The organism is Paraburkholderia caffeinilytica (assembly GCF_051027425.1).
Classification (GTDB): domain Bacteria; phylum Pseudomonadota; class Gammaproteobacteria; order Burkholderiales; family Burkholderiaceae; genus Paraburkholderia; species Paraburkholderia caffeinilytica_A.
Genome location: NZ_CP186552.1, coordinates 398397 through 513739 on the forward strand (window position 1 = coordinate 398397; position 115343 = coordinate 513739).

A 115343-nucleotide genomic window follows, 5' to 3' on the forward strand; every position below is an offset into this window, starting at 1 on the left:
GCTGCGGCAAGCAGCCGCCCGCATTCCAGAACCTCGACATTACCGGCAACACGCAATTCGGGAGCAACTTCTCGTTGCTCGACACGTCCGGCAAAGTCCGCACCATGGCGGATTACAAGGGCAAGGTCGTGGTGCTGTTCTTCGGCTATACGCATTGCCCGGATGTTTGCCCGACCACCATGGCCGAGCTTTCGCAAGCGCTGCAGCAACTCGGCCCGGAAGACGCGAAACGCGTGCAGGTGCTGTTCGTCACCGTCGATCCCGACCGCGACACGCCGGCCCTGCTCGCGCAATACGTGCCGGCGTTCAACCCGACGTTCGTCGGTTTGCGTCCGGCGGACCAGGCGCAGCTCACCAAGATCACGAAAGACTTCCGCGTGTACTACGCGAAAGTGCCGGGCAAGACAGCCGATAGCTACACGATGGACCACACGGCCGCGAGCTATGTGTTCGATCCGGACGGCAAGCTGCGTCTGTTCGCGCGCGACGGCCAGGGCGCCACGCCGTGGGTGCACGATATCAAGCTGCTGCTCGATTGATGCCGTGATGCAAACGAGCGCGTGCGTTTGCCGCGCGCCCGTATTCAATTTCTCTCGTTGTCGTTCTCAAGCCGGTATCGGCAAATTCATTCCCGGCGCTAGCCGTGTCGCTTTGAACTCCGTCACTTCGTAGCGCGCGAGCTTCTGTCAGCGGCGCAGCGCGTCGTCGGCATCATCGACGCGCTCCAGGCGGCATATCCATATGCGATCGCGGTATTTCCCATCTCATCGGGCATATGAGACCATTTACGGTCCAGTTGGCGGCGCGTTCACAAGACGCTCGCCGCCGGCTTCCACCCGAATCTGACATCGATCAGAAAAAGAGAGAATCACATGCAGCGCAGAAACATCCTTAAAGCCCTCTCGGCCGTAGTCGCCAGCGCGGCGATCGTCACCAGCTTCGGCGCACATGCCGACGATAAGGTCATCAAGGTCGGCACCATCGGCGGCCCGGATGCGCAAATCTGGGAAGTCGTCACCAAAGTGGCGAAGCGCGAAGGCCTGAACGTGAAGGTTGTCGAATTCAACGATTACGTGCAGCCGAACGCAGCGCTGGACGCGGGCGATCTGGATGCCAATAGCTTCCAGCACCAGCCGTACCTCGACAGCCAGATCAAGCAACGTGGCTACAAGATCGTCAACGCCGGTCTGACGTACATCTCGCCGCTCGGTATCTATTCGAAGAAGCTGAAGTCGCTGAAGGATCTGGCGCAAGGCGCGAAGATCGCGGTGCCGAACGATCCGTCGAACGAGAACCGCGCGCTGCTGCTGTTGCAGGCACAAGGCGTGATCAAGCTGAAGGCCGGCGCGGGCACGAACGGCAATAACGCAACGGCGCTCGACGTCGCCGAAAATCCGAAGAAGATCAAGCTGCTCGAACTCGACGCAGCACAACTGCCCCGCTCGCTGTCGGATGTCGACGCTGCCGCGATCAACACGAACTTCGCATTGGCCGCCGGTCTGCAACCGACCAAAGATGCGATCGCGCTCGAAGATATCCACAGCCCGTACGCGAACCTGATCGCCGTGCGTACGCAGGACAAGGACAAGCCGTGGGTCAAGAAGCTGGTCGCGGCTTATCAGTCGGAAGACGTGCGCCAGTTCATCAAGACGCAGTTCAAGGGTTCGGTGGTGCCGTCGTTCTGAGCGACACCCTTCAAGCTGCTTCGCAAAACGAAAACGCCACGGTGACAAACCGTGGCGTTTTTTTGTTTATGCGTCGCGCATTCGCTGGCGATCCTACAACTCTAACTCCCATCGCTCGATCGTCAGATCCTTGCCGAAGCGACGCTCCGGCGTCGTGCAGACGAGCTGGAAGCCGGCGCGTTCGCATAGCCGTCGTGGTTCCTTGAGCGTGCTGGCCGTGGTCAGCGTGAGCTTGGTGTACCCCGCGCGCCTGGCGAACCGTACGCATTCGCTCAGCAACTGCGTGCCGATGCCAAGACGCTGGACGTCCGGCTCGACCCACAACAGCCGCACGCCGGCTACCGTCGTCGAGACCCCGACGATGCATACCGAGCCGATCACAACACCTTCCTGATCGGCGACCCAGCACATCTCGCGCACCGGATCCCTGCGTTGCGCGTAATCGGCGACGACGCGCGCCAGCAAGCCTTCGAACGATTGATCCCAGCCGTATTGCGCGGCGAACCACTGCGCCTGCCGGTGCACGAGCCAGCCGCACTCGCCGGCACGCGGTTGCCGAAGGACCACGAGTTCGTGCTGCGGCTTGCTGTCGAGCAGCCGCTCGATCACCTTCATCGCGGCGATCAACTGTTCCTGGGAGAGTGTCGTGAGGCCGTTCAGCAGTACCGACACTTCTTCGATCGCCGCCTTGTCGAGCGGCGCGTAGGCGGCGTGGCCGTTGTCGGTGAGGGCAATCAGCGATTGGCGCGCGTCCGTGTCGGACGGGCGCCGCGTAATCAGGTTGCGTCGTTCGAAGCTGGTCAGAAGGCGGCTGAGGTAGCCGCTGTCGAGACCGAGATTGCGTCCGAGCACCGAGGCCGTCTGCGCGCGTCCGCGCGACAGTTCGTGCAGAACGCGCACCTCCGTCAGCGAGAAGACGCTCTTTGCCAGATGCTCATGTAGCGCGCCGATGTGCTGGGTATAGAAGCGGTTGAAATGGCGGACGGCCTGAGCGCGCCGCAGCGCCTCGGAATCTGTCAAATGCTGCTCCCCGGGGAATTTTATGGCTTCCTACCAGCACTATATTGGAACGTATCCCATTAAAAAAGCCGCGCGACGGCGAGATACATCCGACTGGTATCAGAAAGGTATTGATCCTCGCGAGCTCACCCTGGTAATGAGGACCAGTGCGGACCGCATGGATGCCCGCCGACAGACCGGATAGGGGTAAATCCCGATCCCCGAAATCAGCCCTCCAACGCCCGTAAAACCCTTCCTGAAGCTTACCTGGCAAGGCTTTTCGCGAGGTCATACCAGCATGAGACCAATCAATTGACTGGTATTATGTTGGTTATATAATGGGCTCTCATTTTCGTAGGCCGCATTCTTCGAGACGACCGCCGGAGCCCCATGGAAACTCGCTGGTCCGCACTGATGCCTGACGCTCGCAACGTCACGCCGCTCTATTTGCAGCTCGCGCGCAATCTGGCGACGGCGATCCACTGCGGCGTGTGGTCGGCGGGTGAAGCGCTGCCTTCGGAGCGCACGCTCTCGGATGCGATCGGCGTGTCGCGCATCACCGCGCGCAAGGCGATCGAACTGCTGGTCGAGCAGGGTCTGATCCGGCGGGCGCGAGGCGCGGGCAGCTTCATTACGCCGCGCGTGGAAGATCCGCTGTCGCGGCTTACCGGCTTCACGAAGAAGATGCAGCAACGCGGTTTCCGGCCGGATTCGGTATGGCTCGAGCGCGATATTCGCGCCGCCAACCGTGATGAACTGGTTCACCTCGGTCTCTCGCCCGGTGCGGCGGTGACGAGTCTGCGGCGTCTGCGGCGTGCGGACGGCATCGTGATGGCGGTCGAGCATTCGGCGCTGCCGGCGGCGATCGTGCCTGATCCGCAGGCCATCGGCGTCTCGCTTTACAGCTATCTCGAACAACGTGGCGCCGCCGTCGTGCGCGCCTTGCAGCACTTTCGCGCGGTCAATGCTACGAGTGAGATCGCCTCGTTGATGGATATCGAACCGCGCTCGGCGCTGCTGGTCATTACCCGTATCGGGTATAGCGCGGACCAGCGTGCGATCGAACTGACCGACACCTATTGCCGCGACGATTACTACGACTTTGTCGCTGAATTGCGCACCTGAGAAAGGCCGCGCAGCCCGTCGTCACGTGCGGCGTCATCGGACGCAATTCAGTCACACCTCGCATTACGCCTCACAGAGAGAATCATGCTGACCGGAAACATACTCACCACCGATGGGTGGATTCACGGCACGCTCGAATACGAAAACGGCCGCATCACGGCACTGACCGGCGAACGCGCCGATCCGTCGAAGAACGACGCGCCGTACATCCTGCCCGGCTTCATCGATCTGCACGTGCATGGGGGCGGTGGCTCCGACGTGATGGAAGGCGATGACGCCATCGAAACCATCACCCGCACGCATGCGCGTTACGGCACGACCAGTCTGCTTGCCACCACGATGACCGCACCGCGCGACGAATTGATGAGCGTCGTCGCGGGTCTGGGCAACAATGCGCGCATTCGCACCCCGGGTGGCTCGCGCGTGCTCGGCGTCCATCTGGAAGGTCCGTACATCAATCCCGGCAAGCTCGGCGCGCAGCCGGACGCCGCCGTGTCCGCGGTCATGGACGAAGTGCTGAAGTATCTGTCGATCGCGCCGATTCGCGTGGTCACACTGGCGCCGGAAATCGCCGGCCACATGGAGATCATCTCCGAGATGGCGGCGCGCGGCGTGCGCGTGCAGCTCGGTCATTCGCTCGGCACTTATGACGACGCCGTCGCCGCCCTCAAGCACGGCGCCTGTGGCTTCACGCATCTGTTCAACGCGATGTCGCCGCTGCATCACCGCAACCCCGGCCTTGTCGGCGCCGCGCTCGCGCATGCCGAATTCGCCGAAATCATTCCCGACTTGCTGCACGTCCATCCGGGCGCGATCCGCGCCGCGTTGCGCGCGATTCCACGTCTCTACGTCGTGACGGACAGCACCTCGGCGACCGGCATGCCCGACGGTGAATACCGTCTCGGCAGCCAGCATGTGACGAAGTGCCTCGGCGGCGTGCGTCTCGCCGACGGCACACTCGCCGGCAGCACCCTGACCATGGATCAGGCGCTGCGCAATCTCGTATCGATCGGCTTGCCGATCGCCGATGTTTCAAACCGTTTGTCGCGCTACGCCGCCGACTACCTCGGCATCGAAGACCGCGGCCGCATCGCGCGCGGTGCATGGGCCGATGTGGTCGTGTTCGATCGTGAACTGGCGTTGACCGCGACATACGTCGAAGGGGAATCAATTGTCGAATATGCTTAAAGAGGCGCTGGCGTCCGCTGAAACGGTCGCCGCGCAGCTCAAGGAGCCCTCGCGCGTCGAGATTTTGGCGGCGAAGCTCGCCCAGCAGCCGCGCCATGTCGCGCTGACGGTCGCGCGCGGCAGTTCGGACCATGCAGCGAGTTACTTCGCAAGCCTGACGATGAGCCGTCTCGGGGTGCCGGTCGCCTCGCTGCCGATGTCGGTCGCGACCTTGCAGCAAGCGCCGCTGCAGGTGCGCGATCAGCTCGCGCTGGCGTTCTCGCAATCGGGCAAGAGTCCCGATCTGGTCGGCACGATGGAAGCGCTGCGCAAGGCCGGCGCATTGACGGTGGCTGCTGTGAATGCGCCGGGCTCGCCGCTGGCGGACGCGTGCGAATTTCATCTGCCGCTCATGGCGGGTCCGGAACTGAGCGTCGCGGCGACCAAGAGCTACATCGCGATGCTGTCGATTTCCGCGCAACTGGTTGCGCACTGGCAGAAAGACGATGCGCTGCTCGGCGCGTTGAACACGCTGCCCGATGCGCTGCACGCCGCCGGCAAGCTGGACTGGTCGAAAGCGGTGGACGAATTGCGCGGCGTGGAACGCATGATCGTGATCGGCCGTGGTCTCGGCCTCGCGATCGCGCAGGAAGCCGCGCTGAAATTGAAGGAAACCTCCGGCATCCAGGCCGAAGCGTTTTCGAGTGCGGAAGTGCGGCACGGTCCGATGGAACTGATCGATCGCGACTACCCGTTGCTGGTTTTCGCACCGCGCGGTCCGGAGCAGGCCGGCTTGCTGCAACTCGCGCGCGACATGCAGGCGCGCGGCGCCCGCGTGCTGCTCGCCGCGCCGGACGACGTATCCGAAGCGAGCTTGCCGCTCGCCACTACCGCTCATGCGGCGCTCGATCCGATCGCCGCAATCCTGTCCTTTTACGTGATGGCCGCCGGCCTTGCCGCCGCACGCGGGCGCAATCCTGACGCGCCCCGCCATCTCAACAAAGTCACCGAAACTCACTGACGAGAAATCAGATGCGACGTGTCGAGGAGTCCCGCTTGATGAGCCATTCTGAAGGCCATATTGTTTTGCTCGCGCCGATGACCGGTCCGGTCGTGCCGCTGGCGAACGTGCCCGACCCTGTGTTTTCGGGCGGCATGTTCGGCGACGGTATCGGCGTCGATCCGATCGAGGGGCGACTCGTCGCGCCGTGCGACGGCATCATCACCCATCTCGCGCGCACCGGTCATGCGGTCACGCTTGCCACGGCCGACGGCGTGGAGATTCTGCTGCACATCGGTATCGATACCGTTGAGCTGAATGGCAAGGGCTTTGCGCCGATGGTCGCGCAAGGCGCACAGGTAAGCACTGGCGACATCCTGATCGAGTTCGATCAGGATCAGGTCGCGCTGAATGCGCCGAGTCTCGTTTCGGTGATCGCGATTGCCAATTCGGACGCATTCGAGATTGTCGAGCGTGTGCCGGGGGGCATGCTCAAGGCAGGCGAAACGCCATTGCTGGTGCTCCGCGCTCGCGATGGCGATGCGGCGCAGGCATCGCGGCAGGCGAGCGCCACCAATGTCACCGAAGAAGCCCGTCGGCACGTCACGCTGGTTCACGCCGGCGGTTTGCACGCGCGGCCGGCCGCGCGCGCTCGTGAAGCGGCGCGCGGTTTCGATGCGCGCGTCGAAGTGCGTTACGAAGGGCGCAAGGCGGCGATCGAGAGTGTGGTCGGTTTGCTCGGTCTGGGCGCTGGCGAGGGGGCGACGGTCGAATTGCTCGGTGTAGGCCCGCAAGCCCAAGCCGCGATCGAGGCTATCGCTCACGAATTGACGCGTGAAGCACACGGCGAAGTCGAAGAAAAGCCGGCGCGGCAAAGTTCGCCGGCGCCGCAAGCCGTTGCGCGTGCTGCGAGCGAAACGCTCGCGCCGAATACGCTCGCCGGTGTGTGTGCGTCGCCAGGCGTCGCGGTCGGCAAGCTGGTGCGCTGGGACGACGCGGACGTCGATCCGCCGGAAAAGGCGAACGGCACGTCGGCGGCTGAAAGCCGTTTGCTCGACAAAGCGATTGCCACCGTCGACGCCGATCTCGGCACCACCGTGCGCGATGCGTCGCAACGCGGTGCGGTGGGTGAGGCGGGCATTTTCGCGGTGCATCGCGTACTGCTCGAAGATCCTACGCTGGTCGACGCCGCGCGCGATCTGATCAGCCTCGGCAAGAGCGCTGGTTTCGCGTGGCGCGAAGCGATCCGCGCGCAGATCGCCATCCTGACGAATATCGAAGACGCGCTGCTCGCCGAACGTGCCGCCGATCTGCGCGACATCGAAAAACGCGTATTGCGTGCGCTCGGTTATACGAATGCGGCGGCGCGCACGTTGCCGGAAGAAGCGGTGCTGGCGGCTGAAGAGTTCACGCCGTCGGATCTGTCGTCGCTGGATCGCACGCGCGTCACCGCGCTGGTGATGGCGCGTGGCGGCGCCACTTCGCATGCGGCGATTCTCGCGCGGCAAGCGGGCATTCCTGCGCTGGTGGCAGTCGGCGATGCGCTGAGTACGATTCCCGAAGGTACGCAGGTTGTGGTGAACGCCACTACCGGCCGCCTCGAATTTGCGCCGACCGAACTCGATGTCGAACGCGCACGCCTTGAGCGTAGTCGACTCGCCGGTGTGCGCGAAGCGAATCGCCGTACGTCGCAACAGGCGGCCGCGACTTCCGATGGCCGCGCGATCGAGGTGGCCGCGAACATCGCCACGCTCGACGATGCGAAAACCGCCGTCGACAACGGCGCCGATTCCGTCGGCCTGTTGCGCACCGAACTGCTGTTCATCCACCGCGCTGCAGCGCCAACCACCGACGAACATCGTCAGAGCTACCAGGCCATCGTCGATGCACTGAAGGGCCGCACTGCGATCATTCGTACGCTGGACGTCGGCGCGGACAAGGAGGTGGATTACCTGACGCTGCCGCCCGAACCGAATCCGGCACTCGGCCTGCGTGGCATCCGCCTCGCACAGGTGCGCCCGGATCTGCTCGACGATCAATTGCGCGGCCTGCTCGCGGTGCAACCGCTCGGCGCCGTCCGCATCCTCCTGCCGATGGTGACCGACGTGGGCGAGCTGATTCGCATCCGCAAACGCATCGACGAATTCGCCCGCGAATCGGGCCGTACCGAACCGATCGAAGTCGGCGTGATGATCGAGGTGCCGTCGGCTGCCTTGCTCGCCGATCAACTGTCGCAACACGCGGATTTCCTGTCGATCGGCACCAACGATCTGACGCAATACACACTCGCCATGGACCGTTGCCAGGCCGATCTCGCGGCGCAAGCGGATGGCTTGCATCCGGCCGTGCTGCGTCTGATCGCGGCAACCGTGCAGGGCGCGAACAAGCACGGCAAATGGGTCGGCGTATGCGGCGCACTGGCGGGCGATCCGCTGGCCATGCCGCTGCTCGTCGGCCTCGGCGTGACCGAGCTCTCGGTGGATCCGGTGTCGGTGCCGGGCATCAAGGCGCGAGTGCGCAACCTCGATTATCAGCTGTGCCGCCAACGCGCCCAGGATGCCCTGGCGCTGGAGTCGGCGCAGGCGGTAAGAGCAGTGAGCCGCGAAACCTGGCCTTTGGACTGAACCCCACACAGTTCGCAACCAGCTTCGCTCAGTAACCCCGTAAAGCTAGAACTCAACGACGACTGTCGACCACGAGACAAGGATTGGAGGTATCAATGGATGGGAATCCGTTTCTGAAGATTCAGCGCCTGGGACGCGCGCTGATGCTGCCGATTGCAGTGCTGCCGGTTGCCGGCCTGCTGCTGCGACTGGGCCAGCCCGATGTGTTCAACATCAAGATGATCGCCGACGCCGGCGGTGCGATCTTCGACAATCTGCCGTTGCTGTTCGCCATCGGCGTGGCGGTCGGTTTCGCGAAAGACAACAACGGCGTGGCGGGTCTCGCGGGTGCGATCGGTTATCTGGTCGAAGTCGCGGTGATGAAGGACATCAACGACAAGCTCAACATGGGCGTGTTGTCCGGGATCGTGGCGGGTATCGTCGCGGGCTTGCTGTACAACAAGTACAAAGACATCAAGCTGCCCGACTACCTCGCATTCTTCGGAGGGAAACGCTTCGTGCCGATTGTCACCGGCGTGGCCTGTCTGTTGATCGGCATTCTGTTCGGCTATGTGTGGCAGCCGGTGCAAAGTGTGATCGATACGGCCGGGCATTGGCTGACCACCGCGGGTGCGCTCGGCGCATTCGTGTTCGGTGTGCTGAACCGTTTGCTGCTCGTCACGGGTCTGCATCACATCCTCAATTCGCTGACGTGGTTCGTGTTCGGCACCTTCACGCCGCCGGGCGGCGCCGCGGTGACCGGCGACCTGCATCGTTTCTTCGCGGGCGACCCGACCGCCGGCACGTTCATGACGGGTTTTTTCCCGGTCATGATGTTCGGCCTGCCGGCCGCGTGTCTCGCGATGTTCCATGAAGCGCCGAAGGAGCGCCGCGCCCTGGTGGGCGGCCTGCTGTTCTCGATGGCCCTCACGTCGTTCCTGACGGGCGTGACCGAGCCGATCGAATTCAGCTTCATGTTCCTCGCACCGGTGCTGTACGTGATCCACGCGTTGCTGACCGGTCTGTCGCTCGCGATCTGCTCGGCGCTGGGCATTCACCTCGGCTTCACGTTCTCCGCCGGCGCAATCGACTACGTGCTGAACTACGGCCTGTCGACCAAGGGCTGGTGGGCGATTCCGATCGGGCTCGTGTATTCGGTGGTGTATTACGGCTTGTTCCGCTTCTTCATCCGCAAGTTCAACATGGCGACGCCGGGCCGCGAACCCGCTGCCGAAGAGGAACAGATCGAGTCGTTCACGGAAGGCGGTTTCGTTTCGCCGGTTGCCGGTGCAGCCGTGCCGCGCGCACAGCGTTATATCGCCGCGCTGGGTGGTGCGTCGAACCTGTCGTTGGTGGATGCCTGCACGACGCGTCTGCGTCTGTCGGTGGTCGACGCGAACAAGGTCTCGGAAAGCGAACTGAAGACGATCGGCGCGCGTGGTGTGCTCAAGCGCGGCTCGACCAATGTGCAGGTGATTATCGGACCGGAAGCGGACATCATCGCCGATGAAATTCGCACGGTGATTGCGCAAGGCGGTGGCGATGCGGTGAAGCCGGTGGCTGCTGCTGCGCCCGTTGTTGCTGCAGCGCCTGTGGCGGCAGCAAGCGGTGCGGAAGGCGGTCCGCTCGACCCGGATCCGCTGCGTTGGCTTGCCGTGTTTGGCGGCGCCGGCAATGTCGTGTCGCTGGACGCTGTGGCGGCAACGCGTCTGCGTATCGTGGTTCGCGATCCGTCGGCGGTCGACCGTCAACGTCTGGCTACGCTCGATACGGCGTGGGTCTCGGCGGATACGTTCCACATCGTAGTTGGCGACGCGGCCCAGCGTTACGCTGCGCAAATGGCGACGCGTCTGTCGCCCGATGCGGGTGCCGGTGCGGCGCCGCAGCCTGCGTAATCTCATCGAGGCTTCGAGCTGAGCTGATTTTGGTCTTCTGCTCAGCTTGGGAGCTACGATAGGTAAAACGGGCGCAGACAGACGCTGCATCCTGTCGAACCCCGTACAAATAAAAAGCGGCACCTTGATTCAAGGTGCCGCTTTTGCGTTTACCGGCTGAACCTAACGACGCTCGGCCGGCAACGGATCCATCAACGTGCTTTCTGCTTATCTGCTGCCAACTGGCTGCGCGATTCCAGCCACATCACGTTGATAATGCCGAACGCCAACGCCACGCCAATGCCGAGAAGCCAACTGAAATACCACATCACAAACTCCTGTTATCCGTATTCCTGATCAATACATCGAATGGTGATTTTCTTTGAGCGCGGCGGCGGTTACCTTGCCTCGCATCACGCGATACACCCAGCTCGTGTAGATCAGGATGATCGGCAGGAAAATGATCACGGCGATCAGCATGATCTGCAACGTCAAACGGCTCGAGGTCGAATCCCACACGGTCAGGCTGCTGCGGCCGTCGAGTGAGGAAGGCATGATGAACGGGAACATCGAGAAACCCGCCGTCAGGATCACGCCGATGATCATCAGCGAGGTCGACAGAAAGGCGCTCTTTTCGAACCGCGAGCGCGCCAGCAGCAAGGCGAGTACGCCGCCGACCACACCCACCACCGGTGCGATCACCATCCACGGATAGTTTGCGTAGTTGGTGAGCCACAGGCCGGGTGCGCCGATCACGTTCTTCAGCAGCGGATTGGCAACGGTATCGAGCGGCGCGGCGTCGACGATCTGATAGCCGCCGATCATCGTGGCGATCAGCGCGCCGGCAAGCAGGAACAGCACCACGGCGGCGAGCGAAGCGATCCGCAGCGCGAGCGATGCACGCTCGGCGACGACGTCGTCCGCTTTCATCTTCACGAAGGCAGCACCGTGCGCGGCCAGCATCGACACGCTCACGAGCCCGCACAGCACGGCAAACGGGTTGAGCAGCGCGAAGAACCCACCGTGATAGGTGACGCGCAGATCGGTGTCGAACGAGAACGGCACGCCTTGCAGCAGGTTGCCGAACGCCACGCCGAACACCAGCGCCGGGACGAAGCCGCCGACAAACAACGCCCAGTCCCACGCACTGCGCCAGCGCGGATCTTCACGCTTGCTGCGGTAGTCGAAGCCGACTGGCCGGAAGAACAGCGAGAACAGCACCAGCAGCATCGCGAAGTAGAAGCCGGAGAACGACGCGGCGTACACCAGCGGCCACGCTGCGAACATCGCGCCACCCGCTGTGATGAGCCACACCTGGTTGCCTTCCCATGTCGCGCCGACCGTGTTCACGACGATGCGCCGCTCCGCGTCGGTCCTCGCGATGAACGGCAGCAGAATCGCCGCGCCCATGTCGAAGCCGTCGGTGAGCGCGAAGCCGATCAGCAGTACGCCGATCAGCACCCACCAGATCAGTTTGAGGCTTGCGTAATCCATGATGATCTTTCCCTTGGAACAGAGTGGCGGCGAATCATGCGGCCGTGTTGGTCGGCAGCGGCTGATTCAGCGGCTGTTCGTGGTGATAGCGCCCGGTATGCAGCGACGAAGGTCCGAGCCGTGCGTACTTGAACATCAGCATGATTTCGATGATGAACAGCACCGTGTAGAACACGACGAAGCCGGCAATGCTCAAATAGAGATCGCCCGGTGTCAGACTCGAAGCGGACAACGCGGTCGGCAGAATACCGGCGATGGTCCACGGTTGACGGCCCACCTCGGCGACGATCCAGCCGAATTCAGCAGCAAGCCACGGCAACGGAATTGCCCACACGGCCCAGCGCAGGAACCAGCGGCGCTTCTCGAGCAGCAAGGAGCGCTGTGCGCAGAACCAGAACGCCAGTACGAAGGTTGCGAGGAACAGGATGCCGAGGCCGACCATCAGGCGGAACGAGAAGAACACGGGCGCCACCGGTGGAATCGTCTTCTTGGCGGCCTGCACGATCTGATCCGGCGTGGCGTCGGTAACGTTCGGGGTGAACTGCTTGAGCAGTAGGCCGTAGCCGAGATCCCGCTTGTGTGCGTCGAAGGCGGCTTTGGCTTCGTCCGTGGTGTCGCCCAGCTTCAACTTTTGCAGCGCGGCGTAGGCGAGCATGCCGTTCTTGATGCGCACTTCGTTTTGCGCCATCAGGTCTTTCAGGCCGACCACCGGTTCGTCGATCGAGCGCGTGGCGATCAGGCCAAGCGCATACGGAATCCGGATTGCGTAGTCGGTGCGTTCTTCTTTCTGGTTCGGAATGCCGATGATCGTAAACGGTGCGGGCGCCGGCGCCGTTTCCCATTCGGATTCGATGGCGGCCAGCTTGACCTGCTGAACTTCGCCGGTGCGGTAACCGGATTCGTCGCCGAGCACGATCACGCACAACGTCGACGCCAGACCGAAGCCGGCGGCGATGGCGAACGAGCGCAAGGCGAACTCGGTGTCGCGGCGCTTCAGCAGATACCATGACGACACACCGAGCACGAACATCGAGGCGGTCACGTAACCGGCCGACACGGTGTGCACGAACTTCACCTGCGCGACCGGATTGAACAGCACCGAGAAGATGCTGTCGAGCTCCATGCGCATGGTCTGGTAGTTGAAGGTGGCGCCGACCGGATTGTTCATCCAGCCATTGGCCACCAGAATCCACAGCGCCGACAGGTTCGAGCCGAGCGCGACGAGGAACGTGACGCTCACGTGCTGCACTTTCGAGAGCCGGTTCCATCCGAAGAAGAACAGGCCGACGAAGGTCGACTCGAGAAAGAACGCCATTAACCCCTCGACGGCCAGCGGCACGCCGAAAATGTCGCCGACATAGTGCGAGTAGTACGACCAGTTGGTGCCGAACTGGAATTCCAGCGTGAGACCGGTGGTGACGCCCATCGCAAAGTTGATGCCGAACAGCTTGCCCCAGAACTGGGTCATGTCCTTGTAGATCTGCTTGCCGGTCATCACATAGACGGACTCCATGATGACCAGCAACCAGGACAGGCCGAGCGTGAGCGGCACGAACAGAAAGTGATAAAGCGCCGTGATGGCGAACTGGAGGCGCGACAGTTCTACGACTTCGCTAACGGGCATGTTGATCACCTTGTGACGGATGCGAGGCAGGCACGGACAGCAGCGCCTGCGCGACTTGTTCAGGCGGCAGCGACATATGCTCCGCCTGCGGATGATTGAAGAATGCGTATTTGAGCGCCATCAGCAGTGCGAACTTGATGGCGAGGACGATGGCGATATCCCGCGCCAGTGTCGGACCGCGCACCCATGCGCGGAACCGTTTGCGCAGGCTCGAGCGAGGGGTGTTATCGGGATTCAGGGCTATGGTCATGATCGGTCGAAGGCGACTTCACACCGGTAATTCCGGCTGGATCCAGGCCGCCTGAGCGATCTGGCAAGTGCATCCCGATTCTAGAAGCCAGGACCTTGCACGCGTGAGTTCGGCACTGCGACATTGGGTCGCGAACGCTGTCCTGTGCGAACAGTATTGCTAGGAGGTTTGTGATACGTCAAGAATCGCGTGTTGGGCGGGCAGGTTCCTGAGTGGGTGCGCATGCGTCTGCGATTGAGCGCGTGCGTCGTTAGAACGGACACAAAAAAGCCCTGCCTTCTTGCGAGGGCAGGGCTCTACGAATAAACAGCGCGTACCGGCCGAGCCGGCACAACTGAAGGTTTTAAGCCTTATGCATATTCGGCCAACGCGCCGCGCATTTTCTTCATGGCGCTCGCTTCGATCTGACGAATACGTTCAGCCGACACGCCGAATTCGTCGGCCAGTTCGTGCAGCGTCGAACCGCCCGAACCGTCGTCTTCCACCTTCAGCCAGCGTGCCTCGATGATGCGGCGGCTGCGGGCGTCCAGCGCGTCCAGCGCGCTCGCGATACCGTCGCTTTGCAGCTTGTCGCGCTGACGCGAAGCCAGCACGGCAGTCGGCTCGCTATGCGAGTCGGCGAGGTAGGCGATCGGCGCGTACGACTCTTCGCCGTCTTCGACCTGGCCTTCCAGCGCGATATCGCCGCCGGACAAGCGCGTTTCCATCTCGGCCACTTCTTCGCGCTTCACGTTCAACTCTTTGGCAAGACCTTCGATCTCGTCCGGCGTGAACGCGCCCAAGCCCTGCTTGTGGCTGCGCAGGTTGAAGAACAGCTTGCGCTGCGCTTTGGTGGTGGCAACCTTCACCATCCGCCAGTTGCGCAGAATGTATTCGTGGATCTCAGCCTTGATCCAGTGCATGGCGTAGGACACGAGCCGTACGTTCTGCTCCGGGTCGAAGCGCTTCACGGCCTTCATCAGGCCGATATTGCCTTCCTGGATCAGGTCGGCGTGCGGCAGTCCATAACCCAGGTAATTACGCGCGATCGAGACGACCAGCCGCAGATGCGACAGGACGAGACGGCGCGCGGACTCGAGGTTGTCCTGCTCGCGAAATTCAGTGGCGAACTGGCGTTCTTCCGCCGGCGTCAGCATCGGAATCCGATTTACGGCCTGGATGTAGGCGTCGATATTGCCCAGTTGACCGGGCAGCAGCGAGGAATGCGAGAGCGCCAGTGCACCTGCCGAAGCGGCCTTAGCCGACGACGGGCTCAGAGTACTCGGAAGGGTCATTGCATGGCTCACGTAGGAAACTCCTTTGGAATCAGACAAAAGCGTATTCAGTTAAACGACTCCAGCGTTGGATGTTAGCACTCTGATTTGCCGAGTGCTAATACTTAGAGGCTGTAGGGGCATCCAAGTTCCGCAAATTCCTATTGAAATTTAGGTTTTGATAGCCATGTGGGGCCGCCGGAATCGATCTTCAAGAGGCCGTATGTTTTTCCTGACAAAACACTTTCGCTCTCATAAATGACCGATTTTTTCTAAAATAGAAGTGACTAATTGCGAGAAGTTAGGTTTCTTCATACGATCCGTCGGATGTAAATTGTCTCTAAAATAAGCGGGACAGTGTCCGCTGATCAATGTCCGGCTAGATCGGGTGCTCGATGAAGAACAAAAAAAGCGCGTTGTGTGGTCTGGCTCTAAAAAGTGCTTCTGCGGCTATTCTGTTTAGCGCCTCGGGACTGGTCGCGGCTGACCAGTTCGGCGTGCAGATTGCCGGCGCCGTTGGAGATCACCACATCAAAAAACTCGATCTCGGCCTGGTTTGGGATCCGAATCTGACGTGGTGGCAGATCGGCGATTGGCATTTCTCGCTGATCGGCGAAGCGCACGTGGCCTGGTGGCATACCAACGAAGGGAATGTGCACGAAAATATCGGCGAAATCGGTGTGACGCCGATCATTCGCTTCATAGACGGGGCGGGTGCGATTCGCCCGTATATCGAAGCGGGCGCCGGAATCCGCCTTCTTTCGAGTCCGAGAATCTCTTCTGACCTCACACTCTCGACAGCGTTCCAGTTCGCCCCCATGGTGGGCACCGGCCTGCAATTCGGCAGCCGCCAGCAGTACGAGGCGGGCTATCGCTTCCAGCATATTTCGAACGGCGGTATCAAAGAGCCCAATCCTGGTATAAATTTCCACCAGCTATATTTGCAATATAACTTCTGACGACCGTGGCCACGTTCGGCTCACCGGTGCGAGGGGCTGAGCAATGGCGGCAAAGATAATCGAAGCGATTCGCGGGCTCGAGCGGGAGCGCTTTCGTGCGATGGTCGACGGCGACGGGCAGTTGCTCGATACCTTGCTCGCGGACAACGTGAGCTATGTCCACACGAACGGCAAGCGTGAAACGAAGCGGCAGTTCATCGACGGTATTACCGCGGGGCGCCGCCGCTATCGGCAGATCGAGGTGCAGTCGCAAGAAGTGTTGCCGGTGGGGCGTGAAACCTGCGTCGTCACCGGGCGTGCGCTGATCGAAATGGAAGCGAACAACGGAGCGCTGCTGTTTCCGATCGCGTATACGGCAATTCACACGCAGGAAGACGGGCAATGGCGTCTGATCGCCTGGCAGGCGACGCGTTGCGCAATCGAGTGAGCCTTGTGAGCTCACCGTATTTCGCCGGTTACGCCGTGTGAGCGCCCGGATGGCACGAACCGGCGGGTTGCGCCGCGCGTGCCGAATTGACCTTCCCGCGCTTCAGGTCGCTCAGGCAGCGGCGCGCTGCAGATCCTCGTTGCTCCCTACCGGCCGCCACGCCGCATCGCCCGCATACGGGTGCATACGGGTGCCGCGGATACACCGGACGTTACATGGGCGTTTTCGCGACATCCACGATCAATTCCACCTGCCGTTCGATCGCGCTCGGGACAGGCGCTTCGCCGCGCAATACAGCGCTGATCCACGCGGCCGTGGTGGCGGCGTCGCGAGCTTCGGGGAGGTCCACTTCAGGTGCGTCGGGCGACGAGCGTTCATGCGGCACGCGCGTTTCGCAGATACCGTCGTGCAGCCAGTCGATCTGCACCTGGCGCCGCGTGTCGGCCACCGCCTCGCCCTCGGTGCCGCGCGCGAGCAGGGCGCCGCCGTCTGCGGCGTCCGGATGCGTGTTGAACAGTTGGGTGAGGCTGTCACGATACGGCGGATGCGTGTAGTTCACGAGCCGCAATCCCGCGGGCGCGAACGGCTGCAGGATTTTCACCAGCGTATGCGTCGAATTGCGCACGCCCATCAGCCGGCGCAGCGAGAGAAGGCGCGCGAGCTTCGGCGCGAGCACGTCGATCGGCGCGAACGCAAGACGCCGCTCGGCGAGGCCGTCTTCGATATCGGCGTGCGATTGCGCGTGCGGAATCTGCAGATGCGTGAAGATTTCAGCGCTCGTCACGCGGCCGGGATCTTCGGTGACGCCATGCACCAGCACCGGCACACCCTCGCGTGCCAGCAGTAGCGCGAGCAGCGGCACCAGGTTGGGCTGCTTGCGCGCGCCGTTGTAGGTGGGTATCGACACGGGCCGGAACGCCGCGTGCGGCAGATGAATCGGTTCGAACGACGCATGCGCGCCGGCCAGCATGGCGGCGAGTTCGTCGGCGGTTTCGCCTTTCACGCGATACGCAAGCAGCACGGCGCCGAGTTCGAGATCGGCCACGCGGCCGTCGAGCATGGCGGTGTAGAGCGCGCGCGTATCTTCAGCGGTCAGGGCGCGGGCGCCGTTTGGGCCGCGGCCGATTTCCTTGATAAAGCGGGCGCAGGGGAAGGGATGGGCGGTGTCGGCAGAGTCGGTCATCGGGCGCAGTGGGACGGGGTGGCGTGCCGCCTTTGGGCGGTTGGCCACGATATTCAAAGGACGCTATTCGGTGTGAGTATCGCATCTATGGCGATCCGGCGAGACGATGTGCCGGGACCGTCGGGCCGCGTGGGCTCATGCCGCTCGGCTGCAGCGCGCTTTGCTGCGCGTTACACTCAGCGTTTTATCGCTGCGCAGGCGCGGCACAATCCAAAAGACGGAGAACGGGATGAGTTACGTATTTGCACCCGCACCGGTAGTCGCGGTGCCGGTCGTAGGGTCGGGCGAGCAATTCGCGGTGCGTCGCATTTACTGTGTGGGCCGCAATTACGAGGCGCACGCGCGCGAGATGGGGCACGATCCCGACCGCGAACCGCCGTTCTTCTTCGCCAAGCCCGCCGATGCCGTGCTGTACGTCGCGCCTGGTGCGACCGGCGAATTTCCCTATCCGACGCAATCGAAGAACGTCCACTTCGAGATGGAATTGGTGGCCGCGATCGGCAAAGGCGGCAAGAACATTCCGGCTGAAAGCGCGCTCGACCACGTGTACGGCTATGCGCTCGGTCTCGACATGACGCGCCGCGATCTGCAGGCTGAAGCGAAGAAGCTGGGCCGTCCGTGGGATACCGCGAAGGGCTTCGATCACTCGGCGCCGCTCGGCCCGATCCATCCGGCGGCTACGGTCGGCCATGTGGGCAAGGGCGCGATCTGGTTGTCGGTGAACGGTGAGGAAAAGCAGAACTCGGACGTGTCGCAGCTGATCTGGTCGGTGGCCGAGACGATCGCCTATCTGTCGACGCTGTTCGAACTGAAAACGGGCGATCTGATTTTCACCGGCACGCCGGAAGGTGTCGGCGCGGTGGTGCAGGGCGACCTCATGAAAGGCGGTGTGGACGGGCTCGGCGAGCTCAGCGTACGCGTCGTCTGAGGCGTGGTTGGAGGAGACACATAATATGAAGCTTTACAGCTATTTCCGTAGCTCGGCGTCCTATCGCGTGCGCATCGCGCTGAACGTGAAAAATCTGCCGTACGACTACGTGCCGGTGCATCTCGTGCGCGACGGCGGCGAACAGCTGAAGCCCGAGTACCGCAAGGTGAACGTGGACGGTATCGTGCCCACGTTCGTCGACGGTAACGAGGTGATGCCGCAATCGCTCGCGATCATCGAGTATCTGGAGGAAACGCATCCCGAGCCGCCGCTCTTGCCCGGCACGCCGGCCGATCGCGCGTATGTGCGCTCGGTGGCGTTGCAGGTGGCCTGCGAGATTCATCCGATAAACAATCTGCGCGTGCTGAAATACCTGAAACACACGCTGCATGTCGACGACGATGCGAAAGACGCGTGGTACAGGCATTGGATCGAAGCGGGTTTTACGACGCTCGAAGCACATCTGGCGGGCGATCCGCGTACCGGCAAACTGTGCTTCGGCGACACTCCCACGCTGGCCGACGCCTGTCTGATTCCGCAGGTGTTCAACGCACAGCGCTTCAAGGTCGACACGGCGAAGTTTCCGACAATCCAGCGCATTTACGATCACGCGATGCAACTCGACGCGTTCGTTCGTGCGGCGCCGGGTGTTCAGCCCGATGCTGAATGATGTTGTGATCTGAATGAAAAAAGGGCGCTCTTTCGAGCGCCCTTTTTGCTTGTGCCTCGACGACCGTCGCTGTGTTCAACCGCCCAGCAACGCGTCCGAAAACTCTTCCGAGCTGAACGGCTGCAGGTCCTCGACCTTTTCGCCGACGCCGATGAAGTACACCGGGATCGGACGCTGACGCGCGATCGCCGCAAGAATGCCGCCCTTCGCGGTGCCGTCGAGCTTGGTGACAATCAGACCGGTGAGGCCGAGCGCGTCGTCGAAAGCTTTCACTTGCGTGAGCGCGTTCTGGCCGGTGTTCGCGTCGATCACCAGCAGCACCTCATGCGGCGCGCCATCTTGCGCCTTGCCGATCACGCGCTTCACCTTGCGCAGCTCTTCCATGAGATGCAACTGGGTCGGCAGGCGCCCGGCCGTGTCCGCCATCATGACGTCGATCTTGCGCGCACGCGCGGCGCCCACTGCGTCGAAAATCACGGCTGCCGGGTCGCCGCTTTCCTGCGACACCACCGTCACGTTGTTGCGCTGGCCCCAGATGGCGAGTTGCTCGCGTGCGGCGGCGCGGAAGGTGTCGCCCGCAGCCAGCAGCACCGATTGATCGAAGCTTTGCAGATGCTTGGCGAGCTTGCCGATGCTGGTGGTCTTGCCGGCACCGTTGACGCCCGCGATCATCATGACCAGCGGTTGCGCGCGACCGAGCATCAGCGATTTTTCCAGCGGCTTGAGCAGGTCGATCAGCAGCGCGCGCAGCGCCGCTTTCACTTGCTGAGGATCGGTGAGGCGCTCGGTGCGCACTTTTTCGCGCAGCGATTCGAGCAGAAATTCGGTGGCTTCGACGCCCGCATCCGACATCAGCAGCGCCGTTTCGAGCTCTTCGTACAGATCCTCGTCGATCTTCGTGCCGACGAAAATGCCGGTCAGGCTCGAGCTCGTTTTCGACAGACCGGTCTTCAGGCGGGTGAGCCACGAGCGTTTCGCGCTCGCGTCCAACACGGGCGGCGGCACGATTTCGACGGTTTCGGGCGCTTCGGTTTCGGGCTCATTGGCGGACGCCGCTGCAGCCGGCTGCGTATCGGTGCGAACCGGAGCTGCCGGCCGCGACGCCGACGGCGCGACGTGCGCTGCTGGCGCCTCTACAGCGGGTTCGGGCGCCAGGGTTTCCGGCGCGGTCTGCGATTCTTCTGGCGCGTTATCGGACTCTTTCGAACCCTTGAATCGTTTGAAAAAGCTGAACATGATCTGGCGTGGTGAGAGCGCGCGCCGATGCGCGCAGCCGGGACAGGCCCGTGGGAGCGGCAGGCAGCGTTGCGATGCGGGATGCAAGGCGCTGGAAGCCGCACATTTTATCAGGCGCGCCGCCGCCCGTCGTATCGGCCGAACGGCCAGGCTGGACGCCGTGCGCCCCTGTGGTAACGTTGGCGCTCCAACCCGCACGCATCGGCGTCGCGGGCGCCTCCATAACGTAATCGAAACTGCATGCCCCGTTCTGCTCCTTCACGCGCCCATGGCGCTTCGTCCAAAGGCGGCAAGCCGCACGCCATCCGTATCATCGGCGGCGACTGGAAGCGCACGCCGCTGCCGGTGCTCGACCTCGACGGCCTGCGCCCCACGCCTGACCGCGTGCGCGAAACGCTGTTCAACTGGCTCGGCCAACGTCTGGACGGTCAGCGCTGCCTCGATCTGTTCGCCGGCAGTGGCGCGCTCGGCTTCGAAGCCGCCTCGCGCGGCGCGGCGCGGGTGTTGATGGTCGAGCGCAACGCGCGGGCCGTCGGCCAGTTGCGCGCGAACCAGGCGCGCCTGGTGGCGCGGACGATCGAAATCGCGGAAGCCGACGGCTTGCGCCTCGCGGCGAGTCTCGCTCCCGGATCGTTCGACGTGGTTTTTCTCGATCCGCCGTTCGACGGCGATCTGCTCGGCAAGGCGCTCGCTCTGGCCGTGCCGCTGCTGAGCCCGGAAGGTTTTCTGTACGTGGAAGCAGGCGAAGCGCTCGAACCGGACGGGAACGAGACGCTCGCCGGTTGGGAAATCGTGCGGCAAGGCAAAGCGGGCGCTGTCCACTTTCATTTGCTGCAGCGCGAAAATAAGGAATAATGCGCGTTCCAAAACAAGCTGCGGACGGTTACCGTCACGCGTGCGGTCGGTGCCAAATGCGTCGCGTGGACGCTTTGACGTGCCCATTTGTCTGAAGAGAGGAGAAGTCTCATGGTAGTCGCCGTGTACCCGGGCACGTTCGACCCGCTGACGCGCGGTCACGAAGACCTCGTTCGGCGCGCGTCGAGCATTTTCGACACGCTGGTGGTGGGCGTTGCCGACAGCCGCAACAAGAAGCCGTTCTTCACGCTGAAAGAGCGTCTGGACATCGCTCATGAAGTGCTCGGGCACTACCCGAACGTTCAGGTGATGAGCTTCAAAGGGCTATTGAAAGACTTTGTCCGCAGCAATAACGCCCGGGTGATCGTGCGTGGCCTGCGTGCCGTTTCGGACTTCGAATATGAGTTCCAGATGGCCGGTATGAACCGCTACCTGCTGCCGGACGTCGAAACCATGTTCATGACGCCGTCCGATCAATATCAGTTCATCTCCGGCACCATCGTGCGTGAAATCGCGCAACTGGGCGGCGACGTCAGCAAATTCGTGTTTCCTTCTGTCGAGAAATGGCTGAAGGAGAAAGTCGCTGCGCTGGATCCGGACGACGGTGTCTCGGCGGGGCAACCGTAACCGGCGTAAACTGTCGCATTAACGGATCAAAGCTGGCTTCGGCCGGCGCGAAGTGAGAGAAGTATGGCCTTGATGATTACCGACGAGTGCATCAATTGCGACGTGTGCGAGCCCGAGTGCCCGAACGACGCGATTTCGATGGGCCTGGAAATCTACGTGATCGACCCGAAGAAATGCACCGAGTGTGTCGGTCATTTCGACGAACCTCAGTGTATTCAGGTCTGCCCGGTCGAGTGCATTCCCCGCGACCCTGAGCATCTGGAGACCGCGGAAGGTTTGATGGCGAAGTATCACGCGCTGCAGGCTGCGAAGGGCGCGTGAGCGTTGAATGTTGAGTGTTGAATGATGGAAAACGGCGAGGCGTCTGCCTCGCCGTTTTCTTTTGCGGCAACGCGTTGTGTCAGTGGCGTGCGAGCTTGTTCCGCCCACCCGCTATCCCGTCGCTATCTCATCGTTATCCGACGTAAGCGCTGAAGATATCGCGCAGTGTATCCAGCAGAATGTCGCATTCGGCGTCGGTGCCGACCGAGATTCGCAGATGCTGGTCGATTCGCGCTGCCTTGAAGTGACGCACGAAGATTTCCTTTTCCCTTAGCCGTGCGACGAGCGTCGCTGCGTCGTAGCCTTCGTGGCGCGCGAACAGCAGATTCGCCGCCGATGGCACCACCTCGAAGCCCAGTGCCGTCAAACCTGCCGCCAGCCGCTCACGGCTCGCAATCACTTTGGCGCAGCTGTCGCGGAACCAGGCATCGTCCTCGTATGCAGCGACGGCCGCGACTTGCGCCAACCGGTCGAGCGGGTACGAGTTGAAGCTGTCCTTCACGCGGTTCAGCGCATCGATCAACTCCGGATTGCCGAACGCAAAGCCGACGCGCATGCCCGCCAGCGATCGTGACTTCGATACCGTTTGAATGACCAGCAGGTTGGGATAGCGGTCGATCAACGTGATAGCCGATTCGGCGCCGAAATCGACATAGGCTTCATCGATTACCACGACCGATTCGGTGTTTCTTGCCACCAGACGCTCGATATCGGCGAGCGGCAGCGGTCGTCCGGTCGGCGCGTTCGGGTTTGGGAACAGTACGCCGCCGTTAGGCGCGGTGTAGTCGTCGACATGGATGGCGAAGCTCTCGTCGAGCGCGATGGTCCGATAGTCGACCTCGAAGAGCCGCGCGTAGGTCGGGTAGAAGCTGTACGTGATATCCGGGAACAGCAGCGGTTTATCGTGTTTCAGCAAGGCCTGAAACGTGAGCGCGAGCACCTCGTCCGAGCCGTTGCCGGCGAACACCTGCTCCGGGCGAATGCCGTGGTACGCGGCAACCGTTTCGCGCAGCTTGCGTGCCGTCGGGTCGGGATAGCGTCTCAGAGACTCGCCCGCGCCACCCAGTTCCTGCCGGATCGCCTCAAGCACGCGCGGCGACGGGGGATACGGATTCTCGTTGGTGTTCAGCTTCACCGGATGCGCGGCCACGGGCTGTTCGCCCGGCACGTATGGCGTCAGACGGTGAACGATGTCACTCCAGTAGCGGCTCAAGCGATTCTCCTGTCGATGGCGAAACGGCGAAACGGCGAAACGGCGAAACGGCGAAACGGCGAAACGGCGAAACGGCGAAACGGCGAAACGGCGAAACGGCGAAAAAACGGATGCGTGGATGCGGGGGCGTTCAGGGGTTGCGATGCAGTTGCATCATCGCCCGCTCGAGCTCGCCTTTGATGATCTGCGGCATCACGGCCAGCGCACGTTCGATCGACGCATCGATCACATCCTGTTCTTCCCGCCGCGGCGGCTTCAGCACGTAATTGGCGACGTCCGGCTTGGCGCCGGCGCGCGCGCTTTCGGGAATCAGGTCACGCGGATGGCCGATGCCGATTCGCAGCCGCCAATACTGTTGCGACGACAGATGCGCGGTGATGTCCTTCAGCCCGTTGTGGCCGCCGCTGCCACCGCCCAGCTTCAGCTTGACGCTGCCGGGCGGCATATCGAGTTCGTCGTGTGCGACCAGAATTTCGTCCGGGAGAATCTTGAAGAACTGCGCGACCGCCACGACCGATTGTCCCGAGCGGTTCATGTACGTCTGCGGTTCGAGCAGATGCACTTCTTCACCGTGAAGCCGCGCCTTCGCGTAGAAACCGTGGAAGCGTCGTTCATCGCGCAGCGTCGTACCTGCTTCACGCGCCAATTGATCGATTAGCCAGAAGCCGGCGTTGTGGCGCGTCGCGGTATATTCGGCGCCCGGATTGCCGAGCCCGACGATCAGCTTGATCATGATTGCGTAGGTCCATCTGGCCCGGGAGCCGAACGCAGCCGAGCCGAAAAAAACCGAAAAAAAACCCGCCGGGGCGAACCTCGGCGGGTCACATCGACCGTTTCATTGAAACGGATCGAGAGGATTGCTCGCTCAGTGCAGCTTAAGCAGCCGGCGTTTCGCCTTCGCTTGCAGCAGCAGCGGCGTCGCCTTCAGCGATTGCGCCAGCCGGGATCGTTGCAGCTGCGACGACCGGGTTTTCTGCTTCAACGTGAGCAACCAGTGCAACGCCTGCCGGCAGGACGATGTCCTTGGCGTGCAGCGAGTGACCAGCTTCGATCTTCGCCAGGTCAACTTCGAGGAATTCCGGCAGTGCCGACGGCAGGCACTCGATTTCGATTTCGTTGAGGACGTGCGAGATCACCGCGCTCGACAGCTTAACTGCCGGGTTGGTTTCCTGGTTCATGAAGTGCAGCGGCACCTTGGTGTGCAGCTTCTTCTTCGCGTCGACACGTTGGAAGTCCACGTGCAGCACGAGCTGACGGAACGGGTGGTATTGCACGTCGCGCAGCAGAACCTGTTGCGACTTGCCGCCCACTTCCAGTTCGAGGATCGACGAGTGGAAAACTTCTTTCTTCAGCGCGTGCCAGAGTGCGTTGTGGTCCAGTTCGACCAATTGCGTTTCAGCACCAGCGCCATATACGATACCCGGGGTCTTGCCCGAGATACGCAGGCGGCGGCTCGCACCCGTACCTTGCAAAGAACGCTCGAAAGCGACTACTTTCATGTTGAATCTCCAATGCACTGCCCGCGACCAGGCAGTAAAAACGGGGCCTCCAAGCCATTGTGGCTGAGGCCCCAGAGCGATGGCACGAACCTTCGTTCGTTCATGCCAATTGTGCAAAAGCGCAGCGTGCGGTGTTGCATTGCACGTTGCGCCTTCGCAAATACTTAACTTTCAGCGAACAGCGACATCACCGAATCGCCGCGGCGAATCCGCGAGAACGTTTCGGCAAGCAGACCGGCGCTCGTCAACGAACGGATCTTGGCGCACGAGCGGGCTTCTTCGCCGAGCGGGATCGTATCGGTAACAACGAGTTCGTCGAGTGCCGAAGCTGCGATACGCTCGCCTGCACCGCCCGACAGAACCGGGTGGGTGGCGTAAGCGAACACCTGCTTCGCACCGCGTTCCTTCAAAACCTGTGCTGCCTTGCAGAGCGTGCCTGCAGTGTCGACCATGTCGTCCATGATCACGCAGGTGCGGCCTTCAACTTCACCGATAATGTTCATCACTTCGGCAACGTTCGCCTTCGGGCGGCGTTTGTCGATGATCGCGAGATCGCAATTCAGTTGCTTGGCCAATGCACGGGCACGCACCACGCCGCCGACGTCCGGCGAAACGACCAGCAGGTTCTCGTAGTTCTGCTTGCGCAGATCGCCGAGCAGCACGGGCGTAGCGTAGATATTGTCGACCGGGATGTCGAAGAAGCCTTGAATCTGGTCAGCGTGCAGATCCATCGTAATGATCCGCTCGACGCCGGCGATTTCCAGCATATTCGCCACGATCTTCGCCGAGATGGCGACGCGCGCCGAACGCGGGCGTCGATCTTGACGGGCATAACCGAAGTAGGGGATGGCTGCGGTGATCCGGCCTGCGGATGCGCGCTTGAGCGCATCGACCATGATCATCAGTTCCATCAGATTGTCATTCGCCGGCGCGCAGGTGGACTGCAGGACGAAGACATCCTTGCCACGCACGTTTTCCTGAATCTCGACCTGGATTTCACCGTCCGAGAAACGGCTAACCATTGCTTTGCCGAGGGGAATACCGAGGATTTTGACGACTTCCTGTGCAAGCGCGGGATTTGCGTTGCCAGTAAAAACCATCAGGCCGTCATGGCTGCTCATCGTGCACCTACTTCAGGCTGGGGGCGAGGGAAATGCGAGAATTTTTGGCAGGGGAGGAAGGAGTCGAACCTTCGAATGCCGGAATCAAAATCCGGTGCCTTAACCAACTTGGCGACTCCCCTACACTAACTTTGAGCTTCACCGAACGAGGGAACGTTCGACGATGCAAAACTTATGACGCGAAAGTAAAGAGTGGATGCTGATCGAGACTTGCAGTTACTGCGCTATTCCATTCGCCGGGCAGTTTGGCTTGCGCCGCTTCTGCTTCAGCTTTGCTACGGAACGCTGCAAATACACTTGCACCTGATCCAGACATCCGCGCTGGTGCAATGTCTTCAAACCATCGCAACACTTGCGCTACTTCCGCGTATTTTCCCACGACAACCTGCTGCATGTCATTCCGGCCGAAACTTTCTGGCCATTCAGTGTTGCAGCTAAGTTCTGCAGGAAAGTCCGTAATTATGAGGGGTTTCGAATCTCTTGTCAACGTTTTTTCGGAGAAAATCGCTGCAGTTGGAACGTGAACCCTCGGCGTCACTACCAGGAAATGACGCGGCGGCAATTGTACAACGTCTAAAGCTTCTCCAACACCCTGGGCGAATGCATTTTTCCCAAAAACAAAAAATGGCACGTCCGCGCCGAGTTTCAGCGCCAGCGCCTGCAACTCCAGGCGCGGCAAATCGAGCTTCCAGAGGCGGTTTAGCGCGAGCAGCGTGGTGGCCGCGTCGGAGCTGCCGCCGCCGAGACCCGCACCCATTGGCAGGCGTTTGTCGATTTCGATATCGACGCCTTCGGGCGAGCCCGTGTGTGCCTTCAGGAGCGTTGCGGCGCGCACGGTGAGGTCGTGTTCCGGCGGCACGTCGGCGATTTCGGTGCTGCGCGTAATGAGGCCGTCGTCGCGCCGCCTGAAGTGCAGGATGTCGCCCCAGTCGAGCAACTGGAAGACGGTTTGCAGCGTGTGATAGCCATCTGGCCGGCGGCCGGTGATGTGCAGGAAGAGGTTCAGTTTCGCTGGCGCGAGGCAATCGCGCAGCGAATCGGTCGTTTCAATCATGAGTCAGGGCTACATGCGCCATAGCGGCGTTGAAGAAGCGGCAAGGGTTGTGCGAACAGGCGCGGCTACTGAACTACTGATCCAGCACGAGCTTGATGTCGAGCGGCGGTTCGGAGCGGCTCAGATTCAGGCGCTTCACTCCGGTGGCCGGCGCGTCCGCATACGCCAGGTAATCGATCGTCCAGCCGTCCTGCGTGATCTGCTTCAGACGCGACGGCTGTTCCGGATCCTTCTCGGTTCTCGCGCGCGAAGTCGGCGCCGGCGAAGGCTGCAGCCAGTAGCGCAATCCTTCGACCGGCAGCGCAAAGCCGAGCGCGTTCTGCATCAGCGTGGAGACGTTGTCGGCGGTGAGCGGTTGGCGATTCGGCAGTTCGAGCGTGGCTGAAGCCGGCGACGAAGTCACGATGGCGAGCGTCTGCCCAAGCGGATTGCGCAATTGCAGGGTGACCGTGTCGCCCGTTTCCTGCCAGGTGAAATTGCCGTAAGCGTTGCGCTGCTGGCCGTTCTGATCGTTGTACTGGATCGCGAAACGGCCTTGATAAGCACGCGAGGTCTGGGCTGTGACGGATGTTGCCGCATTCGACGTGGACGGCCCTTGCGGTTTCACCGATGCACAACCTGCCAACGCAACAACCGCTGCCGCTACGAATCCGAGCGCCGCGCCACGCGGCGCCCGGGGATAGGAGATCAAGCGGGAAAGACGCATCAAAGATCGTTTACCTGAAGACGTTGCAGCGTTTTGACCAGGGTGTCGTTGTCCGGTTCGAGCTTGCGCGCGTCGCGGAAGGCGGCGCGAGCCTGATCCTGCGCTCCGGTTTTCCACAACACTTCGCCGAGGTGCGCGCCGATTTCGGCGTTCGGCTGGAGGTCGTACGCTTTGCGCAGCAGCTTGATGGCATCCGACGTATCGCCCATCCGGTACTTGACCCAGCCCACGCTGTCCATGATGAAGGCGTCGTTCGGCGCCAGCGACGAGGCCTTTTCGACCAGCTTGTCCGCTTCCGGCAGGCGCTGATTGCGATCGGCCAGCGAATAGCCGAGCGCGTTGTAAGCCTGCGGATTGTCCGGCTGCGTCTGGATCAGCTTGCGCAGTTGCGCTTCCATGACATCGTAATGGCCGGTTTTTTCGGCGGCCATCGCGTAGTCGTAGGTCAGATCGGGATCGTCCGGGAAGTTTGCAGTGGCTTGTTGCAGGCGTGTTTCCGCTTCCGGATAGCGCTTCGCGTCGAACAGAATGGCCGCGTCGGTGCGTGCGATCAGCGCCTGGTCGCGCGGATCGGGCGCCTGCAAGCCGGCCAGCAGCTTGCGCGCGTCTTCAGTCTTACCCTGCTTGGCAAGCAATTGCGCCCGCGTGATCTGCGCCGGCACGAATTGCTGGCTCGACGGCGAAACCTTGTTCAGCCAGTCGCCGGCTGCTGCTTCATTCTTCTGTTCGAGCGACAGTTGCGCAAGATAGATATACGCCTGACCCGGATCGGCGCCAGGCGTTTTTTCAGCCTGCTGCGCGTACTGGGTGAGATAAGTTTGCGCGTCGTTGAAATTCTTCTGCTGGATCTTGATCAGCGCGAGTGCCATCAGCGGCGTGAGGTCGGCCGCGTTGTTCTTGTGCATGACCTCGAACTGCTTCTGCGCGTCGTCCAGACGGTCGCTCGCGAGGTACATTTGCGCCAGCGCGAGACGCGCGTCATGCGACTTCGGATTCTGCTGCACGTACTTTTCGAGCGACGCGATGCCTTCCTTACGCTCCTCTGGGCCCATCTGCGACAGCATCAGCGCGGCCGGCAAATAGTCCGGCTTGAGCGTGAGCGCCTGTTCGAGCGACTTGCGCGCGCCCGGCGCGTCGTCGGAGACAAGCTGCTGGCGTGCAATCGCCAGTTGCGCTTCCGGACGGTTCAGGTCGTTCTTCAGCAGGTCCTGCAGCACGTGCAGGCCGCCGATCCGGTTCGGACCGCGCGAGAGCAGCAGTTGCAGCGCCAGAATCGCACTGCCGCGATTGTCGGCCGGCACTTTCGCGAGTTCACCGGCGAGGATCGGCCCGGCGTCATCCGGTTTGCCGGACAGCACGAGCAGCGACGCGTCGAGTTGCGCGGCGCGTTCCGAATTCGGCGCATACTGCTGCCACAATTGCGCGGCGGCCAGCGCGTCCGACGGGCTTTGCGCAGCCAGCGCGATTTCCGTGGCGCGTTGCGCCATGCGCGGATCGTGCGTGTCGCGCGCGAGCGCGAGGTAGGTCTGGTAGGCGGGCGCCGGCTGGTCGCGTTGCAACGCGACTTCAGCGGCGAGCACCTGGAATACGATCTGGCTGGACAGCGGCACGCCTGGCAGAGACTTCTGGTCTTCTGCCGTTGCCGGGCCGAGCGGGTCCGGCAGGGTGACGGACGTGTCATCCGAGTCTGGCGATGGATCCTGCGCGTGCGCGGGCACCGCAGCCAGTGCCCAGACAGCAAGTGCGGCGGCACCGAGCATGCGTCGAGCGGGTACGGCGTGCGGCACGCGGGATGCGCTAGCCGGGCGCTTCGAAAACAGCTTCACGAAGGACAAGTTCATGGAAATCCGTTCAATGTTTCGGACGATTGTAACGCGCTCGCTACAATAAGCGCACAACCACTCACGCAAGTTGCAGACCAGTTAGACATGCCAGAGTTGCCAGAAGTTGAGGTTACCCGAAGGGGGATCGAACCGTATGTGTCCGGGCGCAAGGTTGAACGCGTCGACGTGCGTACGCCCGCGCTGCGTTGGCCGATTCCGGCGGACCTTGCGAAAACCTTGCGTGGCAGCGTGGTTCGCAAGGTCGAGCGGCGCGGCAAGTATCTGCTGTTCGAAGTCGATGCCGGCTGGTTCATTGTGCATCTGGGCATGACCGGCACGCTGCGTGTGCTGCGCCATCTTCCGCATCCGCCTTCCGCGGCGAAACACGATCACGTCGACTGGATTTTCGATGAATTCATTTTGCGCTATCGCGATCCGCGGCGCTTTGGCGCCGTGCTATGGCACCCGCGTGAAACTGGCGACGTGCTCGAGCATCCGCTGCTCGCGGGCCTCGGTGTCGAGCCGTTTTCGCCGGCCTTCTCCGGCGCGTTGATGCACCGGCTCACGCGCGGGCGCAAGGTGTCTGTGAAGCAGGCGTTGCTGGCGGGGGAGATCGTGGTCGGCGTGGGTAATATCTACGCGTCCGAAAGTCTTTTTCGCGCCGGTATCCGGCCCACCACCGCGGCGGGCCGCATTTCGCTCGTGCGCTACGATTTGCTGGCGGACGCTGTGCGCGTCACGCTTGCTGCCGCGATCGAGAAGGGCGGCAGCACGCTGCGCGATTTCGTCGGCAGCGATGGAGAAAGCGGTTACTTCCAGCTCGACTATTTCGTCTATGATCGCGCGGGGCTGCCATGCCGCGTGTGTGGAACGCCGATCAAACAGATCGTGCAGGGGCAGCGTTCTACATATTTCTGTCCCACCTGCCAGCGCTAAATTTCGATGCCTTCCCGTATAAGCCCGTCCGCTTCGTCCGCCTCGTCCATTACGCCCGCTTTTCCCGTCATGGCCGATTTTTCCGCGCGGCTGATTGCCTGGCAGCGCCAGCACGGCCGTCATGACCTGCCCTGGCAGAACACGCGTGATCCGTATCGCATCTGGCTGTCGGAAATCATGCTGCAGCAGACGCAGGTATCGACGGTGATTCCGTACTACGCCAGGTTTCTTGCGCGGTGTCCGGATGTTGCCTCGCTCGCGGCCGCGCCGGCAGACGATGTGATGGCGTTGTGGGCCGGCCTCGGCTATTACTCGCGCGCGCGCAATCTGCATCGTTGCGCGCAGGTGGTCGTCGAGCAGCATGGCGGCGCGTTTCCCGAGTCGGCCGACGAGCTCGCTGAATTGCCGGGCATCGGCCGCTCGACGGCGGCGGCGATCGCCTCGTTTGCATTCGGCGCGCGCGCCACGATTCTCGATGGCAACGTGAAGCGCGTGTTGGCGCGCGTATTCGGCGTCGAAGGTTTTCCGGGCGAAAAGAAAGTCGAGAATGCGATGTGGACGCTGGCGGAATCGCTGCTGCCGTCCAACGTATCGGACGAGAGTGTCAGCGCGTACACGCAAGGCCTGATGGACCTCGGTGCGACGTTGTGTGTGCGCGGCAAGCCGGACTGCCTGCGCTGCCCGTTCGCCACCGATTGCGTGGCGAACGTCACCGGACGTCAGCGTGAACTGCCCACCGCACGGCCGAAGAAAGCGGTGCCGACGCGCCGCACGTGGATGCTGGTGCTGCGCGACGGTAACGCCGTGATGCTGGAAAAGCGTCCGCCGTCAGGCATCTGGGGCGGTTTGTGGAGCCTGCCAGAAGCTGCCGGCGAAGCCGCGCTCGCCGAGCGTGCGCGCGCCTTCGGTAGCGACGGAGCGGTTTCGCCGCTCGCGCCGCTTACGCACGTCTTCACGCATTTCAAGCTGGATATCGAGCCGCGGCTCGCTGAACTGGATCGCGGCGCGGGTGCATTGGCTGCGTTAGGCGACGCGGACACCGCATGGGTTGCGCTAAGCGATCTCGATTCGTTCGGTGTGCCCGCGCCGGTGCGCAAACTGCTGGATAGTCTGCACGGCTCGCTCCTTTAGCCAACTCAGAGCCGAAAGCACGTCGAATCAAAGCAGTTGATGCTGCTGCATATAGTGATGAACCACGTCGATTCGCGCGCCGGCATCCTGCAATTCCATCAGTTTTTGCCTTGCACGAAGGGCGATCGGCAATACTTCCGCGAGCCGGTTCGACACCCATGACGGATCTTCCAGCCTGAACGGCTCCGCGAACGGCAAGCTGTCCGGGTCGCGTTCGCGGATCGTTGCGATGATCCGTTCGAGCACTTCCGCGCATGCGCCGAATTTGGCCAGTTGCTCATTGCCTTCCAGCGGCATGTCGTCTTCGAGCGGTTCCGCCATGCCGACCAGCAAGCCGCTCGCCTCCACGCGGTGCGACAGCAGGCGAAACCGCCGTGTGCCGCGCGCCCGGATCAGCAGCATGCCGAAGGCTTCGACGTCGCACTCTTCGATTTCGGCGAGACAGCCGATTGCTTCGGGCACCGAAGGCTCTTCTTCGCGCGCTACTTCCGCGCCGCTTTTCAGCAGACACACGCCGAACGGCGTTTTTTCACGCAGACAGTCGCGCGCCATATCGAGGTAGCGCGCTTCGAAGATTTTCAGCGGCAGCAGTCCGTCGGGAAACAGCACCGTATGCAGCGGAAACAGCGGCACATCGGCAAGCACAGTAGAAGAAGGCATGGCGCAACGCTTCGAGTTGAGGCCGCGCGATGCGGCCAGTTAAGCCACTAACTTCGATGATTCGCCGATGGTAACCGGCGCATCGCGGTGCCGCACAATGACATTGGCCGAGGTTGCGAGACGCGCGGCAAGCGTCTCCGCAATGAACACCGAGCGGTGCTGGCCGCCCGTGCAACCGATCGCGACCGTCAGATAACTGCGGTTGTCGTCGCGAAAATGCGGCAGCCATTTGACGAGAAACTTTTCGATGTCGCCGATCATTTCATGCACAACCGGCAATGCGTCGAGAAAATCCATGACCGGTTTGTCGAGGCCCGTGAGCGGCCGCAATTCATGATCGTAGTACGGGTTCGGCAGCGTGCGTACGTCGAAAACAAAATCGGCGTCGAGCGGTACGCCGCGTTTAAAACCGAAGGACTCGAACATCAGCACGAGCCCCGCATCTTTCTGTTCGATAAACCGTTTGACCCATGCACGCAGCACATTCGCGCGCAGATTGCTGGTGTCGATCTGGTGGCCGAATTCGGCGAGGCCGGCCACGAGTTCGCGTTCGCGTTCGATCGCTTCGGCAAGCGAGGTCAACAAGCCGACGTCGGCGTCATGCGCGGTGGAACCGGACAACGGATGGCGGCGGCGTGTTTCGGAGAAGCGTTGAATCAGCGACTGCGTACTTGCGTTCAAAAAGAGCACGCGCACGTCATGGGCGCGTGACAGGTCGCGGATCATGGCGGGCATTTCGTCGAGCGAAGCGCTCGAGCGCGCGTCGATCGCGACCGCGAGGCGTTCTTGGCCGTCGTCGGCGAGATAATTGGCCAGTTGCGGCAAAAAACGCGGCGGCAGATTGTCGACGCAGTAATAGCCTGCGTCTTCAAGCGCGTTCAGGGCAACTGACTTGCCGGAGCCGGAAATACCGGTGATCAGGATTATGCGCATGGAGTCGTGAAATCCGTACAGTTCATCATAGCATCTGGTCCCCATGCGTGTACCACCGCAGCCTGCCGTTAGCTGCGGCGTGACATGGCGCGGGGTGTCGCGGACTCAGATCAATTTGCCGGGAAACTGGCTATCCGGGTCCTGCATTGCCAGACGCTGGCGGTCCATGAAATCGCGCAGTGTATCGATGCCGCGCAGCTGCAGGATCGTGTTGCGAACAGCCGCTTCGACCAGAACTGCGAGGTTGCGGCCGGCCGCAACCTGAATCGTAACTTTGCTGATCGGCAAGCCGAGCACATCGACAGTCTGGCTTTCCAGCGGCAAGCGCTGGAATTCACCGTCGGGGCGGCGTACCAGTTGCACGATTAGTTTCAGTTTCATTTTGCGGCGTACCGCGGTTTCACCGAAGATCGTCTTGATGTCGAGCAGGCCGAGACCGCGCACTTCGAGCAGATTTTGCAGCAGCGGCGGGCAACGTCCTTCGACGAAATCCGGGCCCAGGCGCACGAAATCCACGGCGTCGTCAGCAACGAGGCCGTGGCCGCGGCTGATCAGCTCCAGCCCGAGTTCGCTCTTGCCGAGACCGGAATCGCCGGTGAGCAGCACGCCCATGCCGAGAATGTCGAGAAATACGCCGTGCAGCGTGGCGCGCGGCGCGAGAATGCGCGACATGTAGAGGCGCAGGCTGTCGATCACCGCGGCGGCGGACATGGGCGTGGTGAACAACGGGGTGGACGAGCGCGTACAGCGCAGCACCAGTTCCGGCGGAGCGGCGACGCCGCCCGCCACCACCAGAAACGGTGGCTCCAACGCGATCAGCTCGGCCATGTGGCGCGAGCGGTCTTCGTCGGTTTGGCGCTTGTAGTAGTCGATTTCGGCGTCGCCGAGCACCTGAATCCGGTTCGGGTGGATCAGGTTCAAGTGGCCAACAAGGTCGGCGCTCGACGTGGCATTGGCGACCGATTCCGAAGAAAAGCCGCGCTCCCAGCCTTCATGCCCCGTCAGCCAGCTCAACTTCAGCATGGCGGCGTTGTCGTCGAAAATGCTCTGGGCGTTGATGCTGGACGTATCCATGAGTCGGTGACTCCCGTGTGGACCGCTTGCCTGGGAAAGGATGCGGCCTCGTTAACGCGGACCGCGCACCTCGCCTGGCTGTACCCGCCTGCAGGCGGGGAGCCGGGTGAATAGGCGACGTGCGGATAACCGCCGATGCATCAAGGTTGCCACTGAGTGAGCAGACGATGCAACGATTCGCGGTCTTCTTCCGTGTGCAGGCGCTCGCGGGCTTCGCGATCGGACAGCAACTGGGCGATTTCCGAAAGAATTTCGAGGTGCTGCTGGGTGGCCTGCTCGGGCACGAGCAGAAAGATCAGCAGCGAGACCGGCTGACCGTCGGGCGATTCGAAGGGGATGGGTTCGGCAAGACGGACAAATGCGGCGAGCGGCTGCTTCAAGCCTTTGATCCGGCCATGCGGAATCGCGACGCCTTCGCCTAGTCCGGTCGATCCGAGGCGCTCACGCGCGAACAGATTGTCAGTGACCGTGCTACGGGCGATGCCGTTCTGGTTCTCGAAGATCAGGCCCGCTTGCTCGAATACGCGCTTCTTGCTGGTGACCGATAGTCCGACGACGACGTTCTCGAGGGGAAGAAATTTGGCTAAACGATTCATGTTGACAGGCGAAAACGTGGCCTGGATTCTCCTCGCTGGGGCGTTTGATTGGGATTCCATTCGTTTGATGCTCGCGGCGACGTGCGTTGGAGTCCGAAAGCGCAGGACTCCGGCCGACCGATTTCCGTTTGAGCTAACTTGACCCCGATGGTAACCGGAACATTATAGAACAGGGTAGCCGCCGATGGTGCGGCGCGCCATCGATGCAATATGGGTTTATTTGAATCATGATCCATGCGGCGCCGGCGTGCGGGAAGGGAGCCGGGAAACGAAAAACCGCCCGGTTTCGGGCGGTTTGGCTGGCTAAGGAAAACAGAAGAAAAATAAGGAGAAACCTTCCAATTTCCCTTATTGCGGCGGCACGTCCAGTTGCGGCGCCGGCTGGTACTTGATCGCGTCGTGCGCATGGCCTTGCAGGCGATCCTTGTGGCGTATCACTTGCCGGTCGAGCTTGTCGATCATCAGATCGATCGCAGCGTAGAGATCGCTGTCACAGCTCTCGACAAAGATGTCTTTGCCCTTGAGATGCAGGTTGATTTCAACCTTTTGACGCTTTTCCTTTTCCTTGTGGTTGTCGACCGAGAGGACCACACTGCCGTCAATTACCTGATCAAAATGTCTTAGCACCCTATCCAGTTTGGTGATCACGTATTCGCGCAACGCAGGCGTTACTTCGAGGTGGTGTCCACTGATCTGCAGATTCATAGTGCTTCTCCAAGCTAAAGGCCACTTGGTCCGCACGATGACGAAGGTCCGGTCGATCTGTCGGCTTGCCTGAGTCGCCCCCCGGTGACTGACTTCTGGCAGGTCGCATCGGCCGGCCTGTCCGCCAACTGCGGAGCGGCCGGTAAATGCCCGTCGCGGGAGGCGGCGGGCTACAGAGACTTGCGCAGGTTAACTGCCGGAATCTTGAGCGCTTCGCGATACTTCGCAACGGTACGCCGTGCGACCACGAAGCCCTGTTCCGCCAGCAGTTCGGCTATGCGGCTGTCTGAAAGAGGAGATTTCGGGTTTTCCGCTCCTATCAGTTGCTTGATGAGCGCGCGAATGGCCGTGGAAGAGGCCGCGCCGCCTGTGTCAGTCGAAACGTGTGATCCGAAGAAGTACTTAAATTCAAGCGTCCCGAATGGGGTCAGCATGTATTTACCGGTTGTCACACGGGAGACAGTTGACTCGTGTAGGCCCAGCGTATCAGCAATTTCTCGCAAAACCAAGGGGCGCATGGCAATTTCGCCGTGCACAAAAAAGCTCTTTTGACGCTCGACAATAGCTTGCGCAACCCGGAGGATCGTCTCGAAGCGCTGCTGGATATTTTTGATCAGCCAGCGCGCTTCCTGCAGTTGCTGGCGCAACGATCCGCTGCCCGGATCGCCCCGGTTATTGCGCAGAATATTCGCGTACAGATGGTTAATGCGCAGCTTCGGCACCACTTCCGGGTTCAGCTCCGCCTGCCAGCCCTGTGCCGTTTTGCGCACCATGATGTCCGGCACGACGTAGTCCGCTTCCGCCTTGCCGTAAGCGGCGCCGGGAAACGGCTCGAGCGAGCGGATCAGGACGTGCGCATCGCGCAAATCGTCGTCGTTCGCTTTCAGATGCTTACGCAGGCGCGTGAAGTCGCGTGCCGCGAGCAATTCCAGATGATGGGCAACGATGTCGAGCGCCAGCGTGCGCGTAGGCGAGCGTTCGAGCCGCAGCAATTGCAGCTTGAGACATTCCGACGCGGAGCGCGCGCCGACCCCTGCCGGGTCGAAGCTATGCAGCAGCGCAAGCGCGGCATTCATTTCGTCGAGATCGACTTCGAGCTCTTCAGGCAGATCGGCCAGCACTTCCTCGAGCGTGGCGGCGAGATAGCCGTCGTCGTCGAGCGATTCGATCAGGAAGGTGATCAGCGCTCGGTCGCGCTGACTCGCCTGGGTGACGCGAAGTTGCGCCATCAGGTGATCGCGCAGCGAGGTGCTCGATTCGTGGATTTGCAGCGGCGGCAGATCGTCGTCGTCCGAGGCATTGCCGGAGCGGCCGTAGTCGCCGAGATCCCATTGCGACGCGTCGCCGTTGCTGTCGTTCGAGAGGCCGTTGTATTCGTCGACACCCTGAGGCTCGCCGTTCTCGGCGCGCTCGCTGCTGCTGGTGGACGAAGACGACGTGTTGCCGCCCATCTGGTCGGGCGGCGGGGAGGAGTTGGGCGACTGGGCGATCAGCGAACCGTCGGCCGCCACGCGCAGGGGACTCGCGATCCAGTCGTCCTCGTTCTCGAGGAGCGGATTCTGCGAGATCGCCATTGCGACTTCCTGCTGCAGTTCGAGCGTGGACAGCTGAAGCAGCCGGATGGACTGCTGCAGTTGTGGGGTCAGCGCAAGATGCTGCGATAGGCGGAGTTGGAGGCTGGCTTTCATGGCAAGTTGAGATTCATTGTAGAGAGTTTGCCACGACCGCGATACATTGCGACACCCGCAATTACGCGTGCGCCCGTTTTCCGGCGGCGTTGGGCGCAAGACGGCCCGGGTCAAAAATGCTGATGTGCGGATGCCGCAAAGGGGCCGGCGGGTGCGCGCTCGCGCCGCCGGTAATCCCTTGTGCGCTTACATGCGGAAGTGCTCGCCCAGATAGACGCGCCGCACGCTTTCGTTCTCGATGATGTCGCTCGGCGCACCGGCGGCCAGCACGCTGCCGTCGCTGATGATGTACGCGTGATCACAGATGCCGAGGGTTTCGCGCACGTTGTGGTCGGTGATTAGCACGCCGATATTGCGCTGCTTCAGAAATTTGACGATCTTCTGGATTTCCAGCACCGCGATCGGATCGACGCCCGCGAACGGTTCGTCGAGCAGAATGAAGCTCGGATTGGTGGCCAGCGCACGTGCAATCTCAACCCGCCGGCGCTCGCCGCCGGACAGCGACAGCGCCGGATTTTCACGCAGGTGAGCGATCTGCAGTTCGTCGAGCAAGGCCTCGGTGCGGCTCGTGATGGTGTCTTTGCTGAGCCGCTTGCCGTTGTCTTCGACCTGCAATTCCAGCACTGCGCGAATATTTTCCTCGACGCTGAGCTTGCGGAACACGGAAGCTTCCTGCGGCAGATACGACAAGCCCAGCGACGCGCGCTTGTGAATCGGCAGCAAGCTGATCGACTTGCCGTCCAGATCGATTTCACCCGCATCGAGCGGCACGAGGCCGACGATCATATAGAACGACGTGGTCTTGCCGGCGCCGTTGGGGCCGAGCAGGCCGACCACTTCGCCGCTTTTCACGTCGAGCGAGACGTCTTTGACGACCGTGCGCGAGCCGTAGCGCTTCTTCAGGTTGCGGACCACCAGTGAACTGCTGGTGCCGGCTGGTTTGCGATTGGGAAGGGACGCGGAGGAACTCACTGGTTCGGTGCTCCCTGGATCGAGGTGGACGGCACGAGCGTGGCCGACGCGCCGTTCAGCGGCGCGGCGCCGCCGTTGCGCGGCGCCAGCATGGCGCGCACGCGGCCGGTCGGGTTGCCCGGGCCGGCGACATCTTTGCCTGCCTTCGCGGTGTAGAAGTCGTTCTGGCCGTCATACGTGATGACGCTGCCATGCACCTGATCCATGACCGTCGAAAGGCCTTGCAGGCGTTTTACGGTGGCGTTGGTGGTGAGCGTGGTCAGATCCTGCTTGCCGTCGTAGTCGATGCGGATTGCCGTGCCTTCGATGTATTCGTCGAGGCCTTCGCGCTTCTGGCGGAAATACGACAGATTGCCGCCGCTCGACGTGCCGGTGGCGTACTGGTAGCCCTGCGGGTCTTGCGTCACTTCGACCCGGTCGGCCCTGATCACGATCGTGCCTTTGGTGGCGACCACGTGGCCGGTGAAGATATTGACCTGCTTCAGGTCGTCGTAAGTCATGTTGTCCGCTTCGACGTTCAGCGGCTTGTCCTTGTCGGCGCGGTCGGCGTGCGCAAGCGGCGCGAAGCCGGCGAGCGGCAGCGCGACGATTAGCGCAGCGAGTCCGGCGCGGCACGCGGACAGGGTACGCGAGCGGCCGGTATCAAAACGGGGGAACGATTCGTTCATGCAGTCACGCCTGGAATGGATTACCCGGGTTGCTTGGGCGAGCTGGCGGAGCCTTCGGACGCGGCAATCGCGCCCTTCACATTGCCGAACAGCTGCATTACCCGGGTGACGTTGTTGTAGTTCATGCCGCTGGCAGTCATCACAGACATGCCGCGCTGAAGTTTAACCGGCTTTTCAGTCTCGATCACATCGTCGTTGACCAGCACCCTAAAATGCTGCGAATCCGCTTGCATCGGCGGATCGCCGTTGCCGGCGGCCCGCAGGATGCGCGCATTGTCGTACAGATCGACGATCGAGGCGTCTCCGTTCACCTTGCCGGTGTCGCCGGTGGCGGTGACGATCGGCTTGCCGGGCTGGAACGCGCGCATGGCCGGCTTGACCAGATCGCTCAGTTCGTCGTCTTCATAGTGGATCAGACTGGTGGCGGTCAGACGGTATTGGGTGGAGCCCGACTGATCGAGTTCGGACACCGAGAAGTTGTCCGCGAAGTAGTCGGGCGTGTGCTCCTTGGGGCGCACCACACTTTCGTTCTGGCGCGGCAGCGTGGCTTGCAGCAGCCACCACGTAATACCGGCGAGCGCCGCCATCGCGACGAGCGGAATCAGCGAGGTCCAGCGAAACTGATTCATCCGACAAGGCCCCGCTGTTCGCCGCTACAGGCTGCCGCGAGCAGCGCTTCATATTTGTGCTGCGCGCGCAGCAGGGTGTCGCAGACTTCACGCGCCGCACCATGGCCGCCGCGCGCCTCGCTGACCCAGTGGGCGCGCGCGATCACTTCCGGATGCGAATTGGCCGGCGCCGCCGCGAAGCCGACCTTCAGCATCACGCCGAGATCGACCCAGTCGTCGCCCATATAGCCGCATTCCTCGGCCGTCCTGCCGGTTTGCTTCAACAAGTCCGCGAACGCCTGGGGTTTGTCCTGCACGCCTTGATAGACGTGGGCGATGTTCATTTCCTTGACCCGCGCCGCGACGATGCCCGACTTGCGCCCGGTGATGATCGCCGTTTCGATGCCGGCCTGGCGCAGCAACTTCATGCCGTGGCCGTCCATCGAGTTGAACGCCTTCATCGTGTCGCCTTCCGCCGTGAACAGCAGGCCGCCGTCGGTCAGCACGCCGTCGACGTCGAAAATCATCAGCTTGACGCGGCTGGCGCGTTCAGTGGCGGTAAGGGGGGCGACAGCCATCAGATCACCTTCTTCGAGAACAGGTCGTGCATGTTGAGTGCGCCGATCAGCTTGCCTGCTTCGTCGACGACCAGCATCTGATTGATGCGGTGGCGCTCCATCAGTTCCACAGCTTCGACAGCAAGATGATCCGGACCGATGGTACGCGGGCCTGCGGTCATGACCGAGGCAATCGACAATTCGCGGAAATCGCCGTCGCGTTCGAGCACGCGGCGCAAGTCGCCGTCGGTGAAAATGCCGGCCACGTGATCGTTGTGATCGACGATCGCCGTCATGCCCATGCGCTTGGCGGTCAACTGGAACAGCGCGTCGCGCACGGTCGCGTCGGGCGTGACCTTCGGCACCTGGTCGCCGGTGCGCATCACGTCGCGCACATAAGTGAGCAGGCGGCGGCCCAGCGCGCCACCCGGATGCGAGCGGGCGAAGTCGTCCCGGCCGAAACCGCGCGCGTCCAGCACCGCGACCGCGAGCGCATCGCCGAGCGCGAGCGCGGCGGTGGTGCTGGCGGTCGGCGCAAGATTCATCGGACAGGCTTCTTTCGACACGCCGGAATTCAGATGCACGTCGGCCAGTTGTGCGAGACTCGACGACGGACGCCCGGTCATCGCAATCAGCTTCGCGCCGATCCGCTTGATGAGCGGCAGGATCGCCACGAGTTCTTCCGTTTCACCGGAATTGGACAGGGCGAGGAACACGTCGTCTGCCGTGACCATGCCCAGGTCGCCATGACTGGCTTCCGCCGGGTGAACGAAGAACGCCGGTGTGCCGGTGCTGGCGAGCGTGGCCGCGAGCTTGCGGGCCACGTGGCCGGATTTGCCGATGCCGGAGACGACGACGCGCCCACGGCAGCCCAGGATGAAGTCGATCGCCCCGACGAAGCCATCGTCGAGTTGATCGCGAAGCGCGCGCACAGCGTCCGCTTCGATGTCGAGCACGTCACGAGCGAGCGCGAGTGCCCGGTCGCCATTGATTTTCGCTATCATTCGCGGAGTATAGCAAAGGCGCTTGTTCGCCGCGCCGGGCCTGCTGTGCCAAGCCGCTGTCTTTATTGCTGCCTTTACCGGCCCCTTAACCTTGTCGCACGGCCTTTTGCGTGCGCGGTTCCGCTGACGAACGAGGACGCTTTACCGATGCGTTTTTGCCGATGATTTCCCCGCTGGAAATGACGCTATTCCTGCTGCTGGCTTCAGTAGCAGGCGTGGTGCTCTTTCGCTTTCTGAATCTTCCGCCGATGCTGGGCTATCTGACGGTCGGCATCGTCGTCGGGCCGCACGCGTTCGGCTTGATTCCCGACTCGGCGGGCGCCCAGAACCTGGCCGAGTTCGGCGTCGTGTTCCTGATGTTTTCCATTGGGCTCGAGTTTTCGCTTTCCAAATTGCGCTCCATGCGCCGGCTCGTGTTCGGCCTCGGGCTGCTACAGGTGATCGGTACGATTGTCGTGGCGGTCACGCTCGGCTTCGTGCTGGAGCGCTGGGTGCACATCACATGGCAGGCCAGCGTGGCGCTGGGCGGCGCACTGGCCATGTCGTCGACGGCGATCGTCAGCAAGATGCTGGCCGAGCGGCTCGAGATCGAAACCGAGCACGGCCGCAACATCTTCGGCGTGCTGCTGTTCCAGGATCTGGCGGTGGTGCCGCTGTTGATCGTCATCGCCGCATTGGGCGGCGATTCGAAAGATCTCGTCAGCGCGCTCGGCGTGGCCGCGATCAAGATCGTCGTGGCGTTGGCCCTATTGTTAATAGTGGGTCAGCGCTTCATGACGCGCTGGTTCAACGTGGTGGCGCGGCGCCGCTCGCAGGAACTGTTCATTCTCAACCTGCTGCTGGTGACGCTCGGCGCGGCGTTCATCACGGATAAGTTCGGCCTGTCGCTCGCGCTCGGCGCCTTCATTGCCGGCATGTTGATCGCTGAAACGCCTTACCGGCATCAGGTGGAAGAGGACATCAAGCCGTTTCGCGACGTGCTGCTGGGGCTCTTTTTCGTCACGACCGGCATGCTGCTGAATCCGCGCGTGATCTGGGAGCACCCGTTTATCGTGCTCGGTTTCCTGGTCGGCCCGATTCTGTTGAAGGCGATCATGGTGACGGGGCTTTCGCGCCTGTTCGGTGCATCGCCGGGCGTCGCGATGCGCACCGGTATCGGCCTCGCGCAAGCCGGCGAGTTCGGCTTCGTGCTGCTGAACCTGATTCTCGACAAACATCTCGTCGACGCCACCCTGTTGCAGGCGATTCTCGCGGCCATGCTGCTGTCTATGCTCGCCGCGCCGTTCATGATCCAGAACGCGGATCGAATCGTGCTGCGGTTGTCGTCGACTGAATGGATGATGCAGTCCTTGCAGATGACGCGCATCGCGACGCAGAGCCTGAAGCAAAGCGGCCACGTGATCATTTGCGGTTATGGCCGGGCGGGGCAGAATCTGGCGCGCATGCTGGAGCATGAAGGCCTGTCTTATGTCGCGCTGGATCTGGACCCCGATCGTGTGCAGGCCGCGGCGGCGGCGGGTGAGTCGGTCGTGTTCGGCGATGCGGGGCGGCGCGAATCGCTGCTTGCCGCCGGTATCCATCGCGCCGCGGCGATCGCGATTACCTATGCGAATACGCCGTCGGCATTGCGCGTGCTACACAATATTCACGAGCTGGAACCCACGTTGCCGGTGATTGTTCGTACTGTCGACGACGCCGATCTGGAAAAGCTGCTGGCCGCCGGCGCGACCGAGGTGATTCCGGAAATCGTCGAGGGCAGTCTGATGCTGGCGTCGCACACGCTGGTGCTGATGGGCGTGCCGATGCGGCGCGTGGTGCGGCGGGTCGAGGAAATGCGTGACGAGCGCTACGCGCTGCTGCGCGGCTATTTTCACGGCGCGGACGACATGGAAGACGACGACGGCCACGAACAGGTACGGCTACAATCGGTGCCGGTCGACGAAAACTCGGACGCGGTGGGCCGAACGCTGGCGGATCTGGGCCTGTTCGATCTGGGCGTCGAGGTGACGGCGATTCGGCGCCACGGTATTCGCGGCGTCGAGCCGGACCCGTCCACCAAGCTGCGCGCGAGCGATATCGTGGTGTTGCGCGGTTTGCCCGAACAGTTGGCCGAGGCCGAAGAGCGGCTCTCGAAGCATCGTCGTGCGGGAGCCGCGGCGGCCTAGCAGCGGGTACGGCAGGCGTGGCGTTGCCTGGTGTGGTTTTTCGAGGCCGGTGTTGCCGGCTGCGCCTGAGCCGGCCGCACCTGGCCGGCCGCATCTGATTTAGCTTTTCATCGGACCTGTCGAGGTCCATCCGGAGACATCATGTCCAACGCGCTCGCGAGCGCGCCGCTCGATGCGGCCGACTACATCAAAAGCCACATTCGCACGGTGCCCGACTGGCCGCAGCCGGGCGTGCAGTTTCGCGATATCACTCCGCTTCTGCAGGAACCGAAGTCGCTACGCGTACTGATCGACCTGTTCGCCCAGCGCTATATCGACGCGAAGCTCGACTACGTCGCGGGGCTGGACGCGCGCGGTTTCATCATTGGGCCGATTCTGGCTTACGAGCTGAACCTCGGCTTCATACCGATCCGCAAGCAGGGCAAGCTGCCGTACAAGCGGGTCGCGCAATCCTACGAGCTCGAATACGGCACCGCGACCGTCGAGATCCACGAGGACGCCTGCAAGCCGGGGGATCGCGTCGTGATCATCGACGATCTGATCGCGACCGGCGGCACGATGATGGCCGGCAAGATTCTGCTCGAGCGGCTCGGCGCGGTGGTGATCGAAGGCGCGGCGATTATCGATCTGCCTGAACTCGGCGGCTCGGCCTTGCTGCGCGAAGCGGGCTTGCCGCTCTATACGGTGACCGAATTCGGCGGCCATTGAGCGCCTGAATGCCAACGTCTTCCCGCACACAACGAAGGTAAGAAAGATGCCCAACTTCCTGTTGTTTCTCGCGACTTCGATCGCCATCACGATGGCGCCCGGCCCAGACAATCTGCAAGTGCTCGCGCGCGGCATCTCGCAAGGCCGTGCGGCGGGTCTCGTCGCGGCGCTCGGCTTTGCGGCCGGCATCACGTTTCACACTACGTTGGCCGCGCTTGGTGTGGCTGCATTGCTGCGTTCGTCGCCGGTTGCGTTTGAAGCGATCAAGCTGGCCGGCGCCGCGTATCTGATCTGGATCGGCATCAAGGCGCTGCGCAGCCAGGGCCTCGCCACCGCGCACGAGCGCGCGCCGCAACCGTTGATGGCGGTGTTTCGCCAGAGCGTCCTCGGCAATCTGCTGAATCCGAAGGTGACGCTGTTCTTCGTCGTGTTCCTGCCGCAATTCGTGCAGCCGCACGGCACGCAAAGCGTGACGGTGCAGATGCTCGAACTCGGCGTGTTGTTCATGTTGCAGACCGTGGTGGTGTTTTCGCTGTTCGGCGTCTGCGCGGGGCTGATCGGCGGCTGGCTGAAGCGCCGGCCGCGTGTGGGCGTGTGGCTCGATCGGCTCGCGGGCGCGACGTTCATCGCGATTGGGATTCGCGTCGCCTTGCGTGATTGAGACGGTTGGCGCGGTTGACGTGATCGACATGGAGGACAACAACCGCGCGACTGAAGACCCGTTTGGAGTTTTAAATGACTTTGCCTTGCATCACCGCTGCGCGCCGCTTCGACGTTCACGCCCATCTGCCGTTCTGGATCGATGCCGAGCAGGTCGGCTGGATTCGCTCAGCCGATGTGCCGTTGCTCGCGCGCTGGCCCGATGTGTTTGAAATCGACAGTGGAGAACAAAGGCGCGTCACGCTCGCGCCTGTTTTCAACACCGTCGATCTGCGCAGCGCGGCGCTCGGTTCCGTGATCGGTGCGCTTGCCGCCGAGGGCCGTATCCCCGGCTGGCGCAACGAGACTTACGCGATCCGCAATGCGTTCGACGCGCCGCCGCTCGCGTATATCGAACGCGCGGCGTCGCGCTTCTTTGGCACGATGACCTACGCGGTGCATCTGAACGGCATCGTAGAATACGCGGATGGCGCCCCGCGGATGGCCGCCCCGCAGATGGCCGCCCCGCAGAAGGGCGCGCCGCAGTTGTGGATCGCGCGCCGCAGCGACACCAAGGCCACCGACCCGGGCATGCTCGACAATGTCGTGGCAGGCGGGATCGGCTGGGGCTTCGGCATCGAGGCGACGATCATCAAGGAGTGCTGGGAAGAAGCCGGCATTCCCGAGGAGATCGCCGCGCGCGCCACGGCCGGCCGCACCGCGCATGTGCTGCAATCGTTGCCGGAAGGCACGCAGGCCGAACAGATTTTTATCTACGACCTCGCGCTGCCGGCCGATTTCGCGCCGCGCAATCAGGATGGCGAAGTGGGTGAACACCGGCTCGCGCGCATCGACGAAGTCGCGCGCTGGATCGAAGAAGACGCGATGACCGTGGATGCGAGTCTCGCTACGCTGGATTGCCTGCTGCGCCGCCGCTGGATCGATGAAGACGCGTGCCCGGGCATCGAGGCGCTGTTCGCGCCGCCGGTGCTTGCATAAGCGCTAGCGCCGAGCGCAGGGCGCGGGTGCGGCGAACAAGTCAGGTCACGCTGTAGCGCACTGCATCGAATAAGACACACCGAACAAACCAAGCACTGAAGAAGGGAGTCACCCAGGTCATGTCGACCGATCACAGCTTTATCCTCAAACTGTCGTGCGCCGACCGGCCCGGCATCGTCCACGCGGTTTCGGGCTTTCTGTTCGAGCGTGGCAGCAATATTCTCGACTCCGCGCAATTCGGCGACAGCCGTACCGGCGAGTTCTTCATGCGCGTGCATTTCCAGCAGGTCGGCGGCGATCCGGGCCTGGACGCATTGCGTACCTCGTTCACCACGCTCGCCGAGCAGTTCGGCATGCGCTGGGAATTGCACGATGCGTCGGTGAAGCCGCGCGTCGTCATTATGGTGTCGAAGATCGGTCATTGCCTGAACGACTTGCTGTTCCGCTATCGCACCGGTCAATTGGGTATCGAGATTCCGGCGATCATCTCGAATCACAAAGAGTTCTATCAGCTCGCAGCCAGCTACGACATTCCGTTCCATCACTTCCCGCTGATGGGCGCCACGCCGGCCGCGAAGGCCGCGCAGGAAGCGCGTGTGCTCGAAGTCATCGAAGAGCATCAGGCCGATCTGGTCGTGCTTGCGCGCTATATGCAGATTCTGTCGCCGCAGTTGTGCGAATCTCTCGCCGGCCGTGCGATCAATATCCATCACTCGTTCCTGCCGAGCTTCAAGGGCGCGAAGCCTTATTACCAGGCGTTCGACCGCGGCGTGAAGCTGATCGGCGCAACCGCGCACTACGTGACGACGGATCTCGACGAAGGTCCGATCATCGAGCAGGAAGTGGAGCGTGTCGACCACAGCATGACGCCGGAGCAACTGACGGCGATCGGCCGCGACGTCGAATGCGTGACGCTCGCGCGCGCGGTGAAGTGGCACGTTGAGCATCGCGTTGTGTTGAACGGCAGCAAGACGGTGGTGTTTCGTTAAGCGTAGTTGATGCGCTTGCGGTGGGGGCGGTCGGACCATGGCCGCATGACCCCGCTGCAAGCCTGCGCCGGGTCTGTCCGGTGCGCGCTCGTCAGATCAGGAGCGCATGGCGGACCCGCCCGCATCCCGTGCGTTCTGTGCGAGCCGCGCGTTGTGCGCCGAACGGCGGCGCGCATTCAGTTTCTTCAGCCAGATCAGCAGTCCCGTTGCGCTCAGCACGGCGACCGCAATCCCCACCGCACTAATCAGAATCCGCCCGCCGAGACCGAGGATGCGTCCCGAGTGCAGCGGGAATTGCACCTGCATGAAGATGTCGCCCGCCGTGCCCTTGCCGGGAATCTGCGCGCCGAGCAGCTTGCCGGTGGCCGCGTCCCAATACATCCACGGATTGCCGAGGCCGATATCGCCGTGATCGTTGCCGGTTGCGTAGAAGCCGACGCCGTAGGCATGCAGGTATTCCGCGTAGTAAAGACCGCCCGGCGGCACCTTCAGCTTCTGCGCTTTACCGGCTTGCTCCGCTAGCTGCACGATGCGCTCGCGACTCAGTACCTGGTCGCCGGGCTGCGGCGCGCGCAGGATTTCGGGGTTGTAGACCGGATTGGGCGTGAGCGTCGAGAACAGCGACACGATGGGCCGAACAACCGGTGCGGCAAGATTCATCGACACCGACGTCAGCGCGACGATCACCAGCAAGCCCCAGATCCACACGCCGCCCGAGCGGTGCAGATCGAAGGTGAGCGCATAGCCGCCGCGCCCGAGGCGAAACGCAAACGACTTGCGCCATGCCTTGAAGCTCGGAAACGACAGCCATAACGCGATCACGCTATCGAACAGCCACACGATCCCGACAATGCCCATCAGCCACGTGCCGATATCGACACCGCCGGTGAACGGCAACTGCAGCGTGTAGTGCAGCTTGTAGATGAACGGAATCAGATTGAGCCGCGCGAGCGAAACGGCGCCCCATTCGCGCCGGCCTTGCACGTCGCCGGTGGCAGGATCCACGGCGATCTGATTGAAGTCGAGCGGGTAGGGCTGCTGCGTCGCGGGGTTGAGGCGCGGCAGCACCATCATCTGCAATGTGTGACCGGATTCAGCCGCGAGCGGCAGATACGTCACCTGCAGGCGCGGATCAGCCGCTTCGACGCGGCGTGCCAACTCGAGCCCCGACAGCGCCGGGCCGGCGGTGCGCGCTTTGAAGAACGACGGGTTCAGCGCCGCATCGAGCTCGTGATCCCACGCGATGATCGCGCCAGTCAGGCCGGCGACGAATAGAAACAGCGCAATGGCGACACCGAACCAGCGGTGCAGGCGAACAAGTTGCTGCCTCATCGGCGGGCAGGCGAAATACGGCAGGAATGCGGGCGGGATGTCACGGCAAAGACGTAGTGCAAATGGGAATTGTTCTCATCTTATGGAATCGCGCCGCAGGCTGCAAGTTTCTCGTAAGTGCGGCGCGATGCCGCGGAGGCAAGCCATCTGCGCGTGCTCAGCAGATCCCTATCTGGTATGGCTTTGAGCCGGCATAGATGCCGTAAGTGCGACAAAATGTCGCATATCAAAGCTTACAATTAGCATAAATTTTCGGCATCATCGCGTCCTATGTGAATGGGAATTATTCTCATTTGATGGGCCTTAGAAAAAATCAGGATTAGCGATGAGCGTAAAGAACGGGGTAAAGCAGCCGAAGAAACGGCTGTCGGTGCGGCCATTACGCATGGCGGCGTGTCTGGCATTTGCGGCAAGCCACGGAGCCTGGGCGCAACAGGCGTCCACGACACAGGCAGCACCGGACGCAAGCGAAAATGCGTTGCCGACGGTCAAGGTCACGGCGGCGCAAGACACGGAGCAACATCTGAAGGAAGACGTCAGCAGCGGGGCGCTCGGCGCACGCTCGCAACTCGATACGCCGTTCTCCACCACCGTGGTCACCAGTGAAGAATTGCAGGATCGTCAGCCGTCCAAACTCGGCGCCGTATTTGCCACGGACGCCTCCGTATCCGACAACGGCAACGCCTACAACGCATGGGCCACCTACGTCACGGTGCGCGGCATGCAGCTCGACTGGCAGTCGGGCTTCAAGATCGACGGCATGCCCTTCAACAGCTATGGCATTACGATGCCGTATGAGCAGCTCGAAAAAGTAGAACTGCTGAAGGGGTTGACCGGCTTTATGTACGGCTTCGGCGCGCCGGGCGGCGTGGTCAACTACGTGACGAAAAAGCCGCCGGTTTCGACCACGCCGGTGCGCAGTGTCGACATCGGCTATCAGACCGATGGCGTGTGGACCGAGCACGCGGATCTCGGCGGGCGCGTCGGCCCGGACGGCATGTTCGGCTACCGCCTGAATGCGACGCACGAAGAAGGCAAGACCTACAACGAAGGCAACGTGCGGCGCGATGCAGTGTCGCTGGCGCTCGACGCTCGCATCACCCGTGACCTCAAGGCAACCTTCGGCGCGCTGTATCAGGAGCGTCATTCGAGCGGCATCACTGGAGCAATCTCGACGGCGCAGTACACCGGCACCAGCCTTCCGCGCACTCTCAGCGGCGGCACGGGCGACCTCTCCGGTCCCGACCAGCATCTGAATACGAACGTTCAGCTTTACACCGCAGGCGTGCAATACAACCTCGGCCAGGACTGGACGCTCAACGCAAACTACAGCTATAGCAAAAGCTCGCGCGATCGCAACGAGAGCACGTACTACCTGCAAAACGGCGCCGGTGATTACACGGATAGCCGTTTCGCCGGTAAAGAGGGGCACCAGCTGAGCTTGTGGCAGGTGTCGGCGCAAGGCAAGGTCAAAACCGGACCGTTCGAGCATCAGCTCGTGTTCGGTGCGGCTTATCAACGGCAAACCAACGATTACGGCGCGAACAGTTTCTTCGGCCAGATCGGCACCGGCAACCTCTACCAGCCGAACACCAATACCTTCGACAGCGCGTCGAATTACACCACCTACCGCGACAGCGACATCACACAAAAGGCCCTGTTCGCGAGCGATACGATCCAACTGACGCAGCGCTGGTCGGTACTCGGCGGCGTGCGTTACACGAACTACGAGCAGCACGGCTACTCGACCACCGGCGCGACCACGTCGACGTACAGCCAGAACGGTGTCGTGACGCCGACCGTCGCGCTGATGTTCAAGCTGGCGCCGACCACTACGCTGTACACCAGTTACGTCGAATCGCTGGAAGCGGGCACCGTGGTGGGCGACACCTACGCGAACCGGGGCGAATTGCTCAAGCCATTGCGCAGCAAACAGTACGAAGTGGGGGTCAAGAGCGAGCATGCACGCTGGAGCGCGACGGCCGCGCTGTTCCGGATCGAACGCGGCTCGGCGTACGCGAACACTGCGAACGTCTTCACGCAGGACGGCGAGTCGATCTTTCAGGGTGTGGAACTTGGCGGCGACGTGCGTCTGGGCTCGAGCTGGAATGTCGGCGGCGATCTCATGTGGATCAACACCAAATATGAGAAGGGCGCGGCCAACAACGGCAATCGCGTGGCCGGCGCGCCGCAGCTCGTCGTGGCGGGTCACGCGGCGTACTCGGTGCCATATGTGCCGGGGCTGCGTATCGGCGCCGACGCGAAGTTCACGGGCAATACCAACGTACGCCCCACGGCCAATCTCAACGCGCCGGGCTACATGCTGGTCAACCTCGGTGCGAGTTACGCCACGCGCATAGGCGGTTACGACGTGACGTTCCGTGCGGCGATCGACAACCTGCTCAATCGCCGCTACTGGGAGTATCAGTATGCGGACTACGTGACGCCGGGCGATCCGCGCACGCTGTCGCTGAACGCGCGCATCGACTTCTGAGCATGAAAAAAGCGGCACCAGGTGCCGCTTCAGACTGCTGACCCATCCCACGTTTTTCGGAGCGTGGGATTTTGTTTTTCATTGTCCGCTACACCAGCCGCAAATAAATCAATTCCCGCTTGATGTACGCGTAGAAGATCGGCGCCGCGACCACGCCGGGGAGGCCGAACGCGGCTTCCATCACGAGCATCGCGATCAGCAATTCCCAGGCGCGCGCCTCGATCTGACCACCGACGATGCGCGCGTTCAGGAAGTACTCCAGCTTGTGAATCAGGATCAGGAATACCAGCGACATGACCGCCGCCGGAAAGCTCACCGAGAGCGCTACCGCGACGATGATCGTGTTCGAGATCAGATTGCCGATCACCGGCAGCAAGCCGACGATGAACGTCACCAGCACCAGCGTTTTGGAGAGCGGCAGCGTGTCGTGAAAGATCGGCAGGATCACCAGCAGGAAGATGCCGGTAAAAACCGCATTGATCGCGGAGATTTTGACCTGCGCGAATACGATGCGGCGGAAGGCATCGGCGAAACGTGTCACGCGCGTGACGAACGCCGTGGACAGCGGCAGCCGCTGCATATGCTTCTGCGCCCCGACCGCGATGATCGCGCCGATGATCATGCCGATCAGGACGTGCGTGAAACCGCGCGCCGCTGTCTTGCCGCTTTGCTGCAGCATGTTCGCGTGCGTCTGCATCAGTTCGGTCGCCTTCGTCTTCATCTGGTCGGTATCGACCGGCAGATAGTTGGCGACGAATTGCGGAATCCGGCCACGCGCCTGGTCGATCAACTGCATCGCCTGGTCGAGCAGTTTCTGCACGCTCGGCACGTCGCTCTCGAAATGTTCGATGATGCCGAGCGTCAGCCCCGTCAACGCGCCGACTATCACCGTCGAGAGGATCACCACCGCGAGCCAGCGCGCGCGCTGACTCGACATATGCCGTTCTATACGCGGCGCGATGGTGTGCACCAGTTGGAACACCAGCAACCCGGCGAGCAAAGCGCCGAGCAGCTTGAGTTCGATGACCGCCCACATTCCGATCAGCATCAGTACATAACTGCCGATTTCGACTGCCGACAGCTTCGGCAGGCTCATGTCGCTAGTCAGCCTGACCGGGCGTGGGCGTAGGTCCTGCACTTCCCCGTCGTCGCGCGCCTGATTCCGCTTGGCCATGGCTTATTCCGTCTCCAACCTGTGTTGTGCCGCGTTACTTTTTGCTGGCAGTGCGTTTCAGCAGAGGCGCCAGATACTTACCGGTAAAACTTGCCTTCGACCTGGCAACCTGCTCCGGCGTGCCTTGCGCAATGATCTGACCGCCGCCGGCTCCGCCTTCTGGGCCGAGATCGATCACCCAGTCGGCGGTCTTTATTACATCGAGATTATGCTCGATGATCACGACGGTATTACCCTGGTCTCGCAAACGATGAATGACTTCCAGCAGTAATGCGATGTCGTGAAAGTGCAGACCGGTGGTCGGCTCGTCCAGAATGTATAGAGTGCGACCGGTGTCGCGCTTGCTCAGTTCCAAAGATAGTTTGACGCGCTGCGCTTCGCCGCCCGACAGCGTAGTGGCCGACTGGCCCAGCCGGATATAGCCGAGACCCACGTCCAGCAAGGTTTTCAGCTTGCGCGCGACGACCGGCACCGGCTTGAAGAACTCGTAGGCGTTCTCCACCGTCATGTCGAGTACTTCGCTGATGTTCTTGCCTTTGTACTGGACGTCGAGCGTTTCGCGGTTGTAGCGCTTGCCGTGGCAGACGTCGCAGGGCACGTAGACGTCCGGCAAAAAGTGCATTTCCACCTTGAGCACGCCGTCGCCCTGGCAGGATTCGCAGCGGCCGCCCTTGACGTTGAACGAGAAGCGGCCGGCTTCATAGCCGCGTTCTTTCGACGCCGGCACGCCCGCGAACAGTTCGCGGATCGGCGTGAACAGGCCCGTGTACGTGGCGGGATTCGAGCGCGGCGTGCGGCCGATCGGCGACTGGTCGACGTTGATGACCTTGTCGAAGTGCTCCAGACCCTCGATCGATTCGTACGGCGCCGGCTCAGCGGACGAGCCATACAGGTGATGCGCGACCGCGTGGTACAGCGTGTCGTTGATCAGCGTGGACTTGCCCGAACCGGACACGCCGGTCACGCAGGTCAGCAGCCCGACCGGCAAATCGAGCGAGACGTGCTGCAGATTATTGCCGTACGCCTCGACGATGCGCAGACGACGCTCGTCCGGTTCCTTGCGCTCGTCCGGAAATTCGATGTTGCGGGCGCCGGACATGTACTGCCCGGTCATCGACGCCGCGTTCGCCTCCACCTGCTTGGGCGTGCCCTCGGCGATCACCATGCCGCCGTGTTCGCCCGCGCCGGGGCCCATGTCGACCACGTAGTCGGCCATGCGGATCATGTCTTCGTCGTGTTCGACGACGATCACCGAGTTGCCCAGGTCGCGCAGATGCTTGAGCGTGGCGATCAGCCGGTCGTTGTCGCGCTGATGCAGACCGATCGACGGCTCGTCCAGCACGTACATCACGCCGGTCAAACCGGAGCCGATCTGCGAGGCGAGGCGAATCCGCTGCGCTTCGCCGCCCGACAGCGTTTCCGCGCTGCGCTCCAGCGACAGGTAGTCGAGCCCGACGTTATTCAGGAACATCAGCCGCGCCACGATTTCCTTGACGACCTTGTCGGCGATCTCGCGCTTCGAGCCTTCGAGCCGCAGTGTCTGGAAATAGCCGAGCGCGTCACGCAAAGGCCAGCCGCTGATTTCGAAGATGCCGCGCGCGTCGCTGTTCGAGCCGATCCGCACGAAGCGTGCTTCCCGGCGCAGCCGCGTGCCGGCGCAAGCGGGGCAGGGCTGGTTGTTCTGATACTTGGCGAGTTCTTCGCGCACCGCGACCGAATCGGTCTCGCGGTAACGCCGCTCCAGATTCGGGATGATCCCTTCGAACACGTGCTCGCGCACGGAAGTGCGGCCGCGCTCGTTGATGTACGAGAACGGAATTTCCTGCTTGCCCGAACCGAACAGCAGAATCTTGCGGACTTTCTCCGGCAGGTCTTCGACGGCCGTGTCGATGTCGAATTCATAAAACGCCGCGAGACTTTGCAGCATCTGGAAGTAGAACTGGTTACGCCGGTCCCAGCCCTTCACCGCGCCCGCCGCCAGCGACAGCGACGGATGCGCGACCACCCGCTTCGGATCGAAGAAGGTGATCTGGCCGAGGCCGTCGCACTCCGGGCATGCGCCCATCGGGTTGTTGAACGAGAAGAGGCGCGGCTCGAGCTCCTGCAACGAATACGAGCAGATCGGGCAGGCGAACTTCGAGCTGAACAGATGCTCCTTGTCCGTATCCATTTCCAGCGCGATCGCGCGGCCGTCGGCGAGACGCAGTGCCGTTTCGAACGATTCGGCGAGGCGCTGCTTCATATCGCCGCGCACCTTCAGCCGGTCGACGACCACATCGATCGTGTGCTTGTCGTTTTTCTTGAGCTTCGGCAGCGAGTCGACGTCGTAGATTTTCGCGACGCCTTCGTTGGCCGTGCCGCCGCCCGAGCGCACCCGGAAACGGATGAAACCCTGCGCCTGCATCTCTTCGAATAGCTCGACGTGCTCGCCTTTGCGGTCCGCCACTACCGGCGCGAGGATCATCAGCCGGGTCTCTTCCGGCAACGCGAGAGCCGCGTCGACCATTTGCGAGACGCTTTGCGCTTCCAGCGGAATTTCGTGATCCGGACAGTACGGCGTGCCGACCCGGGCGAACAGCAGCCGCAGATAGTCGTGAATTTCGGTGACGGTGCCGACCGTTGAGCGCGGATTGTGCGAGGTTGCCTTCTGCTCGATCGAGATCGCCGGCGACAGACCTTCGATCAGATCGACGTCCGGTTTCTCCATCAATTGCAGGAATTGGCGGGCGTAAGCGGAGAGACTTTCGACGTAGCGCCGCTGTCCTTCCGCATAGAGCGTGTCGAATGCCAGCGACGATTTACCCGAGCCGGACAGGCCCGTAATCACGACGAGCTTGTGACGTGGGAGGTCGAGATTGACGTTCTTCAGGTTGTGGGTGCGAGCCCCACGGATACGGATTTGTTCCACGCGTTATTCCAAGACTTGGCCCGTGACCTGGCGGAAAGAGGAAGAGGCTAAACCTGCTACTATAACGACTTTTCAAGACCGCCGTTACGGCTTCCTGACAGCCTGAACGGGCGTCAAGGCAAGCTGTAAGGCAGTGGTCCAGCGCCGTGGGGAAGAGGTCTAACTGGGGCCGTTTTCCGCGAGTACAAGGCGCCGCGAGGCGTGAGGCGAGCCTGCAGCAAGGCCGCCGGCCCGAATGCCGCGCCGCATGCCTGCCGCCGTCCAGCCGTCTCGTGGTAAGCCGCCTGGGTGTGGCCGTCCTGCTGGGAAGGTCCGTCCGCGGTGCGCCGCCCCGCTTATTCAAAGAACGTTCCCGATGTCCAATCCGTCCGCTACATCCTCACGCATGAGCGCGCCTGAAATGCGCGCGACCGTGTCGCTCGCCGCTATCTTCGCGTTGCGCATGCTCGGTCTCTTCATGATCATGCCGGTGTTCTCGATTTACGCGAAGACCATCCCCGGCGGCGACAACGTGCTGCTGGTGGGGATCGCGCTCGGTGCGTACGGCGTGACGCAGTCGATGCTGTACATCTTCTACGGCTGGATCTCCGACAAGGTCGGCCGCAAACCGGTCATTGCGACCGGCCTCCTGATTTTCGCGCTCGGCAGCTTTGTCGCGGCCGGCGCGCACGACATGACGTGGATCATTGTCGGGCGGGTGATTCAGGGCATGGGCGCGGTGTCGTCCGCGGTGATCGCGTTTATCGCCGACCTGACCTCGGAAGAGCATCGCACCAAGGCGATGGCGATGGTTGGCGGCAGCATCGGCATTTCGTTCGCGGTGGCGATTGTCGGTGCGCCGATCGTGTTCCAGTGGGTCGGCATGAGCGGCTTGTTCACGCTGGTCGGCATCTTCTCGATTCTGGCGATCGGCCTGGTATTGTGGGTCGTGCCGGACGCGCCCAGGCCGGTGCACGTGCGTGCGCCGTTCGCCGAGGTGCTGCATAACGTCGAATTGCTGCGCCTGAATTTTGGCGTGCTCGTGCTGCACGCCACGCAAACCGCCTTGTTCCTCGTCGTGCCGCGTATTCTCGAAGCCGGCGGCCTGCCGGTCGCGTCGCACTGGAAGGTGTATTTGCCGGTCATGGGCCTCTCGTTTGTGATGATGGTCCCGGCGATCATCGCCGCGGAAAAGCGCGGAAAAATGAAAATCGTGCTTCTGTCGGCGATCGGTCTTATCCTGATCGGACAGTTGTTGTTGGGCGTCGCACCGCATACGATTCTGAGTGTGGCGGCAATCCTCTTTGTCTACTTTCTGGGCTTCAATATTCTTGAGGCGTCGCAGCCTTCGCTGGTGTCGAAACTGGCGCCGGGCACCCGCAAGGGCGCGGCGGCCGGCGTGTACAACACCACCCAGTCGATCGGTCTTGCGCTGGGCGGGGTGGTCGGCGGCTGGCTGCTCAAGGTGGACGGCCAGAGCGCGGTCTTCTTTACGTGCTCGGGTCTGGTGTTTTGCTGGCTTATAATCGCGGCAAATATGAAACAGCCGCCGCGCAGGAAGGCGTAACACCGCCCCCAATTCTGGCGCTTTGCGCCGGGCCCCGAAGGGGTAATCTCCCAATCTTCCTGGGGGACTTCCTTCGGTGCGGAAAACTTGGGGCGGCTTGGCGTTTTCTTGACAGAACTCACCCGGCGGCGGGCTGAGGTGCAGTTCCGGTCTCCGGCCCGCTGGCTTGAGACGTGAATCGTGCATTGCTGCGCCGCCCGCAACGGAATTAACAGGAGAAACTCATGGCATCCGTGAACAAGGTCATTCTCGTCGGCAATCTCGGAGCCGATCCGGAAGTCCGTTATCTTCCGAGCGGCGACGCAGTGGCGAACATCCGCCTTGCGACGACGGATCGGTACAAAGACAAAGCGTCCGGCGAAATGAAGGAAGCGACCGAATGGCACCGCGTGTCGTTTTTCGGCCGGCTTGCGGAAATCGTCTCGGAATATCTGAAGAAGGGCTCGTCGGTGTACCTGGAAGGGCGCATCCGCACCCGCAAGTGGCAGGCTCAGGACGGCACCGACCGTTACTCGACCGAAATCGTCGCCGAGCAGATGCAAATGCTGGGTGGCCGTGGCGGCTCGATGGGCGGTGGTGGTGACGAAGGCGGTTACAGCCGCGGCGAACCGTCGGAGCGTAGCGGCGGCGGTGGCGGCCGTGCGGTTGCCGGCGGCGGCGCTTCGCGTGGCGGCAGCGGTGGCGGCGGTGGTTCGAGCCGTCCGAGCGCGCCGGCCGGCGGTGGGTTTGATGAGATGGACGACGATATTCCGTTCTAACCGGAGCGTTAACTGTAGGTGTAACGATGGACCCGAAATATTTGGCCAAATCAATGACTTGGCGAGAATTTTCGGGTCCTTTTTTGTTTGCGCATTCTTCCCTCCAGGCGGAATGTGCCTGATTGGTAAAGAATGGGTTCCGTTCTTGGAGAATGGAGCCTGATGTGACGGGATATACGGTTCGCGAAGTTCGCCTTGAGAGTGGAGAGCGCTTTCCTCTCTTGGTGCACTGAGATCCATTGGGTCTGCCGGTACCGGAGGTCCTCGAATACTCTTTAGCAAAGCTGCGTGCTCGTGGGCTTCGACGAGCCAGTATTCGTCACCGGACGGAAGCGCTCGGACTCACGCTTCAGTTTCTCTCCGATCGGCGCATCGACCGTGGGTCAGGATTCCATACAAATCAACATGAAGCAGGGCGAGCCGGAAGCCACACTACAACGTGACGCTCCTTCGCCCCGATAACAAACACTCTAACAAGTCGGCCGGGTCTCTTGGTAGACGATAGACCTGAGCCGACAACGCCTATGAGCGAAGCCTACGGCGAATCTCAGCGTGCACTGCGGGAAGGTCACTGCGTAGCGTCAATTCAGTCAGTTGGTAACTAGACTCGTCCGGCCCGCATTCCAAGTCGACGTCCGAAGCGGCCAGCAGGCTGGGAAAAAGATTGATGAGCAGTCTTTTCGAACCCAACGTTGCAGTTAAGGGAATCACCCGTCCTTTCGTGCTCTCCCCAAAGCTGCAATCGATTGTGTCTAACCGCAGGCTGCTAGCAAGTGCATGCAGCAGCGCGGCTTGGACGTCTGCAGGTTCACTTTCAGGCAGAGCGCCGACGACTCCGTAACGCAACAAGGATGCAGCTAATCGGCGGTCGAGTTTGCCCTTTAGATGTTGATTGTGAAAGTGGTCAAGACACTCCGTGCAAGATGTGTCACACGTACAGCCTTCAAGAAGGGTAAGCGTTTCGCGGGCGATTTCGTCGAAATACTTTGCGGCAAGCTCTGCATAGCCAGCACCTCCAGAAAGCGTGTCATAGAGGTAAACATCGAGTGAAACGCTTCCCTCAGCGTCGACAGGAAGAATCCGGTGTCCCGCACCGAATTCCGTCGGGTCAAGGTCCAACTGTCTATGCCGACTCGCCGCAAGGCGGAGCGCCTCCGCCAAGCTGTACGCGGCGTTTTCGAGGACGCGCACCACCAGTGGATTTCCGATATCAGTGACCAACGGCGCTTTCACCAAGAGACGCAACAACAGCAAGTCCGTCCTGAAGTCATAGCCAAGGAAAGTTTGGACAAATTCGCCGTCGCAGGTGTTGTTCGCGGCTGAACTCTTGAGAAGATATGGCCGTATATGCTTGCCGGACTTTGGGTTTTCGAATACTTCTGCACAACCGCATTTATTGCAGACGGAGAAACCCTGTGCCTCGCCTTCGCGAGTCTGTCCTTTATTGAGCGTCAGCAAACGTTTGTTCGTCGCGTGCGCATATCGAAGATACGGCCCACTACTGCGGAAGTCGAACGTTTCGCTGTCTGTCGGTTGTGGATACTGCGCCATCGTCGCAAAGGTGATGTCTTGCTCTCGGTCCTCCTCGGAAAGCGGTTTGGCCTTCTCAGGACCAAAGACCTCCGGCTGAATCATGAGTTGTGTTCGCAAGTTGCCAGCGCAGACTGGACATACGGCAAGAGGCTTGCCACCGCCATACGGATCTTGAACGAAAGAACATGCATCACAAATTACGAGACTCTTTGCGCTCTCTGGTTCGAACAGCTTGCTCGCTCGATTGCCGTCCACGGACGGAGCGCTCGAAAACACGCCCCCGGACCTATAAGTCTTCTTATTGATAACAACGAGCCTGCCCGGCGCGTACTCGCTAAGTGCTTGACCAGTCGATTGTTGGGGTTGTTGCTCAAGTTTAATTTCCCAGCGTCCTGCTGAATTTCGCTTCCACTCTTCAACCAAAAAGCTGCATAGGCTGGTTGGGAATGCGTAGGTCGGCAACAACTGATGGAAGAACAAAAACTCGAGTAAATCCTCGTGCTCAAGTAGTTGGTAGTTTTCTTCGTCATCGGCGTCGTCGTCACCGTCTTCGTTTTCGAGGTCACCTTGCCCTTCGGCCTCCGAAGTCAGAAAGTCTTGGATAGACGCCTTAAGCTCGTTCAACGTTTGTAGGTACGCGTGCGAAACGCTGAGCACCCATGCCAAAAGACTGCCACCCTCTATTTTCAAGCCAGGAGGCAGCCATGCGGCAATGTGTTTTGCGAGGTGATGCGGCGGTGTGAAAACATGCTCTTCAAGCCAACGCGAGAAGGACGAGAGATTTGGACCATCTGTGACCCCGGCGAAGAAATCCGTCGTTCGCCCCAGCGCCTTTTGCAGCACGGCAGTTCCTGACCCATTCCAAGCGCCGTGTGCCGACGTGTCCTGGAAGAAGGTCTGCATCAGGAAAGCGTGGACATGCCTTACCGCAATTTTCGGATTATCAATCTTCAATTCAGGAGCCCGAGGTGGCCCGCTGACCATTTGCGCAGCGTTATGGAAGTAAAAGCTATCGTGTGGGCCATTTTGCGAAAACGCCACCACGGACGAAACCGAGGAGCCGCGTCGGCCTGCTCGGCCGGCCCGCTGTTGATAGTTTTCCCGCTGTGGAGGCACGTTGCGTAGCGCGACGGCAACGAGGGAACCGATGTCGATGCCAACCTCCATGGTTGTAGTGCAACTGAGCACATCAACCGGGCGGTCGCCGTCGTTCAAGAGGATATCTTGGAATCGCAACTCGTGAAGTTCAGTAGTCGAATGGACATTTCTATAGTCCCGGCCCGAGAGTTGCGCCGTGTGCTCTTCCACCGCCATATTGCGTAAAGTCGCGTTTGGCGCTAGCGCTTCTGATACCGGTTGGCGCCAGAACGATTTACGTGCTCGCATGTACGGGTCCGTCGCGGGGTCAAGGGATTGTGTATCGCGACTCCCGCAAGATAGGCATGCACCGCCGAGCGCGAAAGGCATCAATCCGGTACAGTCGGCACATTGAATCCACTTGCGGGACAGGTCGACACTCACCTTCAGCATGTTGGGATTGAGGAATAAACCGTCAGTTCCTGCTGCCAAGTGAGACGACATGGCCTGTTCGAGTTTTTTTACGGTGGGTTCACCGTACTCAGTCCCGGTAACAAGAGCGTTCCGGAACTGCTGCCTGAACTGTCCTTTACTTCCCCAGTTTTGCCGCCAAAAACCATATGCCTGCTCACGTAACGCATGTGGGAACTCCATGTCGAACGCGAATTCGCCAAGCAATCCGTCAATCCAAGCGACAGACAAAGCTTGTGTTTGGTCGAGCGATAGGTGAACGCCTTGCTCCGCTAACGTAGCTCGAACCTTATTCAATGCGTGCTTGGTGGGTTCAATGAATCCGACTGTCGTTCCACTCAGCGAATAGTAGCTGCTGCATAAAAGCTTCAACAAAGCGAGTCGGTATCGCCAAGGCGGGTCCCCTGGTTGATAGTTATCCGCTAACGCTGCGGACAGATCCGCATCGAAGTCATGTTTGAAACTATGGAGATGTTGGTCTAAGGTGACGGCATCGGTGCCATCAAACATAGATACGTTGCTCTTAGAAAGGGCGGCGAGAAATGCTAGATAGAGTATGGTTTTAGTTGGCTTACTTTCCCGACTTATTTTTCCGAGCATCTCTGTTGCCACAGCAACAGCTTGGCGGAACAAGTCAAGCTCCATATCTCGTGGCATGTCTCGCGCCAAACGCGCCGCTTTTTGCCTTCCATCGGAAAATACGAGTACTTTGCGGCCAGCGTTCGGATGCACACTGTCTTCCTCACGGCTCGCAGGCTGATGGAACATCTGCGCGCGAACCAACGTGGCAAACGGTGCCTCACCCTTCGTAACGTGGTCCATAATCTTCGAAGGGTCCGTTTTCGCCAAACGGGTGCGCTTGCAGCAAACCGGACAATTATCGAATCGCAGTTCCCCGTCGACGTGGATATCTTTGTGCGGTATCCGAACGTGCCGGTAACCGGTCAATTCCGCCGGGCGACTGCGTGCCAGTAGTCCAGTTTCGAAGTGCAGCCACGCGTCCAAATGTCGACTCGACGTGTGGGCTTTTGGCTCGACCATCATCTCTATTGGATAGAGCTTCCGATTTTGATTACGTGAGATTCCGATTTCGGGCTCATGCCAAACGAAGTTACAACTTTCGTCCACCCAGCCATTGATAAACGCCGCGCCACAGTCTCTATGGGTGTAAAGGTCATAGACGCGAGCTCTGCTCTTGCACGAACAAGAAAGAAGAGGTTTAGTATGAAAGCGACCCAGAATTGGAGCGACATCGGTGTAAGCTCGTCGCTCGGAACAATTTGGGTCAGCGCAGGCATACAGTCCCGGCAGGCCTCGGTGAAAGAGATGCAGTCGGGTGGGCAGCAATACTCGACCGTCCTTCTCCCTGAGGGCCTGGGAGCAGAGCGATAGCAAACTATCGAGGGCTCGTTGAGAATCGCCCAGCGACGCTTCCGGAGCTAATAAATCTGTCAACGCTTCCAACGCAGTAGCGTTGCCACTCACTTGATTGATAAGTAGATTGACTGGCCCTAATTCTGACAGGTGGGTGAAAAGGTAGTCTCGGACATCGCTCACTTCTTTGGGCGGCTCAGGCCAACCGAGGTGCCCGGCGAGACGAGCGATTTCGACAATCGCATCTTCAGGATTACTAGTCAGCTTGCTAAGTGCATCAATTGATAGAGAGGAGAGAGCCTCGATTTCGAAAGCAGACGCAGGACGACCAATGGGGCGCTTTTCTTTCGTGCCGGTTACCACATGGAATTGACTTCCCGGTACACCAGAGGAACCGGTGAGGTCAACGGCGAACTGTGCTACATCAAGAATTGCGTCTTTACCCGCGCCAAGACTTGCACTGGTCAATATGCACCGCACTCGCGAACGAGGTATCCCCAGTCGGGCAATCAGCCGTCGAATCAGCAGCGCAACTTCGGCACCGCCCGCACCTCGGTACATGTGCGCTTCATCGAGAACGAGGATAAGTTCATTCCGAGCATCCGTAGCAAGCCATGCCGAGGTTTGCTCGAAGATTTTCCGCTCAATCGGTCGCATGAGCATGTACTCGAGCATCGAGTAATTGGTAACCAGAATGTCCGGGCAATGCTCCTGCATCTCATGGCGTGTCATCAACTCGCGGTCTTCAGGCTGAGTCAAGAGCCGGTACTTCCAGTTAAAGGCGTTGTAGTCTTGTCCAACTTTCTTGCCGCTCGTATACGTCTTTGTCTGGCTAGCACCGGAGTTGTAGAAGCCAACGAGATCTTTGCTAGGCCAGCGACCCAGACGCTGAAGCTGCTGCTTCAGTTCAGGTTTGGCCTCAACTCTATTGTAGAAATCGTCGAAGAGTGGGGCGATGCGCGTACGGTCGCGGCTACTTTTTCGCGGCCCGGGGTACGGTGTGCGTCCAGTGTAGCTTCCAAAGCGGACCGGGCGTCCACGTCCTTCGCTAACTAGATTATTGACACGAGTATTGCCGAGCAAACGGCGGATGCGGGCCAACTGGTCATTCACTAGCGCGTTCATCGGATATAACAAAATCGCGCGGCAACCGGCCAGCGAGCTACTTGTCGGTCTTTCTGCACTTTCAAGCGCAAGGGACGCGACGATTGGCATCAAGAAGCTTTCCGTCTTTCCTGAGCCAGTACCGGTGGCGACCACCAATTCCGCGCGGTCTTCGCCGAGGAACGCTTCTAGCGCATCAGCTTGATGACGATAAGGCTCCGGGTATAGGCCGCTGTTGTCGCGTACGGCGGCGATTTTCGTCAACACCTCCTTTGCATGCTGAGGTATCCGCAAGTTGCGGTAGGGCTCGCCAAATTCGTAAACTGGTGTTGCTTCAACGAACGCCTTTTGCGCAATTACACCCGCTTCCTTCAATAGCGCGTGACGTTCCGCAAGTAGCCCCTCATTTTTGATGTGATATTGGGACTCAATATATTGACGCAACCCGTCATGCAGCCCGGCGACGGTATCATGCACGCCGTAACGCTGTGTGTTTTCATCTTCGTGCATCATCTATACCCCATTTGTCTGTTCGATTAGTGTGTGCCCCAGTAGTCCAACTGCTCGCTCAATTAGCGGCAACAAACGGGTGGAAAACGTGTATTGCCTTGGCCAGTCTGCCGCTGATTGTTCGGAACAACGCCAACCTAGTTTGAGGAATGCATCTTCCGGTTCTGGAAATGGTCGAGGTAGAAAAACGGTAACTGTGTTGCCTTCTACACGATATTTAACGCGTCGGCTCCACTCAACCCTGCTTGCCAGAACAGCTTGAAACCGACGTGCGTTTGGTCGCGATATTACATGCGCAGACTGGATTTCGAATGTTCTCTCTGCGGTTTGTTTCAGGCGGCACAAGCCGTACTCCCTGGCGGGTGAGCCAAAGACCGTGCGCCTATAAAGATGAAGGCCATTTGCTTCAGTTGGCGAACCACATTGTTTCCATCTTCCGTCAATGAAGATTTCTACCCCCAGAAGCTCCTCAACGACCGCCATGCTCGAAGCGCTACGTTCAGAGAATGCTTTGAACCAAGCTTGTATGTCGTCCGAAGGTACGCGCAGCCAATCGGCCAGTCGTTGCTCTCGAAGTATCGACGTGTCAGAGCGAAGATTTATATCTAGAAGGCGGCAACGTCCGACGACCTGAGTGGCCCGGCGGACTTTGTACGGCAGGTTTGTTAGGGGAACGCAACTTATAAGGAGCTCGGTTTCACGGCTCACGGCGACCACACGGGAAGGGGCCGGCAGCCAATGATGCGAATCAACTTTTACCAACTCGCCTAAAGTCGACAATTGCTCGATTTCGTCGACTATCGGCGAGCGAGACTGTTCATAATGGCCGCTTAGTTCGGGCCAGACCGGTGAAAGTCTTTGAACTACTGCGCGCGTGATGGTTGCAGTCGCTACGGGCTCGCGGTTACTCCCACCGTCGGGCCGACTTCCAAGACAGACGGCTGCACGTATATGCTCGCTTATGGCACCTAGCTTGGTTGCCTCTGCGACATTCTTGAACCCAAACTCTGTTTCAATACTGTCTAGAACGCGGGCACGCGAGGATGTTTCGAACCTCATTAGTTCGGTTCCCCTACGAGTTCACTCAGTGCATTCTTCACGGAGGTGGTTTGAAGTTGCTCAGACGCAAATTCATCAATCGCCCGCTCCACCACGTCTCGGGTGAGCCCATTCGCGTTTGCCCAAGGAACAATCCAGTTCGTCAAGGCAATCCCAAGGTCTCGCTTGTAATCCGCGCCCGGAAGTGCAAACAGCACGCCGAGAAATCTGAAAAACGCAAACTGCCAAAGTCGGTTTCGAGGTAGTGCCAAGGCGTTGACTACGTTGGAGACCTCGCTAACCTGTTCTCGTGTACTTTCGATTAGCTCTTGAATTTCGTTCTGAAGAAACGAGACCTCTCCACCACGCATTACGGTCCAATCCGGCGATTGACTCCACAGGAGCTCATCGGAGTCGACAATCGGGCCAAGCTCCAAAAGCGCCGTGTTGCCCGGTAACGCGGCTGGACCTTCCGCCCAAGTCGCGAACAGCGCAGCTCCAAGTGGAACGCGCCCTACACGCACAAATTGACTCTGCATAACTCGGTCGCGGACAGCCCCTCCGTAAATCTCGAATGCCGAACAATTTACGCCTCGCAGCAAAAGGCCCGGATAAGGCTGGGTCGCGTCTCCAAGAAGTCCGAGGATACTGTCCGCATCTGAGCCGTTACACAACCCGACTGGAACTTGCCACGTGAGTTGTCGGTTGCCTCCGAAGCAACGAGTAGAAGCAGTGCCTAGAAATTCCGCAAGAGAGCCTCGGAACTGAACCATCTGGCCCGATAGCACACCTGCGACCATGGTTCGCGCGGCACTATCGGCATCTGTCTGCCGCACGCCTATCGCAACAAGATTCGCTTTCGTAAACTGAAAGACGTTACTTGGGTCACTGAGCGCTTCCGGCTTCGTGGAGGGCGGCGTACTCAGCCATTTCACCGGCCCAGCAATGACCTTCGAATTGACGATTTCTGGTTTGTTCTCAGCCGTGTGTTCAGAAGCCGTGTCCGCTTCGCGCCGAGTCCTAAGCTCGCAAACTATCCGCTGATGTTCTTCCTCTAGGTTTGCAAGTGAATCTCGTATCGCAGTGAGTTCGCCAGCAAGGTTCTTCAACGCTTTTTGCAAAGAACCGACGTCGTCTCGAATGTAGTCTTTAGATGTCCGTGCCGCCGTAAGCGCTTGTTCTATTCTATGTTCGACGCGTTTAGTCTGCGCGGTGAATTCTGTCGTGAGTTTGTCCAACTCCGAGCGACTCAAAGCTGGGGGGCGATGGTCTAGGTCGTCAATTCTTCGCTCCATTTCGGCGCTGGCTTGTGACGCACTCACTGCTGCAGTCGCGGCACCCGCTGCTTTGGTCTCGACTTCTCGCAGTTTGCGTCCGAGGTCACCAGTTGTTTTGCCCAATTCCCTTACGGTCCGCTCGAGCTCTCTGACATCGTCCGGCAGCATCGAAAGCAGACGGTCACGTTCCAATGTCGCTCTCGACGGAAGCGATGCGACAAATGCGGATACACCACTCGTGATAGCAAAGCCGCCAAACTGGACGAGTCGCTCAACATCCTCCTTCGGGCAGGTTTTGGCGTTGCCATCGACTAACTCTTTGAGAAACTTGAGAGCTCCCGGCTCGCCAGCCTCTGTGTAGTCGATTAGCGTTGATGGGAAACCATGCTGAAAGGTCTGCTGCCCCCATGCGCACCAGATTGCTTCAAATGCCTTCCATTCCTTGGATGCGGTACGGGTTTTCGGGTCCGGCGCGTGCGCGAGCGCCGCGACCAAGCGCTCTCCCTTAATTCTGAATTCTCTATCAGTGTTTTTTCGAAATCCGTCTACGGCAGGGAGGGTGGCGAAAACCTTTCGTCGGGCGGCGAAGGGTGAATCATCCAAAAATGCCGATATCGCTGCGGCGCCCATGCCGGCTATTCTTTTTTTCGCTTCGTATGAAAAACTGAGATTCATATGGTCTCCAACTTACGACTGGCGATGTCCTGCGTTATGCCATTCAAGGGCATGGTTCAAGACACGCCAGTGCGCGGTATGCATACCCGCCTTCTTCGTCTTCGAGAAAGCTGCCAAGAGTTCAACGTCGGTCATCTTCCGTGCACTCAATGTTGAGGGTGTGATGTCCTGTATTTGAAATAAAAAAGTGAGAAGCCTGTTGCGTAGGTCAGACGGGAGACGACGCGCCTTGCGGGGCGCCACACGATCACTTGTTGTTGCACGACCGAACGGTCCGAAATCCAACAGGACATCGTGGGTTTTATCGGATATGACTTTTTTAAGTTGCGCAACAGTGGCTGGAGGGAGCGCCTTTAGGCTGCCGCCAGATTCTGCTCGGAAACCTGAGGCATGCAGCGGCAAACACTCATCCCAGATTCCGTCGACACTGGTGTAGAGCGTTCCCCTCGCATTTGCTGGTAGGGCAAGGTGAGAGAATTCAAGTTCCCCACTTCGTACGCGAGAAAGCAAGAGTGCGGCAAATCCGTCGTGCAAGGTGCAGACGACCTCGGTGCCATTTGGTTCGACGGCTGCGAGCTCGACCGCATCCTCGCTTTGAAACAGCGGCAGGCTGAAGTCGATTCGAAGTTGGACTCGAGTTGGCTCAAGACACGTCAGTTCGACTAATGGCTCCCTCTCGGGTACAAGCTTAAACAGGGCGTCGGCTACGCCTACAGCATTGGCTGCGACGGGTTCGGACCGCCCCTTCGCGAACATGCCCCGCACGGGGTTAAGCCTTCCCGACGAATATTGCCCCCCATAGACAATAACCTCAGTATTCTCGGGCGCGATGAGGGCACAGCCCGTGACTTTTCGCACGAATGGCGGCCAGACCGGGACGATTTCAGTCGCAGATTGAGCGAGTGGAAGACCGGTGAACGTTTGAAGCCAATTTTTGGATTCTTCACTAATCGGGAGTGAGAGTGTGACCATCGCAGCCAACCAGCTTTCTCGAGCCTTCAAAGCCTGATGTTCGATTTGGTCTGGAAAGACCGGATTTGATGCGGTTGACCAAACGAAAACGTATGTCCGCCCGAGAGTTAACTCCTTAACTCGAGGCAGAACTTTGCTGCTTGGTCGCACGATTTCGCCAAACACAGTCGCATGCTTGCTGGAAAGACCGGCGCAGCTAATGGCCTGCTGGTTGCTCCACGAAGCGCGCGGCGGCACTATTGTCAGTACCCGATAGCTCTCTTGTTGGGGCTCTGCCACAGCTCGGCGGTGCGATTCCCCGTCTTCAACTCTGCAGTCCACTGTAAGTGTCCTGCCACCAACGTCGAGAATTATCTCGCTGCCGACAAATTCGGCGGTTGGGATCGACAATTCCAACCCCCAAGCACGCGGAAAGGTGCTGTCGGACAGCCGAATACCTAGGGTGAGCTCATGAAGTCGGTCGGAGCCAAACAGGTCAATGGCGGTGGAGCCGTTGGCCGAGCCGAAGCCCTCAACGTAAAGCCCGCAGTCCTTCCCGCTGCTCCCAGGCATATGGGCGAAGTAAGGCTGCTTGGACGCGCCGGCTCTCAATATAACCGGCGCACTACACTCAGGACAAAGGTATAGATGCCGACCCTCATCAGCATCGTCAGCGTCGACGTAACGGCCAGTTAGTCGACAGCGAGCTTCTTTCACATTTCCCCCGAATCTTTCGCCCCGGCTCATTCTCGGCCGAGGTCGGACTAAGCCAACTTTAGCTTGGCAATCGATTGTCGCGTCGAATATGAAGTTTTTATCAATTCAGGGAGCTTCGCTGAATCCCATTGCTGATACTCGGGTCTCGTAGCGGCACGTCGGGTAACCCAGCGCTCAACGCTAATGGAACCCACTTCAGATGCAGAACGAAGCCGCGTCAATTGAGGCCGCCCCTTGCCACTTCTAAGGATTGTAGTCGCGTTGTCCGCGAGAAGAGAAATAAATAACTCTCTCTGAATCCCGTGCTTAAGGACATCACCTTTAAATCCAAGCCCCGACATAGCTGCTCGGATGGTACGAATTCGCCAATTTGGTCCGTCACCAAATTGATGAGTGTCGGCATAAGGGTGTTCAATATCGCGCAAGTAATCGCGCATATCCGAGAAAAGAGCTTCCGGAACATGAAAGTGCCCCCAGCCTCCGCTGTACCCTAAACTCGTGAAATACTGCTCGTCGTGTAGTTTAAGGCGATTGTAAACCGACGAGCGTCCCATTGACGACGAAGTCGTTACGGCGAGCAGACGAGCCTTCTTTTTTGCTTGCGAAATGATGCCGCACGAATCGCCGTATACATTAGCGAAGTCGTCGTAAACTTCTCTGCTCCGTATAAGGCAAGCCACAAGCTTGCCGCCAAGGAGCATGTTGTATGGCGGCAATGCGCCCAGCACATAGGCGTCCATTACATTAACAAGCCTGTCAGTTCTTGCCGCGCCATCCCAGCCGATGTAGTTGTCGCGCGCGGACAGGTTGAAAACCGGGTCGCCAATAGCAAAGATGCCTATCAGCTTTCCATTGTTCTCATCCCATACTAGGTAGCGCAACCGCCGCCCGAATCCTCTCGAAACGGGAACCGACCAAGTGAGGGACGCTAGTCTGAACAGGTCGCCTTGCCACGAGTTCGACGGGACGCGCTCTAGGCGAGGGGAAATGTGCTCGGGGTTCACCTCGTTTCCTGACGCGAAGTAGTCCGCTAGTCGAGGCAGTTGACGCGTGATGAAATCAGACTCGCCCTGCAGCAATTCTTGGCGCTGAGGGGCATGCAGGTGGCGAATAATTTCTTTGCTGGTCCCCGGCGCTTCGAGCACACCTTCTTCTGAGCGGCGAAACCCAAGGTTGGAAAGGTGTCGGCGCAATCTGCGCTTCAGTAAAGCCTCTTTCGTGCTGACCCGCACAACTGTTCCGGTTGATATTTTTGACATTTTTTGTTGCTAAATTTTTGTCGAGCTCGGGTCGCCGCGACGCCGTGAAATTATAAACGTTAGCAGGTGTTCATAAGTGAGACGTGGCCGATGACGAAAAAGCGTTCGTTTCGGTTAGTGACTCGCCGTGCGAAAAAATCACGGAAGGAATATCCGGTCGGAACCGGTTGGATGATTACGGATACTCGCAATCGTCGAGCTGACTTCGATCGAACACCGATGCCCGTGGCGTCGGACCTGAAGAAAGCTCCGTGCGTGTCCATACGGAACCACAAAGTGGGACGGAGCGCCCTGCTGCGGGTATGTCTTGCCGGACGGGCCCAGCCATCACCTCGAGTCGCCCGCAGGGCTGACTCCTTTGGATCTTTGGAGGCGCAAAAAGGACCGATAGCGACTTCGCGTTACCGGTAACAACGAGGCTCTGAAGCGAGACGCGCCTGTGGATAACGTCGCGGTCTGAACGCCGCTCGCCCCTCTTCTGCCCCTCTCTTAAAAGCTGGAAAGACATACCGAAACCGAAAATCCTAAAAGTGAAGAACGAAAAAACTGAAACGCCCGCGGAGCGGGCGTTTCAGGCGCAGCTAGCTGCACTATTTGACACAAGATTAAGTTGCGGCGATTGCACCTTCTGGTCAGATTTCATAAATAAATCAAAGGGTTGGAGGCGGCTTGACATGGTTGGGTCCCACTTGGCGTTCTAACCCCGGCTATCGCCGGGTTAGTACCCAGAACCCCGCTTTCGAGCGGGGTTTTTTATTGTGGCGTTGGCACATTGCCTTCTTCGAGTCACTTCGCCTCTCCGCACCCAAAGGCCAAAACCATCACCGGCTGAGGTGCGCCAGCGCATCTCTCATCGGCAAACTCGAAACGACAATCGGCCCGGTAAACGGCGTATCCAGGTCGACGATCACATAGATCGCAGAAGCAATCGACACTGCCCCAAGCGAAATCGTGACCAACGCTAACGCATTACGCGGCGCGATCAATCCGAAGCTCAGAAAAATCACGCACAACCAGAACGTCAGCGTCATCAGGAACGGCAGAGAAATTGAACTGTGTGCTTCCTCGATGATCTTCCAGCGGGCATCCACAGCCCGCCGATATTGCGTCAACGCATCATCGAGCGCGCGCTGTTGTAGCGGATCGTGCGCCTGCAATTTCCGCAACTGCCTGCCTACCGCGGTCAGCATATCGCCGAGCCGCACGTTTTCCAGCTTCTGCGAGTTGTCCTGCGATCCGATGTCCTTCGGATAATCTCCGGCTGGAGCGGGCTCGCCGGGCCATGTCGAGGCAATCGCCGCCGCCGTGTACACGCGCAACAGGTGCCGGGCCTCGCTGGTATCGTCGCCGTATTCCCGCAAGGTTGTGTCGAACTCGATCAGGTCAGCGGCAAAGGTGCGCAAATCGTTCGACTCGGTATCGAAACTGGATTTTGCGGATGCCGTCATCAACCCGAGCACCAAAGCGGCAAACGTCACGAGCATGCCGATAACCAGCTGGATGAGTTGCACGGTTTCGTGCGCCTTATGCTCTTCAGGCAGCAACGGTCGCGCCCACACGCCCAGACCGGTTCCGACCAGCAATAAAGCGAAAACCAGCAGAGCCGAGCCTATTTCTGACATAGAAATGCTCCGGAGACACGTGCTTCGTCACTTTCTACCAACCGCTGTCCGCCGACCACCCGGGTAGTCCCGCAAATGCACTTGCGCGAGTGATCGCTGACCTTCGCTCGTATGTTGATGTATCGCAAACGTATGCGCTATCAACCATAAAGTTTTCTGTAATCCCGCCGTAGACCATCTGTGTGGCGTTCGCTTAATTTTTAAATAAGAGTTGCGGACCTGGCCGATGGGCTTGGACGCAGCACGTGTGGCTGAGGCTGATTTTCCGAGCAATCGGTGAGGCGGCCCAATGGAGACAAGCCCGATGCTGAAAAATCTGTCGATTCGAACCAGCCTTACTCTGATGATCATGTTCTTCGGTGCCGTGCTGCTGTTCGGCGCCGCAGCCGGACTGCTGTCGTTGCGCTCGAGCAACGCGTCGCTGCAACAGATGTACACCGTGGACACACCCGCAGTCGCCGATCTCGAAGGCAGTGCCGGACAACTGCTGCGCCTGCGTCTGGCCTTGGCGACCTACGCATCGTTGGTCGACCTGAACGATCAGGATGGCGCGAACGCCGTGCTCAAGCGTTTTGATCAGTATCAGAAATCATCGAACGATCGCCTTGCGCACTATGTGAGCCGCGCGAGCGCGGATGCCGACGAACAGCGCCTGATCAAGGACATGCAGGACAAGCGCGACACCTTCCTGCACGAGGGCATCGAGCCGGCGCTGGCCGCGCTCAAGTCTGGCGACAAGACCGCATTCGAACAGTTGCAGGCGCACAAGCTGCCGTCGCTCTACAGCGCATACGAAAAGGCCATGCTCACGCTCGAGCAATTGCAACTCGATCACGGCGCCCAGCGCTATCAGGATGCACAGGATCTGTTCTACGCGATTTGCGTTGCGGTGGGGATCGGTATGGCGTTGTCGCTGCTGGGCTCCTTGATCGGTCGGGCGGTCATGGTGCGTGCAATTGTCAATCCGGTCGACGCAACCATTGCGCAGTTTCAGCGGATCGCCAATGGCGATCTGACCAGCAAGATCGACGTGACAAGCAATAACGAAATGGGCCGTCTGGCCGAAGCATTGCGCAAGATGCAGGACTCGTTGATCGAGACGGTGACGGCAGTGCGTCACGGCACGGAATCCATCGATACGGGCGTGAGCGAGATTGCGGCGGGCAATACCGATCTGTCGCAACGTACTGAGGAACAGGCTGCATCGCTTGAGGAAACGGCGGCCAGCATCGAAGAGCTGACTTCGACGGTCAAGCAGACGGCGGACAACGCGAAGCAGGCGAGTTCGCTGGCGCAAGGTGCGTCGAGCCTGGCTGCACAGGGTGGCGATCTGACGGAGCAGGTGGTGGGCACGATGCATGGCATCGTCGACGATTCGCGGCGGATTGCCGATATTGTCGGCGTGATTGAAGGGATTGCTTTTCAGACCAATATTCTGGCGTTGAACGCGGCGGTCGAGGCGGCGCGTGCGGGCGAGCAGGGGCGTGGGTTCGCGGTGGTGGCGAGTGAGGTGCGCTCGTTGGCACAGCGAAGCGCGGCGGCGGCCAAGGAGATCAAGGGGTTGATTGATGCTTCGACGGCGCGGGTGCAGGCGGGCTCGCAACTGGTTGAACGCTCGGGGTCGACGATGACCGAGATTGTCGATGCGATTTCGCGAGTGAGTTCGATTATGGGGGAGATTGCGGCGGCTGCGATTGAGCAGAGTACCGGGATTGATCAGGTGAACCTGGCTGTTGCTCAGATGGATGAGGTGACTCAACAGAATGCAGCGTTGGTTGAGCAGGCTGCTGCGGCGGCTAGTTCGCTTGAGGATCAGGCGCGTAGGTTGACTTCTGCTGTGGCTGTGTTTCAGACGGAAGGAGTTGATTTTGCCGGTCGGCGAGGGGGATTTGCTGCTGTGGGTGCTTTGAGTGGAGTTGTTGCGGGGTGATGGTTTTTTTTGCCTACGCGGCGCTTGTTGTTGCGTATCTGCTGCGTTGGTCTTTCATTGTCTGGTTGCCTGCGGCGTTGGCCTTTCCTTGCTTTGTTATTGGTTTATTAGCGTTCGCCCCTGTGCGGGGCGGGCACTTACTTCTCTTTGCCGCCGCAAAGAGAAGTAAGCAAGAGAAAGCGGCTCACCCCGCTAGCTCATAAGCGGGTCTCCCGCACAGTCGCGGTAGTGGTGCATCTGGAATCTGTGTTCTCGCACATTCGGCCTTGGTGACAAGGCCGTCATACTTTCAACGGTATCGCGCGATTCCAATCGCTCGCGAAGTTGCCCGCGCTTGATCAGACTCAGGCGCGCAACGGCAAACTAAAAACGCGACGACACGAGCGCGTACGCGTAACAGATCTGCTAGCCATAAACCGATCCGCGAAGCAGGCCGGGTGATGCACTGAAGGATAATCATGCATCTGCATCTGCATCTGCATCTGCATCTGCATCTGCAACCGCAACCGCAACCGCAACCGCAACCGCGTTTGCCAATGTGTCTCTACGTGTGTTTGCATATGCCTGCGTGTGCGTGTGCGTGTGCGTGTGCGTGTGCGTGTGCGTGTGCGTGTGCAAGTGCAAGTGCAAGTGCGTATGGGTCTACGCAGAAGCAAGTGCATACGGGCGTATGCAGAATGGCAGCGAGTAGAGCGTGCGTGCCAGGTCAAATGTAAAGATTAGTTATAATTTGCGTGTTTAGCCTGTTTGGTTGATCGTCTCAAAAAATAGGTGCGTTAGATTGTTCCTGCCGTTAGACAAAACGGCACGGGTTTAGCAGCCCGAAGTAGAGAATCGCACTACCTGCGAAAGTGGGTAGTGCCCAAGCCATGCGCGCCTTTTCTATGGGCGGGCTGTGGGGGGAGAGCCGCAAGGCTCGCCGGTTCAGATTCTCTACCCGGTCTGCTAATCCGCTCACGTGCCCGCTCACCCCATCTTTTAGCGAGTGTCGGGCGATTCAGGAACGAACCGGAAATCGCACCATGAGCAAATCTACCAACAAACCTCAAGCAACTTCGCGCGCACCCGTTGATGCGCTCCAGTACGAAAAGCTCGCGCTTTCGGCGTTCGATTTGTGCAACCGTCAGTTGGATCAACTTAAGAGACTGGTTACGCTTGCGTCCTCAATACGCAGAGCTCCTTGCATGACGAGGGACGAACGGCAAAGCCAACATGCGTTGCTGGAATTGCTTGTCGAAACCGGCGAGGCGTACGAGCGCGAGATTGAATGCGACCGCGAACTGTACCAGGTGATCGCGCTCGATGCGAAGGACGTACCTCAAAGCCGCATCACCGCCAAACGTGCCGCGAGTCTTCTATCCGAGGCAGCGCAGGCGAAGTCAGATGACAAGTCGAGCGCGAAGCCCGCGGACACCACGCGACCCAAGCCGGTGCGCACAAAGGTCGCGTCGCGAGCAGAAGCGGGCACACAGGCCTCTGTCGTTGCACACTAACCGGCACTAGTGGCCAGCACGCGGGAGCAACGAAAAAGGCGCGAGCAATTCGCGCCTTTTTCTCATTGTGACGGTGCAATTTCGCGCTCCGAAAGGGAACGCGACCTGGCCTTGGTGGCGTTGGTTTGCCTTCTGGCAAACGTATCATGCGGCCTCTGTTCCCCCAATCGGGCTTTACGCAAAGTAATCCGCTGCGTACAGCGCAAGAACCAGAACCGTTGCACCGAAGCAAACGCAAGCCCATTTCCTCACAGACCATCTGCGCCATGCGACTGCGTTAATCGTCGCTAGAATGATTGCAGGGCCAAACAAGTACGAAATCAAAAACAACCAACCCCACCAAGGGAAGGCGCATTTTCCGATTTCATGACATCCAGTTGCTATCCGATCGTGGTGGCGCGTCCAGTGGAAATGACTTAACACGGATAGGCAGATCCAGGTAAGGCCGAAGCCGTAGGCAAAGCCGCCTAAGCTCACCGCGCATCGTTTCACTTAATCTCCCACAAAAGAATATGCCTCGATTTGCTTAGTTCGGGATATCCCCGATTCCCTGACGAAATGAAGCACCATTGACGCTAACGAGATGACGATCGGTGATCTATAGGGGTAGAACTCTCGTGCTGACAAGAGTGAGCATCCAATGGACGACAACGGCTGCCAGACCCCACGAAAATAGCTGATGGGCATTTGCACTTCGCTTGCCTAACTGGTAGCCCAAGACCCCAAACAGCGCAGGTGGCGCGACCAGTATTAATGCGAGTCCGAAAATCACGTGCGCGTCGGCGCTGCACACGTCAATTCCACCGCAAAAACCCGGCTTTGGTTTGCAGAAATCGGAGTACGTCTCGCACAATTTGGCGTCTATCGACGCCCACGCAAATATGCTTGCGATCCCGATAACGCTGAAACAGGCTGCGGTGAAACATCGCCGCATCATTGAGTCTCTCAAAACAAAATTCTCTTTGAATTTCGGAAATCTGATCATCCGAATTCTGTGCTGGGACAAACGATTGAAAACCTACGACACGCGAAAACATCGCTATGACGTTAGTCGTGCCGCCGTCTGTTGGCTCTCTGGCTATACAGAGCGCCTGCTATTCCGCAAACCACGGAAAGCACTCCCCAGCATATGAAGAAAGCGTTAGCGATTGTTGGATTGGTGTCGAACAGACTACCTTTCCCGCGCAAAACAATTGTTCCCCAAAAAACAAGTCCTCCCCAACAAATGAGGCTGGGTAAGATAATTCCTGCAAGAAATACCAACAAGATTCTCATGACGCACCTATACGGACACGGACGTCGCAGTTCAACGCACCGACAACGCACAGAGCTCATGCACCACTGATGCAACACAATTCGACGACTTTAGCGGGTTGTCATTGCCATACAAAAGCATAAAAACTCACATAAAACAGGGCAGTTCCTGCGATAAGTATCGACGCGGTAACGGCAACACGAGACACGGTAAGCTCTTTCGCTTGCGCAAACCCTACGATCCCCCAAGCGGCAACCGGTCCGAAAATAAAGAGAAAAGTCACTGCATAGCCGAGCCAGGAAACGCTGCAATGTTCAAAATCCCAGCATCCGTGCCAATGGCCATGGACTAACGGCCAGGAGTACCGACCTGCCAATCGACTGGCAAACAGAGCTGATTGCCAGGACACCAGGAGCCCTGCAGCCAGATAAGCCAAAAACCATGCTGCACGCTTCACTTGATTTCCCAAAAAAAGAGAATCTGTTTGGATTTGGTGAGATCGGAATACCATCCACGCGACACTCTTACGCGGAACCCAAGGACCAGGGTTGATGTGGTGCTAAATGCTGCGTGCCCCTGTTCGTGGACCGACAATCGATTCCCTCGTGCAGGAAGTGAACGCACCAGTGACGCGACACAATCTACTCAACTGTCTAGACGAGCCTGTCGACTAGCATAAGCCCCCAATGCACTGTGACTAGGCCAAGGAGTAGCAGTAACCAGGAGTGCCAGCTCCGCTGCCGCTTGCTGAACACCGCTCCTGCGAAACCGAACACTGTAGCTGGTCCGAGCACAACCAAAAAGAAAACGAGTTCGTCCCAAAAGCTCATCGGGCACTCGCCAATCTCTTTACAGCCATATCGAATGCAGAGATGGGGGAAGCGGGCACAAATGGTTTCATCAATACCCATCCAAAACCACAGGCTGACAAATCCCAACATTGCAAAGACAACTGTGGCGGCCACTCGCCTCATTTAATTTCCCAAAAGAGAATGCGCTTCGAGTTCCGAAGATCAGACCAGCCAACAGTATGCCCGGGCCAGAACGACTGCCGGCCTAACATTCGACCGATCGTCGCGAACGCATCAGCGCCTCCGCTGATCGTCAGCCGCGTACCATTCCAGAGATCTATGTGCCCACCGCTTGCATCGGCCACTTTCTCATGCTCGCGGGTCCAGTAGCCCGTAAATTGAATAATACCTGTGCGATCTTTTACCTTTGACTCCCAATCTGGACCAGTAATGTTCTCCGCTCTCGAAAGCCCCGCGATGGGGCGCAGTTGCAACCATTCTCCCAGCTCGTCCGCGCGCGTGGCGGTAGCTTTGCCGCCAAGCAGAATACGCCCGATGGTGTGCTGACCTGAAAGTGGTTTAACCAGTTTTTCAGAGAATGATTTCATCTCGATGCCAACACGATGAAACGTTACGCTCATACGGATTGCACACTGATTCTCGTAGGCCGGATTATCGTAAGGATCTCCCACTGGATAGTTATCCCACAACTCCTGAAACGTCAGCATCTTCAGCTTCACCACCTTGATAGAACCAGGTGTCGAGTTGGTTCGCACCACGGTCGGCTTGTTCGGCATTGTCAGTTTCCTTGCTGTTTCGCGAGGGCGTCGTCGCCCCAAAGTACGGTGTACTTGTCCGAAGATTCCGTATAGACGCGCGGCAGAAGACGACTGGAATCCAGTCGCCCCGAAACCACGCGACCATCCTCGGTTTCAATGAAGTAGGGATAGTCTTCGAACCGATCGCCTTGATCCGCTTCGATCTGTTCGTCGTAAGCGCCCACGACAACAGACGAAACTCCACCATCCGCTGTCTTGCTCGAAGTCACCGTGCCCATCGACTCGACCATGTCATCGTGTCGCGACGTGTTTTGCATGACGGCCACCATGCGCGGTGGCCTGGAACATTTGCAAAGCAGAACGTCACCCGCGAGCGCGATCTCAGCGCCACAATGCGTTCTTCGCATCGGACCACCTGCCTTGGCGATGACGCCAACACTGCTGCACGCATTGCAGAACGCAGTGCCACCGATGAACGCAACGGCAAAACCCATGATTGAACTCGGGACGCCGATCGTCATGGGTTCGATATAGCCGCCTGTTTCGGGTTGGTCACCCACGCAGAGAACCAGACGCATCATGTGCGGTTCTCCCATCTCGCGATGGCCGGTGAGTCGATTGTGACGAACAGATAAAGTGCTTTGTCGGCGGCGATATTTGCCATGGGCCTGTCTCCTATAGGGTTGAAAAACTTATCTGTAGAGCCTGGCTCTTTTTATTGGAGAGCGGTATTGGACGCATCTGAGAATGCGTCAGAGATATCCGAATGTGTGTAAGACATTGGACGAAAAAAGGCCCGCTGAGCGCGGGCCTTGTAACACGTTACTTCAGATCATCAACGCATCTAGCGATGCGCGGCGACGAATCCCTCAACCAAACCGACCTTGCGCGCCACATCAAGCGTCGTGAAGATCAAACCAAACTCAAACCTTCACCGCATAGCAGCGTAATACTTAGCCACAGCGTCAATCTCACCAGCAGTCATCTGCCGCGCCACATTCCGCATTTGCTCATTGATATCGTTATGCCGGGCACCGGAAGCAAACGCCCGCATCTGCGCAGCGAGATAAATAGACGATTGCCCTCCAAGCCAAGGCGCCGCCCCCTTACGATCCAACTGCCCATGACAAGCCGCGCAAGGCGCAATATTCCGCTGCGGATCACCCTGCATCGCAAGCTTCACAGCATTTGCATCCGGGCTCACGCCAGCAGGCAAAACCTCGGCCGCCGGCGCGCGAGACAGCGAAGCATAATAAGCCGCCAGATCATGCAAATCCTGATCGCTGCGAGCCGCAATGATCGGCTGCATCACCGCGTTCTGCCGCACGCCGTTCTGATAGTCGCGCAACTCTTTATAGACCACGTCGGCATACTGCCCGGCCAACGCAGGCGCTGTCACCTGCACTGTCCCCAGCACGCCATGACACATCGAGCAATTCTGCGTCGCGATCGTCGCGCCACGGCCGATCGAATTCGCGTCGCCGCGCACTTGCCGCAAAGGCGGCAGAACCACAACCTCACTCGGTGCCGGGCCGGCAATATTGGCGCCACCGTACCAACTCGACGGCGCCCCCGCGGCGCTGCAAATCGTTGCCCATAAACCACGTCCGCTGAATCCACTATTCGCCGATGGCAACCAGATGAAGCCGATCAATATCGACACAACAGCAATCGCAATGGTGCCGCCCAGGCTCAAAGTGAACCACGGGTTGCGCAAGCTGAAGACGCGTTCCTGACTCATCGCTGCGCTCCGACGACAACTGCCGGCACCGACGTCTGCGGCAATCTGAGCAACTGAACGATCGGCACACTGTAGTTGACGACCGTCAGCCCGATCATCAACGCCACCCACAAGCCGAAACTGTTGAGCGCGGCCGGTACGTGCTCCACCGGTTGCACCGCGCTCGCGAAGCGGAAACTCTGTTGCTGTACCAGTGGCCCGAATTGCGACTTCGCCAGGATGTAAATGAACAGCACGCCGGACACCAGAAGAATCAATCCACCCACCGCCGACATGCCCACCCAGAACGCCTGCGATTCCATCCCCGGCATGGTGTAGTCGTAATACGCCATGCGGCGCGGCGCACCGAGCAAGCCGACGTAGTGCCACGGCAGCGTCGTCACCATCATGCCGATGAACCACAGCCACAGTTGCGTACGCACCAGCTTCATCGACACAATCGCGCGGCCGGTCAGTTGCGGCCACAGTTCGTACGCGATCGCGAAGTACATGATGACGATCGCACCGCCGAAAATCAGATGAAAATGCCCGGTCACCCACTGCGTGTTGTGCACGGTGGAGTTCAACTGGTAGCTCATGTTGATCAGGCCGCCCGCACCGCCAAGACCCAGCATCACGAACGAAAACGCGATCACCAGCATCATCGGGTTTTGCCACGGCAGTGCAGTGAGCCAGCCGAATGCGCCCTTACCGCCGCGCAACCTGCCCGCGATCTCCACCGACGCGCAGATGGTGAACACCGTCAGCAAGGTCGGCACCGACACCATGCCGGTGAACACCGCATGCAGGAACTTGAAGCCCGAACCGACCTGCGGATCGGCGAACAGGTGGTGAATGCCGATCGGCATCGCGAACACGAGGAACAGAATGAACGACACGCGCGCCATCGAATCGCTATAGAGCCGTCCGCCGATCGCGCGCGGCACCAGCGTGTAGTACGCGATGTAAGCCGGAATCAGCCAGAAGTAGACGATCGCATGCAGCGTCCACGAGAACAGGATGCGCGAGAGACCGGCATCGATCGTGTTGGTCAGGCCGAAAGCAACGGGCAAGATCTGGAACAGGATTTCGAGCGCCGCGCCGATCGCGGTCCATGCCCACAGATACGCGCCCGCCACGTTGGCGAACATCGCAAGCGGTATGGGCTTGCCGGGATTCGCGCGCCGCCAGACACGCAGATTCACGTGCATCAGCGCGACCCAGATCCACGAGCCGACCACCACCAGCACCACACCGAGGTAATAGAAGGGGCTGCCGATCATCGGCGGATAGAAGGTGTAGAGCACCGAGGCCTTGCCGAGCGCGACCGGCACCATCGCCATCACCGCGCCGATCGCCAGCAAGACGAATGCGGCCCATGCCCATTTGAGGCCGACGAGCCGCTGCGCGAGCGCGAGTTCGACGATCGCGTAGCCGAAGCCCATCGACACCAGGGTGGGCAGCACATAAGCCATCACCGAGCCATGCGCGGTCACCGACCGATAGTAGAGCTCGGGGTCGCCGACCCATGGCACCAGTGGGCTGCGCACCAGCATCTGCCACGCGCCGAGCAGCAGCGCGACCAGAAACGCAATGAAGGCCAGCCAGAAATGCGCGAGAACGAGTCGCTTAGCGAGAAACACAGCTGAGCCTCCGTGATTGTCGGGCTTGCTCGAAGAACGTGGCTTTGTCGATGACCTTTACATGCGCCCACATGGTCTGGTGGCCGAAGCCGCAGAACTCGTGACACGGCATGGTGTGATCGCCGGCCTTGTCGAAGCGCGTGTTCAGCGTGGAGACATAGCCGGGCACGACCATCGTGTTGATGTTGGTGTCGGTCACGAGCAGGCCGTGCACGACGTCGGCACTGGTCGTGCGGATCGTGATCGGCGTGTCGGCCGGTACCAGCAGACATTGCGGCGTGAACGAATACTGTTGCGCGACGAAACGCACGACCACCGAGCCATCCGGTTCGACCGCGCTGCCGAGGTTGTCTTCGACGAATTCGCCGGACAGTTGCAGGCGCGCAGGATCGATCGTCTCGACCCGCGACGGCGGCATCATCGCCCAATGCAGCCCCGAGAACACGATGACGACAAGCATCAGCACGATCAGCGCCGTGGCGAAAATCGCCCAGCGGCGCTCGGCACGTAAGGCGACTTCGTGGCCGCTGCCGGGTTGGTGATTGGTATCGGTCGACATGGTCAATGGATGACGCCGCGCGGCAGAAACACAAGGAAGTAGAAGCCGAACCAGATCGCCATGACGATCAGCGCGGCGACACCGGCCACGGCGATCGCGCCGTGCGAGCCGGCTGCGACGACGCGTTCCACGTCTTCATCCGTTGGCGGAGCCGCGTTGTGGGTATCGTTCGCTTCCATCTAGAGTTTCTCCAGTGCAGCGGTTCAGGTTCAATGCAGCGGCGCCTTGCGCAACTCGTTGACCTCACGGGCCGTCACCGGTTTGCCGTGGTTGCCCCACGCAGTGCGGATATACGTGACGACGGCGGCGGCATCGGTGTCGTTCAATTCCTGACCGAAGGGAGGCATGCCGTACGGCTCGGGATTGCGCATGGTGCCAGGCGGGAAGCCGCCATTGAGCACGATGCGGATCGGGTTGACCGCGGAGTCCATTTCGATCGACTGATTGCCGGCAAGCGGCGGGTAATGCTGCAACTGGCCTTCGCCTTTTGCCCCATGGCATAGCGCGCACTTGTCGGCGTAGATCTTTTCGCCGAGCGCGAACACGTTGGTGTTGGTCGGCGCGGACGGCCCCGATTTGCGGCCCTGATTGTTCGGCAACGTCTTGAGATAGACCGCCATTGCCTTGACGTCGTCTTCCGTCATGTACTGAAGGCTGTGATAGGTGACTTCGGCCATCGGTCCGTACACGGCGCCGCGATCGGAAATGCCCGCTTGCAACAGGTCGACGATGTCCTTGATGCTCCAGTCGCCGAGACCGCCGTCCTTATCGGACGTCAGCGAGGGCGCATACCAGTTCTGCACCGGGATCAGACCGCCGGCGAACTGTTCGCTTTGTGACGAGCCGCCGAGCATGTTGATCTTGGTGTGGCACATCGTGCAGTGTCCGAGTCCATCGACCAGATACGCGCCGCGATTCCATTCGACCGATTTGGTCGGGTCCGGCTGGAATTCGCCTTCACGGAAATACAGCGTGCGCCAGCCGTATAGCAGCTTGCGCTGGTTGAACGGGAAGCGCAGCGTGTGCTTGTGATTCGGCTCGCGTACGGGTGCCACGGATTTCAGGTACGCGAAGATCGCGTTCGAGTCTTCACGTGTGACCTTGGTGTATTGAGCGATCGGCATCGCGGGGTAGAGCAGTGTGCCGTCCGGCGTGCGGCCGGTGCGCATCATCTTGAAGAACGCTTCTTCACTCCATGTGCCGATGCCGTACTGCGCATCCGGCGTGATGTTCGGTGAATACAGCGTGCCGAACGGCGTGTCCATTGCGAGGCCGCCGGCGAACAGCTTGCCGCGTGGCGCGGTATGGCAGGCGACGCAGTCGCCGGCGCGCGCCAGATACTCGCCGCGTTTGACGATGTCGGGGCGGGTGTCGGCTTTGTCGCCAGTCGCCGGTGCGGCTGTTGCCGTCGTTGCTGGTGTTGTTGCCGTTGCTGCAGGCGCGGTTTCAGCGGCGCCTGCTTCAGCGATCAGCAGCGCATGCTGTGCGCTGGAATGCGTGACGCTACCGGCGACGATCAGGCCGGCAACCAGCAAACCGGATACGAGCGACGCAGCGGCGCAACGGCGCTTCATCATGGCAAGCAAAACAGGGCGGATCGAGCGGAGTGTCGGCTTCATTGCGGTTGGCTCCCGCATGCGAGAGGCAACCGCCCGGCGGACGCCGGCGCGGGCCGCGGATCGGCAGGGCGGGGCTGGCGCGCGAGCCAGCTCGATACCGCGGTAATGTCCTTGTCGGTCAGCTTGACGGCGATCGAATGCATGCAGTCAGGTGCGAGCGCGTGACGTGTGCCCGAACGCCACGTGCCCATCTGCCCGGCGATGTAGCTTGCATGCAGGCCGAGCAGGCCCGGAATGCCAGGTTGCGTACCCGTCATGCGCGCGCCATGACATGCGATGCACGCCGGAATCTTGCGCGCCGGGTCGCCTTGCGTGACGAGCCGTTGTCCGGCTGCGAGCACTGCGGGTGCGACTTCAGTGTGGTCGGCATTGGGGTACGGCGGCTGCAGGTCGGCGAAGTACTGACTGATCTTGCGCAGATAGTCGTCGGGCAGAAAGGCGAGCAGATAGCCCATCGGCGGATAGGTGCGACCGCCGTCACGAAACGCGGTCAACTGATTGAACAGGTAGTCGGCCGGTTTGCCGGCGATACGCGGGAAATAGTCGTTGTTCAGGCCTTGGCCTTGCACGCCGTGACACGAAGTACAGGCGCGCACGCGCTCGTCCATGGCCGAGGGCATCGCGCCCGATGCGTTAGTGGCTGCGAACGCCACGCCGCTCCACACGACGTAAAACGCCATCAGGATCGAAAATCCAATAGTTCTACGATGCACGCCAGGCCTCGCCGGGGGAACGGTTATCTTCGCGTTTTTTTCTCATGCATTCGCTTATAAATTCGAAGGGCGATGCATGACAAGCCTGCTAATTCTTCTTTTATAACGACTGCATGGGCAGCAAATCGAAACAGACTTATTCAGGAGGCGCAGTGTAGCTATCGATACGACGACGTAATCGCTTTATAAAACGATGATCTGCCTGAGCGCGCCTATGGGTGGCGGCTTTCGGGCTGCTGCGGTAACGCTTGATGCGTCTGGTGGATGCATGGCAGGTTGCAGGAATTCATCCGGTACGTCAATAAAAATTGGTAGTCCAAATGGTGACGCACCTGATCAGCATAGTCGCCGATCAGAGCGCTTTCAATATTTATTCGGTGCCTGGTTTTAATGCGAATTGCATCGCCGAATGCGAATGACGCGCGGCGCGATTTTCCTGTCGGGATTTGTGCGTCGCAACGCGTGCATCGCGACGCCGGGCGCGTCAACTGAAGAGGTGCATCAGCGCTGTGCGTGCATTGCTAACGCGTTCGCTTTCGCCGATTCGTCCCGGCAACAGATGAAACTCGACGGCCGGCAGTGCGGGCAACCCGGTGCCTGGCGGACAGGCCACCACCCCACCGCCGATCGACGATTCGTTCAGGCAGGAAATGCCCAGCCCGGCCTTCAACGCCAGTTGCAGCCCGGCCACCCCGGAAGCCGAATGCGACACCAGATACGGCACCTTGTGTTCGTCGAGAAGCTTCACGACGAAGCGCTGCAACTGGCAACTCGACGGCAGCAGTACCAGCGGATAAGGCGTGGCCGGCCGCGGACTGGTATCAGCCGCGCAGACCCACAGCAGTTTCTCGCGCCGCACCACCGTGCTTTGCGCACTGGCGCGCCGGCCGGTGAGCCGCGTGTTCGGGGTGACGAGCCGTAGCGAGAGGCCGATGTCGTACGACGCATCGTCGCCGGCGCCGCTGTCGATCACGGCGCTCGGCAGCACCGTGACGTGGAGTTTCAGGCGTGGGTGCTGTTCCGAGAACGTTTTGAGAATGCGTGCGATGTCGAGCGGACGGTAGTAGTCCGTGATGGCGATGCGCAATTCGCCATCGAGCGAGCGGCCTTGCAGGTCTTCGAACGCCGCTTCGCTCATTGCGATGATGCGTCGCGCGTGATCGAGCAGACGGCTGCCGGCCGGCGTGGCAGCGACACCCTGCTTGCTGCGCACGAAGAGCGGCTGGCCCGCGCGTTCCTCGAGCTTTTTCAACTGCTCGCTCACCGACGACTGCGACAGGAACACGCGTTCCGCGCCCGCCGAGACGCTGCCCGATTCGGCGACGGCGACGAAGGTGCGCAGTTGCGTCAAATCAAATCCGCGTTGATTCATTGTTCGGTATATCCGATGGATGTCATCTGATTTTCCGGCTTTTCCGATGGATTGCCCAGCCGTAGGATACCTCCAATTCATTCATTGCAGAGGCGGACATGGGAAACGAATCGGTTGCTGCCGTGCGGGTATCGGCTGCGCGGGCAGCAAACCATCGGTGGAAGGTACTGGGAGTCGGCTTTGCGGCGAACGCGAGTTTTTCGGCCGCTTTCTCGGGAATTCCGACTACGGCTGTTTTTCTGCGCTCGGGTTATCACCTCGGCAACGATGGGTTGGGACTGGTGCTCGGCATGCTCGGTCTGGGCATCGCAGTGAGCGAACTGCCATGGGGACTGCTGACCGACCGTTGGGGCGATCGTCGCGTGCTGCTGCTTGGGCTTCTTTCGACCGCAGCGGCGCTAGCCGGGCTGGCATTGTTCGTGGTGCCGTCCGGCGCGCATGTGCCGGGCGTGGTGACGCTCGCGCTCGGCTTGTTGCTGGTCGGCCTGCTCGGCGGCAGCGTCAACGGTTCGAGTGGCCGCGCGGTGATGGCCTGGTTTCGCGAGGGTGAGCGCGGCCTGGCGATGAGCATCCGGCAGACCGCGGTGCCGGCCGGCGGTGGCCTGGGGGCGCTGATCCTGCCGGCGCTCGCCTCGAGATTCGGTTTTGCCAGCGCGTACACCGTGCTGGCCCTTGCGTGTGCGACCACGGCGGTGTTCGCATGGTGCTGGCTGCACGAACCTTCGCATGCCGAAGCAAACGACGCGGGTACGGTTCGCAGCGCCGCGGCTGCGGCCGCGGGTGCGCATGCGGCAGCAGCGCCGGTGAGGGTTTCGCCGTTGCGCGATATCGGCATATGGCGTGTGGCGCTCGGCGCCGGCGCGCTGTGCGTGCCGCAGCTTGCCGTCGTGACGTTCGGGACTGTTTTCCTCCACGATTTCAGCCGGGCGGGTGTGCTCACCATCAGTGTGACGATGGCGGCGGTGCAAACGGGCGCTGCAATTGCGCGGGTCTGGAGCGGTGCGTGGACCGATCGGCATGGCAATCGACGCGCCTACATGCGTACCTGCAGTGTGCTGACCGCGGTCCTGTTCGTCGCGCTCGCCCTGGTGACGGGACTGGCCGGTACGCACCACGCGGCGATGACGGCGGTGTTCGCGTTGATGGTCGTGCTAGGCGGCATCAGCGCGTCCGCATGGCACGGCGTTGCCTTCACGGAACTCGCCACACTCGCGGGAACGAGCCGGGCAGGTACCGCACTCGCAATCGGCAACACCTGCGTGTTTCTCTCGCTGTTTCTGACGCCGCTTGCGATTCCATTGTTGTTGTCGGTGGGTTCGTGGCCGACGGTATGGGCGGTCGCCAGTGTGTGCGCTTTGATCGCGCTGCCGGTATTTCCGCGGACGGCACTCACTAGCAAGCGGGTGGCGCCACGCGCTTGCGATGCCGCGTGACGAGGTAATGGCGACCGGCGGCGCGATGCTGCCGGATCCTATTCGTTGTTGTGCATGCGACGGGAGCGGTAGAGTGCGCTCTCGTCGCTGCATTGTTTCTCAGTAAAAAATGAGCATCGAGAGAAGAATTTTTACGTACTCGATTCGCATAATCGCTTATTACTATTTTGATAGCGACGCGATGGACGATTAAATTATCGGCGGGTTTCAGAACGCTCCGATTTTTGCTCGGTTGTAGTGGTGGTTTTATTGCTGACCTCGGCATGTCACCGCATGCCAGGAGGTCGTAAAAGCAAGTGTGAAGCGAGTGGAATTTCCCCTACGCATTCGCCGAATACACCTACAACAATCGAGAGAAATCATAGTGAACCTTCGAGTTATTCTGGCGGACGATCACCCCTTCGTTTTGCTTGGCGTTCGGGCCACGCTGGAAATGCACGCCGGTGTCACCGTCGTCGGCGAAGCGGTGACGCCTGCTTCATTGATCAAACTGCTACAGAGCACGCCATGCGATGTGCTCGTCACCGACCTGACGATGCCGGAAGAATCCGGCGCGGTCGAAGACGGCCTGGACCTTGTCAGGCGAATCCGATCCAGCTGGCCGTTGTTGCGTATCGTCGTGATGACGGCTCTGACGAACACTGCGATTCTGCGTGTGGTGGTGTCAGATGGCGGAGTCAGCTTGCTCAGCAAAAGCGAAACAATGGACGAGCTTTGGCAAGCGATCGAGGCGGGCGGAAAGGGACAGGTATACGTCGGCCGGTCCATTATCGACGCGCTTGCTCAGCCTCAGGACGATGCATGCGACCTGTTGCCGGTTTCATGTTTATCCCGCAGACAGGCGGAAGTGGTGAGAATGTCCGTACGCGGTCATTCAATCTCCGAGATTGCGGTAGCGCTCGGATGTCATCGTCGAACCGTCAGCCGTCAAAAACGCGAGGCAATGGCTAAACTCGGCGTCGCCAACGATCCCGGTCTCTTTTCTTATATCCGTGCACACGGAGTTTATGAAATTTAAATCGTATCGCTAATCAATTATCAAGACAGGTTCATTGGGTCATTTCAGAGCGATCTTATGTCTATTCTCTGAAGTATGTTTAATGATTGCGGAACGGCCAGTTGCTCCGGAGAGAGCGACAGGGAATCTAGATACGGGGGAGAAATAGACGATGAACGATAACGCTGACTTAAGCATACCTGTTCGAACCATCATCGCTGACGATCATCCACTGGTTCTGTTGGCGATCGAAAATCTGATGGTGAGTTATCCGAATATGCAAATCGTCGGCCGTGCTGCCGACGCCACAGAACTTTTCAAGGAAGTCGAGCGTATTCCGTGCGACCTCGTTCTGATGGACCTCTACATGCCAGGAGGCTTCTGCAGCGATGGACTGGAAGCAGTGAGGCAGTTCAAGCTGCGCTATCCCGATGTTGCACTTGTCGTACTCACCATGGAAACCGAAGCTGCCGCGCTGAGAAAGGTCATCGCGCTCGGTGTCGATGGGTTGATCAGCAAACGCGACCGGATCGATCTGATTCACGTGGCAGTCGTTACAGCGCTGGCTCGCGAGTGTTATCTCGGGCCGGCGGTGCGATCGCTGATTGCGGACGCAACGGTAGCGCAGCGGCTCGATTTTGTCCGGCACATGCTGTCGCGCCGCGAGCTTGAGGTGTTTACGCAATACGCTTCCGGGTTTGGTGTAACGGAGATCGCCACGCGGCTCGGGCGCAGTGTCAAGACAATCAGCGCGCAGAAATGTACCGCGATGCGCAAGCTCGCCTTGCGTAGCGACGCGGAACTGTTCCGCTTCGCCGTCGAGCACGGCGTGATCCCTGAAGATTGCCTGCAAAACCGGCGCTGAGCCAACGAGGCGCCATGCCGGTCCGGTGGCGTGGCGAATAGAAGATGTACTTGGCAGATCCCGGGGAGGCACTTTGCGTGCAGGGAATGCCAGTCGATAAGACAACAAAAAATGACACAAAAAATCCGCGTCATCGTGGCCGACGATCACGATTGCGTTCGTATTGGTGTGATGCGCCTGCTGCAGGGGGCGCCCCACATCGAGATAGTCGGCGAGGCGCACGACACCCAAACGCTGGCCGAGTTGCTCGACGGCCATGCATGCGACGTTGTCGTGTCGGATATCGGCATGCCGGGCGTTGACGGTGCGAGCAACGTCGTGTCTTTCCTGCGCCGGTTGTTCCGGGCGCGGCCGCACCCCTACGTCGTCGTGCTGACGATGATCTGCCATGCGCACATGCTTTCTGGATTGTTGCACCTCGGCGTGGCCGGAATTGTCGATAAGCGCGATACCGCCACGGCATTGATCGAAGCAATCGAGGCAGCAGTTAGCGGTCATGTTTATCTATCGGATCAGGCACGCATTGCGATAGATGCGTCCGACGCACCGCCGCAACCGCGCGCGGGTGTGTTGAGCGCGCGCGAATGGGAGGTATTCCAGCTCTATGTGCAAGGTCTGGCAGTCCACGAAATCGCGACGCGTCTGCAGCGCAGCGGCAAGACCATCAGCACACAGAAGCGTAGCGCGATGCGCAAGCTTGGGCTCGAGACTGAAAACGACCTCATCGATTACGCGAGACAGATAGGGTTGGCCTGACAGTCACGTGAGAGAACTGACCTTTGAGCGCTCGACGATTCCTAAGACTTTCGGAGTCTTCTGATTGGTTGAGTGACGTTGCCGTTTCATAGTTCTGAATTAGCTGAGGCTCGCTGTCCAATGCGCACCTGGTGAAAGCAGTCATTTCGCCCCGCTGGACAGTAACGAGCCTGGTGAATTCAGGCAGATGTTTAACGGCTGGAGTGCTGCGCCATCTGCCATTCGCACGAAAACTGGGAGGCGGAATGGTGGCGTTGGGCAAGCGGTTGTTGGTCGAGGGTATCGGGACGGGATGGGTGGTGTTCATCGGCTGCGGCAGCATTGTATTGAACACCGGCGCGGTCCAGCAGGGCTACGGCGTGCTCGAGGTATCACTCGCGTTCGGCCTCGCGCTCGTCACGGCGAGCTACGCATTCGGCGCCATCTCCGGTGCGCACTTCAACCCGGCTGTCACGATCGGTTTCACCGTCGCGCAACGTTTTCCGGTTCGGGATCTACTGCCCTACATTGCCGCCCAGATACTCGGGGCCATTGCGGCTGCGGCGCTGCTCGCGTACGTGGCGAGTGGCCGCCCTGGCTTCGAGCTGACCGCGAGCGAATTCGCGGCGAACGGTTTCGGCGACCATTCTCCGGCCGACTATCAACTTCATTCTGCACTGGTCGTCGAGCTTGCCCTGTCGTTCGCTTTCGTCATGGCGAGTCTGATGGTGGCCTGCAGGCGAAGGTTGAATCCGATCGCACCGGTGGTCGCCGGCGCGTGTCTGATGATCGTGTACATGGTGTCGATTCCGGTTACTAACGGCTCCATCAATCCCGCTCGCTCGACCAGCCAGGCGTTATTCGTCGGCGATTGGGCACTCGACCAGCTCTGGCTGTTCTGGGCGGCGCCGTTGCTGGGCGGTGTCGCCGCCGGTGCGCTGTTTTCATTTCTCAGCGGCAAGTGCGGCCGGCAGGCTACGCCGTTCGCTCACAAGCAGAGCGACGTCGCGTAAGTGCCTTCGGCTGTCATCTCATGAAGCGCTCTATGAAACTACAACGTGGTGTCGGGGTGAGGCGCATGGTGCGACGCGCATCGCAGTGCCTGTTTGTCGTGTTCGCGTTCGTCGTCATGCAGATGCAGTCGGCGGTAGCCCAACCGTTCACCAGTCCATCGCATCCCCCAGCCGGAGGCGCTTTTCCTGCCACATTGACCATCGGCGTTCTGACTAATGGATGGATGCCTTTCGACGGCCTTCAGGACGGTCAGCTAACCGGTTTGAGCGCCGACTATCTGCGCTCGCTCGTTGGGCCGGACGTCGTAATCGAGTCCAAAGCGTTTCCTGACATGCCGCAACTACTGGCTGCGGCCTGTGCTGGCAACGTCGATCTGGTCATGAGCATCGCTCGCACACCCGAGCGGGAACACTGCCTCAGTTTTACCGCACCGTATTTTCGGGCGTCCGCATCGGTGGCTGTCCGCCGCGACGGTGATGCGTACGCAAGTGCCGCGCAGCTTGCCGGTGCACGTCTCGCGATAGAGAAAGGGTTTGCACTGGAGCGCTCCTTGCGTGACCGCTTTCCGCGCGCCCAGCTCGAAACCTTCGCAAGTACTCACGCGGCGCTGCAGGCAGTCGCACAAGGCGATGCCGACGCTTATCTCGGTTTTACGCCTGCTGTCCAGTACGCGTTGGGCACCGAGGAATTCCGCGGGCTGCGAGTCGCTTTCGAGGAACGCGGCGGAACCACCGATTTGCGCTTTGCCGTGCCGCGCAAGCAGGCGGCGTTGCGTGACCAGCTCGATCGCGCGCTCGCTTCAATGAACCCGGCCGACGATACGGCGATCCGCGTGCGCTGGCTATCCGGCAGCTTCGACACGCAAGCTGCGTCTGCTGCCCGGCGGCTCGTGCTGACACCGGAAGAGCAAGCCTGGCTCCGTTCGCTGCCTCCCTTGCAGGTGGGTTTTGATAAAGGCTGGGCGCCTTTCAGTTATGTCGACGAGTCCGGCCATCCTGCCGGTATTACCGCCGAATATCTGGACTACTTGAGCCGCGCGCTAGGCGTAGTGTTCAACCGCGCGCACACGGCCGACTGGCCCGCCACGATCGACGCTTTCCAGCACGGCGATCTGGCGATTCTGGCCACATCCTCAAGCAACGATCCACGCCTGAAGGGCGCGTTGCACACCCGTGCATACGAAAGCTATCCACTCGTGATCGTCGGGCGGGAAGACGAACCCGCTGCACGCGCGCTCAACGATTTCGCCTCGCGGCGCATCGTGGTCTCGTCGCATATCGCTGGCTCGATTCCGTTCGCGGTTGAAAAAATTCCAGCAGCCAACATCGCTGTTGCGCCCAGTCTGGATGATGCTCTCAAGATGGTCGAGAGCGGCCAGGCAGACGTACTGGTCGGCAACGTCGCCGCCGTCGATATTCTGCTCAAGCAACATTACACCGGCGTGCTCAAGATTCTCGGCACAGTTGGCGGCCCCGACGCGATCGGCTTCGCGGTGCGCCCTGATCTGAGCCCGCTCGCGGGTTTGATCGACCGTGCGTTGCTGGCTATGCCGCCGGCCGAGAAGCAGCGCATCCGGCAGAAGTGGGTGACTGGCAGCGCGGCAGAGCAGGGAACATGGAGCGTCACCGCGGTGCGCCTTCTGCCGTTGCTGATCGGCATCGGTCTCGTATTGCTGGTCACGTTGCGCGCATATCTGCTTCTGCAACGGGAAGTCAGGCTGCGCAAGCAGACCGAACGCGAACTGGCTGCGCAACTGAATTTTCAGGAAACCATGATGGAGACGGTGCCCTATCCGCTCGTCGCTAAAGATCTGGATGGGCGCTATATCGCGATCAACCGGGCCTACGAAGAAGCATGTGGTTTGCGCCGCGATGCAGTGATCGGACGCACGACCGTGGACGTCCAGACATGGGGCGAAGCGAACGGACATGTTCTGGACGAACTTACGCGCGAGATGCTGACAGGCGGCGAGATCGCACAGGCGGAACTCCAGTTTGAACGCGGCGCAGGTGACCTGCGTCATGGTCTGTTCTGGACCCGCATCTGTCACGGCGCTGACGGCAAGCCGAGTTGCGTGCTCGGAACCATGGTCGACATTACCGACATCCGGCGTGCTGAAATGCTCGCTCGCGAAACCGAGCGGCGTCTGTTCGACGTCACGCGCTCGTTGCCGGCCGTCGTGTTTCAACTACGTCGCACCGTTGACGGCGTGTATTCGTTTCCTTATGTCGGCGGCGACACACGACATTTGCTGGGCAGCAACGGTGCTTCGCTGATGAGCCGCGATGAGATCGATTTTCAGCGTATCTGCGAGGAGGACCGGCCTTTCGTGTTGAGCGAACTGGAACGATCGGCTCGTTGCGAAACGCCGGTGCATATGGAGTTTCGTTTCGACGGCGAGCAAGGCCTCAAGTGGGCGCGAGCGGAATTGGTGCCGCGCCGCGAGCAGGACGGCGATATTGTGTGGAGCGGCTATTGGGTGGACGCGAGCGCCGAACATGCACGCTCCGAGGAACTCGCGCGTGCGCGTGACGTGGCCGAAGCAGCTTCGCGCGCCAAAGATGATTTTCTCGCGATGATGAGTCACGAGATTCGTACGCCGATGAACGGCGTGCTTGGCCTTGTCGAGGTGCTGGAACGCACGCCGCTCAACGTGGATCAGGGTGAAATGCTGAGCATGATCCACGAGTCGGCGGGCGCGCTGCTGCAGATTCTGGACGACCTTCTCGACTACTCGAAAATCGACGCGGGCCGGCTGACGATCGAAGCGGAACCTATCGATATGCGTGAGCTGGTCGATAACGCTGTCGGTTTGCTCGCTGGCCGCGCGCATGAGAAGGGGCTGAAGGTGCGTGTGGATATTGCGCCCGAAGTCGCCGCCACGCTGCGAGGCGATAGCGTGCGATTGCGTCAGATTCTGTTCAATCTGCTCGGCAACGCCATCAAGTTCACACCGGAAGGCGAGGTCGACGTGCAGGTTGCGGTTGTCGACCAGACTGGCGACGCTCAGACGCTTGAGATGACCGTTAAGGACACCGGCATCGGCATCGCGCCGGAGGTGCAGACGCGGCTGTTCGAGCCGTTCGTGCAGGCGGAATCGTCTACGACCCGCCGCTTCGGCGGTACCGGCCTGGGCCTGACGATCTGCCGCAAGCTGATCGACCTGATGGAGGGCGCGCTCGAACTGCATAGCGAACCTGGGGTCGGTACGCGCATGACTGCGCGCCTCACCATGCCGGTGGAATCGCAGCGCTACTCCGTGAGCGGCTTGCGCGGCAAACGCGGCATCGTGGCGACGGGTGACACACGGGTCGCGCAGGCGCTGATGCATTTCGGCCAGGCTCTCGGACTCGAGTTGCACTGCGTGTCGCCTGATGCGGCGGAACTCGGCGAACCGGCCGCTTGTGAGGACGTGGATATGATTTTTGTGAGTGAAGACAGGGTGCTGCCTGCAAGCGTCGGATCCGGTTCGCGGATCATCTGCCTGACCGAGAAACCGAAGCCGACCGGCTATCGCATCCTCGACAACACGGTGCGTGTCAGTATCAACCCGATCTCGTGGCGCGGCCTCGGCGTGGCGTGCGCCGCGGCGATGACGGGGCTGCCTTCGGTGGCGCCGCGTGCCGCCGGCATGCCGCGCGTGACTGAAGGCGCCAATGTGCCGCCGGACCGTGAGCGGGCCATTGCTAGCGGACGGCTGATCCTGGTTGCGGAAGACCATCCGGTCAATCAGGAATTGATCCGTCATCAGTTGGCCTTGCTTGGGTTTGCCTGCGACGTGACGAACGACGGCGTCGAGGCACTGGCCGCGCTCGAACAAACCAGCTATGGATGTCTGATCACGGACTGCCATATGCCGAACTTGTCCGGTTACGAGCTGGCGCGACGTATCCGGGAGCTGGAGCAGGGCGGAGCGCACCATCTGCCGATCCTCGGTATTACTGCGAATACCGCGCCAGAAGACCTGACGCTATGTCGTGACGCAGGCATGGATGATTGCCTCGTCAAGCCGACGCGGCTCGCCACGCTGCGCGACTATTTGAGTCGTTGGTTCGGCACGGACAGTGCATGGCAAGCCGCACCCGCTGAAACGGTCAGTGCGCCGCCGACTTCCGGTCCGGATACCCGCGGAGGCCCCGAGCCATTTGTTCCGGTCGACCTGAGTCACATGACGCAGTTGTGGGGGAGCGAATCGACGGTTAAGGCGTTGCTCGATTCGTTTGTTTCTTCGGTGCGTGAAGACGTGCAGGCGCTATCGCAGCTACTCGAGCAGGCCGAAATCGAGCGTCTGCGCGAGTGGCATCATCGCGTGGCAGGGGCGGCGAGCGTGTTGCAGTATCCGCCTCTGCTCAATGCGCTGGAAAACTATCGCCGGGACATTACCGTCAAGACGCCGGAGCGCTTGCGTAGTGACGGGGCGGTGTTGGCGCGCAAGTGCAATGCGATGCTGGATGGAATCGAGGAGCAGGCTGCATTGCTCGCATGACGCTGCTTCGCGCAGCAGCGAGGCGGGGCGGGGCATGATCGGCTCGGCGATCGCATTGGCGCGCGCTCGAAAGTGGGTTCAAGCGGCAAATCGAGAGGACGAAAAAAAACGCGGCCGAAGCCGCGTTAAAGATTTGGAGACATCCCTCGATGAAGGAGTCACTTCTCGCAAGACAAAGCATAACTGAGCGCACGCAAAAGATTCATTGCGAAATGCGCAATTAACTGTTTGAAAATTTTGATGAAAGCACCGCTCGCGGTGCTTTTTTCGTTGGCGCGCCTGCGGCGAATGCGAACTTGTCATATGGCCCTTGATGCAAACGGACTCGACAGATTTGCACTAGTATGTGGTTGCTTCGCACGTGGCCGAAAGTTCGGTGCGGCGGTGCCTCAAAGTCCGGAGAAGACCATGATTGTGCTTCGAAAACTGAATTTTGCCCTGGTGGTGTGGGCGTTGGCGTCGGGTGTCGCCTTTGCCGATACGGTAGCGTTGAAGGCGGATCTCGAACCGTCGAGCGAAGTGCCGCCGCGCGTGAGTCACGGGCACGGCATGTTGAACGCTACGTTCGACACGTCGACCAGGTCCCTGCAATGGACGGTCACCTATGAAGGGCTGAGCGGCCCGGCAACCGCGGCGCACTTCCACGGTCCCGCGCCGGTCGGGCAGAACGCCAAGGTTCAGGTGCCGATCGGAAAGGACGCCCTCGCAAGCCCGATCAAAGGATCTGCGGCGCTCAGCGAACAGCAGGTCACGGATCTGATGGCGGGGCAGTGGTACTTCAACGTCCATACCGCGCAGAACCCGATGGGCGAGATTCGCGGGCAGGTTTTGCCGGCCAATTAGGCGAAAGGAAAGCCTGGTACGGTGGCGCAGGCGCTTTTCTGGGATTAGAAGCCGTCGTCCACTGACATAGTGGCGAACGCACGTACCATGGCGGGACACTATCCAGGGAGCGTGTCCCCAATGAGTTGGCAAAGTGCACTCGCGTGCTGGTATCTACGCAAGCAGTTTCGACCGCAGACCTTAAAACCCGGCATCAACGTTGAGAAAGCGCGTGCACTAACGGCCAAACGTGCCTGGTCGCCTCGTGTGCCGAACGGTTGGCATCTGCGCGAAACGGTTGGGCAGAACGATCGACCGTTACGCGGAGAGTGGATAGAGCGGGTCGACAGCACGCAGGCCGTCGATACCAGTCCGACCGTTCTTTATTGCCACGGTGGCGGCTACTACTTCTGTTCGCCGCGTACCCATCGCTCGCTCGTGTACGGTCTGGCGACGCGCGCCAATGCACCGGTTTTTTCACTCGACTACCGTCTCGCGCCCGAGCATCGCTTTCCAGCCGCGCTCGACGATGCGACCGCCGCCTACCGTCGTCTGGTCGAGGACGGCACGCTCCCCGAGTCGATTGTCATTGCGGGCGATTCAGCGGGCGGCGGCCTTGCCCTGGCCGCGCTGGTCGCTCTGCGCGACGCCGGCGATCCTTTGCCGGCGGGCTGTCTGCTGTTCTCGCCATGGACCGACCTGGCCGCTGCCGGCGCCACCATCCGCACCAACGACGGTCTCGATCCCATGTTCAGCGGCCCCGCCATCGCGCGCGCCGCCAAGGTCTATCTCGGCGACACGTCCCCCACGCATCCCTACGCGTCGCCGGTTTATGCCGACCTGCACGGCTTGCCGCCGCTCTTCATCATGGCGGGCAGCACCGAGGTATTGCTCGACGACTCGCAACGCGTCGCGGACAAGGCGCGCGCCGCGGGCGTCGACTGCGAACTCGAAGTGTGGAAGAAGATGCCGCACGTCTGGCCGCTGTTCTCTCCGTTTATTCCGGAAGCGAACCGCGCGCTCGACCACGCTGCGGCTTTCGTGCGGCGTGTGACGAGCGCAGCGGCAAGGGACGTTCAGCCGTCCAGCGTCACGTCTATCGCCTGATAAGCGGCTTCGACCGCTTCCTGGCCGTATTGCCGCTCCAGACGCCGCACGGTGAAGTGGCCGTGCGCGACCTGCTGGAAGTGGTCGATGAATACGGTATTGACCATCGCGCCGAGCACCGCGCCGATCGCCGGAATCGACTTGGCGGCGATCTGCTCGCTCACCTGCACCGAAAAGCGCGCGGCAATGGTGTTGAGCAGGCGTAGCAATGCCGCGGAACCGTGTGCGGTGAAGCCCTTCGTCGCGATTTCGGATGAAGCCTTCGATACCGCCTGCGCCAGCGCGCCGCGCATGATGAAGTAGCCGAAATCGGCGTCGTCATCAGCTTTCGAGGTGCCGCCCATGCCGAGTACGGTCAGGCACTGCAACTGCGTGTCGATCGACGTCAGATTCTCGCCCTCGCTGCGCGCAATGTCGCAGATCGAGCGAAACATCAACGTGGTCGTGACCGGCAACTCGACGGGCAGCGCGAACAGACCGAATGCGCCGCCGGCCGCGCCGGTGGTGGCCACGGCAAACTTGTGCAGCAGATTGCTCGGCTTGTCGGGCACCACCAGGGGCGAGGCGCCGGCCTGCCGCCCGAGTGTGCGCAGCGCGATCGAGAGGCACTTGCGCAACGCCAGTTCCGTCGCATCCGTGACCTTCTCGTTAGCAAAAGCCGGCATCCGCGAGAGCAGTTTTTCGAGCGGCGAGCCGACGATGCTCGCCAGTTTCATCGCCAGCGCGGGGCTCTCCAGTTCGTGTTTCGCGCGTTTTAGCGCGCTCAGATCTTCGTCCGATAACGATTGTGCTGCGAGCGAACTCGGCTCCATGTGCCTCCCTGGCGTCATGTATTGTCCATTCTTCAGTCGATTGCCGGTGCGGTGAGCCGCCCCGGCGGGTTCCAGCTTAGAGCATCGCCTCGTGGTATGATTCCCGATCGTTTGACGAGTCAACTGTTGCCCCATCAAAAATGGCTGTCCATACCGCGGCCCACCACTCGAGTGGGCAAGTTTTACCTTTCCGTGAGTCGCTACTGGCGATGCTCGGCGTTTCCTTCGTTTCGATGCTGGTCGCACTGGACCAGACCGTGGTCGGCACCGCGTTGCCCACCATCGTCGCGGAACTGAAGGGTTTCGAGCTCTACGCGTGGGTCGCCACGTTGTACCTGCTGACCTCGGTGATCACCGTGCCGATCTTCGGCCGCCTCGGCGATTACTACGGGCGCAAGCCGTTCGTGATCGCATCGATCATCGTATTCACGGCGGCGTCGGTGCTCTGTGGCGCAGCCAACAACATGCTGTTCCTCGTGCTCGCGCGCGGCTTGCAGGGCATCGGCGGCGGCATGCTGGTCGGCACCGCCTTCGCGTGCATTCCCGATCTCTTTCCCGACTCAGTCGTGCGCTTGCGCTGGCAGGTGCTGATGAGTTCGGCGTTTGGCATTGCGAACGCGGTAGGGCCGTCGCTCGGCGGTTTTCTCACGCAGTACTACGGCTGGCGCTCGGTGTTTTATGTGAATCTGCCGGTCGGTCTGCTGTCGCTGTTTTTCGTCTGGCGCTTTCTGCCGCATCTGCGGCACATCAAGCACGAAGGCAAGATGCGGCTTGATTGGCCGGGCGCGTTGCTGATCGCCGTGGCGCTCGGCTCGCTGCAACTGTTCGTCGAGTTGCTGCCGAAGCACGGTGTCACCCTGAGCGCCTTTGCATTGCTTGCACTGAGCGTCGCTTCGGCATACGGGCTGTGGCAATGGGAAAAGCGTTGCCCTACGGCGATTCTGCCTGTGGATATGTTTCGCAATCGCAGTCTGGCGGCGCTCTTCACGCTGGCCGTGCTGGGCGGCTTCACGATGTTCTCGCTGCTGTTCTACGCCCCGTTGCTGTTCCAGGGCGGTTTTGGAATGTCGCCGAAAGAAGCCGGGCTCGTCATTACGCCGCTCGTCGTGTTCATCACGATCGGCAGTATCGCCAACGGCCGCATCGTCTCGCGCGTACGCAATCCGAATCTGATGCTGTATGTCGGCTTCGCGCTGGTCGCGCTGGCATGCCTTGGTGTGGTCGTCGCAACGCGCTCCATGCCGCAATGGCTGCTGATGTCGTTCATGGTGCTCGGCGGCCTCGGTCTCGGCTTCGTGATGCCGAATCTGACGATCTTCGCGCAGCAGACAGCCGGCCGTGAACACCTCGGTATCGCCACTGCACTGCTGCAGTCGCTGCGGATGATCGGCGGGATGATCGGCACGGCGATTACCGGCACGCTGATCAGCCATATGTACGCGAACGGTGTACGCAGCGCGCTGGAAAACGATCACGCGTCGCAATGGTTCGCCGATCTCGGCGACCCGCAAATCCTGATTAATCGCGACGCTCAAAACACCTTGCTTAGCCAGTTGACGCATGCGGGCCACAACGGCGCGATGCTGCTCGAGAGTGCGCGTGAGGCGCTTGTTGCGGCAATTCATCTGGGTCTCGCGCTGGCGGCGATCATCGCCGTGGTGTCCGTGTGGCAAAGCCGCCGTGTGCCGCCGGTCAAGCTCCAGCGCAAGCTCGAGCCGGTGATTCACGCGGATTGATTTTTTTAGCCTTACCGTTTTACTGACAGATCATGGAAGAACAGGACCGCGTCGCCGTCATGCAACAATTCGGCCGCACTTATCGTGCGTTCATGTCGGCGTTCGAAGCGCAGGTGGGGCACCCGTTGCCACGCTGGCGCATTCTGCTCGCGCTGCACGAGCAGGCCGGCGAGTCGTCGCAGAAGCGGCTGGTCGAGCGCTTGCGCGTCGATCCGGGCGCGCTCACGCGGCAGTTGAAAACGCTCGAAGGTTTGGGCTGGATTGCGCGCAGCATGGACGCGCGCGATAACCGCGTGACCAATGTGCGGCTGACCGAAGCGGGGCAGTCGGTGACCGAAGCCAGCCTGCCGCGCCGCAAGGCATTTCTGAACGACACGATGGCGGCATTGCCGGACGAAGCGCTGAGCGCGTTGTCGGGGGCATTGAAAATGCTGGAAGCGCGGATCGGCGAAGTTGCGGCCACGGCTGGCGTCGCCGCTGCGTCGGCGTCCCAGGTGTCCGACATGGCGGAGGCCGACCCGGCTCGCCAGGCTTAAGCCCGACTCAACGTGGCGGCGACTACAGAAACACCCGGCGCCGATACACCCAAACTTCGGCATACCGGAGACGCGCCTGGCGACCGAAATTCAGTGGAGACCGAGTGTGCCTATTGAGCGGGAAGGCCACAACAAACGGCGCGCCACCTCGCGGTGAAGCGCGCCGTTTGCATCAAACTCAGAAGAACGTTTCGATCACTTCCGTGACGCGATACGACGGATCGACCACCAACACCTGACGCCACTTGTCGAATGTCAGGCAGGGATGCGAGATGTCGAAGGCGATCATGTCGCCTACCTTCAGGTCGGCGCCCGCGGGAATCCGCAGATACGCGTGCTGATCCATCAAACCGAAAATCTCCCAGCCTTCGCTGGTCGCAATATCGCGTGGCGCCTCGGTGCCCGGACGATAGTGGCGCGCCGGTTCCGGCATGCCCGCGTCGAAAGCGGAATCGCGTTTGCCCAGACCGATGATCGCGCGATCCGGCTCCGGAATCGACTGCACATACGCCCACAGTTGCAGCGCCGGTAACAGCCCTTCGCCCATTTTCTTCGCGACCGGATTACGCGCGAAGATGTCTGTCTGCGCCTTTCGATACACGCCGACGTCGTGCGTCAGGTAGCAGCCGGGCCGCAGCACGACTTCGACCTTGCCGGTCTCCGACGCCTTCACGAATTCTTCCGCGACCACGTCGTACCAGGCCGAGCCTGCGCCTGACAGAACGGCCGGTGTGCGAGCAAAGCGTCCTTCATCGACAAGCGCGCGCGTTACAGCCACGGCGCTCTGCAGGAATTCGCGCACTTCGTGTTCTTCTTTCAGCACGCCTTCATACAACTCGACGCCTGCCAGCTTCAACACATCCGGATAGCGCGCGATCGCCTCGAGCACCGCGTTGCGCTGCGCTTCGTCGCGCACGCCGGTGCGGCCGCCCGGCACGCCGAGCTCGAGCAATACCTGCAGCGATTTGCGTACCGACGTGAAAAACTCGCCCAACTGCTCGACGCCTTCGACCGAATCGACGAGGCAGAAGAACTCGAAATCCGGATCGCTCAACAACTCGGCGACCATCATCATGTTGTGGCGGCCGACCAACTGGTTGGCCATCAAAATGCGCGAAACGCCGCCGTGATACGCCGCGCGTACCTGATGCGCGGTGGCGAGCGTGATGCCCCACGCGCCGGTTTCAAGCTGACGGCGAAACAACTGCGGCGCCATGGTGGTTTTGCCGTGCGGCGCGAGCTTGACGTCGTATTCCGCGACGAACGCCTGCATCCACTTCAAGTTGTGTTCCACACGATCCGCGTACAGCACGGCGGCGGGCAGACTCACGTCTTCGTTCAGCAGGTTCCACTCCAGGCGCGCGGCGTCCGTGAGTTGGATGCTGGTGCCCGGAACCATGCCCAAGCCCTTGCTATAAGGATCAATCGTTGCGCCCTGATAGTTTGTAACTTTCATGTCTCCCTGCTCCATCGTCCAGTTAAATCGAATCAAAGTTGACTTTACCATGTTACCGAAAGTACGATGACTGGAGAAATGTTATTTAGTACCACGGCTTGCCGGAGGCTTGTTGTAAGCCTGCGTGAGGCACCCCACAGTCCACAATGAACTCAACCGCCGAACCGCTGACTTTCGATATCGTCGCGCGCATCGCCGAGTGCGCGCCGGAACTGCGTTCGGCCGAACGCAAGGTTGCGGCGCTGATTCTCGACGATCTGACCGGCGCATCGCGTGCCAGCATTGGCGCGCTCGCCCAGCAGGCGGAGGTGAGCGTCGCGACTGTGACGCGCTTCGCCAAGGCGGTCGGTTGTCGCGACGTGCGTGAGCTCAAGCTGCGGCTCGCGCAGGCGGCTGCTGTCGGTCAGCGCTTCCTGCAGGCAAGTGGGCCCACCGACGCGCCCGAACCCATTGCCACCCGCGTGTTCGACGAACTGCAGACCGCGCTTGCCCACAACCACCAGTTGCTGCGCCAGGCGCCTTTAGACGAAGCAGCGGCCGCGTTGCGCGCCGCGCGCATGATCTATGTATTCGGCATGGGTGGCGGCTCGACCGCATTGGCCGACGAAATGCGCTTCCGGCTCGTGCGACTCGGCCGGCCGGTTGCGACCTATCAGGACGGCCTGTTGCAGCGCATGGTGGCGAGCACCGTGTCGCGCGAGTGCGTGGTGATCGCGTTGTCCACTACCGGGCGCGTGCCCGAGATGGTCGAGAACTGCAAGATCGCGCGCAGCTACGGCGCGACCGTGATTGCCCTGACCGCGCCGGCTTCGCCTTTAGCCAAACTGGCCGATTGGGTGATTCCGATCGTCGCCTTTGAAACCGATTTCATTTACAAGCCGTCGTCGTCGCGCTACGCGATGATGATGGCGCTCGATGTGCTCGTCACCGAACTTGCCGTCAGTCAGGGCGACGAGAGCCGGGAATTGCTGCGCCGCATGAAGCACGCGCTCGACGCGCATCGTGGCGGTGGCGATCGACAACCGTTAGGAGACTGATCCATGCATTCGCATCCCGAAGCCGCCGATACGTTGATCGTCGGCGCGCAACTGTACGACGGCACGGGCGCACCGCCGGTCGAACGCGACGTCGCGATTCGCGACGGCCGCATCGCCGCAATCGGCAATCTGTCGAACTGGCTTGCCGAAGAGGTGATCGAAGCCAACGGCCGCGCGCTGGCGCCCGGCTTCATCGATGTTCATACGCACGACGACACGCACGTGATCCGTTCGCCGCAAATGCTGCCGAAGATCACGCAAGGCGTGACGACGGTGATCGTCGGCAATTGCGGGATCAGTGCGTCGCCGGTGTCGTTGAAGGGCGATCCGCCCGATCCGATGAATCTGCTCGGCGAGCGCGACGCGTTCCAGTACCCGACTTTTGCCGCGTACGTCGAAGCGGTGAACGCGGCGCGTCCCGCGGTGAATGTCGGTGCGCTGATTGGGCACACGGCCTTGCGCAGCAATCAGATGGACCGGCTCGATCGCGCGGCGACCGCAGCGGAAATCGACGGCATGCGCGCGCAACTCGAAGAGGCATTGTCGAACGGCGCGTTGGGTTTGAGCTCGGGGCTCGCCTACGGCTCCGCTTTCTCCGCCCCGACTGAAGAAGTGATGGCGCTGGCCGAGCCGCTTGCCGCCGCCGGTGCGCTTTACACGACGCACATGCGCACCGAGTTCGACGCGATTCTCGACGCGATGGACGAAGCGTATCGGGTAGGCCGTCACGCGCATGTGCCGGTGGTGATTTCGCATCTGAAGTGCGCGGGGCCGTCGAACTGGGGGCGCAGCGAGGAGGTGCTGAAGTCGCTGGAAGGTGCGCGTCGTTTGCAGCCGATCGGTTGCGACTGCTATCCGTACAACCGCAGTTCGTCGACGCTCGACGTGAAGCAGGTGACGGGCGACATCGACATCACGATCACGTGGTCGGAGCCGCATCCCGAGATGGCGGGCAAGCTGATCAGGGAGATTGCCGCCGAGTGGGGCGTCACGCAGCAGGAGGCAGGCAAGCGTTTGCAGCCGGCGGGCGCCGTGTATCACAACATGTCCGAGGACGACGTGCGGCGCATTCTGTCGCATCCCGCGACGATGGTCGGCTCAGATGGTTTGCCGAACGATCCGCTGCCGCATCCGCGGTTGTGGGGCGCGTTTCCGCGCGTGCTTGGGCACTATGCGCGCGATGCGAAGTTGTTGCCGCTCGAAGAGGCGGTGCGCAAGATGACCAGCTTGTCGGCGCGCCGGTTTGGTTTGGCGCAGCGGGGCGAGGTGCACATCGGTTATCACGCGGATCTGGTGTTGTTCGACCCGGCCAGGGTGCGCGATGCGGCGACGTTCGAAAATCCGCAGCAGCCCGCGGACGGCATCGACGCCGTGTGGGTGAATGGTGTGTTGTCTTACCGCGATGGCGCCGTGACTGGCGAGCGGGCAGGGCATTTTGTGGCGCGCGGCGCGGCGTCGAAGGGTGATGCGCACGGCGCGTTTTGATTTTTTGTTTTCTGATGTTCTGGTTGATATGGCAAGCGGTTGTGGCGTTGCTCGCGCCGTGTGCCGGACTTTTTAAGGAGTTTGACGATGAAGCGATATGGTGTTGAAGGTGGTAAGGGTACGGGTGGTCAGCATATGCCGTTTGCGCGGGCAGTCGAAGCGGATGGCTGGTTGTTCGTTTCCGGTCAGACGCCGATGGAAAATGGTGAGGTGATCAATGGCGGGATTGTTGAGCAGTCGCACAAGGCGATTCAGAATGTTTTCGCTATTCTGAAGGAAGCTGGCTATGGGGCGGAGCATGTTGTCCGCTGCGGTGTGTGGCTCGACGATCCGCGTGATTTCGCTTCGTTCAACAAGGTGTTTCGGGAGTATTTTGGCGAGAATCCGCCGGCCCGGGCGTGTGTGGTTTCTTCGATGGTGATCGATTGCCGGGTAGAGGTTGATTGCGTGGCTTATAAGAAGCCTTCGGCTTGAATGGGGTTTTGTTTGCCGTAGGCGGTGGGCGGGGTTTTTTTGTCTGTATGCCTACGGTGTTGGTTTTTGCCTGATTTTTTTGCCTGTGCGGCGCTTATTGTCTGGTCGCCTGCGGTGTTGGTCTTTCCTTGATCTGGATTCTTTGGTCTTTGGCCTTTCCTTGAATTCTTATTGGTTTATTAGCGTCGCCCCTGTGCGGGGCAGGCACCTACTTTTCTTTGCCTGCTGCAAAGAAAAGTAGGCAAAAGAAAGCAGCTCACCCCGCTAACTCTTAAGCGGGTCCCCCGCACAGTTGCGGTAGTGGTGCATCTGGAATCTGTGTTCCCGCACATTCGGCGTTCGTGACAAGGCCGTCATACTTCCGGCGGCGCTGCGCGCGCCGATGCGTCGTTCCTGGAACCGTCTGATTGTTTTCGTGCGCGAGCTTCGCTTGACGCCGCGGCTCGCCGTTGTATCCGCAGCATTCTTCCGATGCGCCAGCGCTTCTTTCGAAGTGCGTATTCACGCCGGCATTCGCTGCCGCGATTTGTCGGTTGCTTGGAGCGCCAACGGGTATTTCGAACAAATATATTTTTAGCGCCTCGTCGGGGCGACGGCGGCGTCTCCAACCAATCTCGACCGAAGCCCTTGGTTTCCTGATGGTCCCTTCCGGCGAGCACGTAGTGCGAGGCGGGAAGCATGACTGCTGTGTCACGAACGCGGAGTGTGCGGGAGCACAGATTCCAGATGTACCACTACCGTGACTGTGCGGGGGGGCCGCTTATAAGCTCGCGGGGTGAGCTGCTTTCTTTTGCCTACTTTTCTTTGCAGCAGGCAAAGAAAAGTAGGTGCCTGCCCCGCACAGGGGCGACGCTAATAAACCAATAACAAAACAAGGAAAGGCCAACGCCGCAGGCAACCAGACAACAAGCGCCGCAGGCAAAAAAACCAATTTTATTGCCGCGCCAACCGCAAATTATCCGGCATAGGCAAATTAAAATTCGTCCGGAACGGATTGATATCCAGCCCGCCGCGCCGGGTGTAGCGCGCATAAACCGCAAGCTTCACCGGCCGGCAAGCCTTAAGCACATCGATAAAAATCCTCTCCACACACTGCTCATGAAACCCCGTGTGATTCCGATAGGAAATGATGTACCTCAGCAAACCCGCATGATCGATCTGTGGCCCAACATAATGAATCTGCACACTGCCCCAATCAGGCTGCCCCGTCACGGGACAATTCGACTTGAGCAAGTTGGAAAACAAAGTCTCCTCGACAGGCGACTCGTCGAACGCAGCCTTCAGCAACGAAGCATCAGGATGATAAACATCCGTATCCAGATCGAGCCGATCCAGCGACAAGCCGTCGAACTCTTCCATCTGCAATTTGCCGAACTCATACGGCGCGGCCAGATGAACAGACACCGTCGCGCCGCATGAAGCGGAAACATCCCGCTTGATCGTGTCGCGCACAACGTCCATCGACTCGAACGCCGTCTGCGCAAACGACCCCAGATAAAGCTTGAACGACTTCGACTCGACAATGTTCGGCGAATCCGCCGGAACAAAGAAAGTGGCCACCGCAATCTGCGGCTTGCCGCGCGCGTTCAGCCAGGAAAGCTCGTAAGCATTCCAGATGTCCGTGCCGAAAAACGGCAACTGCGCGCCAATCCCAATCGCCTCGCGCGCATTCTTCCGGGCAATCGGAAAGAGCAGCGAGGCGTCATATTGTTCGGTGTAAGTGGAAGCCTTACCCAGCGGTGACTGTTCAGGTGTCATGATGCGTTCACGATGCCACTCAGCACGTGCCCCGTCGCCGTCACGACGCGGGCCGATTCGCAGTGGCCAATTTGGTCGTCGAAGAAAAAGTCCGGCTCGAACTCGCGCAAAAACGCGCTCTTGTCGAGGCCGCCAAGGAACATCGCTTCGTCGATTTCAATGTTCCACGCCATCAATGTGCGGATCGCGCGCTCATGCGCCGGGGCCGAGCGGGCCGTCACCAAGGCCGTACGAATATGCATTGGCGCGGCTTCGTCCGCGAGTTTCTGCAGCCGGTGCAGCGCTTCGAGCAACGGCTTCAAAGGCCCATCCGCGAGCGGCAAATCCTTGTTGTGAATCTCATGGCCGACGAACGCCCGCAGGCCATCCTTCTGAAAGATGCGCTCGGCTTCGTCGGAAAACAATACAGCGTCGCCGTCGAAGGCGATCCGGATTTCATCCGGATACTTGCTCGCCATTTTCGCCGATTCGGGCAAGACGCGTGCGGCCGGAAATCCGGCGGCCAACGCATCGCGCACATCGTCCTGATTCGCGGACAAAAACAGCGAGGCGTTCAACGGCTTCAGATAACCGAATGGCGCGCGCCCGCGTGTGAACACGCCGCGCTCGATCGCGAGCCCATACTCCCTGCATGAATGAAATGCGCGCAGTCCGCTGATCGGATCGCTGCGCGACAGGATCACCACTTCGACCCGATGGCCGCCGGCGTTCAGCGCCAGCAGCTTGCGGATCAGCGGAAACGCCACGCCCGGTTTGGCGGGCACAGCCAGCCGCTCGCGCTGCAACGCTTCATACGCCTGCAGGTCGCCCTTCTCGTACACGCAGTTCTCTTCCTCGAAGTCGAACAGCGCGCGCGACGAGATTGCCACCACCAGTTTGTCGACAAGCGAAAGAGCCATCTGCGCGTTTCAGTCCAAAAAGATCAAGCGAGGAACAAGCGGTACACCGGATTCTGCGTCTCTTCCCAGTACGGATAACCCAGTGTCGTGAGAAAGCGTTCGAACTCGCTGTTCTCGCTCTCCGGCACCTGGATGCCGACCAGAATCGAGCTGTAGTCCGCACCCTGGTTGCGGTAGTGGAACAGGCTGATATTCCAGTTCGGCGCCATCGACGACAAAAACTTCATCAGCGCGCCCGGCCGCTCCGGAAACTCGAAACGGAACAGGCGTTCGTCGTGCGCCAGCGGCGAGCGGCCGCCGACCATGTAGCGGATGTGCTGCTTCGAGAGTTCATCGAAAGTCAGATCGACGGTGGCGAAACCGTGCGCTTCGAATGCGCCCGCGATCTGCGCCGATTCGCTGCGATTCCTGATCTGCACGCCGACAAAGATATGCGCTGAATTCGCGTCCGCAATCCGGTAATTGAACTCGGTGACGCTGCGTGTGCCCACCAGTTCGCAGAAGCGGCGGAAGCTGCCACGCTCTTCAGGGATCGTGACGGCGAACACCGCTTCACGTGCCTCACCGACTTCGGCGCGCTCGGCCACGAAACGCATGCGGTCGAAATTCATGTTCGCACCGGACGTGATCGCGATCAGCGTCTGGTCCTCGATGCCTTCGCGCTCGGCATACTGCTTGGCGCCTGCGACGGACAGTGCGCCAGCCGGTTCCAGCACGCTGCGGGTGTCCTGGAACACGTCCTTGATCGCGGCGCATAGCGCGTCGGTGTTCACGAGCAGCACGTCGTCGAGATATTCGCGGCACAGGCGGAAGGTTTCCTCGCCGACCAGCTTGACTGCCGTGCCATCCGAGAACAGGCCCACTTCGTTCAGCGTCACCCGTTCGCCGGCCTGTAAAGAAGCCGCCATCGCGCACGAGTCGTCAGTCTGCACGCCGATCACCCTGATCTCCGGGCGCACCGATTTCACATACGCGGCCACACCTGCCGCGAGCCCGCCGCCACCGATCGGCACGAAGATCGCGTGGATCGGCCCCTGGTGCTGACTGAGAATCTCCATCGCGACGGTGCCCTGGCCGGCGATCACGTACGGATCGTCGAACGGGTGGACAAACGTCAGGCCGCGCTCTTCCTGCAGCTTCACCGCATGCCCATACGCGTCGCTATAGGACTCGCCGAACTGCACGACTTCGACGGTCGCGCCGCCATGCGCGCGCACGGCATCGACCTTCACCTGCGGGGTCGTCACCGGCACCACGATGATCGCCTTCACGCCCATGCGGGCCGCCGACAGCGCCACGCCCTGCGCGTGATTACCCGCCGACGCGGTAATCACCCCACGCTCCAGCGCGTCGGCCGGAATATGCGCCATCTTGTTGTACGCGCCGCGCACCTTGAACGAGAACACCGGCTGGTTGTCCTCGCGCTTCAGATAAACCGGATTGCGCAACCGTGCCGACAGGTTCGGCGCGCGTTCGAGTTCGGTCTCGCGGGCCACGTCGTAGACACGCGCGGTCAGGATTTTCTTCAGGTAGTCGTGGGAAGCCATGCGGGTGGCGCGGTGCGCTTTGTGAAACGGGAAAGGGTCAATGATAGCGCCAACGGTGCGTACTCTGGCCTTCAGCGAACCCTCGGCGAGCGCCCGGGCGCCTTCGGCAAAGCGCTGCCCGACCGTTCGGTCGGAGAATTCGTCGTGTGCGCTTCTGGGTGCGGTTCAACCCGAAAACGCTCAAAGTCCCGCCGCAGCTCCGATTTCAGGCGTCAACGCGCGGCTGGATCATGGGGTAGAATTCCATTTTGGAATAAGGATCGGAAGATGCACTGGCAGCCTCGGATCGCCCATTTGATGCCCGTCCCGCGTGAGTCTTGCCCCGCGGCGGAGCGTCACGTCCGTCACGCACGATCGTGTAGCTGTCTCTGAGCGCCGTGAAGCGACTGATGTGGGTAGGCCGTCGGTTGCGCTTCGCTCCCCTAGAAAATTTCCAGCATTGCGCTCCACGCGCACCGTCCGCCGGCGCCTCACCAATGAGCGCGCCCGGTTGACCTACAGAGTCGTCCGAACATGAACGCACCTCAAGTTTTCGATCCGCACGGGGCCGCCACTGCGGTGGCCGCCGATCCCGAAGCGCGTCTGCGCGAAATTCCCTATAACTACACGTCGTTTTCCGACCGCGAAATCGTTATCCGTCTGCTCGGCGACGAAGCCTGGGCGGCCCTGGCCGAACTGCGCGCGGAACGCCGCACCGGCCGCTCGGCACGGATGCTGTACGAAGTGCTCGGCGATATCTGGGTCGTGCGCCGCAATCCTTACCTGCAAGACGACCTGCTCGACAACCCGAAGCGCCGCGCACTGCTGATCGAGGCGCTGCATCACCGTCTGACCGAGATCGACAAGCGCCGTCGCGCGGATCTGGTCGAGCATGGCGACGATGCTGGCGTCGATCGGGCCGCTCGGGTTGAAACGCTGGTTGCGGCGGCGCGCCGGGCTGTCGACGATTTCGAAAGCGAGTTCCAGAAAACCTTCGATCTGCGCCGTCGCGCGAACAAGGTGCTGGGCAAGGTCACCGAAAAAGACAACATCAAGTTCGACGGTTTGTCCCGCGTTTCGCACGTGACCGATGCGACCGACTGGCGCGTCGAGTACCCGTTCGTCGTGCTGACGCCGGATACCGAGGCCGAGATCGCCGGCATGATCAAGGCGTGTTTCGAGCTCGGTCTGACCGTGATTCCGCGCGGAGGCGGCACGGGTTACACGGGCGGCGCGGTGCCGCTCACGCCGTTTTCGGCCGTCATCAACACGGAAAAGCTCGAACAGCTGGGCGCGGTCGAGTTGACCGATCTGCCGGGCGTCGCGCGCAAGGTGCCGACGATTTTCTCCGGCGCGGGCGTCGTCACGCGCCGCGTGACCGAAGCGGCTGAACAGGCCGGCTATGTGTTCGCGGTCGACCCGACCTCGCTGGATGCCTCCTGTGTCGGCGGCAATGTCGCGATGAACGCGGGCGGCAAGAAGGCGGTGTTGTGGGGCACGGCGCTCGATAACCTGGCCTGGTGGCGCATGGTCGACCCGGAAGGGAACTGGCTCGAAGTCACGCGTCTGGATCACAACCTCGGCAAGATTCACGATATCGAAGTCGCGCGTTTCGAGCTGAAGTGGTTCGACGGTAAGTACGCGCCGGGCGAGAAGCTGCTGCGCACGGAAGCGCTTGACATCAAGGGCCGCGTGTTCCGTAAGGAAGGTCTCGGCAAGGATGTGACCGACAAATTCCTGGCCGGCCTGCCGGGCGTGCAGAAGGAAGGCTGCGACGGCCTGATCACGTCCGCGCGCTGGGTGCTGCACAAGATGCCGGCGCATACGCGCACGGTTTGCCTCGAATTCTTCGGTCAGGCCCGTGAAGCGATTCCGAGCATCGTCGAGATCAAGGACTATCTGTTCGAAACGTCGAAGCAGGGCGGCGCGATTCTTGCCGGCCTCGAGCATCTGGACGAACGTTATTTGCGCGCGGTCGGCTATGCGACCAAGAGCAAGCGCAATGCGTTTCCGAAGATGGTGCTGATCGGCGACATCGTCGGCGACGATGCGGATGCGGTCGCGCAAGCCACCTCGGAAGTCGTGCGCATGGCCAACGGCAAGAGCGGCGAAGGTTTCGTCGCGGTCAACGCGGAGGCGCGCAAGCGCTTCTGGCTCGACCGCAGCCGTACCGCCGCGATTGCCAAGCACACCAACGCGTTCAAGATCAACGAAGACGTGGTGATCCCGCTGAACCGGATGGGCGAGTACACCGACGGCATCGAACGCATCAATATCGAACTGTCGATCAAGAACAAGCTGCAACTGGTCGACGCGCTCGAAGCGTTCTTCAAGGGCGGCAAGCTGCCGCTCGGCAAGAGCGACGACGCCAACGAAATCCCGAGCGCGGAGTTGCTCGAAGATCGCGTGCAGCAGGCGCTCGACATTCTGAAGAAGGTGCGCGCGCGCTGGGAATTCCTGCGCGACAAGCTCGATCTGTCCTTGCGTGAGGCGCAGCACTATCTGGTCAGCCTTGGCTACGAAGGGCTGGCCGAGAAGTTTGCCGATCGCGTCGACGCGCAGCCGGATGCGACCGTGTTCCATATCACGCAGGACCGTACGGTGCGCGTGTCGTGGAAGGCGGAGATCCGGGCCGAGTTGCGTCAGATCTTCAACGGCGGCGAGTTCAAGCCGATCCTCGAAGAAGCCCAGGCGATTCACAAGAAGGTGCTGCGCGGCCGGGTGTTCGTCGCGCTGCACATGCACGCGGGCGACGGCAACGTCCACACGAATCTGCCGGTCAACTCCGACAACTACGAGATGCTGCAGGACGCCCATACGGCCGTTGCACGCATCATGAAGCTGGCGCGTTCGCTCGACGGCGTGATTTCCGGCGAGCACGGCATCGGCATTACCAAGCTCGAATTCCTGACCGACGACGAGATCGGCGAATTCCGCAAGTACAAGCAGCGCGTCGATCCGCATGGCCGCTTCAACGCGGGCAAGCTGCTCGAAGGCGCCGACCTGCGCAACGCCTACACGCCGAGCTTCGGCCTGATGGGCTACGAATCGCTGATCATGCAGCAGTCCGACATCGGCGCGATTTCCGAGTCGATCAAGGACTGTTTGCGTTGCGGCAAGTGCAAGCCGGTATGCGCGACCCACGTGCCGCGCGCGAACCTGCTGTACAGCCCGCGCAACAAGATTCTCGCGACCTCCTTGCTGGTCGAGGCGTTCCTGTACGAAGAGCAGACCCGCCGCGGTGTATCGATCAAACACTGGGACGAGTTCAACGACGTCGCCGATCACTGTACCGTCTGTCACAAATGCGTGACACCGTGCCCGGTGAAGATCGACTTCGGCGATGTGACCATGAACATGCGCAACCTGCTGCGCAAGATGGGCAAGAAGAAGTTCAATCCGGGCAATGCAGCCGGCATGTTCTTCCTGAATGCTACGAATCCGCAGACCATCAACGTCGCACGCACCGCGATGATGGGCATCGGCTACAAGGCGCAGCGCCTCGGCAACGACGTGCTGAAGAAGTTCGCGAAGAAGCAGACGGCGCACCCGCCGGCGACCGTCGGCAAGCCGAAGGTCACGCAGCAGGTGATCCACTTCATGAACAAGAAGATGCCGGGCAATCTGCCGAAGAAAACCGCGCGCGCGTTGCTCGATATCGAGGACAACAAGATCGTCCCGATCATCCGCAATCCGAAGACGACCACCGCCGATACGGAAGCGGTGTTCTACTTCCCGGGCTGCGGCTCGGAGCGGCTGTTCTCGCAAGTGGGTCTGGCTACGCAAGCCATGCTGTGGGAGGCGGGCGTGCAAACCGTGCTGCCGCCGGGTTACCTGTGTTGCGGCTACCCGCAACGCGGTTCGGGCCAGTTCGACAAGGCCGAGCAGATCGTCACGGATAACCGCGTGCTGTTCCACCGCGTTGCGAATACGCTGAATTATCTCGACATCAAGACGGTGGTGGTGTCGTGCGGCACGTGTTACGACCAGCTCGCCGGCTACGAATTCGAGAAGATTTTCCCGGGTTGCCGGATCATCGACATCCACGAGTTCCTGCTCGAGAAAGGCATCAAGCTCGAAGGCGTGAACGGTGTGCGCTACATGTACCACGACCCGTGCCACTCCCCGATCAAGACGATGGACCCGGTCAAACTCGTCAATCAGCTGATGGGCTCGGAGAACGACGGCTACAAGATCGAGAAGAACGATCGCTGCTGTGGCGAATCCGGCACACTCGCGGTGACGCGCCCGGATATTTCGACGCAAGTCCGCTTCCGCAAGGAGGAGGAAATGCGCAAGGGCGCTGCGAAGCTGCGTGGGATTCCGTTGGTGGCCGAGGCGGGTGCGAATGGGATCAATCCGGCCAATGCATCGGCCGGCGCGGCGGGTGCGCCGGACGGCTCCGTGCTCAAGGCGGGCAACGGGCCGCAACCGAACGGCGCCACCGACGTCAAGATCCTGACGAGCTGCCCGTCCTGCCTGCAAGGGCTGTCGCGCTATAACGAAGACGCGGGCACCGAGGCGGACTACATCGTCGTCGAGATGGCGCGTCACGTGCTGGGTGAGGACTGGATGGCGGACTACGTCCAGCGGGCGAACAATGGCGGAATCGAGCGCGTGCTGGTTTAATGGCACGACTGACGATTTTTGCCTGAGGACGACGATGGACTGCGTTTTTTGCCTTGAAGATGGCGGCGACGTGCTGTGGCAGGACGACACCCTGCGTGTCGTCCTCGCCGACGAACATGATTACCCGGGCTTTTGCCGGGTGATCTGGAACAAGCATGTCGCTGAGTTTTCCGATCTCGCCGAAGCCGACCGCGATCGCGTGATGCAGGCCGTGTACGCGGTCGAGCGTTCGATCCGGCGCATTCTTCAGCCGGTGAAGGTCAACCTGGCGAGCCTCGGCAACCAGGTGCCGCACGTGCATTGGCATGTGATTCCGCGGTTTTCGAACGACGCTCATTTCCCGCTGCCGGTCTGGGCGCCTCGCCAACGCACGGTGTCCGAGGCATTACTGTCGTCGCGACGCGCGCAAGCCACTTTGCTGCGCGAGGCGGTGCGGCAGGAAATCGAACAGGCGCTTGGCTGAGCGTTCCCGGATCCGCCGCTTCGCGCCGGCTCTCCGGCTCTTTAAGGAAGCCAGGAAAGTCTGGAGCGGCCTGACGTTACGATGATGGCGCCCAACCTGTCGCTTCGGGTCAGGTCAGGGCGCCCGAGGGGCCAACCGCCAGGCGGACTTCCTGCGAGGCGGAACACTTGGGGCGGCCCGGCATTTTCTTTATGAGGTCATCATGAGTGGACTGACTCCCGATACCCCGGTGCCGACCGGCGTGGTCGTGCATTCCAAATCGCGCGTACTCGAATTGCAATACGCCAACGGCGAAACGTATCGCTTGCCGTTCGAATTGCTGCGCGTGTATTCGCCGTCGGCGGAGGTGATGGGCCACGGGCCCGGCCAGGAGACGCTGCAAACCGGTAAACGCGACGTCACGATCACGATGATCGAAGGCGTCGGCAACTACGCGGTGCAGCCGACTTTCTCCGACGGGCACGCCACCGGTATCTATTCCTGGGACCTGCTGCACGATATGGCCGTCCGTCAGGATGAACTCTGGCGCGACTATCTCGCCAAACTGGCAGCGGCCGGTGTCGACCGTGATGCGCCGATGGCGCCAGTTGGCGCTGCGCACGGACACTGTCACTGATACGATTCGCCCTGATCGCCGCACTGATGCGGCGCAACATATTTCAGAATACGCGAAAGGACGAGCGCGATGAGCAAAACCCACTTCGGCTTTCAATCGGTCGACGAACAGGAAAAAGCGCAAAAGGTGGCGGGCGTATTCCACTCGGTCGCCTCCAATTACGACTTGATGAACGACCTGATGTCGGGCGGGTTGCACCGGGCGTGGAAGATGTTCACGATCGCCCAGGCCAACGTCCGGCCGGGCTTCAAGGTGCTCGATATTGCCGGGGGCACGGGCGATCTGTCGAAGGCGTTCGCCAAACAGGCAGGCGAAACCGGCGAAGTCTGGCACACGGACATCAACGAATCGATGCTGCGCGTGGGCCGCGACCGCCTGCTGGATAAGGGCGTGATCACGCCGGCGCTGCTCTGCGACGCCGAAAAGATTCCCTTTCCGGACAATTACTTCGACGTGGTCACCGTGGCATTCGGTTTGCGCAACATGACGCACAAGGATGTGGCGCTGGCCGAGATGCGCCGCGTGTTGAAACCGGCAGGCCGTCTGCTGGTGCTGGAGTTCTCGAAGGTGTGGGATCCGCTTAAAAAGGTCTACGACGTCTATTCGTTCAAGGTGTTGCCGTGGCTCGGCGACCGTTTTGCGAAGGACGCCGAGAGCTACCGCTACCTGGCGGAATCGATCCGGATGCATCCGGACCAGGAAACTTTAAAAACAATGATGGAACAAGCTGGCCTGGACGGCGTCAAATATTACAATTTGTCAGCTGGCGTGGTAGCTTTACATGTGGGGACCAAATACTAGGGTTCCTAACCCATCGTTTTTTAAAGGAAAGTACGAAAATGTCCGATTCAGGCGTGTTATCTCCCCGTAAGGTTAAGCGGTCGTTGGTGAGAAGAATCGGACTGATCGCGGTGGTCGGTCTGATCATGGCCGGCTCTCTCGCCTCGCTCGATGCGGAAGCCCGTCGCATGGGCGGTGGCCGTAGTATTGGCCGTCAGTCGAACACGGTTCAGCAACAGTCCGCTCCGTCGCAACCTTCCCAAAGCAATCAGGCCATGCAGCAGCGTGCGCAACCGGCTCCGGCGCCTGCGCCGACCCCGGCCGCCGCGCCTAACCGCTCGCGCTGGCTTGGGCCGATCGCCGGTCTGGCGGCCGGTCTCGGCATCGCCGCGTTGCTGTCGCACTTCGGTCTGGGCGGTGCGTTTGCCGGCGCCATGGCCAATATGATCGTGATCGCGGTCATCGCAATGATCGGCATCTGGCTGATCCGCCGCTTCATGGGCCGCAAGCGCGATACGGCGCAACCGTCGTACGCAGGCGGCGCGCCATCGCTGAATGCGGGCGGCACCGGTTATACGCAGGAGCCGCGCTACACCGCTCCGCCCACCGGCTCGTACCTCGAACCGCAAGGCAATCCGCTGAACACGCCGTCCATCAACGCCGCACCGGCCGTGCCGGCCGGCTTCGATTCGGAAGCGTTCCTGCGTAACGCGAAGGTGTACTTCGTCCGTCTGCAAGCCGCGTGGGACGTCGGCAATACGGAAGACATCCGTGAATTCACCACGCCGGAAATGTTCGCCGAAGTGAAGGTCGATCTCTCGTCGCGTGGCGCCGAGTCGAATCAGACCGACGTGGTGCAGTTGAACGCGGAGTTGCTGGGCGTTGAAGAGCGTGCAACCGAGTACTTCGCCAGCGTGCGGTTCTCGGGCTTGATCCGCGAATCGGCGGGTGCGGCGGCTGAGCCGTTCGTCGAAGTGTGGAATCTGTCGAAGTCGACCCGGCCTGGCGAAGGCTGGCTGCTGGCCGGCATTCAACAGGTGGCGCAGCACTGAGGCAGCGGCGGCACAGCGTCGAGGCAACGCCGCTCGTCCTGATTTCGCACAAAACGTTGGCCGTTCGGCATAGCAGGCCGCGAAGCGAACGGACGTTACAATAGGAACCCGCGCGGGCACCTCGCCTGCGCGGGTTTTTTCTTGCCACTTTCAATGACCCTCGCCGCCAAGCCCTTCGCTGCTGCTGTCAATCATCTGCTCGC

At 60.7% G+C, this 115343-nt stretch carries 94 protein-coding genes, 1 tRNA gene and 1 pseudogene (2 of these 96 cut by a window edge); 45 read left to right on the forward strand and 51 right to left on the reverse strand.

From position 1 onward, the window contains the following. Positions 1–539 carry the 3' portion of an SCO family protein gene (locus ACOSV0_RS01775; RefSeq protein ID WP_434108316.1) on the forward strand. Its footprint begins 91 nt before the window's first position, so 539 of the gene's 630 nt are visible here — the last part of the coding sequence; the start codon falls outside the window, past its left edge; it ends in the stop codon at positions 537–539. Between the two features lie 66 nt (positions 540–605). On the opposite strand, the pseudogene ACOSV0_RS01780 reads toward ACOSV0_RS01775, so the two are convergent. Then, a pseudogene (locus ACOSV0_RS01780) lies at positions 606–686 on the reverse strand (YciI family protein); the annotation flags it as partial. Between the two features lie 186 nt (positions 687–872). On the opposite strand from ACOSV0_RS01780, the gene ACOSV0_RS01785 reads away from it, so the two are divergent. Continuing rightward, complete coding sequence (locus ACOSV0_RS01785; RefSeq protein ID WP_434108317.1) at positions 873–1685, forward strand: MetQ/NlpA family ABC transporter substrate-binding protein; 813 nt, start codon at positions 873–875, stop codon at positions 1683–1685. A 93-nt stretch (positions 1686–1778) separates the two neighbouring features. Here ACOSV0_RS01785 and ACOSV0_RS01790 read toward each other — a convergent pair whose 3' ends face one another. Beyond that, entirely contained in the window at positions 1779–2705 is a 927-nt protein-coding gene (locus ACOSV0_RS01790) for a bifunctional helix-turn-helix transcriptional regulator/GNAT family N-acetyltransferase (protein WP_434108318.1), read from the reverse strand. Positions 2706–3074: 369 nt separating this feature from the next. Here ACOSV0_RS01790 and ACOSV0_RS01795 point away from each other — a divergent pair, with 369 nt between their 5' ends. From ACOSV0_RS01795 to nagE, 5 genes are all read left to right on the forward strand, one after another. Next, positions 3075–3809, forward strand: a complete 735-nt coding sequence (locus ACOSV0_RS01795; RefSeq protein WP_434108319.1) for a GntR family transcriptional regulator — start codon at positions 3075–3077, stop codon at positions 3807–3809. An 84-nt stretch (positions 3810–3893) separates the two neighbouring features. Then, positions 3894–4997: an N-acetylglucosamine-6-phosphate deacetylase gene (gene nagA, locus ACOSV0_RS01800; RefSeq protein WP_434108320.1), complete on the forward strand. Its 1104-nt coding sequence runs from the start codon at positions 3894–3896 to the stop codon at positions 4995–4997. Then, entirely contained in the window at positions 4990–5997 is a 1008-nt protein-coding gene (locus ACOSV0_RS01805; RefSeq protein ID WP_434110366.1) for an SIS domain-containing protein, read from the forward strand. Before nagA ends, ACOSV0_RS01805 begins: the two co-directional genes overlap by 8 nt. Before the next feature lie 38 nt (positions 5998–6035). Then, positions 6036–8600 carry a phosphoenolpyruvate--protein phosphotransferase gene (gene ptsP / locus ACOSV0_RS01810; RefSeq protein WP_434108321.1) on the forward strand — a complete coding sequence of 855 codons (2565 nt, stop codon included), beginning with the start codon at positions 6036–6038 and terminating at the stop codon, positions 8598–8600. 95 nt (positions 8601–8695) lie between these two features. Then, positions 8696–10474: an N-acetylglucosamine-specific PTS transporter subunit IIBC gene (nagE, locus tag ACOSV0_RS01815; RefSeq protein ID WP_434108322.1), complete on the forward strand. Its 1779-nt coding sequence runs from the start codon at positions 8696–8698 to the stop codon at positions 10472–10474. Positions 10475–10665: 191 nt separating this feature from the next. Here nagE and cydX read toward each other — a convergent pair whose 3' ends face one another. From cydX to rpoH, 5 genes are all read right to left on the reverse strand, one after another. Then, positions 10666–10782 (reverse strand): cytochrome bd-I oxidase subunit CydX, encoded by a 117-nt coding sequence (gene cydX, locus ACOSV0_RS01820; RefSeq protein WP_434108323.1) that lies wholly within the window; start codon positions 10780–10782, stop codon positions 10666–10668. Positions 10783–10810: 28 nt separating this feature from the next. Then, positions 10811–11947 carry a cytochrome d ubiquinol oxidase subunit II gene (cydB, locus tag ACOSV0_RS01825; RefSeq protein WP_434108324.1) on the reverse strand — a complete coding sequence of 379 codons (1137 nt, stop codon included), beginning with the start codon at positions 11945–11947 and terminating at the stop codon, positions 10811–10813. A 34-nt stretch (positions 11948–11981) separates the two neighbouring features. Further along, positions 11982–13571 carry a cytochrome ubiquinol oxidase subunit I gene (locus ACOSV0_RS01830; protein WP_434108326.1) on the reverse strand — a complete coding sequence of 530 codons (1590 nt, stop codon included), beginning with the start codon at positions 13569–13571 and terminating at the stop codon, positions 11982–11984. Further along, positions 13561–13821, reverse strand: coding sequence for a cytochrome oxidase putative small subunit CydP (gene cydP / locus ACOSV0_RS01835; RefSeq protein WP_434108328.1), 261 nt, complete (start codon positions 13819–13821; stop codon positions 13561–13563). The genes ACOSV0_RS01830 and cydP overlap by 11 nt, the downstream gene beginning before the upstream one ends. A gap of 350 nt (positions 13822–14171) precedes the next feature. Then, on the reverse strand, positions 14172–15107 hold the full coding sequence (gene rpoH, locus ACOSV0_RS01840) for an RNA polymerase sigma factor RpoH (RefSeq protein WP_434108330.1): 936 nt from the start codon (positions 15105–15107) through the stop codon (positions 14172–14174). A gap of 362 nt (positions 15108–15469) precedes the next feature. On the opposite strand from rpoH, the gene ACOSV0_RS01845 reads away from it, so the two are divergent. Then, positions 15470–16033, forward strand: a complete 564-nt coding sequence (locus tag ACOSV0_RS01845; RefSeq protein WP_434108332.1) for an acyloxyacyl hydrolase — start codon at positions 15470–15472, stop codon at positions 16031–16033. A 43-nt stretch (positions 16034–16076) separates the two neighbouring features. Next, complete coding sequence (locus ACOSV0_RS01850) at positions 16077–16460, forward strand: nuclear transport factor 2 family protein (protein ID WP_028199069.1); 384 nt, start codon at positions 16077–16079, stop codon at positions 16458–16460. A 211-nt stretch (positions 16461–16671) separates the two neighbouring features. Here ACOSV0_RS01850 and ybiB read toward each other — a convergent pair whose 3' ends face one another. After that, the gene (gene ybiB, locus ACOSV0_RS01855; RefSeq protein WP_434108334.1) at positions 16672–17643 is read right to left on the reverse strand and encodes a DNA-binding protein YbiB; all 972 of its coding nucleotides are present in this window, start codon (positions 17641–17643) and stop codon (positions 16672–16674) included. A 229-nt stretch (positions 17644–17872) separates the two neighbouring features. On the opposite strand from ybiB, the gene ACOSV0_RS01860 reads away from it, so the two are divergent. Both ACOSV0_RS01860 and maiA read left to right on the forward strand, forming a co-directional pair. After that, positions 17873–18571, forward strand: a complete 699-nt coding sequence (locus ACOSV0_RS01860) for a fumarylacetoacetate hydrolase family protein (RefSeq protein WP_434108336.1) — start codon at positions 17873–17875, stop codon at positions 18569–18571. 25 nt (positions 18572–18596) lie between these two features. After that, positions 18597–19241, forward strand: a complete 645-nt coding sequence (maiA, locus tag ACOSV0_RS01865) for a maleylacetoacetate isomerase (RefSeq protein WP_434108338.1) — start codon at positions 18597–18599, stop codon at positions 19239–19241. Between the two features lie 75 nt (positions 19242–19316). On the opposite strand, the gene ftsY is transcribed toward maiA, so the two are convergent. Next, a complete protein-coding gene (ftsY, locus tag ACOSV0_RS01870) occupies positions 19317–20477 on the reverse strand; it encodes a signal recognition particle-docking protein FtsY (RefSeq protein WP_434108340.1) in 1161 nt (386 codons plus the stop codon). A 240-nt stretch (positions 20478–20717) separates the two neighbouring features. Between ftsY and rsmD the strand changes: the two genes are divergently transcribed. The 3 genes from rsmD to ACOSV0_RS01885 all read left to right on the forward strand — a co-directional run bounded on the left by rsmD (position 20718) and on the right by ACOSV0_RS01885 (position 22280). Next, a complete protein-coding gene (gene rsmD, locus ACOSV0_RS01875; RefSeq protein WP_434108342.1) occupies positions 20718–21332 on the forward strand; it encodes a 16S rRNA (guanine(966)-N(2))-methyltransferase RsmD in 615 nt (204 codons plus the stop codon). A 111-nt stretch (positions 21333–21443) separates the two neighbouring features. Next, positions 21444–21959: a pantetheine-phosphate adenylyltransferase gene (gene coaD / locus ACOSV0_RS01880; protein ID WP_097391227.1), complete on the forward strand. Its 516-nt coding sequence runs from the start codon at positions 21444–21446 to the stop codon at positions 21957–21959. A gap of 63 nt (positions 21960–22022) precedes the next feature. Further along, positions 22023–22280, forward strand: coding sequence for a YfhL family 4Fe-4S dicluster ferredoxin (locus tag ACOSV0_RS01885; RefSeq protein WP_434108344.1), 258 nt, complete (start codon positions 22023–22025; stop codon positions 22278–22280). A gap of 133 nt (positions 22281–22413) precedes the next feature. Here the strand turns inward: ACOSV0_RS01885 and hisC are convergent, their stop codons facing one another. The 8 genes from hisC to ACOSV0_RS01925 all read right to left on the reverse strand — a co-directional run bounded on the left by hisC (position 22414) and on the right by ACOSV0_RS01925 (position 29714). Continuing rightward, on the reverse strand, positions 22414–23493 hold the full coding sequence (gene hisC, locus ACOSV0_RS01890; RefSeq protein ID WP_434108346.1) for a histidinol-phosphate transaminase: 1080 nt from the start codon (positions 23491–23493) through the stop codon (positions 22414–22416). Positions 23494–23623: 130 nt separating this feature from the next. Further along, on the reverse strand, positions 23624–24226 hold the full coding sequence (pth, locus tag ACOSV0_RS01895; protein WP_434108348.1) for an aminoacyl-tRNA hydrolase: 603 nt from the start codon (positions 24224–24226) through the stop codon (positions 23624–23626). Positions 24227–24368: 142 nt separating this feature from the next. Continuing rightward, positions 24369–24992, reverse strand: coding sequence for a 50S ribosomal protein L25/general stress protein Ctc (locus ACOSV0_RS01900; RefSeq protein WP_434108350.1), 624 nt, complete (start codon positions 24990–24992; stop codon positions 24369–24371). A 164-nt stretch (positions 24993–25156) separates the two neighbouring features. Continuing rightward, complete coding sequence (locus tag ACOSV0_RS01905) at positions 25157–26113, reverse strand: ribose-phosphate pyrophosphokinase (RefSeq protein WP_006048037.1); 957 nt, start codon at positions 26111–26113, stop codon at positions 25157–25159. Between the two features lie 45 nt (positions 26114–26158). After that, positions 26159–26235 (reverse strand) — tRNA-Gln (locus ACOSV0_RS01910). 50 nt (positions 26236–26285) lie between these two features. Next, positions 26286–27167 carry a 4-(cytidine 5'-diphospho)-2-C-methyl-D-erythritol kinase gene (gene ispE / locus ACOSV0_RS01915; protein WP_434108353.1) on the reverse strand — a complete coding sequence of 294 codons (882 nt, stop codon included), beginning with the start codon at positions 27165–27167 and terminating at the stop codon, positions 26286–26288. 73 nt (positions 27168–27240) lie between these two features. Further along, complete coding sequence (gene lolB, locus ACOSV0_RS01920; protein ID WP_434108354.1) at positions 27241–27873, reverse strand: lipoprotein insertase outer membrane protein LolB; 633 nt, start codon at positions 27871–27873, stop codon at positions 27241–27243. After that, on the reverse strand, positions 27873–29714 hold the full coding sequence (locus tag ACOSV0_RS01925) for a tetratricopeptide repeat protein (protein ID WP_434108356.1): 1842 nt from the start codon (positions 29712–29714) through the stop codon (positions 27873–27875). Before ACOSV0_RS01925 ends, lolB begins: the two co-directional genes overlap by 1 nt. Positions 29715–29801: 87 nt before the next feature. Here ACOSV0_RS01925 and mutM point away from each other — a divergent pair, with 87 nt between their 5' ends. Both mutM and mutY read left to right on the forward strand, forming a co-directional pair. After that, on the forward strand, positions 29802–30632 hold the full coding sequence (gene mutM, locus ACOSV0_RS01930; protein ID WP_434108358.1) for a bifunctional DNA-formamidopyrimidine glycosylase/DNA-(apurinic or apyrimidinic site) lyase: 831 nt from the start codon (positions 29802–29804) through the stop codon (positions 30630–30632). Positions 30633–30638: 6 nt separating this feature from the next. Then, positions 30639–31763 (forward strand): A/G-specific adenine glycosylase, encoded by a 1125-nt coding sequence (gene mutY, locus ACOSV0_RS01935; protein WP_434108360.1) that lies wholly within the window; start codon positions 30639–30641, stop codon positions 31761–31763. Between the two features lie 27 nt (positions 31764–31790). Here the strand turns inward: mutY and ACOSV0_RS01940 are convergent, their stop codons facing one another. From ACOSV0_RS01940 to kdsD, 11 genes are all read right to left on the reverse strand, one after another. Continuing rightward, positions 31791–32423 (reverse strand): LON peptidase substrate-binding domain-containing protein, encoded by a 633-nt coding sequence (locus ACOSV0_RS01940; RefSeq protein ID WP_434108362.1) that lies wholly within the window; start codon positions 32421–32423, stop codon positions 31791–31793. A 39-nt stretch (positions 32424–32462) separates the two neighbouring features. Further along, on the reverse strand, positions 32463–33356 hold the full coding sequence (gene rapZ / locus ACOSV0_RS01945) for an RNase adapter RapZ (protein WP_434108364.1): 894 nt from the start codon (positions 33354–33356) through the stop codon (positions 32463–32465). 105 nt (positions 33357–33461) lie between these two features. Next, complete coding sequence (gene hprK, locus ACOSV0_RS01950) at positions 33462–34430, reverse strand: HPr(Ser) kinase/phosphatase (RefSeq protein WP_012431656.1); 969 nt, start codon at positions 34428–34430, stop codon at positions 33462–33464. A 140-nt stretch (positions 34431–34570) separates the two neighbouring features. Then, entirely contained in the window at positions 34571–35086 is a 516-nt protein-coding gene (locus ACOSV0_RS01955) for a PTS sugar transporter subunit IIA (protein ID WP_408214054.1), read from the reverse strand. Between the two features lie 288 nt (positions 35087–35374). Next, on the reverse strand, positions 35375–35731 hold the full coding sequence (hpf, locus tag ACOSV0_RS01960; protein WP_168792503.1) for a ribosome hibernation-promoting factor, HPF/YfiA family: 357 nt from the start codon (positions 35729–35731) through the stop codon (positions 35375–35377). Positions 35732–35901: 170 nt separating this feature from the next. Then, the gene (locus ACOSV0_RS01965; RefSeq protein ID WP_434108367.1) at positions 35902–37419 is read right to left on the reverse strand and encodes an RNA polymerase factor sigma-54; all 1518 of its coding nucleotides are present in this window, start codon (positions 37417–37419) and stop codon (positions 35902–35904) included. A 186-nt stretch (positions 37420–37605) separates the two neighbouring features. Next, a complete protein-coding gene (gene lptB / locus ACOSV0_RS01970) occupies positions 37606–38391 on the reverse strand; it encodes an LPS export ABC transporter ATP-binding protein (protein WP_408294863.1) in 786 nt (261 codons plus the stop codon). Further along, positions 38388–39059 (reverse strand): lipopolysaccharide transport periplasmic protein LptA, encoded by a 672-nt coding sequence (lptA, locus tag ACOSV0_RS01975; RefSeq protein ID WP_434108370.1) that lies wholly within the window; start codon positions 39057–39059, stop codon positions 38388–38390. Before lptA ends, lptB begins: the two co-directional genes overlap by 4 nt. Before the next feature lie 20 nt (positions 39060–39079). Further along, on the reverse strand, positions 39080–39688 hold the full coding sequence (gene lptC / locus ACOSV0_RS01980; protein ID WP_434108372.1) for an LPS export ABC transporter periplasmic protein LptC: 609 nt from the start codon (positions 39686–39688) through the stop codon (positions 39080–39082). Then, entirely contained in the window at positions 39685–40245 is a 561-nt protein-coding gene (locus ACOSV0_RS01985) for a KdsC family phosphatase (protein WP_434108374.1), read from the reverse strand. The genes lptC and ACOSV0_RS01985 overlap by 4 nt, the downstream gene beginning before the upstream one ends. Next, entirely contained in the window at positions 40245–41228 is a 984-nt protein-coding gene (gene kdsD / locus ACOSV0_RS01990) for an arabinose 5-phosphate isomerase KdsD (protein WP_408239639.1), read from the reverse strand. The genes ACOSV0_RS01985 and kdsD overlap by 1 nt, the downstream gene beginning before the upstream one ends. A 161-nt stretch (positions 41229–41389) precedes the next feature. Here kdsD and ACOSV0_RS01995 point away from each other — a divergent pair, with 161 nt between their 5' ends. The 5 genes from ACOSV0_RS01995 (at position 41390) to purU (ending at position 46728) form a co-directional block, all read left to right on the forward strand. Further along, positions 41390–43393 carry a cation:proton antiporter domain-containing protein gene (locus ACOSV0_RS01995; protein WP_434110367.1) on the forward strand — a complete coding sequence of 668 codons (2004 nt, stop codon included), beginning with the start codon at positions 41390–41392 and terminating at the stop codon, positions 43391–43393. 141 nt (positions 43394–43534) lie between these two features. Further along, entirely contained in the window at positions 43535–44101 is a 567-nt protein-coding gene (locus tag ACOSV0_RS02000) for an adenine phosphoribosyltransferase (RefSeq protein WP_434108377.1), read from the forward strand. A gap of 46 nt (positions 44102–44147) precedes the next feature. Beyond that, a complete protein-coding gene (locus ACOSV0_RS02005) occupies positions 44148–44762 on the forward strand; it encodes a LysE family translocator (protein ID WP_434108381.1) in 615 nt (204 codons plus the stop codon). Positions 44763–44836: 74 nt separating this feature from the next. Next, positions 44837–45739, forward strand: a complete 903-nt coding sequence (locus ACOSV0_RS02010; protein ID WP_434108383.1) for an NUDIX hydrolase — start codon at positions 44837–44839, stop codon at positions 45737–45739. 119 nt (positions 45740–45858) lie between these two features. Continuing rightward, positions 45859–46728, forward strand: coding sequence for a formyltetrahydrofolate deformylase (gene purU, locus ACOSV0_RS02015; protein WP_434108385.1), 870 nt, complete (start codon positions 45859–45861; stop codon positions 46726–46728). A 96-nt stretch (positions 46729–46824) separates the two neighbouring features. Here the strand turns inward: purU and ACOSV0_RS02020 are convergent, their stop codons facing one another. Next, on the reverse strand, positions 46825–48060 hold the full coding sequence (locus ACOSV0_RS02020; RefSeq protein ID WP_434108387.1) for a PepSY-associated TM helix domain-containing protein: 1236 nt from the start codon (positions 48058–48060) through the stop codon (positions 46825–46827). Positions 48061–48385: 325 nt separating this feature from the next. Here ACOSV0_RS02020 and ACOSV0_RS02025 point away from each other — a divergent pair, with 325 nt between their 5' ends. Beyond that, positions 48386–50554 (forward strand): TonB-dependent siderophore receptor, encoded by a 2169-nt coding sequence (locus ACOSV0_RS02025; RefSeq protein WP_434108389.1) that lies wholly within the window; start codon positions 48386–48388, stop codon positions 50552–50554. An 88-nt stretch (positions 50555–50642) separates the two neighbouring features. Here ACOSV0_RS02025 and ACOSV0_RS02030 read toward each other — a convergent pair whose 3' ends face one another. Next, positions 50643–51728 (reverse strand): AI-2E family transporter, encoded by a 1086-nt coding sequence (locus ACOSV0_RS02030; RefSeq protein ID WP_434108391.1) that lies wholly within the window; start codon positions 51726–51728, stop codon positions 50643–50645. Positions 51729–51762: 34 nt separating this feature from the next. Next, on the reverse strand, positions 51763–54636 hold the full coding sequence (gene uvrA, locus ACOSV0_RS02035; protein WP_434108393.1) for an excinuclease ABC subunit UvrA: 2874 nt from the start codon (positions 54634–54636) through the stop codon (positions 51763–51765). Positions 54637–54991: 355 nt separating this feature from the next. Between uvrA and ACOSV0_RS02040 the strand changes: the two genes are divergently transcribed. Further along, complete coding sequence (locus ACOSV0_RS02040) at positions 54992–56182, forward strand: MFS transporter (RefSeq protein WP_434108395.1); 1191 nt, start codon at positions 54992–54994, stop codon at positions 56180–56182. A 224-nt stretch (positions 56183–56406) separates the two neighbouring features. Then, entirely contained in the window at positions 56407–56940 is a 534-nt protein-coding gene (locus ACOSV0_RS02045; RefSeq protein ID WP_434108397.1) for a single-stranded DNA-binding protein, read from the forward strand. Between the two features lie 522 nt (positions 56941–57462). Here ACOSV0_RS02045 and ACOSV0_RS02050 read toward each other — a convergent pair. The 5 genes from ACOSV0_RS02050 to ACOSV0_RS02070 form a co-directional block, all read right to left on the reverse strand. Next, the gene (locus ACOSV0_RS02050) at positions 57463–63012 is read right to left on the reverse strand and encodes a DEAD/DEAH box helicase (protein ID WP_434108398.1); all 5550 of its coding nucleotides are present in this window, start codon (positions 63010–63012) and stop codon (positions 57463–57465) included. A 1055-nt stretch (positions 63013–64067) separates the two neighbouring features. Continuing rightward, positions 64068–65999, reverse strand: coding sequence for a hypothetical protein (locus tag ACOSV0_RS02055; RefSeq protein WP_434108400.1), 1932 nt, complete (start codon positions 65997–65999; stop codon positions 64068–64070). Between the two features lie 12 nt (positions 66000–66011). After that, positions 66012–67361, reverse strand: a complete 1350-nt coding sequence (locus ACOSV0_RS02060) for a hypothetical protein (protein WP_434108402.1) — start codon at positions 67359–67361, stop codon at positions 66012–66014. A gap of 353 nt (positions 67362–67714) precedes the next feature. Then, entirely contained in the window at positions 67715–68926 is a 1212-nt protein-coding gene (locus ACOSV0_RS02065; RefSeq protein WP_434108403.1) for a Druantia anti-phage system protein DruA, read from the reverse strand. Between the two features lie 821 nt (positions 68927–69747). Next, on the reverse strand, positions 69748–70548 hold the full coding sequence (locus ACOSV0_RS02070; RefSeq protein WP_434108405.1) for a hypothetical protein: 801 nt from the start codon (positions 70546–70548) through the stop codon (positions 69748–69750). Between the two features lie 304 nt (positions 70549–70852). Between ACOSV0_RS02070 and ACOSV0_RS02075 the strand changes: the two genes are divergently transcribed. Next, the gene (locus tag ACOSV0_RS02075) at positions 70853–72478 is read left to right on the forward strand and encodes a methyl-accepting chemotaxis protein (RefSeq protein ID WP_434108407.1); all 1626 of its coding nucleotides are present in this window, start codon (positions 70853–70855) and stop codon (positions 72476–72478) included. Positions 72479–73500: 1022 nt separating this feature from the next. Then, on the forward strand, positions 73501–73971 hold the full coding sequence (locus tag ACOSV0_RS02080; protein WP_434108409.1) for a hypothetical protein: 471 nt from the start codon (positions 73501–73503) through the stop codon (positions 73969–73971). A 1376-nt stretch (positions 73972–75347) separates the two neighbouring features. Here the strand turns inward: ACOSV0_RS02080 and ACOSV0_RS02085 are convergent. From ACOSV0_RS02085 to ACOSV0_RS02130, 10 genes are all read right to left on the reverse strand, one after another. After that, positions 75348–75683: a hypothetical protein gene (locus ACOSV0_RS02085; RefSeq protein WP_434108411.1), complete on the reverse strand. Its 336-nt coding sequence runs from the start codon at positions 75681–75683 to the stop codon at positions 75348–75350. Between the two features lie 513 nt (positions 75684–76196). After that, on the reverse strand, positions 76197–76814 hold the full coding sequence (locus ACOSV0_RS02090; RefSeq protein WP_434108413.1) for a type VI secretion system amidase effector protein Tae4: 618 nt from the start codon (positions 76812–76814) through the stop codon (positions 76197–76199). A gap of 2 nt (positions 76815–76816) precedes the next feature. Next, positions 76817–77377 (reverse strand): PAAR domain-containing protein, encoded by a 561-nt coding sequence (locus ACOSV0_RS02095; protein ID WP_434108415.1) that lies wholly within the window; start codon positions 77375–77377, stop codon positions 76817–76819. A 350-nt stretch (positions 77378–77727) separates the two neighbouring features. Further along, positions 77728–78537 carry a c-type cytochrome gene (locus ACOSV0_RS02100; protein WP_434108417.1) on the reverse strand — a complete coding sequence of 270 codons (810 nt, stop codon included), beginning with the start codon at positions 78535–78537 and terminating at the stop codon, positions 77728–77730. Beyond that, positions 78534–80159, reverse strand: a complete 1626-nt coding sequence (locus tag ACOSV0_RS02105; protein WP_434108419.1) for a b(o/a)3-type cytochrome-c oxidase subunit 1 — start codon at positions 80157–80159, stop codon at positions 78534–78536. The genes ACOSV0_RS02100 and ACOSV0_RS02105 overlap by 4 nt, the downstream gene beginning before the upstream one ends. After that, entirely contained in the window at positions 80146–80718 is a 573-nt protein-coding gene (locus ACOSV0_RS02110) for a cytochrome C oxidase subunit II (protein ID WP_434108420.1), read from the reverse strand. Before ACOSV0_RS02110 ends, ACOSV0_RS02105 begins: the two co-directional genes overlap by 14 nt. A 2-nt stretch (positions 80719–80720) precedes the next feature. After that, the gene (locus ACOSV0_RS02115) at positions 80721–80897 is read right to left on the reverse strand and encodes a hypothetical protein (RefSeq protein WP_434108422.1); all 177 of its coding nucleotides are present in this window, start codon (positions 80895–80897) and stop codon (positions 80721–80723) included. A gap of 30 nt (positions 80898–80927) precedes the next feature. Then, the gene (locus tag ACOSV0_RS02120) at positions 80928–82337 is read right to left on the reverse strand and encodes a c-type cytochrome (RefSeq protein WP_434108424.1); all 1410 of its coding nucleotides are present in this window, start codon (positions 82335–82337) and stop codon (positions 80928–80930) included. Beyond that, entirely contained in the window at positions 82334–83050 is a 717-nt protein-coding gene (locus ACOSV0_RS02125; RefSeq protein ID WP_434108426.1) for a c-type cytochrome, read from the reverse strand. The genes ACOSV0_RS02120 and ACOSV0_RS02125 overlap by 4 nt, the downstream gene beginning before the upstream one ends. A gap of 484 nt (positions 83051–83534) precedes the next feature. After that, entirely contained in the window at positions 83535–84422 is an 888-nt protein-coding gene (locus tag ACOSV0_RS02130; RefSeq protein WP_434108428.1) for a LysR family transcriptional regulator, read from the reverse strand. A 98-nt stretch (positions 84423–84520) separates the two neighbouring features. Between ACOSV0_RS02130 and ACOSV0_RS02135 the strand changes: the two genes are divergently transcribed. From ACOSV0_RS02135 to ACOSV0_RS02170, 8 genes are all read left to right on the forward strand, one after another. Continuing rightward, positions 84521–85855 carry an MFS transporter gene (locus ACOSV0_RS02135; RefSeq protein WP_434108430.1) on the forward strand — a complete coding sequence of 445 codons (1335 nt, stop codon included), beginning with the start codon at positions 84521–84523 and terminating at the stop codon, positions 85853–85855. Between the two features lie 364 nt (positions 85856–86219). Beyond that, entirely contained in the window at positions 86220–86873 is a 654-nt protein-coding gene (locus tag ACOSV0_RS02140; protein WP_434108432.1) for a response regulator, read from the forward strand. Positions 86874–87024: 151 nt separating this feature from the next. Next, entirely contained in the window at positions 87025–87717 is a 693-nt protein-coding gene (locus tag ACOSV0_RS02145) for a response regulator (protein WP_434108434.1), read from the forward strand. Positions 87718–87828: 111 nt separating this feature from the next. After that, positions 87829–88473 carry a response regulator gene (locus ACOSV0_RS02150; RefSeq protein ID WP_434108436.1) on the forward strand — a complete coding sequence of 215 codons (645 nt, stop codon included), beginning with the start codon at positions 87829–87831 and terminating at the stop codon, positions 88471–88473. Between the two features lie 245 nt (positions 88474–88718). Then, positions 88719–89465, forward strand: coding sequence for an aquaporin Z (gene aqpZ / locus ACOSV0_RS02155; protein WP_434108438.1), 747 nt, complete (start codon positions 88719–88721; stop codon positions 89463–89465). 32 nt (positions 89466–89497) lie between these two features. Beyond that, a complete protein-coding gene (locus tag ACOSV0_RS02160) occupies positions 89498–93952 on the forward strand; it encodes an ATP-binding protein (protein WP_434108440.1) in 4455 nt (1484 codons plus the stop codon). Positions 93953–94360: 408 nt separating this feature from the next. Then, positions 94361–94795 carry a CHRD domain-containing protein gene (locus ACOSV0_RS02165; RefSeq protein ID WP_434108442.1) on the forward strand — a complete coding sequence of 145 codons (435 nt, stop codon included), beginning with the start codon at positions 94361–94363 and terminating at the stop codon, positions 94793–94795. A gap of 120 nt (positions 94796–94915) precedes the next feature. Next, positions 94916–95881: an alpha/beta hydrolase gene (locus ACOSV0_RS02170; RefSeq protein ID WP_434108444.1), complete on the forward strand. Its 966-nt coding sequence runs from the start codon at positions 94916–94918 to the stop codon at positions 95879–95881. On the opposite strand, the gene ACOSV0_RS02175 is transcribed toward ACOSV0_RS02170, so the two are convergent. Further along, a complete protein-coding gene (locus ACOSV0_RS02175) occupies positions 95851–96693 on the reverse strand; it encodes an EcsC family protein (RefSeq protein WP_434110369.1) in 843 nt (280 codons plus the stop codon). The two genes, ACOSV0_RS02170 and ACOSV0_RS02175, sit on opposite strands and share 31 nt — an antisense overlap. 140 nt (positions 96694–96833) lie before the next feature. Here ACOSV0_RS02175 and ACOSV0_RS02180 point away from each other — a divergent pair, with 140 nt between their 5' ends. Both ACOSV0_RS02180 and ACOSV0_RS02185 read left to right on the forward strand, forming a co-directional pair. Further along, positions 96834–98429, forward strand: coding sequence for an MDR family MFS transporter (locus ACOSV0_RS02180; protein ID WP_434108446.1), 1596 nt, complete (start codon positions 96834–96836; stop codon positions 98427–98429). A 32-nt stretch (positions 98430–98461) separates the two neighbouring features. Beyond that, on the forward strand, positions 98462–98965 hold the full coding sequence (locus ACOSV0_RS02185) for a MarR family winged helix-turn-helix transcriptional regulator (protein WP_434108448.1): 504 nt from the start codon (positions 98462–98464) through the stop codon (positions 98963–98965). Between the two features lie 178 nt (positions 98966–99143). Here the strand turns inward: ACOSV0_RS02185 and ACOSV0_RS02190 are convergent, their stop codons facing one another. Continuing rightward, positions 99144–100421, reverse strand: a complete 1278-nt coding sequence (locus tag ACOSV0_RS02190; RefSeq protein WP_434108450.1) for an amino acid deaminase — start codon at positions 100419–100421, stop codon at positions 99144–99146. Between the two features lie 146 nt (positions 100422–100567). On the opposite strand from ACOSV0_RS02190, the gene ACOSV0_RS02195 reads away from it, so the two are divergent. The 3 genes from ACOSV0_RS02195 to ACOSV0_RS02205 all read left to right on the forward strand — a co-directional run bounded on the left by ACOSV0_RS02195 (position 100568) and on the right by ACOSV0_RS02205 (position 103417). After that, the gene (locus ACOSV0_RS02195) at positions 100568–101458 is read left to right on the forward strand and encodes a MurR/RpiR family transcriptional regulator (protein WP_434108452.1); all 891 of its coding nucleotides are present in this window, start codon (positions 100568–100570) and stop codon (positions 101456–101458) included. Between the two features lie 3 nt (positions 101459–101461). Next, positions 101462–102943: an N-acyl-D-amino-acid deacylase family protein gene (locus tag ACOSV0_RS02200; RefSeq protein WP_434108454.1), complete on the forward strand. Its 1482-nt coding sequence runs from the start codon at positions 101462–101464 to the stop codon at positions 102941–102943. 87 nt (positions 102944–103030) lie between these two features. Beyond that, positions 103031–103417, forward strand: a complete 387-nt coding sequence (locus tag ACOSV0_RS02205; RefSeq protein ID WP_028200605.1) for a RidA family protein — start codon at positions 103031–103033, stop codon at positions 103415–103417. A 933-nt stretch (positions 103418–104350) separates the two neighbouring features. Here the strand turns inward: ACOSV0_RS02205 and queF are convergent. The 3 genes from queF to ilvA are packed head-to-tail and all read right to left on the reverse strand — an operon-like array spanning position 104351 to position 107621. Next, positions 104351–105175: an NADPH-dependent 7-cyano-7-deazaguanine reductase QueF gene (gene queF / locus ACOSV0_RS02210; protein WP_434108457.1), complete on the reverse strand. Its 825-nt coding sequence runs from the start codon at positions 105173–105175 to the stop codon at positions 104351–104353. Further along, positions 105172–106074 carry a 5'-nucleotidase gene (locus ACOSV0_RS02215; protein WP_093647935.1) on the reverse strand — a complete coding sequence of 301 codons (903 nt, stop codon included), beginning with the start codon at positions 106072–106074 and terminating at the stop codon, positions 105172–105174. The genes queF and ACOSV0_RS02215 overlap by 4 nt, the downstream gene beginning before the upstream one ends. A 23-nt stretch (positions 106075–106097) precedes the next feature. Further along, complete coding sequence (gene ilvA, locus ACOSV0_RS02220; RefSeq protein ID WP_434108459.1) at positions 106098–107621, reverse strand: threonine ammonia-lyase, biosynthetic; 1524 nt, start codon at positions 107619–107621, stop codon at positions 106098–106100. Positions 107622–108134: 513 nt separating this feature from the next. Between ilvA and ACOSV0_RS02225 the strand changes: the two genes are divergently transcribed. The 6 genes from ACOSV0_RS02225 to ACOSV0_RS02250 all read left to right on the forward strand — a co-directional run. Next, positions 108135–112229: a DUF3683 domain-containing protein gene (locus tag ACOSV0_RS02225; RefSeq protein WP_434108461.1), complete on the forward strand. Its 4095-nt coding sequence runs from the start codon at positions 108135–108137 to the stop codon at positions 112227–112229. Between the two features lie 34 nt (positions 112230–112263). Beyond that, positions 112264–112692 (forward strand): HIT family protein, encoded by a 429-nt coding sequence (locus ACOSV0_RS02230; protein WP_434108463.1) that lies wholly within the window; start codon positions 112264–112266, stop codon positions 112690–112692. 202 nt (positions 112693–112894) lie between these two features. Beyond that, entirely contained in the window at positions 112895–113308 is a 414-nt protein-coding gene (locus tag ACOSV0_RS02235) for a gamma-butyrobetaine hydroxylase-like domain-containing protein (RefSeq protein ID WP_434108465.1), read from the forward strand. A gap of 69 nt (positions 113309–113377) precedes the next feature. Continuing rightward, on the forward strand, positions 113378–114109 hold the full coding sequence (ubiE, locus tag ACOSV0_RS02240; protein WP_153137354.1) for a bifunctional demethylmenaquinone methyltransferase/2-methoxy-6-polyprenyl-1,4-benzoquinol methylase UbiE: 732 nt from the start codon (positions 113378–113380) through the stop codon (positions 114107–114109). 38 nt (positions 114110–114147) lie between these two features. Then, the gene (locus ACOSV0_RS02245; RefSeq protein ID WP_434108467.1) at positions 114148–115140 is read left to right on the forward strand and encodes a Tim44 domain-containing protein; all 993 of its coding nucleotides are present in this window, start codon (positions 114148–114150) and stop codon (positions 115138–115140) included. A 153-nt stretch (positions 115141–115293) separates the two neighbouring features. Beyond that, on the forward strand, positions 115294–115343 hold the beginning of the coding sequence (locus tag ACOSV0_RS02250) for a ubiquinone biosynthesis accessory factor UbiJ (RefSeq protein WP_434108469.1). The gene runs 595 nt beyond the window's last position; the window shows 50 of its 645 coding nt (coding positions 1–50); it begins with the start codon at positions 115294–115296; the stop codon falls past the right edge of the window.

What these genes read in the sequence shown, in the direction of transcription:
- ACOSV0_RS01785 (WP_434108317.1), top strand. Translation starts at nt 873, where the DNA reads ATGCAGCGCAGAAACATCCTTAAAGCCCTCTCGGCCGTAGTCGCCAGC.
- ACOSV0_RS01795 (WP_434108319.1), top strand. Translation starts at nt 3,075, where the DNA reads ATGGAAACTCGCTGGTCCGCACTGATGCCTGACGCTCGCAACGTCACG.
- nagA (WP_434108320.1), top strand. Translation starts at nt 3,894, where the DNA reads ATGCTGACCGGAAACATACTCACCACCGATGGGTGGATTCACGGCACG.
- ACOSV0_RS01805 (WP_434110366.1), top strand. Translation starts at nt 4,990, where the DNA reads ATGCTTAAAGAGGCGCTGGCGTCCGCTGAAACGGTCGCCGCGCAGCTC.
- ptsP (WP_434108321.1), top strand. Translation starts at nt 6,036, where the DNA reads ATGAGCCATTCTGAAGGCCATATTGTTTTGCTCGCGCCGATGACCGGT.
- nagE (WP_434108322.1), top strand. Translation starts at nt 8,696, where the DNA reads ATGGATGGGAATCCGTTTCTGAAGATTCAGCGCCTGGGACGCGCGCTG.
- cydX (WP_434108323.1), bottom strand. Translation starts at nt 10,782, where the DNA reads ATGTGGTATTTCAGTTGGCTTCTCGGCATTGGCGTGGCGTTGGCGTTC.
- cydB (WP_434108324.1), bottom strand. Translation starts at nt 11,947, where the DNA reads ATGGATTACGCAAGCCTCAAACTGATCTGGTGGGTGCTGATCGGCGTA.
- ACOSV0_RS01830 (WP_434108326.1), bottom strand. Translation starts at nt 13,571, where the DNA reads ATGCCCGTTAGCGAAGTCGTAGAACTGTCGCGCCTCCAGTTCGCCATC.
- cydP (WP_434108328.1), bottom strand. Translation starts at nt 13,821, where the DNA reads ATGACCATAGCCCTGAATCCCGATAACACCCCTCGCTCGAGCCTGCGC.
- ACOSV0_RS01845 (WP_434108332.1), top strand. Translation starts at nt 15,470, where the DNA reads ATGAAGAACAAAAAAAGCGCGTTGTGTGGTCTGGCTCTAAAAAGTGCT.
- ACOSV0_RS01850 (WP_028199069.1), top strand. Translation starts at nt 16,077, where the DNA reads ATGGCGGCAAAGATAATCGAAGCGATTCGCGGGCTCGAGCGGGAGCGC.
- ybiB (WP_434108334.1), bottom strand. Translation starts at nt 17,643, where the DNA reads ATGACCGACTCTGCCGACACCGCCCATCCCTTCCCCTGCGCCCGCTTT.
- ACOSV0_RS01860 (WP_434108336.1), top strand. Translation starts at nt 17,873, where the DNA reads ATGAGTTACGTATTTGCACCCGCACCGGTAGTCGCGGTGCCGGTCGTA.
- maiA (WP_434108338.1), top strand. Translation starts at nt 18,597, where the DNA reads ATGAAGCTTTACAGCTATTTCCGTAGCTCGGCGTCCTATCGCGTGCGC.
- ftsY (WP_434108340.1), bottom strand. Translation starts at nt 20,477, where the DNA reads ATGTTCAGCTTTTTCAAACGATTCAAGGGTTCGAAAGAGTCCGATAAC.
- rsmD (WP_434108342.1), top strand. Translation starts at nt 20,718, where the DNA reads ATGCCCCGTTCTGCTCCTTCACGCGCCCATGGCGCTTCGTCCAAAGGC.
- coaD (WP_097391227.1), top strand. Translation starts at nt 21,444, where the DNA reads ATGGTAGTCGCCGTGTACCCGGGCACGTTCGACCCGCTGACGCGCGGT.
- ACOSV0_RS01885 (WP_434108344.1), top strand. Translation starts at nt 22,023, where the DNA reads ATGGCCTTGATGATTACCGACGAGTGCATCAATTGCGACGTGTGCGAG.
- pth (WP_434108348.1), bottom strand. Translation starts at nt 24,226, where the DNA reads ATGATCAAGCTGATCGTCGGGCTCGGCAATCCGGGCGCCGAATATACC.
- ACOSV0_RS01900 (WP_434108350.1), bottom strand. Translation starts at nt 24,992, where the DNA reads ATGAAAGTAGTCGCTTTCGAGCGTTCTTTGCAAGGTACGGGTGCGAGC.
- ACOSV0_RS01905 (WP_006048037.1), bottom strand. Translation starts at nt 26,113, where the DNA reads ATGAGCAGCCATGACGGCCTGATGGTTTTTACTGGCAACGCAAATCCC.
- ispE (WP_434108353.1), bottom strand. Translation starts at nt 27,167, where the DNA reads ATGATTGAAACGACCGATTCGCTGCGCGATTGCCTCGCGCCAGCGAAA.
- lolB (WP_434108354.1), bottom strand. Translation starts at nt 27,873, where the DNA reads ATGCGTCTTTCCCGCTTGATCTCCTATCCCCGGGCGCCGCGTGGCGCG.
- ACOSV0_RS01925 (WP_434108356.1), bottom strand. Translation starts at nt 29,714, where the DNA reads ATGAACTTGTCCTTCGTGAAGCTGTTTTCGAAGCGCCCGGCTAGCGCA.
- mutM (WP_434108358.1), top strand. Translation starts at nt 29,802, where the DNA reads ATGCCAGAGTTGCCAGAAGTTGAGGTTACCCGAAGGGGGATCGAACCG.
- mutY (WP_434108360.1), top strand. Translation starts at nt 30,639, where the DNA reads ATGCCTTCCCGTATAAGCCCGTCCGCTTCGTCCGCCTCGTCCATTACG.
- ACOSV0_RS01940 (WP_434108362.1), bottom strand. Translation starts at nt 32,423, where the DNA reads ATGCCTTCTTCTACTGTGCTTGCCGATGTGCCGCTGTTTCCGCTGCAT.
- rapZ (WP_434108364.1), bottom strand. Translation starts at nt 33,356, where the DNA reads ATGCGCATAATCCTGATCACCGGTATTTCCGGCTCCGGCAAGTCAGTT.
- hprK (WP_012431656.1), bottom strand. Translation starts at nt 34,430, where the DNA reads ATGGATACGTCCAGCATCAACGCCCAGAGCATTTTCGACGACAACGCC.
- ACOSV0_RS01955 (WP_408214054.1), bottom strand. Translation starts at nt 35,086, where the DNA reads ATGGAATCCCAATCAAACGCCCCAGCGAGGAGAATCCAGGCCACGTTT.
- hpf (WP_168792503.1), bottom strand. Translation starts at nt 35,731, where the DNA reads ATGAATCTGCAGATCAGTGGACACCACCTCGAAGTAACGCCTGCGTTG.
- ACOSV0_RS01965 (WP_434108367.1), bottom strand. Translation starts at nt 37,419, where the DNA reads ATGAAAGCCAGCCTCCAACTCCGCCTATCGCAGCATCTTGCGCTGACC.
- lptA (WP_434108370.1), bottom strand. Translation starts at nt 39,059, where the DNA reads ATGAACGAATCGTTCCCCCGTTTTGATACCGGCCGCTCGCGTACCCTG.
- lptC (WP_434108372.1), bottom strand. Translation starts at nt 39,688, where the DNA reads ATGAATCAGTTTCGCTGGACCTCGCTGATTCCGCTCGTCGCGATGGCG.
- ACOSV0_RS01985 (WP_434108374.1), bottom strand. Translation starts at nt 40,245, where the DNA reads ATGGCTGTCGCCCCCCTTACCGCCACTGAACGCGCCAGCCGCGTCAAG.
- kdsD (WP_408239639.1), bottom strand. Translation starts at nt 41,228, where the DNA reads ATGATAGCGAAAATCAATGGCGACCGGGCACTCGCGCTCGCTCGTGAC.
- ACOSV0_RS01995 (WP_434110367.1), top strand. Translation starts at nt 41,390, where the DNA reads ATGATTTCCCCGCTGGAAATGACGCTATTCCTGCTGCTGGCTTCAGTA.
- ACOSV0_RS02000 (WP_434108377.1), top strand. Translation starts at nt 43,535, where the DNA reads ATGTCCAACGCGCTCGCGAGCGCGCCGCTCGATGCGGCCGACTACATC.
- ACOSV0_RS02005 (WP_434108381.1), top strand. Translation starts at nt 44,148, where the DNA reads ATGCCCAACTTCCTGTTGTTTCTCGCGACTTCGATCGCCATCACGATG.
- ACOSV0_RS02010 (WP_434108383.1), top strand. Translation starts at nt 44,837, where the DNA reads ATGACTTTGCCTTGCATCACCGCTGCGCGCCGCTTCGACGTTCACGCC.
- purU (WP_434108385.1), top strand. Translation starts at nt 45,859, where the DNA reads ATGTCGACCGATCACAGCTTTATCCTCAAACTGTCGTGCGCCGACCGG.
- ACOSV0_RS02020 (WP_434108387.1), bottom strand. Translation starts at nt 48,060, where the DNA reads ATGAGGCAGCAACTTGTTCGCCTGCACCGCTGGTTCGGTGTCGCCATT.
- ACOSV0_RS02025 (WP_434108389.1), top strand. Translation starts at nt 48,386, where the DNA reads ATGAGCGTAAAGAACGGGGTAAAGCAGCCGAAGAAACGGCTGTCGGTG.
- ACOSV0_RS02030 (WP_434108391.1), bottom strand. Translation starts at nt 51,728, where the DNA reads ATGGCCAAGCGGAATCAGGCGCGCGACGACGGGGAAGTGCAGGACCTA.
- ACOSV0_RS02040 (WP_434108395.1), top strand. Translation starts at nt 54,992, where the DNA reads ATGTCCAATCCGTCCGCTACATCCTCACGCATGAGCGCGCCTGAAATG.
- ACOSV0_RS02045 (WP_434108397.1), top strand. Translation starts at nt 56,407, where the DNA reads ATGGCATCCGTGAACAAGGTCATTCTCGTCGGCAATCTCGGAGCCGAT.
- ACOSV0_RS02050 (WP_434108398.1), bottom strand. Translation starts at nt 63,012, where the DNA reads ATGATGCACGAAGATGAAAACACACAGCGTTACGGCGTGCATGATACC.
- ACOSV0_RS02055 (WP_434108400.1), bottom strand. Translation starts at nt 65,999, where the DNA reads ATGAATCTCAGTTTTTCATACGAAGCGAAAAAAAGAATAGCCGGCATG.
- ACOSV0_RS02065 (WP_434108403.1), bottom strand. Translation starts at nt 68,926, where the DNA reads ATGTCAAAAATATCAACCGGAACAGTTGTGCGGGTCAGCACGAAAGAG.
- ACOSV0_RS02070 (WP_434108405.1), bottom strand. Translation starts at nt 70,548, where the DNA reads ATGTCAGAAATAGGCTCGGCTCTGCTGGTTTTCGCTTTATTGCTGGTC.
- ACOSV0_RS02075 (WP_434108407.1), top strand. Translation starts at nt 70,853, where the DNA reads ATGCTGAAAAATCTGTCGATTCGAACCAGCCTTACTCTGATGATCATG.
- ACOSV0_RS02080 (WP_434108409.1), top strand. Translation starts at nt 73,501, where the DNA reads ATGAGCAAATCTACCAACAAACCTCAAGCAACTTCGCGCGCACCCGTT.
- ACOSV0_RS02090 (WP_434108413.1), bottom strand. Translation starts at nt 76,814, where the DNA reads ATGCCGAACAAGCCGACCGTGGTGCGAACCAACTCGACACCTGGTTCT.
- ACOSV0_RS02095 (WP_434108415.1), bottom strand. Translation starts at nt 77,377, where the DNA reads ATGATGCGTCTGGTTCTCTGCGTGGGTGACCAACCCGAAACAGGCGGC.
- ACOSV0_RS02100 (WP_434108417.1), bottom strand. Translation starts at nt 78,537, where the DNA reads ATGAGTCAGGAACGCGTCTTCAGCTTGCGCAACCCGTGGTTCACTTTG.
- ACOSV0_RS02110 (WP_434108420.1), bottom strand. Translation starts at nt 80,718, where the DNA reads ATGTCGACCGATACCAATCACCAACCCGGCAGCGGCCACGAAGTCGCC.
- ACOSV0_RS02115 (WP_434108422.1), bottom strand. Translation starts at nt 80,897, where the DNA reads ATGGAAGCGAACGATACCCACAACGCGGCTCCGCCAACGGATGAAGAC.
- ACOSV0_RS02120 (WP_434108424.1), bottom strand. Translation starts at nt 82,337, where the DNA reads ATGAAGCCGACACTCCGCTCGATCCGCCCTGTTTTGCTTGCCATGATG.
- ACOSV0_RS02130 (WP_434108428.1), bottom strand. Translation starts at nt 84,422, where the DNA reads ATGAATCAACGCGGATTTGATTTGACGCAACTGCGCACCTTCGTCGCC.
- ACOSV0_RS02135 (WP_434108430.1), top strand. Translation starts at nt 84,521, where the DNA reads ATGGGAAACGAATCGGTTGCTGCCGTGCGGGTATCGGCTGCGCGGGCA.
- ACOSV0_RS02145 (WP_434108434.1), top strand. Translation starts at nt 87,025, where the DNA reads ATGAACGATAACGCTGACTTAAGCATACCTGTTCGAACCATCATCGCT.
- ACOSV0_RS02150 (WP_434108436.1), top strand. Translation starts at nt 87,829, where the DNA reads ATGACACAAAAAATCCGCGTCATCGTGGCCGACGATCACGATTGCGTT.
- aqpZ (WP_434108438.1), top strand. Translation starts at nt 88,719, where the DNA reads ATGGTGGCGTTGGGCAAGCGGTTGTTGGTCGAGGGTATCGGGACGGGA.
- ACOSV0_RS02160 (WP_434108440.1), top strand. Translation starts at nt 89,498, where the DNA reads ATGAAACTACAACGTGGTGTCGGGGTGAGGCGCATGGTGCGACGCGCA.
- ACOSV0_RS02165 (WP_434108442.1), top strand. Translation starts at nt 94,361, where the DNA reads ATGATTGTGCTTCGAAAACTGAATTTTGCCCTGGTGGTGTGGGCGTTG.
- ACOSV0_RS02170 (WP_434108444.1), top strand. Translation starts at nt 94,916, where the DNA reads ATGAGTTGGCAAAGTGCACTCGCGTGCTGGTATCTACGCAAGCAGTTT.
- ACOSV0_RS02175 (WP_434110369.1), bottom strand. Translation starts at nt 96,693, where the DNA reads ATGGAGCCGAGTTCGCTCGCAGCACAATCGTTATCGGACGAAGATCTG.
- ACOSV0_RS02180 (WP_434108446.1), top strand. Translation starts at nt 96,834, where the DNA reads ATGGCTGTCCATACCGCGGCCCACCACTCGAGTGGGCAAGTTTTACCT.
- ACOSV0_RS02185 (WP_434108448.1), top strand. Translation starts at nt 98,462, where the DNA reads ATGGAAGAACAGGACCGCGTCGCCGTCATGCAACAATTCGGCCGCACT.
- ACOSV0_RS02190 (WP_434108450.1), bottom strand. Translation starts at nt 100,421, where the DNA reads ATGAAAGTTACAAACTATCAGGGCGCAACGATTGATCCTTATAGCAAG.
- ACOSV0_RS02195 (WP_434108452.1), top strand. Translation starts at nt 100,568, where the DNA reads ATGAACTCAACCGCCGAACCGCTGACTTTCGATATCGTCGCGCGCATC.
- ACOSV0_RS02200 (WP_434108454.1), top strand. Translation starts at nt 101,462, where the DNA reads ATGCATTCGCATCCCGAAGCCGCCGATACGTTGATCGTCGGCGCGCAA.
- ACOSV0_RS02205 (WP_028200605.1), top strand. Translation starts at nt 103,031, where the DNA reads ATGAAGCGATATGGTGTTGAAGGTGGTAAGGGTACGGGTGGTCAGCAT.
- queF (WP_434108457.1), bottom strand. Translation starts at nt 105,175, where the DNA reads ATGACACCTGAACAGTCACCGCTGGGTAAGGCTTCCACTTACACCGAA.
- ACOSV0_RS02215 (WP_093647935.1), bottom strand. Translation starts at nt 106,074, where the DNA reads ATGGCTCTTTCGCTTGTCGACAAACTGGTGGTGGCAATCTCGTCGCGC.
- ilvA (WP_434108459.1), bottom strand. Translation starts at nt 107,621, where the DNA reads ATGGCTTCCCACGACTACCTGAAGAAAATCCTGACCGCGCGTGTCTAC.
- ACOSV0_RS02225 (WP_434108461.1), top strand. Translation starts at nt 108,135, where the DNA reads ATGAACGCACCTCAAGTTTTCGATCCGCACGGGGCCGCCACTGCGGTG.
- ACOSV0_RS02230 (WP_434108463.1), top strand. Translation starts at nt 112,264, where the DNA reads ATGGACTGCGTTTTTTGCCTTGAAGATGGCGGCGACGTGCTGTGGCAG.
- ACOSV0_RS02235 (WP_434108465.1), top strand. Translation starts at nt 112,895, where the DNA reads ATGAGTGGACTGACTCCCGATACCCCGGTGCCGACCGGCGTGGTCGTG.
- ubiE (WP_153137354.1), top strand. Translation starts at nt 113,378, where the DNA reads ATGAGCAAAACCCACTTCGGCTTTCAATCGGTCGACGAACAGGAAAAA.
- ACOSV0_RS02245 (WP_434108467.1), top strand. Translation starts at nt 114,148, where the DNA reads ATGTCCGATTCAGGCGTGTTATCTCCCCGTAAGGTTAAGCGGTCGTTG.